The 81,380-nt window shown below is 53.9% G+C and carries 67 protein-coding genes, 5 tRNA genes and 1 pseudogene; 44 read left to right on the forward strand and 29 right to left on the reverse strand.

What is annotated here, in order from left to right; translation table 11 throughout:
- Positions 1–1,459, reverse strand: a 1,459-nt coding sequence (locus tag FYJ85_RS17040) for an ATP-binding protein (protein WP_154419692.1), incomplete at its 3' end; no start/stop codon positions are given.
- A gap of 563 nt (positions 1,460–2,022) precedes the next feature.
- Between FYJ85_RS17040 and FYJ85_RS24470 the strand changes: the two genes are divergently transcribed.
- The 10 genes from FYJ85_RS24470 (at position 2,023) to FYJ85_RS17085 (ending at position 7,340) form a co-directional block, all read left to right on the forward strand.
- The gene (locus tag FYJ85_RS24470) at positions 2,023–2,415 is read left to right on the forward strand and encodes a YkgJ family cysteine cluster protein (RefSeq protein WP_420856498.1); all 393 of its coding nucleotides are present in this window, start codon (positions 2,023–2,025) and stop codon (positions 2,413–2,415) included.
- Positions 2,412–2,807 (forward strand): hypothetical protein, encoded by a 396-nt coding sequence (locus FYJ85_RS17045; protein ID WP_154419694.1) that lies wholly within the window; start codon positions 2,412–2,414, stop codon positions 2,805–2,807. The genes FYJ85_RS24470 and FYJ85_RS17045 overlap by 4 nt, the downstream gene beginning before the upstream one ends.
- Before the next feature lie 23 nt (positions 2,808–2,830).
- Positions 2,831–3,139, forward strand: coding sequence for a hypothetical protein (locus tag FYJ85_RS17050; RefSeq protein ID WP_154419696.1), 309 nt, complete (start codon positions 2,831–2,833; stop codon positions 3,137–3,139).
- Between the two features lie 20 nt (positions 3,140–3,159).
- A complete protein-coding gene (locus FYJ85_RS17055; protein ID WP_154419698.1) occupies positions 3,160–3,450 on the forward strand; it encodes a hypothetical protein in 291 nt (96 codons plus the stop codon).
- Positions 3,451–3,472: 22 nt separating this feature from the next.
- Positions 3,473–4,573 carry an ATP-binding protein gene (locus FYJ85_RS17060; protein WP_206213265.1) on the forward strand — a complete coding sequence of 367 codons (1,101 nt, stop codon included), beginning with the start codon at positions 3,473–3,475 and terminating at the stop codon, positions 4,571–4,573.
- A complete protein-coding gene (locus FYJ85_RS17065) occupies positions 4,563–5,024 on the forward strand; it encodes a hypothetical protein (RefSeq protein ID WP_154419702.1) in 462 nt (153 codons plus the stop codon). Before FYJ85_RS17060 ends, FYJ85_RS17065 begins: the two co-directional genes overlap by 11 nt.
- A gap of 50 nt (positions 5,025–5,074) precedes the next feature.
- Positions 5,075–6,148 carry a M48 family metalloprotease gene (locus tag FYJ85_RS17070; RefSeq protein ID WP_154419704.1) on the forward strand — a complete coding sequence of 358 codons (1,074 nt, stop codon included), beginning with the start codon at positions 5,075–5,077 and terminating at the stop codon, positions 6,146–6,148.
- A gap of 57 nt (positions 6,149–6,205) precedes the next feature.
- Complete coding sequence (locus tag FYJ85_RS17075) at positions 6,206–6,382, forward strand: hypothetical protein (protein WP_154419706.1); 177 nt, start codon at positions 6,206–6,208, stop codon at positions 6,380–6,382.
- A gap of 24 nt (positions 6,383–6,406) precedes the next feature.
- Positions 6,407–6,640 (forward strand): hypothetical protein, encoded by a 234-nt coding sequence (locus tag FYJ85_RS17080; protein WP_154419708.1) that lies wholly within the window; start codon positions 6,407–6,409, stop codon positions 6,638–6,640.
- 271 nt (positions 6,641–6,911) lie between these two features.
- Positions 6,912–7,340, forward strand: coding sequence for a hypothetical protein (locus FYJ85_RS17085; protein ID WP_154419710.1), 429 nt, complete (start codon positions 6,912–6,914; stop codon positions 7,338–7,340).
- 351 nt (positions 7,341–7,691) lie between these two features.
- On the opposite strand, the gene FYJ85_RS17090 is transcribed toward FYJ85_RS17085, so the two are convergent.
- Both FYJ85_RS17090 and FYJ85_RS17095 read right to left on the reverse strand, forming a co-directional pair.
- A complete protein-coding gene (locus FYJ85_RS17090; protein WP_154419712.1) occupies positions 7,692–8,003 on the reverse strand; it encodes a hypothetical protein in 312 nt (103 codons plus the stop codon).
- 116 nt (positions 8,004–8,119) lie between these two features.
- A complete protein-coding gene (locus FYJ85_RS17095) occupies positions 8,120–8,845 on the reverse strand; it encodes a DUF932 domain-containing protein (RefSeq protein WP_206213266.1) in 726 nt (241 codons plus the stop codon).
- A gap of 69 nt (positions 8,846–8,914) precedes the next feature.
- Here FYJ85_RS17095 and FYJ85_RS23245 point away from each other — a divergent pair, with 69 nt between their 5' ends.
- Positions 8,915–9,151 carry a hypothetical protein gene (locus tag FYJ85_RS23245; RefSeq protein WP_206213267.1) on the forward strand — a complete coding sequence of 79 codons (237 nt, stop codon included), beginning with the start codon at positions 8,915–8,917 and terminating at the stop codon, positions 9,149–9,151.
- 4 nt (positions 9,152–9,155) lie between these two features.
- Positions 9,156–9,878, forward strand: coding sequence for an ATPase (locus tag FYJ85_RS17100; protein ID WP_154419716.1), 723 nt, complete (start codon positions 9,156–9,158; stop codon positions 9,876–9,878).
- Here the strand turns inward: FYJ85_RS17100 and FYJ85_RS17105 are convergent.
- Positions 9,788–10,678 carry a RecB family exonuclease gene (locus FYJ85_RS17105; protein ID WP_154419718.1) on the reverse strand — a complete coding sequence of 297 codons (891 nt, stop codon included), beginning with the start codon at positions 10,676–10,678 and terminating at the stop codon, positions 9,788–9,790. The two genes, FYJ85_RS17100 and FYJ85_RS17105, sit on opposite strands and share 91 nt — an antisense overlap.
- The gene (locus FYJ85_RS17110; protein ID WP_154419720.1) at positions 10,675–11,106 is read right to left on the reverse strand and encodes a hypothetical protein; all 432 of its coding nucleotides are present in this window, start codon (positions 11,104–11,106) and stop codon (positions 10,675–10,677) included. The genes FYJ85_RS17105 and FYJ85_RS17110 overlap by 4 nt, the downstream gene beginning before the upstream one ends.
- A gap of 248 nt (positions 11,107–11,354) precedes the next feature.
- On the opposite strand from FYJ85_RS17110, the gene FYJ85_RS17115 reads away from it, so the two are divergent.
- Positions 11,355–11,807 (forward strand): DUF6036 family nucleotidyltransferase, encoded by a 453-nt coding sequence (locus FYJ85_RS17115; RefSeq protein WP_154419722.1) that lies wholly within the window; start codon positions 11,355–11,357, stop codon positions 11,805–11,807.
- Here FYJ85_RS17115 and FYJ85_RS17120 read toward each other — a convergent pair.
- Positions 11,804–13,081 carry a hypothetical protein gene (locus FYJ85_RS17120; RefSeq protein WP_154419724.1) on the reverse strand — a complete coding sequence of 426 codons (1,278 nt, stop codon included), beginning with the start codon at positions 13,079–13,081 and terminating at the stop codon, positions 11,804–11,806. The two genes, FYJ85_RS17115 and FYJ85_RS17120, sit on opposite strands and share 4 nt — an antisense overlap.
- 340 nt (positions 13,082–13,421) lie before the next feature.
- Between FYJ85_RS17120 and FYJ85_RS17125 the strand changes: the two genes are divergently transcribed.
- From FYJ85_RS17125 to FYJ85_RS17145, 5 genes are read left to right on the forward strand one after another with little or no spacing between them, the layout of a single operon-like run.
- Positions 13,422–15,509, forward strand: a complete 2,088-nt coding sequence (locus FYJ85_RS17125) for a type I restriction-modification system subunit M (RefSeq protein ID WP_154419726.1) — start codon at positions 13,422–13,424, stop codon at positions 15,507–15,509.
- 1 nt (position 15,510) lies between these two features.
- Positions 15,511–16,965 carry a KAP family P-loop NTPase fold protein gene (locus tag FYJ85_RS17130; protein ID WP_154419728.1) on the forward strand — a complete coding sequence of 485 codons (1,455 nt, stop codon included), beginning with the start codon at positions 15,511–15,513 and terminating at the stop codon, positions 16,963–16,965.
- A complete protein-coding gene (locus FYJ85_RS17135; protein WP_154419730.1) occupies positions 16,965–18,302 on the forward strand; it encodes a restriction endonuclease subunit S in 1,338 nt (445 codons plus the stop codon). Before FYJ85_RS17130 ends, FYJ85_RS17135 begins: the two co-directional genes overlap by 1 nt.
- Entirely contained in the window at positions 18,295–20,058 is a 1,764-nt protein-coding gene (locus FYJ85_RS17140) for a DNA replication/repair protein RecF (protein ID WP_154419732.1), read from the forward strand. The genes FYJ85_RS17135 and FYJ85_RS17140 overlap by 8 nt, the downstream gene beginning before the upstream one ends.
- A gap of 3 nt (positions 20,059–20,061) precedes the next feature.
- Entirely contained in the window at positions 20,062–23,142 is a 3,081-nt protein-coding gene (locus FYJ85_RS17145) for a type I restriction endonuclease subunit R (protein WP_154419734.1), read from the forward strand.
- A 140-nt stretch (positions 23,143–23,282) separates the two neighbouring features.
- Here the strand turns inward: FYJ85_RS17145 and FYJ85_RS17150 are convergent, their stop codons facing one another.
- From FYJ85_RS17150 to FYJ85_RS17170, 5 genes are all read right to left on the reverse strand, one after another.
- Positions 23,283–23,987: a hypothetical protein gene (locus tag FYJ85_RS17150; protein WP_154419736.1), complete on the reverse strand. Its 705-nt coding sequence runs from the start codon at positions 23,985–23,987 to the stop codon at positions 23,283–23,285.
- Between the two features lie 117 nt (positions 23,988–24,104).
- On the reverse strand, positions 24,105–25,520 hold the full coding sequence (locus FYJ85_RS17155) for a DNA primase family protein (protein WP_154419738.1): 1,416 nt from the start codon (positions 25,518–25,520) through the stop codon (positions 24,105–24,107).
- On the reverse strand, positions 25,517–27,403 hold the full coding sequence (locus FYJ85_RS17160; RefSeq protein ID WP_154419739.1) for a hypothetical protein: 1,887 nt from the start codon (positions 27,401–27,403) through the stop codon (positions 25,517–25,519). The genes FYJ85_RS17155 and FYJ85_RS17160 overlap by 4 nt, the downstream gene beginning before the upstream one ends.
- Entirely contained in the window at positions 27,390–27,737 is a 348-nt protein-coding gene (locus tag FYJ85_RS17165; protein WP_154419740.1) for a helix-turn-helix transcriptional regulator, read from the reverse strand. Before FYJ85_RS17165 ends, FYJ85_RS17160 begins: the two co-directional genes overlap by 14 nt.
- A 188-nt stretch (positions 27,738–27,925) precedes the next feature.
- On the reverse strand, positions 27,926–28,963 hold the full coding sequence (locus FYJ85_RS17170; RefSeq protein WP_154419742.1) for a hypothetical protein: 1,038 nt from the start codon (positions 28,961–28,963) through the stop codon (positions 27,926–27,928).
- A 326-nt stretch (positions 28,964–29,289) separates the two neighbouring features.
- Between FYJ85_RS17170 and FYJ85_RS17175 the strand changes: the two genes are divergently transcribed.
- Together FYJ85_RS17175 and fic are read left to right on the forward strand one after the other, a co-directional pair.
- Positions 29,290–30,270 (forward strand): Fic family protein, encoded by a 981-nt coding sequence (locus tag FYJ85_RS17175; protein ID WP_154419744.1) that lies wholly within the window; start codon positions 29,290–29,292, stop codon positions 30,268–30,270.
- Positions 30,271–30,322: 52 nt separating this feature from the next.
- The gene (gene fic / locus FYJ85_RS24475; protein ID WP_154419746.1) at positions 30,323–31,213 is read left to right on the forward strand and encodes a protein adenylyltransferase Fic; all 891 of its coding nucleotides are present in this window, start codon (positions 30,323–30,325) and stop codon (positions 31,211–31,213) included.
- A 53-nt stretch (positions 31,214–31,266) separates the two neighbouring features.
- On the opposite strand, the gene FYJ85_RS17185 is transcribed toward fic, so the two are convergent.
- Positions 31,267–32,619 carry a tyrosine-type recombinase/integrase gene (locus FYJ85_RS17185; RefSeq protein ID WP_154419748.1) on the reverse strand — a complete coding sequence of 451 codons (1,353 nt, stop codon included), beginning with the start codon at positions 32,617–32,619 and terminating at the stop codon, positions 31,267–31,269.
- 94 nt (positions 32,620–32,713) lie between these two features.
- Here FYJ85_RS17185 and FYJ85_RS17190 point away from each other — a divergent pair.
- A tRNA-Arg gene (locus FYJ85_RS17190) sits at positions 32,714–32,786 on the forward strand.
- Between the two features lie 248 nt (positions 32,787–33,034).
- Here FYJ85_RS17190 and FYJ85_RS17195 read toward each other — a convergent pair.
- Both FYJ85_RS17195 and FYJ85_RS17200 read right to left on the reverse strand, forming a co-directional pair.
- Positions 33,035–33,235, reverse strand: a complete 201-nt coding sequence (locus tag FYJ85_RS17195; protein ID WP_154419750.1) for a hypothetical protein — start codon at positions 33,233–33,235, stop codon at positions 33,035–33,037.
- A 41-nt stretch (positions 33,236–33,276) separates the two neighbouring features.
- Positions 33,277–34,380 carry a helix-turn-helix domain-containing protein gene (locus tag FYJ85_RS17200; protein WP_206213268.1) on the reverse strand — a complete coding sequence of 368 codons (1,104 nt, stop codon included), beginning with the start codon at positions 34,378–34,380 and terminating at the stop codon, positions 33,277–33,279.
- A 464-nt stretch (positions 34,381–34,844) separates the two neighbouring features.
- On the opposite strand from FYJ85_RS17200, the gene FYJ85_RS17205 reads away from it, so the two are divergent.
- From FYJ85_RS17205 to FYJ85_RS17220, 4 genes are all read left to right on the forward strand, one after another.
- Positions 34,845–35,600: a type II secretion system protein gene (locus FYJ85_RS17205; protein ID WP_206213269.1), complete on the forward strand. Its 756-nt coding sequence runs from the start codon at positions 34,845–34,847 to the stop codon at positions 35,598–35,600.
- A 23-nt stretch (positions 35,601–35,623) separates the two neighbouring features.
- The gene (locus tag FYJ85_RS17210; protein ID WP_154419754.1) at positions 35,624–38,875 is read left to right on the forward strand and encodes a hypothetical protein; all 3,252 of its coding nucleotides are present in this window, start codon (positions 35,624–35,626) and stop codon (positions 38,873–38,875) included.
- A gap of 112 nt (positions 38,876–38,987) precedes the next feature.
- Positions 38,988–42,152 carry a hypothetical protein gene (locus tag FYJ85_RS17215; protein ID WP_154419756.1) on the forward strand — a complete coding sequence of 1,055 codons (3,165 nt, stop codon included), beginning with the start codon at positions 38,988–38,990 and terminating at the stop codon, positions 42,150–42,152.
- A gap of 2 nt (positions 42,153–42,154) precedes the next feature.
- The gene (locus tag FYJ85_RS17220; protein WP_154419758.1) at positions 42,155–42,298 is read left to right on the forward strand and encodes a hypothetical protein; all 144 of its coding nucleotides are present in this window, start codon (positions 42,155–42,157) and stop codon (positions 42,296–42,298) included.
- Positions 42,299–42,526: 228 nt separating this feature from the next.
- Here the strand turns inward: FYJ85_RS17220 and FYJ85_RS17225 are convergent, their stop codons facing one another.
- The 8 genes and pseudogenes from FYJ85_RS17225 to FYJ85_RS17260 all read right to left on the reverse strand — a co-directional run bounded on the left by FYJ85_RS17225 (position 42,527) and on the right by FYJ85_RS17260 (position 51,304).
- Complete coding sequence (locus FYJ85_RS17225) at positions 42,527–44,569, reverse strand: DNA/RNA helicase domain-containing protein (RefSeq protein WP_106051715.1); 2,043 nt, start codon at positions 44,567–44,569, stop codon at positions 42,527–42,529.
- Between the two features lie 337 nt (positions 44,570–44,906).
- The gene (locus FYJ85_RS17230) at positions 44,907–46,697 is read right to left on the reverse strand and encodes a GmrSD restriction endonuclease domain-containing protein (protein WP_106051716.1); all 1,791 of its coding nucleotides are present in this window, start codon (positions 46,695–46,697) and stop codon (positions 44,907–44,909) included.
- A 171-nt stretch (positions 46,698–46,868) separates the two neighbouring features.
- On the reverse strand, positions 46,869–47,084 hold the full coding sequence (locus FYJ85_RS17235) for a hypothetical protein (protein WP_154419760.1): 216 nt from the start codon (positions 47,082–47,084) through the stop codon (positions 46,869–46,871).
- An 84-nt stretch (positions 47,085–47,168) separates the two neighbouring features.
- A pseudogene (locus FYJ85_RS24110) lies at positions 47,169–47,306 on the reverse strand (excisionase family DNA-binding protein); the annotation flags it as partial.
- 280 nt (positions 47,307–47,586) lie between these two features.
- Positions 47,587–47,661: transfer RNA gene (locus FYJ85_RS17245), tRNA-Met, on the reverse strand.
- Positions 47,662–47,669: 8 nt separating this feature from the next.
- Positions 47,670–47,746 (reverse strand) — tRNA-His (locus FYJ85_RS17250).
- Positions 47,747–47,869: 123 nt separating this feature from the next.
- Positions 47,870–49,042 (reverse strand): S1C family serine protease, encoded by a 1,173-nt coding sequence (locus FYJ85_RS17255; RefSeq protein ID WP_158703723.1) that lies wholly within the window; start codon positions 49,040–49,042, stop codon positions 47,870–47,872.
- A 159-nt stretch (positions 49,043–49,201) separates the two neighbouring features.
- On the reverse strand, positions 49,202–51,304 hold the full coding sequence (locus FYJ85_RS17260; protein WP_106052017.1) for a carboxy terminal-processing peptidase: 2,103 nt from the start codon (positions 51,302–51,304) through the stop codon (positions 49,202–49,204).
- 188 nt (positions 51,305–51,492) lie between these two features.
- Between FYJ85_RS17260 and FYJ85_RS17265 the strand changes: the two genes are divergently transcribed.
- Positions 51,493–55,707 carry an amylo-alpha-1,6-glucosidase gene (locus tag FYJ85_RS17265; RefSeq protein WP_154419762.1) on the forward strand — a complete coding sequence of 1,405 codons (4,215 nt, stop codon included), beginning with the start codon at positions 51,493–51,495 and terminating at the stop codon, positions 55,705–55,707.
- Positions 55,704–57,227, forward strand: coding sequence for an N-acyl-D-amino-acid deacylase family protein (locus FYJ85_RS17270; protein ID WP_154419764.1), 1,524 nt, complete (start codon positions 55,704–55,706; stop codon positions 57,225–57,227). The genes FYJ85_RS17265 and FYJ85_RS17270 overlap by 4 nt, the downstream gene beginning before the upstream one ends.
- 2 nt (positions 57,228–57,229) lie before the next feature.
- On the opposite strand, the gene FYJ85_RS17275 is transcribed toward FYJ85_RS17270, so the two are convergent.
- Positions 57,230–58,534, reverse strand: a complete 1,305-nt coding sequence (locus FYJ85_RS17275) for an MFS transporter (RefSeq protein ID WP_154419766.1) — start codon at positions 58,532–58,534, stop codon at positions 57,230–57,232.
- A gap of 21 nt (positions 58,535–58,555) precedes the next feature.
- Positions 58,556–60,028 (reverse strand): MATE family efflux transporter, encoded by a 1,473-nt coding sequence (locus FYJ85_RS17280; protein ID WP_106052022.1) that lies wholly within the window; start codon positions 60,026–60,028, stop codon positions 58,556–58,558.
- A 155-nt stretch (positions 60,029–60,183) separates the two neighbouring features.
- Here FYJ85_RS17280 and FYJ85_RS17285 point away from each other — a divergent pair, with 155 nt between their 5' ends.
- Both FYJ85_RS17285 and FYJ85_RS17290 read left to right on the forward strand, forming a co-directional pair.
- Positions 60,184–60,807 carry an FMN-dependent NADH-azoreductase gene (locus FYJ85_RS17285; protein WP_158703724.1) on the forward strand — a complete coding sequence of 208 codons (624 nt, stop codon included), beginning with the start codon at positions 60,184–60,186 and terminating at the stop codon, positions 60,805–60,807.
- A 2-nt stretch (positions 60,808–60,809) separates the two neighbouring features.
- The gene (locus FYJ85_RS17290; protein WP_106052026.1) at positions 60,810–61,766 is read left to right on the forward strand and encodes a calcium/sodium antiporter; all 957 of its coding nucleotides are present in this window, start codon (positions 60,810–60,812) and stop codon (positions 61,764–61,766) included.
- 355 nt (positions 61,767–62,121) lie between these two features.
- On the opposite strand, the gene FYJ85_RS17295 is transcribed toward FYJ85_RS17290, so the two are convergent.
- On the reverse strand, positions 62,122–62,367 hold the full coding sequence (locus FYJ85_RS17295) for a hypothetical protein (protein WP_154419768.1): 246 nt from the start codon (positions 62,365–62,367) through the stop codon (positions 62,122–62,124).
- A 268-nt stretch (positions 62,368–62,635) separates the two neighbouring features.
- Here FYJ85_RS17295 and FYJ85_RS17300 point away from each other — a divergent pair, with 268 nt between their 5' ends.
- Complete coding sequence (locus FYJ85_RS17300; protein WP_154419770.1) at positions 62,636–65,542, forward strand: calcium-translocating P-type ATPase, PMCA-type; 2,907 nt, start codon at positions 62,636–62,638, stop codon at positions 65,540–65,542.
- 81 nt (positions 65,543–65,623) lie between these two features.
- On the opposite strand, the gene FYJ85_RS17305 is transcribed toward FYJ85_RS17300, so the two are convergent.
- Positions 65,624–66,370 (reverse strand): IclR family transcriptional regulator, encoded by a 747-nt coding sequence (locus FYJ85_RS17305; RefSeq protein WP_106052030.1) that lies wholly within the window; start codon positions 66,368–66,370, stop codon positions 65,624–65,626.
- Between the two features lie 121 nt (positions 66,371–66,491).
- Here FYJ85_RS17305 and FYJ85_RS17310 point away from each other — a divergent pair, with 121 nt between their 5' ends.
- The 3 genes from FYJ85_RS17310 (at position 66,492) to FYJ85_RS17320 (ending at position 69,474) form a co-directional block, all read left to right on the forward strand.
- On the forward strand, positions 66,492–67,592 hold the full coding sequence (locus FYJ85_RS17310) for a sugar kinase (RefSeq protein WP_106052031.1): 1,101 nt from the start codon (positions 66,492–66,494) through the stop codon (positions 67,590–67,592).
- Positions 67,593–67,596: 4 nt separating this feature from the next.
- The gene (locus FYJ85_RS17315; protein ID WP_154419771.1) at positions 67,597–68,208 is read left to right on the forward strand and encodes a 2-dehydro-3-deoxy-6-phosphogalactonate aldolase; all 612 of its coding nucleotides are present in this window, start codon (positions 67,597–67,599) and stop codon (positions 68,206–68,208) included.
- Positions 68,209–68,574: 366 nt separating this feature from the next.
- Positions 68,575–69,474 (forward strand): BRCT domain-containing protein, encoded by a 900-nt coding sequence (locus FYJ85_RS17320; protein ID WP_154419772.1) that lies wholly within the window; start codon positions 68,575–68,577, stop codon positions 69,472–69,474.
- 315 nt (positions 69,475–69,789) lie between these two features.
- Here the strand turns inward: FYJ85_RS17320 and FYJ85_RS17325 are convergent, their stop codons facing one another.
- Positions 69,790–70,266, reverse strand: a complete 477-nt coding sequence (locus FYJ85_RS17325; protein WP_106052037.1) for a GNAT family N-acetyltransferase — start codon at positions 70,264–70,266, stop codon at positions 69,790–69,792.
- Between the two features lie 80 nt (positions 70,267–70,346).
- On the opposite strand from FYJ85_RS17325, the gene FYJ85_RS17330 reads away from it, so the two are divergent.
- Positions 70,347–70,583 carry a hypothetical protein gene (locus tag FYJ85_RS17330; RefSeq protein WP_154419773.1) on the forward strand — a complete coding sequence of 79 codons (237 nt, stop codon included), beginning with the start codon at positions 70,347–70,349 and terminating at the stop codon, positions 70,581–70,583.
- Here FYJ85_RS17330 and FYJ85_RS17335 read toward each other — a convergent pair.
- Positions 70,551–70,624 (reverse strand) — tRNA-Gln (locus FYJ85_RS17335). The genes FYJ85_RS17330 and FYJ85_RS17335 overlap by 33 nt on opposite strands.
- A gap of 141 nt (positions 70,625–70,765) precedes the next feature.
- Between FYJ85_RS17335 and FYJ85_RS17340 the strand changes: the two genes are divergently transcribed.
- The 8 genes from FYJ85_RS17340 (at position 70,766) to FYJ85_RS17375 (ending at position 78,320) form a co-directional block, all read left to right on the forward strand.
- The gene (locus FYJ85_RS17340; protein WP_206213270.1) at positions 70,766–71,725 is read left to right on the forward strand and encodes a DUF368 domain-containing protein; all 960 of its coding nucleotides are present in this window, start codon (positions 70,766–70,768) and stop codon (positions 71,723–71,725) included.
- Positions 71,726–72,508, forward strand: coding sequence for a prolipoprotein diacylglyceryl transferase (gene lgt, locus FYJ85_RS17345; protein WP_154419774.1), 783 nt, complete (start codon positions 71,726–71,728; stop codon positions 72,506–72,508).
- The gene (locus tag FYJ85_RS17350; RefSeq protein ID WP_106052042.1) at positions 72,477–73,412 is read left to right on the forward strand and encodes an RluA family pseudouridine synthase; all 936 of its coding nucleotides are present in this window, start codon (positions 72,477–72,479) and stop codon (positions 73,410–73,412) included. Before lgt ends, FYJ85_RS17350 begins: the two co-directional genes overlap by 32 nt.
- Positions 73,413–73,834: 422 nt before the next feature.
- Complete coding sequence (locus FYJ85_RS17355; protein WP_106052043.1) at positions 73,835–74,800, forward strand: helix-turn-helix domain-containing protein; 966 nt, start codon at positions 73,835–73,837, stop codon at positions 74,798–74,800.
- 270 nt (positions 74,801–75,070) lie between these two features.
- Positions 75,071–75,916, forward strand: a complete 846-nt coding sequence (locus tag FYJ85_RS17360; RefSeq protein ID WP_106052046.1) for an undecaprenyl-diphosphate phosphatase — start codon at positions 75,071–75,073, stop codon at positions 75,914–75,916.
- Positions 75,913–76,716, forward strand: coding sequence for a pyrroline-5-carboxylate reductase (proC, locus tag FYJ85_RS17365; protein WP_154419775.1), 804 nt, complete (start codon positions 75,913–75,915; stop codon positions 76,714–76,716). The genes FYJ85_RS17360 and proC overlap by 4 nt, the downstream gene beginning before the upstream one ends.
- 10 nt (positions 76,717–76,726) lie before the next feature.
- Positions 76,727–77,482, forward strand: coding sequence for a glycosyltransferase family 2 protein (locus tag FYJ85_RS17370; RefSeq protein WP_106052050.1), 756 nt, complete (start codon positions 76,727–76,729; stop codon positions 77,480–77,482).
- A 1-nt stretch (position 77,483) separates the two neighbouring features.
- Positions 77,484–78,320: an adenylate/guanylate cyclase domain-containing protein gene (locus FYJ85_RS17375; RefSeq protein WP_177994669.1), complete on the forward strand. Its 837-nt coding sequence runs from the start codon at positions 77,484–77,486 to the stop codon at positions 78,318–78,320.
- Here the strand turns inward: FYJ85_RS17375 and FYJ85_RS17380 are convergent.
- Positions 78,311–78,871, reverse strand: a complete 561-nt coding sequence (locus tag FYJ85_RS17380) for a helix-turn-helix domain-containing protein (protein WP_106052052.1) — start codon at positions 78,869–78,871, stop codon at positions 78,311–78,313. The two genes, FYJ85_RS17375 and FYJ85_RS17380, sit on opposite strands and share 10 nt — an antisense overlap.
- Before the next feature lie 566 nt (positions 78,872–79,437).
- On the opposite strand from FYJ85_RS17380, the gene FYJ85_RS17385 reads away from it, so the two are divergent.
- Positions 79,438–79,516: transfer RNA gene (locus tag FYJ85_RS17385), tRNA-Pro, on the forward strand.
- 509 nt (positions 79,517–80,025) lie between these two features.
- Positions 80,026–81,264, forward strand: a complete 1,239-nt coding sequence (locus FYJ85_RS17390; protein ID WP_338116709.1) for an ApeA N-terminal domain 1-containing protein — start codon at positions 80,026–80,028, stop codon at positions 81,262–81,264.
- Positions 81,265–81,380: the final 116 nt, after the last annotated feature.

Below are 81,380 nucleotides of genomic sequence, written 5' to 3' on the forward strand. Positions count from 1 at the left end.
TCTTGAAGTAGGCTTTGTCCTTGATCTGCGACAACGCAGTATCGTCATCGTCCAGCTTGAACTCAAACAGATAGATATGATCGTCCGTCTGGACAACCGCATCGATCCGACCGTCATTCGTGCAGGATTCCGCTTCGATGTTGAATCCGAGCAGACGGAAAATCGCATAGAAAATGGACTGGAACGTCGCTTCGCTTTTTTTGTGGATTGTGTAAGGCACCCCGGCGAAGAACGATTCGAGAACTTTCCTTGCCTGATTCAGATTGCCCTCCAGGAACGCGGTTGCAAGATCAGCGGAGAAGCTGCTGACTTCCCGTTGCGTTCTGCCTACATAACTGTTCAGCAGATACGTGCTGAAAGATTCTGCCACTTCCTCATTGGGGAAGTCGAGCCAGAACCAGCGTTTGTTGAAACGAATCTCGCTGGATTTGATCGTCAGATACCCTGTCTGCAACAGCAGCGTTACAGGATCGATGTTGTGAATCTCGAACGCATCGAATGTCACGCCGGGAACCGCTCTCGATACCGCATCCTCAAAGTTGAAATCGGTCTTCTTGGCAAGCTCCATCAGGAACGAGGGCGTTCCCGTGGCGAACCAGTAGTTGTCGAACTTGCCGTCATTCTCAAAGAACTTCGCTATGGACACCGGGTTGTAAACCGTCTCCGAAGTCTCCTCGAAACAGTAGCCGTCATACCACGCCTTGAGCTTCCGTTTCAGCTCCTCCACCGAAACCTTCTGCGCCTGTGCGGTCGCTTCGATCCGGTCGCTGAAATAGTGTTCCAGTTCCGATTGCGTATAGCCGAACATCGTCGCATAGTCGGAACGCATGGTGATGTCCGTAAGATTATTCAGATCGGAGAACAGCGATACATGGCAGAACTTCGTCACTCCCGTGATGAATACGAAACGCAACGTGTCTTCAAAGGCTTTGATGACAGAGTAAAACGCTTTGAGTTCGTTCAGGATGTCTTGAACATGAGGCGCACTGACATTATTCAGAATCGGCTTGTCATACTCGTCGATGAGAACAACCACCTTCTGCTCTCCCGCAGATAGTGTGCGAATGAGTTCCCGGAACATTTCACAAGGCTCTGTCGCATTCAAAGCGATATGGTGATCCTCGGCACATTCCTGAACGAGTCCGCTCAAGCTGTTCCGTGTTTCTTTCAGCCCATGAAAGCTCCAACCGTTGAGATCAAGATGAATGACCGGATACGGCTTCCAGTCATACTCTTTCTTTGAGATCGCCAAGCCGTCGAACAGCTCTTTGCGTCCCTCGAAGATCGCTTTGAGAGTGGAAACCGTCAAGGACTTGCCGAAACGACGGGGACGTGACAGGAAGTAGAGACCTTTATAAGAACGAACGAGCTTCCAGACATATTCAGTCTTATCAACATACAGGTATTTCCCTTGCCGGAGATCGGCGAATGCGTAAACACTGTCTGTGAGTTCCTTCATCGGTCATATCCTCCAATACCTTACTATACAGCGATTCCGGTGATTTTCAAGCATGGATGCGACAAGATTGCTATGAGTTCAGTTCCTCCTTGAAGACAACCGGTCTTCAAGGAGGAACCGTCATCTGTCATGATGAAGCCGAAAACATCAACTTTTGTTCCTGTCCCAGCAGGGACTTTCGATCTCCAGACCGTCTGTTTTGCGCTTCTCTGCTCTACTGTCTTCAGGAGGCTAATTGAAGGCATATTAACCTTGCCAAAGCGAACATTCTTTCAGTAAATTGCAACGATGTGATTTGACAAAGCTGCGAATGTCACATATATTACAGAAGTTCTTGTAACGCACTAACCTAACGGGAGGAATGAACGAAACAGAGTATCAATAATCAATTGACAATCAGATAACGTAAGCTTTAAGCAGACTTCACCTCAGGAAACGCCAAAACCACGTGAACAAGTCAAGCTTAAGAGTTTGCGCCCATATTTGGGCGCTCTCTGTGCGTATAGACTTGTTCAGGCATTGGCGTGCCTCTGAGGTGAATACAACAGAGGGCGTCTTTTTTTATGCCGTGCACAACCGATCTTCTAAATATTAATTCCCCTTTATCCGAGGTTAGCAAGCCTGTGTCAAAACACTTGTCGGCTAACTTCAATAATCACCAGTCGACAGAAAAAAGAGCACTCGAAACATTTCCATGCAACCGATGTGGCTCATGTTGTCGAGCCTTGGAGAATAACATTGTTTTTGAAGAATTAAATAGAGGAGATGGTACATGTAAGTATTTTGACGAAACTCATTCTCTTTGCAAAATTTACGACAGGCGTCCTGAATGTTGCAATGTGAGGATAATGTGGGAGAAACATTTTTCTCAAAAATTCTCCTGGCAGCATTTTATTGCAATTAATAAGGCGATATGTACAAATCTGAAAACCAAAATGGAAAGAGGTAAAAAATGAATCATTTTTTTCAAAATGGTAATCAAATGTCGGAAAAGAACGGGGACGATTTGTTGGCCCTCATCAAAGGAATTATGGCCAGCCTGAAATCATGCTGGCAGTTTCTCCAGAATCTCCGAGCCAGCACCACTCAAAGAATCACTTACGCAGGATTGATCTCTGACATTGTAAGAAATAAACCGAATGATCCATACATCAAACGCTGCTCCGTCATTCGCAATCAAAACGCGGATGGGACAACCGAACTGATGATTGTTTATCTTGATGATTTAAATCAACCGGTATGGGGGCCAGATCCGCGGAATCCGTTTGGTTGGAAAATGAAGACCAGGGAACTGGACTTCGAGTTGGAGGATGCGTTCGGGAATAACAATATGCTGATATTAGATTGACTTGAAATAAGGAGATTTTCATTATGCCACTGCCTCTGCTTGCAATCTTTGGAGCCTCGCTGGTCATTGGGACTTTGGTGGTTGTTGCTCTCTTGAAGTGGAAAGAAATCGTCAACTGGTTTCGCAACAAGGGAACGTTGAAACAAAGTGACAAGGATAACATTGCTGTCATGGTTAAAACTCAGTTAGCCTCAGGGCATGTTCGCGAAATTCACGGCATTTTCAACACCAGAACCGAAGAGGTTCTGGATGGGCAGCAGTTCGAAGCGAAAGAACTTGATCAAGAACTGCAGGAAGTGTTCGGTAAAGAGGATGTCGTTGTTTTATCATAAGCAATTAATTGGAATGCAAAATGTTGCCTTTAATCGTAGCCCTTGCTGCCGTTACGGTTGCCTGTGTCGTTTTTATGTTGAAATTCGGAATGGTGAAAAAATGGTTCAATCAGAATCAGAAAATCACCAATCCGAATGCCGTAAATGTTCTATTAAAACAAAAACTCAAATCTGGGGAGTATAAAACAATAGGTGGGATTTTTGACACACAAACAGAAAATATCCTTTCGGCAACAGCATGGCAATCTCAAAAATTGGATGATGAACTTAATAAACTGGAACGAGTTTCTGTCTTACGAAATTTAAATTAAGATTCATGAAAGATTGCAGAAGATGGACAAAGTACAGATTTGGGGAATTCCATCAAATTTGCCTACAGATAAAGCCGCGGTGTTTCGTTCCAGATTACTTTTGGCCTATAACGATATCCGGCCCTTGTTATCGGAGCCTCTTCCAATTATTTCCATCGGCGATATCAGGCAGAAACAACAGCCAGAGGCCTCTCCTTCCGGAGAAAAAAAAAGTATATCCGATCCTTCTGATATCCGTTATCTTCCACAAGAACCTTTGTATTCATTCAAACAATTGATTCTTCCCGAAGAAACCTTGAACGCAATCAGAAACGCAATCGAACTTTTAAAGGTTGAAAAAACAGTTTTTGATGATTGGGGGCTGCGGACGATTGAACCTAATCCTCGGGTGGCACTGAATTTTTATGGCCCCCCGGGAACGGGAAAAACTTTGGCTGCCCACGCCATTGCTGATTATTTGCATAAAACCATTCTCATTGCCAGTTATGCTGAAATTGAGAGCAAGTATCATGGAGATGGGCCCAAAAATGTCAAAGCGATTTTCGCTGCCGCAGAAAAGCAAGATGCCATTCTCTTTATCGATGAAGCTGATTCGTTGTTGTCTAAACGCCTGTTGAATGTTACTCAAGGTTCAGAACAGGCAATTAATTCAATGCGAAGCCAGTTGCTGATCTGTCTGGAACAGTTTCACGGAACCGTTATTTTTGCAACAAATTTAATTGAAAACTACGATAAGGCATTTGAAACTCGTATCCAGCATATCGCTTTCAAAATGCCGGATATATTCTGTCGCGAAAAGATCTGGCAAGCGCATTTGCTTCCCCAATTGCCTCTGGCTCCAGAACTTTCTTGTACTGACTTGGCCCAGGCAGTCGAAGACGTTTGTGGTCGTGACATAAAAAATGCTGTCATCAGAACTGCCGTTCAGGCAGCAATACGTCATACCCTTATTACTCAACAAGATTTGATAAATACGATAAAAAATATCAAAGCGGCAAGGATTTCTGTTATCGGCAATAATGGCAATTTAAGTCAGGAAGACAAAAACCTGCTTCTTGAAAAGGCCAAACAGGCATTGATGCATAGTTCAGCAACTACGAAGGAGGATACTCATGGGAGATAATGTAACGAAAACAGAAAAAGCTGCGGGGTGTGGCTGTTTCATCGGTCTGGCCATTGGTGTTGTACTTTCTTTACTTGCCATAATTGGGGGAAATATGAGAGATCCCCGACCATTACTATTTTTCATCCCTTTGTTAGGACTATTTTGTGCCAGTATTCCCCTGGCAATCTTCAGTCCGGAAAAAGGAGTTCGTGGTTGTGCCGGTTGCATCTGTTATCCGATATTTATTATTGTTGCTCTGGCGGCTTTTTTCAATAACGCGATGTCTGTATTCTGGGGTGTGATTATTGCTATTGTGATTTTGCTGTTATTAAATCTGGGCCGAATTTGCTATGAAAAGGAACAAAAAGCAAAAGACAGACAAATTGCCAATAAATTTGAAGCGGCATTATCAAAACAGTGCAGCGATCTCTTTCCGGATGAATACCCTGCTGATAACTCGAAAAAGTAAAAAACATTGAATTTAATTTCACACGAAATAAAACAGAAAGGGAAAATGCAATGAAATCCACTAGTACAGAGAATCCCATTTCATCAGAGGTGGTTTCCGATAAGTTTGACATGAGTACAATTCGTTCGGCGCCTCCACAACCAAAACTTTGGAAGCAAATAGTTTTTCTATATTTTCTTACCGGCTTCGGCATTATATTCCCTATTTTACTGGTTGTTCGTATTCTTTCTGAGAATCATGATTTTACGATAAGCATTGGAAGAGCAATAATTGTATTTGGAGTTCCCATATGCCTTGTAATTGCATTAATTAAGCTATGGTTCTCGGTCGATATCATAAAAAAACAATTAGGTGTGAAATTACTTGATAAAGATACGACCAATCCTAAGGAACTGTGGTTGATCGATCTAATTACAGCTCTTTCTAAAAAAGCGAATCTTCCCAATGTACCATTGATCGGTATTTATGAATCAGGGGAACTGAATGCCTTTGCCGCCGGACCGACTCGTTCCCGGGCAATGGTGGCATTTTCTTCTGGTATTTTAGAACAAATGGAACAACCGCAACTAGCTGCCGTTGCCGCTCATGAAGTTGGCCATATAGCCAGCGGAGATATGCTGTCCATGCAAATAGTTCAAGGTGTTATTTGGGGAAGCGCCTTGATTGGAAATCTCGTTGGAAACTCAATTAAAATGTTCTTTGAACAAACAAGGACCAAGAAAAGCGAATACAAGGGCTTTGAAAAACTTGATCAACAAATGAAAGATCTCAAGTACGATTTCTTTGGTGAAAACATTCTAGGGACCTGCATCACATCGTTTGGCAATATTGTATCATTAGCTTTTTCGCGTCATCGGGAATTCAAAGCGGATAACTTTTCGGCAACAATGACTTCACCCCTGTTAATGAGTTCCGCTCTTCAATACTTACTGAACGATCAAAAAGCGGGAACAACAACACAAGCGAATTCCCCTTATGCGGCCTTAATGATTTCTGCTCCTGAAGGATGGGCTGATTGGCTTTCGACACATCCATCTCTGGAACGTCGGATCGAACACTTGAAATCATTTCAGGCAGACGTTTTGCATGTACCAGAAGCAATAGTACCTGAGCAAAAAAAATAATACCTTTCAACAAGCTCTTTTAAGTTGAGGGCAAACTAGACAAAAGGAGAATGTAGCATGGCACAGTATCAGGCATTAGTGGAGTACAAGAGAATCGCCAAAGGGGAGACTTCTGTCCACAATATGAAGGAATTCGTTTATGTCGGCATGAAGAACGTCCAGCTTGCAAAAGGAAAGATCAAGTCCAAGTATCCGAATGACAAGATCATGTTCGTGAACGTCACTTGGAAATAACAGCCAGACGGGAGCGGAAGAGTTATGGCGGTACAGAAGACGCCTTGGACAAGAGTCAACGCCAAGGTCTGCTGCACCTGTGAATACTGGGACGGGGAACGGGAACTGCAATTCCTTCCGGGAGTGAGGTTGAACGCGATCCTCGCCCAGTTCAATCCACAGGGGCGCTGTCTGGCAAAGATGAACTGTCTGATGGCTTACGACAACCCCGGAGCGGCATATTGCGCGACTTACAAACGATGGCACAAGTTGCCGTAAGGATGTAAGATGAATGACTTCATACGGCTCCCCGGATTCTTTCGGAAAAAGATTGAACCGGTGTATTACCGTGTATGCTGTCCGGAGTGCGGTTACACGGAGATGCTGGAACAGGAGAAGGAATGCGGTGATTCGGAAGAGCATCGGAGAGAGACGGCATTGCCGAAGGTCTGTCCTGTATGCGGAGCCGGGGTGACACGGAAGCGTATTCCGGTCTTGCTTCGATATTGACAGATTGGATGGTGAAGTTGAAATTGAAACATGGTGATATATGAGAAAGATATTTACCATAGCAATCACGACGATTACAATCTTCTTGGGCTGCATCTCGCCTGCGATGGCGAACCGGGAGATCGTTCCTGCGGATGTCACGGTCAAGGTGCAGTATCAACTGAAGATGGACGGTTACAATTCATGGACGACAACGAACGCCTCTTTGAGAGGAGCGGTCACCGAATCTATGATGATCGGCCAGCTTGCAGCCAGACATCCCAACGGACAGATTCGCATTCTGTCGGCATCCTATGGCAAGACTGTTGCCCATACTGTCCGCTACCAGATGAAGAGGGGAAAGTCTGCCTGGACGAATGGCACCGTAACGTTGAACAATGCCTTGACCGAATCCATGGCAAGGAATCAGCTCAAAGCAAAGTTCCCCGGAACGTCAATCCGAATCCTGAGCTTCGTAAAAAAGAAATGACAGAGGAGAGTTCCCATGCGATTGCCCGTAGCGGAAGACAGGAATTGTTTTACGACAAGGCTCAAGTACAGACTTGAACCGAAGAAGCTGGCTCAACAGCGGTTTGACTCCTGGTGGAAAAGTGAGGAACCATATCGAATGCAGAGAAGTGTAATTACCAGTATCAATGGGTTTTATCTGATCCACCGCATGGTAATGATTCCTTACCCGCCTCCGATATGGTTTGCCAAGTCGAAACTGCGTCCCGATCAGATCGCATACCTTGAGAAACGCAGAACGGAAGCTGCTGAATGAATCAAAAAAAGATCACTCTGTCAACCGGGACACTCACAACGAGTGCCCCGGTCTGGTTTATGCTTTGAACCGCAGATGACACTTGGGGCAGTGGTACAATCCGATCACGTTTTCATCAATCAGCTTGCCAGCCTGAGCACCGAGCAGACCTCCGGAGGTGACACCCCAGAGGAGATTCAGGATTCCTCCGGCAACAGCACCGATGGTCGTGCCGACAACTCCCAACGCACTTCCGGCACGGGCACCGCGAACCATGCCGACAATCACAACGGCCCCTCCTGCGGTAATCCCAGTTGCGGTTCCAACCGTACTGGCACGATGAAGCGGGTTCGCAATCGATGCACAATTCGGACAAAAGACTTTCGCCATAGTAACGACTCCTTCTTTCAGTTGATAAAACCGGCGACCGAAGCCGCCGGGGTGCGAGGTACTCTGTCGTTTGCACCACTTCCGACAGAGGGCCTGCCAGGGTGAATACCCGTGGACTACTTCCACAGTTCCGCCGGTTTGCCGTCCAGTCCGAACAGTCGGGTCAGACTGCGGTAGCACTGGTCGGCACGGGCGGGACTGTACTTCTTGGCGGTTTCGGTGAAGGCGTTCAACAGACTCCACCGGGTCGGTTCCGCAAACTCCTCGTGCCGGGGATGTTTGAATTCATTCCAGACGGTCAGAATATCGCATGACGGAATCGCCTGACGTTCCGCCGCCACCACCAGCGAAGCACGAACTTCATCATCATTGAGTTCATCGATCTTCAACTCCTCTGCTACATTTTCCAAGGTTAAAAACTCCAGTTCAAGAGAGTTTACCGCCTCCAGAACCAGGCCGTTCAGTTCGATCCGGGAGGTGTGGCGACGCTTCAATATCGTACTACCTCCAAACATGAGATTTGAACAGACTCTGACACTCAACCCGGCACTCAATCCGAGCGCCAGCGTGCGGTCATGACTGTTGCGGATGCCGATGCAGCGGCTCCACTCCGTGCTCGACGTGCGGTTGATCCGCATCACGCCGAACATCCGCTGACCGTCCCGGGCGAGACCGTACTGCTCCTCCAAAATCTGCCAGTTGTGTGCCTTGACCACCTCCGTCACCGCGTCGATCACGTCGCTGTGCGGAACCGGTTTCCAGCTCGCGGTAGCGGTCGGTGTCGGAACCAGCGCGATCTCATCGCGTCCGACGAACTTCCCCTCACTCATCATCAATCCCATAATCTTTTGCTCCTGTTGTTGTTTTTTGTTAAAATGATTGTATATTAGAGGAAACAGGAGGGATACGCCATGAGTCCGACAAAAATCACCGAAGTAACTTTGCCGAATGGAGTAACCGTTCCTGTCGTTTCTGCCGTGGAAACAGATGATGCCACCACAGAAACCTTGCGAAATGTTGCCGCGAAAGCCGGTTCTCATGCGGTTGAAAACGCCTTGTCGCGCGGCGTGTCCGTTACTGTCGCCAAAGCAGACAAGATTGTAACAATCCATCCGGACGGCAGCGAAAGCGTCATCGGAGCGCTGTAGACCGATGACTCCGCGCCTGAGAATGCTTGCCGGTCCCAATGGCTCAGGCAAATCGACTCTTGCTGCCCAGCTGAGTTCAGATTATGCCGTCAATCTCTATCGCTTTGTGAATGCGGATCTGCTCTTTGCCGAAGTGGTGCAAAGCCATCGGACGGCCTGTCCGTTTTCAATCGACAATGCCGAACTCGTGGAGTTCGTTGCCCAGTCAACCTATCCCCGAGAATATAAACGACCCTTTGAATCGGGGGAGATTTACATTGACGAAGAAGATTACCTGCACTTTTCTGCGAACGGCATCAATTCCTATTCCGTAGCAATCGTCGCAGACTTCTTCAAAGAGCAATACTTGAAACACCGGATCAGTTTTTCTTTTGAAACGGTGTTTTCACATCCTGCCAAGATCGATATCCTCAGACGGGCACAGGCAGCCGGATTTAAGACCTACATGTACTTCGTTGCGACCGAGAATCCCGTGATCAACGTAAACCGGATCAAGGAACGGGTCGCTCTGGGAGGACATGATGTTCCGGAAGAGAAAACCCGGTCGCGATATTTGCGCTGCATGGAACAAGTCCGTTATGCTTTGCCATATTTAAACCGGGCCTACTTTTTCGACAACTCAACGCAACAGTCGCTTTATCTGGCGGAGTACGAATCGGAGGTCGGCTTCTCTCTGCATTCAGAGCTCCTGCCATCCTGGTTCAGACGCTTCGTGCTGGGTGAATAGACCAAAGTCGAATGCCAGGATTTGCAACGCTCCCGATACGGACACTCCGCACAGGCGAAGCTCGTTTCGTTCGGCAGAAACACGCCCTTGTCCACCGCGTCCTGCACCCGCGCCGCCAGCGACTCGAACCGCCGGAACGCGGCTTCATCGCGGCAGGTGTAGTGCGTTTCGCAGACCGGATTCTTCGCCTTGATGATCACGTCGAACCGGAAGAGCGGCGTCGTGCCGTTCAGTTTCTCGTAGGCATAGCTGAACACGGTCGCCTGTAAGTCACGATCGGCTTTCCTGGCGGGCCAGCGGCTCGCGGAAGTTTTCCAGTCCACGATGCAGACATCCCGCCCGTCCTGCACGAGAAAATCCCATTCGCCAATCAGCGGCTTTTTGAGTCCAGGGACATTGATTTTGAACGCCTGCGCGACGCCTTTGATCGTGTAGAAGTCCGACCAGTTCGCGAGCGCGGCATCGAGCATCCGGGTTGCCAGCGCGATCATCGAATCGAAATTCTCCCCCTCCTTGTAGATCAGGTTCGGTGCGATTTCGGTTTCGATCTGGAACGACTCCGCAAAGAGGTTGACGATCTCCTCCCTGGTCAGCGAACTCCCCATCAGGCACTCCCATGCCTGCGCGGTCAAGGCCGCGTGAAACGCCTTGCCGAACGGGAGGCAGATCGAAGTCCGCTCGATCTCCGGCTGCTCCACATAACGGTAGAAGTATTGCAGCTGACAGACGTTGAGGTAGGTGTTCAACGCCGAATAGGACCAGTGCGGTTCCTGCCGCAGTTCATCGATGGTCGCCATCATGCCGCCCTCCAGCTGTTGATGAGTTCCGAACACTGTCGCTTGCTCAGCTGCCGCACATCCGGCACACCATGTTGCGCGGCGATCTGCTGCGGAGTCACTCCGCGCTGCCGGGCGAGATCGAGCAGATACGAGAGCTGTTTCGAACTCGCCGGAACGTCGTTCTGACGACCCGCTGCCCGGTTGCCCTGCGGCGCGGTTTTGCGCTCTTCTGCGGCGGGATACCCCTCATGATTGCGGGGCACATTTTCGTGAAGTTCTGCTTCGACCGAGTTCCGTACGAGGTCGAAGGTTTCATGAATCCGGGTTTGCAGCTGATCCTGAGTGAGCCCGTCCGGAAGTTCGACCTCGACCGAAGCGTGATAGCTCTGACTCGAATACTCTTCTCCGGCGGGAACCTTCTTGGAATACGACGCATTGAGTTTCAACATAATACAGATCCTCCTTCTTGTTTTTCCAGAAAAATCAGCTATATTTAGAATGCAAAGAGAAAGCGGCAGATCATCATGGATATTCGAGAACAGAAAATACGGCTTTGGCTGGAACATCCACCGGTTATGAAGTTTCCGGAGCCGTGCAATCTGCCCCCGTTTTCCAAGCAGTCCTTCCGAAACTACGAGGAAATGAACGCCTGGAAACGGGAATATCTGAAGCGGATCGCCGCTCAAGGGGGAATCAAATGGAAGAACTCCTGAAAAAGCTGAATGACGCCGGTGTCCGTTATGTGGTGATCGGCGGTCAGGCGATGCTTCAGGAAGGGATGCCCCGATTCACGCTGGACTGGGATCTTTTCATTCCCCCATTCGATCAGGCCAATTTCGACAAGCTCAACGCCGCTCTGGCCAACGAGCTGGATATGAGCGTGGAACCGCTGGATGTTCAGACCGGAGACGGGTTTGTACAAACCTTTCAAACCTCCGGCGGGATCCTCCAGTTCCATCTGTCGCCGCCGGGCCTGCCCAAGTTCTCCACAGTGGAAGCGCGGGCGGTTGTCCACGAGTTTCACGGCGTGCCGGTAAAATACCTCTGTCTGGACGACCTCCTGAGTTCAAAACTGGCGGTGGAACGCGACAAGGATTCCGACGACATTCTGTTTCTGACCATTAAGAAACAGAGTCAGCAGAACGGTTAAATCGCCATCTTGATCCGTTCGATGGCGCGCTTGGCGAGGATGAAGTCCCGCTCTTTCTGCTTCTGCTTCAAAACGGCTTCCTTGACCTTGCGGGTCAGAACGCCGGTTTCGTCGAGCAACAGCTTGAGCTTGCCGCGCAGTTCGTCGATGCCGTGATTCAGCTCCTCCATCGGGTCGGGAGTTTCGTTCGCGGACTCCCGGCGGGAGTCGGTTTCTTTGATTTCGTTCGTTTCCATTTTGTTTGCCTCCTGGTTGGGTTGTGGATTGGATTTGGGACTAAGGTGAATCGGCATCGCAACGTAACAGCCGGCGCCGCCCTCGGCCACGACCGGCATCCGCCCGTCCGAATGGGCGCGGAACTTCGTGTAACACTGCTGAAGCATCCGCAGCAGGATGTACTTGTTGAGTACCAGCACCGCCCGCGGCTGAACGCCCAGAAATTCCGTTTCCGTTTCGAACGACATCTCGGGAGTATCGACCGGAATAAACGTCACGCCATGCGGCGTCACATTGAGTTCGATTCCGTGGAACGGCTCATGGTCGGGAACCGTTTTCAGGAACGCAATGATCCGTTCCGGCTCGAAGAATTCCAGCGAATAATCCAAAGCGTTGCCGGACGGAATCACCTGCTTCCAGGCGGGAAATTTCCCGGAGAGCGCTTTCCCCTGCCACAGAAAGCCGCCAATCTCGATCCGGAAGAGCCGTTTGTTGCACCGATTCCAGAGGTGGAGTACACCGGGAGCGGCGGGCTTCGCAGTCAACAACGCGAGCGGAAACGGCAGCGTAACCTCCTCCGGAACCGCCAGCGGACAAGGAAGATGCAGCAGCTCTCTGCCGTTCGTCACAGTGATGCCCTCCGGTGAAAGGTTGACGCCCCGCAGAATGAGCCGCACACCATCGCGATCCGTAACCGGAGCCGCCAGTGCAAGCAACTCCCCGAACGTGGCCGGAAGCTCGACTTTGACCGCCTCCTCGGGGACAACCTCCAGCTCCGGCCATTCAAGCGGCTTCCCCGTAATCTCGACCTCGCCACCCCGCGTGGAACGGATCAGCTCCCGCAACGCCCGATACTCGACCGCGAAATCGACCGCCTCAGCAACCTCACACTCCACACTTACTGCAACACACTCCACGCCGTCAGTCGCCATGAGCCGCAACCGTTCTCCATCCCCGACAAAGCGAACCGACCGCACCACCTCCACCGGCGAAGTCTGCGCCACAACCTTCCCGAGCACCTTCAACGCCTCCAGCAACACACTCTTTTTGATCTTCATCTTCACCACCTCCATGCGATTAAAACCAATCAGCCCCGCCGGTCCGCAAGGACCGACAGGGCTGATCACTCATTCAGGCCGTTATTTTAGCCTGCCATCACAATGGTTATATATAGACGAAATCAGTTTGAACTGCACAACACGGAAAGGCATAAAAGTGATTTTCTGTTCGGGAAATTACTAAATACAATAGCATACATCTTCCCCAAAGGTTGTATTCCAGAATAAGTTGTGTTATTTTACCAGTAAAACAATATCCGGCGGGGGGAGTACAAGATTTGCGTAGGACTCGTTGCTCTCCCTATCAATATGGAAATTAAGTAAGGGAATCATAAAGATCATGGCCAATTCACATAAAGAGATCGTCAATTTCATCTGGGGAATCTGCAATCTTCTGCGAGGTCCTTATAAGCGTAATGAATATCGCAAAGTAATTCTACCGCTGACTGTTCTGCGTCGCTTTGATTTGACGCTGGCGCCAACCAAAGCGAAAGTGCTCGAAGCTTTTCCGCAATTAAAAGGGAAATCGGAATCCATCATTATGGCCCAATTGAAAACGATCACCAATGTGCCGTTTTACAATCTGTCGCGCATGACGTTTCAATCCCTGCTGGATGATCCGAACAACCTTGCTCCGAACCTGAACAGCTACATCAATGCATTTTCGCCCAACATTCGGAATATTTTTGAGCGGTTTGAGTTTGGAACGCAAGTAAACAAAATGGCGGAAAAAAATCTGCTTTATCAAGTTTTGAAAAAATTTGCCTCCAATGAAATCGACTTGTCACCGCAAACAGTGAGCAATATGGAAATGGGGCGGGTGTTTGAGGAACTGATCCGGATTGGAGCGGAACAGGCCAATGAAGAGGCCGGAGAACACTTCACCCCGCGCGAAGTAATCCGCCTGATGGTAAATCTGCTTCTGGCACCGGAAGAAGATTTGCGGCGCAGTCATGTGGTAAAAACCATTTATGACCCGGCCTGCGGAACTGGAGGGATGCTTTCCACGGCGGAAGAGTATATCAAAAGCCTCAATAATGAGGCAATGCCGCAACTCTACGGGCAGGACTGGAATGATGACGCCTACGCAGTCTGTCTCTCGGACATGTTGATCAAGGGAGAAAACGGCGACAACATTAAACTGGGCTGTACCTTCGAGCATGACGGATTCCAAAATATGAAATTCGACTACATGCTTGCAAATCCGCCGTTTGGTGTAGAGTGGAAACAGCAGGAGCATTTCATCAAAAGCGAAGCCGAACATCTGGGCTTCGACGGACGTTTCGGAACGGGACTGCCGCGAATCAATGATGGAGCCTTGCTCTTTCTACAGCACATGATTTCCAAAATGGTTCCGGCGGAAAAGGGCGGAAGCCGACTGGGAATCGTCTTCAACGGTTCACCGCTCTTCACCGGAGATGCAGGGAGCGGGGAATCCAATATCCGACAGTGGATCATCGAGAACGACTGGCTGGAGGCGATTGTCGCCTTGCCTGATCAATTGTTTTACAACACTGGAATCTCAACTTACATCTGGATTTTGACCAATCGTAAAATCCCGCAGCGGCAAGGGAAAATCCAGTTGATTGATGCACGCAATTTCTGGAACAAAATGCCAAAAAGTCTGGGGAACAAACGTCATCTGCTCGGCGACGAGTTCAATGAGGAACGTAAAGAATACCCTCATATCCAGCAGATCACCCGGATTTACGGGGAGTTTCAGGACAATCAGACTTTCACCACCGAATGTGACGGCAAACCCTGGACGGGGATTGTATCGAAGATTTTCGACAATGAATATTTCGGTTATCGGAAGATTACGGTGGAACGCCCATTGCGATTGAATTTTGCGGCGCCCCCGGAGCGAATTGCCCGGCTTGAAGAAATTACAGCATTCCAGAAGCTGGCAAGCAGCACGAAAAAGAATCCGAAACAACATTCCGAGGAGATTGAGGCGGGGAAAAAACGGCAGGAGGAAATCCGAACTTTCCTGCGTGATCTGGGGAAAGCAACCGGGGAGACCATCTATCGTGACCGCAAAGAGTTTCTGACTCAGATGAAATCTCTGGACAAGGCTTCCGGAATCCGGTTGAGTGCTCCGGAACTGAAAGCGATTTTGAGTGCGCTTGGCGAACGAGATGAAACGGCGGAAATCTGCCGGGATGCAAAAGGGAATCCGGAGCCGGACGCAGAGCTGCGCGATACAGAAAATGTGCCGTTAACTCAGGACTATCACGATTATTTCGCGGCTGAGGTTCTGCCGCATGTACCGGATGCCTGGATCGATGAAAGCAAGACGAAGATCGGCTACGAAATCCCGTTGAATCGCCTGTTTTACCAATATACTCCCCCCCGTGACCTGACTGTCATTGAGGAAGAAATCAAAGAGCTGGAAGAAGAAATTTTGACGCTTCTGGAGGAGAAATAAAATGGAAAATCCTCAAATCAAATTAGCAGAAGAGGCGATCAATGAAGAGAATCCATGGAGTGATGACAAACTGAAACGCCAAGAGGCAGCAAAAGACCTGACTAATCTGTTGGAGAATCAGGAAGACGCATTAACCATCAGTTTAAATGGAGAATGGGGAAGTGGAAAAACTTTCATGCTGAAACGCTGGCAACAGCAACTCAAAAATGATGGTTATTTTGCTATTTATTTTAATGCCTGGGAAGATGATTTTCTCACAGATCCCTTTGTCGCAATTATTGGGCAGCTATGGAAAGAATTGCGTGCAAGTTCCTTGAAAGAGCTGTGTCAGACGGTAAAGGATGCAGCTATCCCATTTCTAAAACACGCCGGGGTCAACCTGCTCAACAATGCCTTTGAAAAACTGACGGGAACTAATTTGACAACAATAACGGAAAAAGAACTGAAAACGGCTTCAGAATCTGCTTTTGACGAATATGTTTCCTTAATCAGTTACCGAGAGGATCTCAAAAGGCGTTTGCAGGATTTGGCTGACTCTATTTTTACAGAAAGTGGAAGACCTTTAATTTTCATTATTGATGAATTGGATCGTTGCCGGCCGACATTTGCAATCGAAGTTTTAGAGCGAATAAAACATCTTTTTCATATCAAACATATTATTTTTGTACTGGGCATTGATCGTAAGCAACTTGGTAAATCAATCCAGGCCGTATATGGCGAAATTGATGTAGAGAATTATCTGCACCGATTTATCGATCTGGATTTCTCTATTCCTCTGAATGATCCTGAGATTTTTTTCAATGCCTTATGGGAACGATATAGTATTCCTCAACATTTAGCAGACAAAGCCAATTTTGAAAATCGGAACACTTTTGATATAGATGAAGGGGAATCATTTCGGTGGGCTTGTTACGCAATATTATCGTGGCATCATTTCTCTCTACGTGAAATTGAACAAATTTTAAAAATATATACTTTATTGTTACGATCTACAAAACCGCACCACTTTACTTGGCCACATTTTGCCCCGATTTTAATTTTCTTAAAATTGAAATATCCAGAATTATATCACCAATATATTGCAGGCAAATGCACCGTTTCTGAAATTGCCGATACCATAATTCCTGCAAATTGTCCACAAAAGGAGGATGATAGAATTTATGAGGTTTTAGTAGCTGTTGTTTACGCATCTTTTGTTTCTGATTATCCTCGCACGGAACAAGAAACAAGCATTCTAGAATTACTTGAACAAATAAAACAAAAAAAAACATTATCAACATCAGCTTATTGTGCTCAATGCCTTTTGAATAAAACAGAAAGCTTTTATATAAACTTTGTCGACATCTTTTCAAGACTACGGAATACTTTTCAACATAGTAGTGAATATAATTCAGAAACACTCCGACGGTTAGCAAATAAAATTGATCTTATTAAAAGTGGGAGCAGTGATTTCTGATGAGAAAATATTCCAGATACGAAAAATATAAACTCTCCAATATCGACTGGCTCGGAGAGATTCCAGAGCATTGGAATGATTGCGGTCTTACTCATCGAATGGAATCTATTGTTGACTATAGAGGGAAAACTCCTGAAAAGGTAGATAGCGGCATATTTCTAATCACAGCAAAAAACATCAAAGATGGATATATTGACTACGATGCGTCGCAAGAATTTGTAAGAGAGGAAGATTATTTTGAAATTATGCAACGAGGGCTTCCCTGTATCGGGGATATTCTTATGACAACAGAAGCCCCCTTGGGCAATATTGCTCAGGTTGACAATACCAATGTTGCGTTAGCACAGCGCATTATCAAATTTTCTGCCCGTAAAGATAGTTTTCAAAATCATTTTCTTTATTATCAACTACGTTCGTCATTCTTTAAATCGCAACTCGAAAAATTTGCGACAGGATCAACTGCGTTAGGAATAAAAGCTGAACGCTTCTGCTATCTCAAATTATTATATCCGCCTCTTCTTGAGCAACAAAAGATTGCTGACTTTCTGGATCGGGAAACCGCTAAGATTGATTCTTTGATTCAGAAGCGGAATGATTTGATCAAGTTGTTGCAGGAAAAACGTTCCGCCGTGATTTCCCATGCCGTCACCAGGGGGATTGATCCTACGGTCAGACTCAAGCCCTCCAATATCGACTGGCTCGGAGAGATTCCAGAACACTGGGAGGCCATACCATTAAAATATTTATTATACGAAAAGTTAAAATACGGGGCAAATGAATTAGCCATTGATGAGGATGAAACTCAACCTCGATTTGTAAGAATAACCGATATTTCCGATGATGGGACATTGCGTCCAGATACTTTCAAATCAATAGACATCCAAATAGCAAAAGAATATTTATTGGCAGAAAATGATTTGCTTTTTGCCCGGAGTGGAGCCACTGTGGGAAAAACATTCCTTTACCAGAAATCCTGGGGAGTTACTGCTTTTGCCGGGTATTTAATAAGAGCGCGTTTTTCTCTTCATAAGGCAAATTCAAAATTTATTTTCTTTTGTACAAGAAGTAGCTTTTATTGGCAATGGATCAAGGCTGCAACAATTCAAGCAACAATTCAAAATGTCAGTGCTGAAAAATATGCGAGTTTTTGTTTTCCATTACCACCTCTTCTGGAGCAGCAGAAGATTGTCGACTTTCTGGCTCGGGAAACCGCTAAGATTGATTCTTTGATTGAAAAAGAGAAGCAAATCATTGAGAAAATGAAAGAATATCGCACCGCCCTGATCAGCGCCGCTGTCACCGGAAAAGTTGATGTGAGAGGAGAAGAAAATGCCTAACTGTATATCACGAATCAGGATTAAAAACGTTAAGGGGTTTTCAGATCAAACTTTTAATACTGAAATTATTGCTAACAAATTGCATATTTTTGTTGCGCCAAACGGGTTTGGGAAAACTTCGTTTGCAACCGCGTTCAATTCGTTGAACCGAAACAGAATCGACCTAGATGAAAAAAAAACTCATAGATGCAACATCAGCAAGAAACCAGAAATAGAATTGGATTATAATGCTGATTCAGAAGTAACTACCTATAAGGCGACAGAAAAATCAAATACTATTTCTGGAATTTTTGACATTTTTGTAATCAAAAGTCGTTTGGAATCTCATGCACAAAGACAGAATCATGGTCGCTATTCCACTGCGATTGCTTCAATGCGAATAAAACCAATTACACTGATTAACACAATTCCCCCTCTGCGTAGTTTTACTTACTCCATAAGAACAATTCGCAATGTTTTTGGCGCTAATGCCAATAAGCTTATCTTAAACATATCTCCTATTTTAAACAACAAAGAAGTGATATGTTATTTAGATTCTGTAATCAACTGGCATGAGTTATCTTTGAAAAGAACATTAATAATATTTGATGATATTCTTAATCAATCACGAGAGATAAATGGCAGTAAAGATTACATTGTTGAAAAACTACAAACAACTTGTTTACCTAATATAGAAAGCAATCTAACCATAAAAAATGCTATTGATCATATCGTGACCTCTTGTAATATTACTTCTCGAATGGAAGCTTTTTTTGTCCTATGGCAGTTGAACTATTTAAAGCTACATGACTCTAATTTTTCTTCTGTATTGAAATATTATGAATTTTGTATTTTAAAAGAACAATACACCAAAACAATACAAGATTTCAATTCGTCATGGAACAACATTGAACCTAAGAAACTCGGACAATCATTAGTCGTTAGTTTTCCAGAAGCAGATTACATGTCAAATGGTCAAAGAGATCTCTTATCTTTTGTACTATTGCTAAAAAAAGCAGAGCAGCATTTCAAAAAAGAAAAATGTATCTTGATAATCGATGAAATTTTTGATTATTTAGATGATGCAAATCTTGTTGCTTTTCAATACTATATTTCAAAATTTATTCAAGATTTCAAGTCGCAAAAGCGTGAGTTATATCCAATTCTCATGACACATCTTGATCCAATGCTATTTGCTCATTTCCGGCTTAATGGTTATAAAACTCATTACCTAGATGATAGAAAATTTTCTGATAGCCTTCATCTTTTAAAGCTTATAAAAGAACGAAGCAACGACAAAATTAAAGATTTTGTAGACCATTACTTATTTCATTACGATCCTGAACCTGCAGAAAGATCTACAGAATTTTTGTCACTAGGAATCAAAAAAAATTTCTCTGATACAGCAACGTTTCATCCATTGATCATTAAAGAAGTAAAACAATATCTGAATGGTCAACCTGCAGACCCATTTGCTGTTTGTATTGCGACAAGAGTTCGAATTGAAAAAAATGCATGTGATCAATTATCTACCCCTGAACTAAAAAGAGAATTTATCACCACTCATGAGACTATCAAGAAATTAGAGTTTTGCCTCAAAAAAGGAGTAGAAATTCCGGAAATATATTTCCTACTTAGCATTATTTATAACTCAACACTGCATGCTACTGATAAGAATGCGGAAACAATAGCAAAGCAACTTTTACGAAATTTAACTAATATAACTATAAAAAATATGATTGCCTCGCTTTTTCCTGAATTTAAGGAGGAAAGATAAATTATGCTGCATACCTCTGAAAAGGCTTTTGAGAATTATATTCAGGAAGCTATGGCTGCCGGGGGATGGAGCGTTGGCGACAAGACGCTTTGGGATAAAGAAGCCGCGATCTTTCCGGAATATGTCCTCCGTTTCATAAAGGGGACTCAGCCTCAGCTCTGGACACAGATGGAACAGCTCCACGGGGTGGAGCTGCCCGGTCTCCTCATCAAAACTCTGCTCAAAGAGCGGATCAACAAGGGGACCATGCACATCATCCGGCACGGATTCAAATTTTACGGGAAAACATTCAAACTTGCTTATTTCAAACCCGCACACGGAATGAATCCGGAAGCTCTGGCACTTTACGATCAGAATCAATTTCATGTCACCCGGCAAATTCCCTGCCACCCCAATGACAACAGCACCATCGATATGCTGCTCTCTCTGAACGGTATCCCCCTGATGACGCTGGAACTCAAAAATCCCGCGACCGGCCAAACCTGGCGCGATGCCGTCAACCAATATCAGACCGACCGAAACCCGCATGCTCCTCTGTTCCTCTTCCAGAAAGGCGCTGTCGTACATTTTGCCGTCGACCCCGAAGAGGTCTACATGACCACCAAGCTCAATGGAGCAAAAACATTTTTCCTGCCGTTCAATCGCGGCAGCAATCCCGGCGATATCGACTGCGGCGCCGGCAATCCAGCCAATCCCGACGGATACCGGACCGCCTATTTGTGGGAGGAGGTTCTGAACCGTGACAGCTTCATGGATCTCATCAACCACTTCATCTTCCTTGAGACCAAGAAAGAGATTCAATACGACGATGCCGGAATCCGGCGGGAAGTCACCAAGGAGACGATGATCTTTCCCCGTTATCATCAGCTGCTTTGCATCCGGGATTTAACCCGTCTGGCCGCACAGGAGGGCGCAGGGCATAACTATCTCATTCAACACTCCGCCGGGTCCGGGAAAACCAATTCCATTTCATGGCTTTCGCATCGGCTGGCTTCTCTTCACAACCAGGAGGATCAGAAAATCTTCGACTGTGTGGTCGTTATCACTGATCGCCGGGTTCTGGATAAACAGCTCCAAGATGCGATTTACCAGATCGAACATGCCGCAGGAGTCGTCGTTCCCGTCGATGAGAATACGACTCAGCTCGCCAATGCCCTGATCGACGGAACCAAAATTGTCATTACTACTCTGCAGAAATTCCCCTTTGTCCTGCAGTCTCTTCTGCGGATCGCGGGTGCGGAAAACGTGGATGCCCCCTCTGCCGAGGCCCTCACCCAAGCACGGAAATTTGCCAGCACCATCAGCACTCGGCGATATGCGGTGATCGTTGATGAGGCGCATTCCAGTCAGTCCGGAGAATCCGCCCGAGAACTCAAGCAGATCCTCGGAGCCGCTCCGATTGAAGAAGAGGAAGACTGGCAGGACAACCTTTGCCGAATCATGGAGTCACGCAAACAACAGCAGAATGTCAGCTTCTTCGCATTTACCGCTACGCCCAAAGGAAAAACCCTCGAAATCTTCGGACGTAAAAATGCCTCGGGGAAACCGGAGCCCACCTGCTTCTATTCCATGAAACAGGCCATCGAAGAACATTTCATTCTTGATGTTCTCCAGAACTATGTCACTTATAAAACCTATTTCGGGTTGGTGAAGAAAATCGAAGACGATCCCACAATGCCCAAGAAAAAGGCAACGAAAAAACTGGGCAAGTTTCTAAATATCATGCCTTACAATATCGAGCAGAAAATCGAGATCATCATCGAACATTTCCGCGCCCATATCAAACCCCTTCTGGGGGGGCGCGCCAAAGCAATGGTGGTAACTTCATCTCGTTTGCAGGCAGTTCGTTACATGAAGGCTTTTCAGCGTTATATTGCAGAAAACCACTATACAGATGTTCGCCCGCTTGTTGCCTTCAGCGGCAAAGTCAAAGACGATGACATTGAATATACTGAACCGGGAATGAATATCGATCTGGTCACCGGAAAATCCATTTCCGAAGCTCAACTTCCGGACAAATTCAGCACGCCGGATTATCAGGTTTTGCTGGTTGCAAATAAATATCAAACCGGATTTGACCAGCCTTTGCTCTGTGCAATGTATGTGGATAAACATCTGGATGGAGTTCAGGCTGTCCAAACCCTTTCCCGGTTAAATCGGATTGCCCCCGGCAAAGAGAGTGTTTTTGTCATGGATTTTGCCAATGAAGCGGAAAATATCCTGAAGGCCTTCAGTCCGTTTTATCGCGTAACTCAACTTGACGAAGTATCCGACCCGACGCATCTGGAATTGCTCAAGCATGAGCTGAATGCGACCCAGATCTATCTATGGTCGGAAGTGGAGAATTTCTGCCGTATTTTCTATAAGCCACTGGCAAAACAGAGTTCCACAGACCATGCCCAGATGGAACATTTTGTACAGCCGGCAACGGATCGCTTCAAGAATGCCGACAAGGAGTTGCAGGAAGAATTTTACAGCAAACTCGGGGCCTATATTTCTCTCTACTCTTTTCTCAGTCAGATTATGCCATACTCCGATGAAGAGCTGGAGATGCTTTACGCTTATGCGCGCTATCTCAAAACTCATATCCACCCCGACACCGGAATAGTTGAGCCTCACCCGGAAAAAGGAGTCGAATTGGAATATTATCGCCTGAGCAAAACCATGGAAGGCAGCATTAATCTTGCCAGTAGCGAAACGGTGCCGGTAAAGAGCCCGACGGCGGTGGGAACAGGCAGTCAGGAAGATGAAGAGAAACCTCTTTCCGAAATCATCAAGGTTCTGAACGATAAACTGGGAACCGACTTTACCGATGAGGATCGGTTGTTTTTTGAACAGATTCAGGAAAAAGCCATCCATGACGAACGAATCATTCAAATCCAGAAGGCTAACCCGCTGGATAAATTTGCACTGGGGATCAAAGAAATCATCGAATCCCTGATGATACAGCGAATGTCGGAAAACGATGCGATTGTTTCCCGCTACATGGATGACAAGGATTTTCAGAAAACAATATTCCCAATTCTCGCAAAAAATATTTTCAACAATATTCAGACTATGAATAGCGAAAGGAGTAACCTGTAATAGGCTAAACCCCTTATTCCTCTCTTATGAGTATCAGATAAATTCTCCCATGAACAGTATAAGAACACCCTCTACCGGATCGTGGCCGGTGGAGGGCTTGTTGTTTCTTTGCGGGAAAGTGTCGCCCGTGGGCGACGTTTTTACCAGAGTTTTTCCAATTCCTGTTCCTGGCGGCGGAGAATTTCGATTCTCAGCTGCTCTTTTTCCTCTGGAACAAAGGCGATTCCGAGAGGTTTCAGCTCCTTTACCGCAGTAATCAGGGCCTGTCTTGATTTCGTGCTTTCTATCAGCTCGGACACCGTTGTGCGTGTGTCGAGCTTTCGTTTCAGCACATAGCTGAAAAAACTTTCTTCATCGCATGGGCCGAATTTTTCGATCAGCTCATCATCGAGAATCCGTTTACGATATTCATCAACTTGCTTTTCAAGCTGTCTGCGGTTCGGGATCCCGCCGTTTGCGGCCTCCCGAGCATTGTTCCAAATTTTTACGACTGCTTCCGGAGGCAGCGAGGCAAGTGGGCGAATCAATCGCTCCGGAATCAGCGTTCGGGAATCCTCCGGCAAAAGACTCCGCACCCGGTAACAGGTAATCAAACGATAACCATAGGAGCGATCGATGTGAAACATCTCCTCGCAGTAACACTGGAACGATTTATACCCGCGCAGCAGATAGAGCTTCTCCTTTCTGATCCGTTCAAGCAGCATGCCGATTTCAAAACAGTGCCCGACTCCGGTTCTGATCCGATCTTCGAGGTTGACCAGCTCGTCCAACTCCTGCTCCTCAGGAGTCTCGATTACAGCCACCGCTGAGTTTTGACTTTCATTTTGTTCCTCTTTCACCATCATCCTCTTCTCACTCTTCCTTTTTGCTTCTAGCATAACAGCCCGGACCAGACTACGAAAAACGCATTCGTGAATCCGGGCTCCATGAAACCAGGCGGAAAAGACGCTTCTTCTTCACCCTTACGCATGATTTTTTTTCACGAACCGGCACCCGATATATCCTCGAACCGCGCGCCCCTCATAACTGATATTTTTACTCTGCATAATGCCGTAAAGTTCAAACATCATCTCCTTGATCCGGCTCTGGATTTTTCGTTCGCTGGCAAGCGGCCATTTGCAACTTTGGGAAAAATCCCGGAATTTCCGGACCATCAGCTCGACCGTCAAATTGCTGTCCGGGTCAAGTTCGACATAATTGCTGATGAAATAACTGACCGGATCGGAACTCATGAGCAGAGACTCCGCTTTTTTCATCTGCTCTTCGCTCCGTTGAATCTGTCTATTCTGACTCAGCAGTTCTGCGGCCCCGGCCAACGCGAAATTGAGAATGCCGCTCCCCTCCGTTGCCATGAGAACTTTATCGAACTGGTCAATTCTTTTCTCTGTCGGCAACGGCGGGCGTTCATAATTGATCACCAGCAATCGGCGTCTCCAGGCCCCCTCGTCCGACTCAAAGCGCAGCAGCAACCGGGAATTGCTGACGATGATGACGTTGAATTCCCCAATAACGACCTCTATCGAATTCTCTCCCTTGAATTCCGCAGTCAACGTGTCGTTTCCGGTGAGCGATTTCAACTTCTGCGCCCCGGCTCTCTGCAGGAAGTCCGACGGGACATCCCTACCGATCAGGAGTTTTTTGCCGAGGTAGCGACCGACTTCAAATCGCCCGGTCAGACAGTTGGTCCGCAACTCCACGCTGTTATCGCGACCGATCAACTGTTCAATCACGTTGACCAGAGTCCCCTTCCCTCCCCCCGGAGTTCCCGAGAGAATTAGAAACGTCTGGGAGATATTCCGCCCCAGCAGACACTGCCCCATGTATTGCTTCAGGGTTTGAACGTCATCCTCCGTCATCGCCGTCAGCAGCAATTCGTTGAGGAATCGATCATACCGGGCCCCGGGATCGAACGATACCGGCAGCTGATTCCGGCTGAAGTAATCCGGGGAAAATGGCAGCAACTGCCACTCCCCGTTCTGAAACTCCAATACGCCATTCTGAACATGGATGAATGGGCAAGAAGGAGGAACCATTTCACGGTTTACCGGTTGTCCTTTCCACTGCGTGAGCACATCCCGCAGAAATGATGTTGTCACCTTTTCCGCAAACTGTTCATGACGACGGATGATGGCTCGCAACATCTGGTTCATCAATGCCGGTTCTCCGATCTTTCGCCACAAACCACTTCGACCGTCATATTGCCAGAAACAACCTTCCTGGAAAATGACATTTGTAGTCCGGGCAAACCTGGCGGCCCAGTAATGTTCATTCAGTCTTTTGAGTTGCCCCGTTTTCTCATTGTAGAAGGCTGGCGCTCCATATGTTTTCCGCAACAAACGCAACGATCTGACGTCAACATGTTTTTTCTCGGTGTTCATAATTCCGCCTGCATAAATCGATTTCGTTTGAACGACAAATCATCCCCCTGATCAACGGTTCGTGAATGTCCATGAAACAGCGCCCGCTCTTCCGGAGTGGCCGGTTTGCTCCCTCCGAGAAAGCCTTTCACCAATGTCACCATAGAGCATCGGACTTCCCCGGTTTCGTCTTGTTCTTCCAGCATAACTTTCAACCGATTATTTTTTCTGGCGGAAAGCAACCTGCAACAGCGATCAGCCGACGACTCGAACTCCGTCCCCGCCTTTTTCTCCTCAGATCCGAGACGTGATTCGACCAGCAGCGACAGGTTTTCCCGACGACAATACCACATCAACGGAGCCAGAATATTTTTCCCAATTTTAGAGGAAGGCACCGCGAGCAGGATGAGTGAAGCCCTTACCCGCTCGACCGCCCGTCGAACGTGTGCTTGCAACTCATCCCCGTTCCAATTGCACGGCAAAGAGCAGACGGTCGTTGTATCGTCAGCATCAAGCAACTGTGCAAAGTTCATCGCATCTTCCTGCGTGCAGAATACCACAAGCTTCGGCAAGCGGGCCGGAATGGCGTGCCCGAGGAACCGTTTACATTTTTGCCGCCTGATCTTCAGGAGCGTTTTACTCACAATCCAGGCAGGGACGGCCGGAGACTCTTCTATGACGGTCACCTCGCCGCGCTGAATCAGATCGCAAATGATGGCGGCATGTTCGCGGCGCGTGGACATCGCAGCAGGATCGACAAATCCGCAATTTCGAAGACTCAGGCTGTCAGGGATGGGAATACTGCCGATTTGAGCCTGCTTTATCAGGTCGTCCAATGGAATTATTTGATTATTAATATCATCTGAAGATGATGCAAGACTTATATTTCCAGAACAGTTAAGAATTTGCGCCCTTTTTCCTATTTTATTAATCACGTCAAGAAAGTTTATCACATTCTGATAATCAGCATAAGAGAACATCGACATTGCCCAGTAAAGTTTCCGTCCTTTCAGGATGGCCAGCGATTCTTCGGAATTTTCCCGTACATCGCCAAAGCACCCCAAAACAATGGAATCTTGGCGGAAATAATGATTGAGATATAAATCTGGATCTTCTGTGATGACTACAGGCAAGTCTGGACATTGCGCCAAACACTCCTGATTGAAAAACATCCCTCCAGACGGCCGTTTGAACAAAAGGATGGGTTGACCTCCTTTGGTAAAGGTCTCAATCAGCATCACAATCCGATTCCATCCATCCGGCCTCCATGCCAAGGCACAATGGGAAATAGAACCATCAGTTTTCCGTAACAAAATTTTTTCTCCGGGAAGTAGAAGTTGAGGGTAGATTTCCAAAGGCCAGGTTTCTTTCACGCAAGTATTGCCCTCTCCGCAACGTTCAAACCCAATTTCCTCCAATCGATTGTAAAAATAAAGTCCCATTTGGATTTCAATATCTGACACCCGACATTCAGGTTCAACACTGAATCCGGCCAAAGAACAGCAAATTCTAAGCCGGGGAAACAGTGAGGCAGGAAATGCACCGCAAGTTTTTTTCTCGGAATTAAATTCAATTGCACCTGTGTTAAGTCGGATTACAGAAGGATTCCACGCTGAAAATCCATTGATGTAGGTTACAGGATCAGCATTTACAGGATGCAAAGCAGCCGACGGGAAGACGGGAAGACATTTCTGTGGCCAAACATCATAAATTTCATTCTGCCTGTCGACGGATATAGCTCCTCTGCTCGCCCCTGGTCTAATATTGCTTATAACGTAAGCAATTGTTTCCCGGCCCCAATTCTGCGCACAAAAAAGCTCTACGTCAGAAAGTTTGGTTAGGATATCTGCCAATTTGATACATTTTTCTGTATCACGCAACCAAGGTGCTTCAATGGCTCTCATATCCAGTCCTCCCATCGTTTCCGCGGCAGCAGTCCATCCACGCTTCAAATGACGCGACGGCAATTCTGACGGCCCCCGGCTTGGACGGGGAGAGCTTCACGGCAATGAGGCTCTTGTCTTTGATGCGACGTACGATTGTTGCCCGGCTGCATTTGGCCAGTCGCGCGGCTTCCCGGATCGAAAGGAATTTTTCCTCGGGTGCGCAGATGTGATTCGACGGGGCTCCGGCTGTTGCCAGAACCTGCTCAATGTCGATGCCGTTGTCGGCAAGTTCCTGACGGATGTATTCCCGCGTATGTCGCGGAATCCCCTGCCAGATGTGCATGCTATTCATTATATCCTCCTTTATTCGCGGACTGCCGGAGCCGACCACCGTGGTCGGATCCGACTTGGCCGCGTTTCTATAAGAGAATATAATGCGAAAAATTCAGCGCGTTGAAAAATCGGAAACAGGGGGATACCCCCTTAATTTTTTTTTCCATTTTTGCATTCATGAATGCGTAATTATGTAAGTTTCGTATCCTAATTTTCCTTGTTTTTTCGATCCTGTTCTGTTTTTTTTCGTTTCCCGGCATAGCCTTGCTCAGCAGATAACCATTCCGAATACATTAGTAATCCGTGATGTATTCCAGCTAAAACATCCACGACATTAAGTTCTTTGTTTTTCAATAACTCAGCAGTTTCCTTGTCAAAATTTTTTTCAAAATGGGGACTATCCAAAAAATTTCCAATATAGGCAGCTTTCAGCAAATTAAAAGCAGCCCCCTTCTCAAGATAATCCTCACCATCCCCGTCAGAAGAAAGAATATGGTAGATATCTGAATTTTTCCAACTTTCTTTAAATGCCCGTTTGGTATCCGGGTCATGCATCCATTCTTTATGCAAGCACTCATACTCGTAAAACAGGTTATCTTTAATCGGATTCAATAAATTATTAACAATATTCAAAACCTTAGGGAAATTAGTATATACCTGCTTAACATTGTTTTGCTGAGCAGATGGGACGATCTGTTCAAGGCACTCAAAACAAGCAAAAAGAGGGTATGTATATGGAATCTTCGCGAACTTGTCCAACAAATACTTGAACCAATACACCGCCATTACATTGTAGCGTGCAGTTTCCAGGGAAAAAGGTTTATCGCTATCACACGGCAACGTCTCACAGAGGAAACGGCAACACTTGGCCAAGGTGTATTTAAAATCTTTTTTTTCAGCGTCCTCTTCCAAAAGCTTCGGTAAACCCCGCCATTTTTCCCTATATTCACAAGGAATATCAGCGATCTTAAACCTTTTATTTTTTACGTCCAGCATAATTTCGAATACTTCGCAGAGAGCTTTCGGTGTCGTAGGCGTTGGTATGAAAGACTCGTCCTGTCCGAATTTCTTCAGACATGTTTTAATTCTTTTCTCAGAAATCTCCTGCTCGTAAAAAAACTCACAAATCGTTTTTATTTCTCTGAAATGAAAGCTCGCATTTCCGCCCAACGCCAATATGACTATTTCCTGCTCTTTTTCTAAAATCTTACAGAGTTTTTGAAATTCACGATCAAGATTCAGCATTTTTGACACCTCCATCATTTTGCCCGAAAGTTTTTAAGTCCCATCTTGCAAGATACAATAACAATCCTATATTTCAATATGTCAGCAAAAAAATAATTCTGGATTTCAAGAGACCATTGCTGCCCTCGATGAGTTTCAGGCAATAGAAGCTGCATCCGCTGAGCTTGACAATAGGGAATAAGATGTTATTTTACCGTTGGATGTGGTTCGTCACGGATTCGCGAGAAAACAATTTGGAGTGTCTGCCGGTTTCATCCGGCTCACAACAACGCAACGGCAATCCGCGATGAGATTAGAACAGATTTCAAAGGAAGAAAAATTTCATTATGGGTGAAAAACCACCATTTACCGTGTCGCCCAAAGCGATCTCGATGATTGCGGAGATCTCCGCGCTCACCGAGCGTTACGCCATCCATCTGGAGCGGCACGATTCCTTGAAACTGCGCAAGGCGAATCAGATCAAAACCATCCAGTCGTCGCTGGCGATCGAGGGGAATACACTTACCGAGAACCAGGTCACCGATATTCTGGACGGAAAAAGAGTCGTAGCTCCTCTCCGTGAAATTCAGGAGGTCAGAAACGCCATCGCCACTTACGATCTCTTCCCGAAGCTCGACCCGTTTTCCATCAACGACCTGCTCAAGGCACACGGCGTCATGATGTCCGCCCTGATTGACGATGCCGGACAGTTCCGTCATGGCGGGGTCGGCGTTTTCGCAGGAAAACAACCGATTCATATTGCCCCGCCCGCCGAACGGGTTCCGGAATTGATCGCCAACCTTTTCGACTGGCTGAAACATGCCGAAGATCACCTGCTGATCCGCAGCTGCGTGTTCCACTACGAGTTCGAATTCATTCATCCGTTTGCCGACGGCAACGGACGCATGGGCAGACTCTGGCAATCGCTGATTCTCGCCCGGCTGAATCCCGTTTTCCAGCATCTCCCGGTCGAAAGCATGGTTCATGACAATCAGCAGCGCTATTACGAGGCGATCAATGCCAGTACCGAAGCGAGTGACTCCGGAATCTTCATCGACTTCATGCTTCAGGAATTGCTTCAGGCACTCAAGCAACATCAACTTCTCCCTGGCGGAGTAGATGGCGGAGTAAATGGCGGAGTAACGCCGGAAGAGGTCTCGGAATTCATCCGGAGGAATCCGGGATTGCGGGCCAATGCCATTGCGGCGGCTCTCGCCATTCCGGTTCGTTCGCTGGAACGTCACTTGAAGCGTCTCCGGGAAGAGAATGTGATCGAATTCCGGGGAGCGCCCCGCAACGGCGGATATTTCCGGAAAGAAGAGCATTGATCGAAACGAAAGGGTCCGAACGATTCCATCACCCCCGGGGATTGAACAAGTCATGAGTAAAATTTCCATTCGCTTTTTTAATGACCGTGAAGTACGGGCCATCTGGGATGACGAACATTCCAAATGGTTCTTCTCCGTGCTGGATATCGTAGGTGTGCTCAACGATCAATCCGACTACGAGAAAAACCGCAACTACTGGAAATACCTGAAAGCCAAGCTCAAGAAAGAAGGAAATGAACTGGGTAGTGTCACTACCCTGTTGAAATTGACTGCTCCTGATGGTAAGAAACGCTACTCCTCTGTCCTCGATTATGAGGGGATTATTGCGCTTGCCAAAGTATTTCCGTCCAGCAGGGCGAACCGCTTTATCGAGTGGTTCACTTACAGCGACGAGACCATCGACGGCAAAAGCAAGCAGAAAGCGTATGCTCTGTTTGAAAGTTCTTTCATCGACAGCATCGAAGTCGGCACGGTAAAAGGATTGCAGCAAATCCACGCCTATCTCTTCGGCGGGCTCTACGATTTTGCTGGTCAAATCCGAACCGTGAACATCTCCAAAGGCGGTTTCACTTTCGCCCCGGCGATGTTTCTGGCGGAGTCATTGAAAAAGATCGAGTCCATGCCGAATGACACCTTCGAGGAGATCCTCGAAAAATACGTTGAAATGAACGTGGCCCATCCGTTCCGGGAGGGCAATGGCCGAGCCACCCGAATCTGGCTGGATCTGATGTTGAAAAAATATCGGAAACAATGTGTGGACTGGAGCAGGATCAACAAGCGAGATTACCTCCAGGCCATGACCCGCAGCGTCACCGACAGCACACCAATCAAAAAACTGGTTCGGAACGCATTGACCAATCAGATCAATGACCGGGAAATGTTCATGAAAGGCATCGATTACTCCTACTATTATGAAGAGCCTGACGGCACGGAACAAGCCTGAAGCCGCTGTGTGCTCTCCTCTCCTCTCCTCCCCTGCCTCGTCCCAATCGATTTCTACTCCACCGGCTTATCCGGCAGGGTGGAACGCACCTGCGCCAGAATCCTGCGGATTTCATCGAGCGGAAGCCGGGCAAGCAGTTCATTGAGTTCCTGCCGTTCCGGTTCCTCCGGCGGCGGGAGCTGTTGCGGAGCGGCATTCAGAAAGTCGGGAAGACGGGTGAGATATTTCTCCTTGGCTTCCCGGTCGGCGTGGGCCTGATAATGTTTGGTCATCTCCGGACTCATGTGTCCCAGCACCGACTGCACGATCGGCAGCGGAATACGATACTCTCCGGCCAGATAGGCGAAAGTGTGGCGGAGACTGTGAACGTCTTTCGAACTGACCGAACGGCTGCGCCCCTCCGCTTTCCTTGAAGTCTTAATTCCGAGACGCTCCAGAAACTGCTTGACCCGATATGTGACGCCGGTCGGATTCGAAGCATACATGACGGCGTGTTCCGGCAGAACGAATTCCGAGTTCTCAATCGGACGATGTTCCGCCAGGAAAGCTGCCAGCGGCGGCAGAATCGGAATGTCCAGAGCGGCCCCGGTCTTGCGCCGCTTCCGCACGATCCAGCCGTTGCGGATCTCCTCCCAGCGCAGATTGCAGATATCTCCCTCGCTGAGTCCGGTACAGATTCCGATGAGAAAGATCGGTTTGACGAAAGGGTCGTCATCGAGATGTGCTCCGATCAGCCGGAGCTCTTCGGGCGTGAACGCCTCCCGGCTCTCATACTGATTGTCGAGGAACTGGATGTCGAACGGATTTTCAATGATTCCCGCGTCGGCGGCAAGCCAGGCGAAGACCGCTTTCACGGTCTTGTGTCGCACATTGATCGTTGCGGGAGAGAGTCCCTGCGGAACGAATTCGACCGCTTTTCCGCTCGAACATTTCGTCTCTTCCATTCGCCGCCGCTGCGATTCCACATACTGAAAGGAGCCGGAAGTCCGTAGCAGTGCAATGTACTCCTCGGCATGAGAGCGGCGGACATCCCGGAGATTCACGACTTCCGGATGCGACTGGGCCATCCACGCTGTAAAATCCCCCCAGTAGGAGATCTTCTGCGCGAGCTGTTTTGCTCCCGGCATCCGTTTTTTCGGTTTCTTCAAATAGAGTTCAAGTGCATCGGCCAGAGGGACGGCACTTCCTCCGGTCAGCTGATCCGCGAAGTTGTCGATCAATGCCTTGACGCTCTTCTGCTCGCTGGCGGTTTTTGCGGTCTCCTTGATCTTCTTCTCATAAGCCAGGGCGGAACGTTCCGTGGTACATCCTTCGCAGACGCCGTAGAACCATTTCCCCCCCTGCATGAATTTATAGTGATACTCCCGGGTCTCGCCGTATTTGCTCTTACGCTTGAAAACCGACATCGCGCACCTCCTGACCGATGGTGCTACAATATACCGCAAACAGCAACATTTCAAACAGCAATTAGAACATTTTTAGAACATTTCCCCAAAATATCGCTATTTTAAGCTCAAAATAAAGCTGCCTTCTAAGCAGTTGGCCGTGGGTTCGATTCCCGCCCGGGCTACCATGCTGTCCTCTTCAAGTTGAGCTAGAATCAACTCGTGATCCATCCTTGCTGCATCCACCAAGAACAATCTGATTTTTATTGATCCTGTTACAGCAAATTCCTCATTTTTTCAAATTGTCATAAAAAGTTACTTGCATCACTATATCATGTACCTGACTCGGAAGGATCAACCTGCCGGATTGTCTCGACCCTTTACATAAAGGTTCCGCAGAAGCAAACAGAAAAATTTCGATAGCCCGTCTCATTGATCAGCTGACAAAAGACAGCTGCAATTGCCCTGCCGGAAGCATCCGATACGGAAAAGCAACCGCTCTTGAACGGTGTGCAAGGAAGAACGCGGTGGAATTCCAGAGGGGACAACCGTTGCAGCGGTTGTCGTTTTCCGGTGGCATGCTGCTGTTTTGTCCGACGGAAAAAATGATTCCTGACGCTTTATTTTCAAGATTCATTCCAGCGCTTCTCCGGAAACGGGCTTGCGCGGGCGCCCCGGTCAGCCGCGGCGAAGCTCACGGTAGGCTCCCGGCTGCATCCCGGTGGCCCGGCGGAAAGCCAGCGACAGCGAAACCGGCGAGGAGTAGCCGGTCTGCGCGGCGATTTCCGACAGGGAAAGCTCGGTGCTGTCCAGCAGATTCTTCATCCGGTCAATCCGGAGCTGCTGCAGAAATTCAATCCCCGTCCGGCCGAGATGGCGGCGGAAGAGCCGGTTCAGCATCGATTGCGACAGCTCCGCATACCGGGCGGCTTCGCCGATACCAACCGGCGAATCGCAGTTCTGAATCAGAAAACGGATTGCGGTCGCCAGTTTCAGATGCGGCACCGCAATAATGTCGGTACTGGCCCGGCGAATCACCGCGCTCGGTGAAATCACTTCAGGTTCAAGCGGCACGTCGCCGCCGTCGAGCATTTTCTGCATGGTTTCGGCAAGTTTCAATCCTACCGTGCCGTGTTCGCCGTTGATGCCGGAGAGCGGCACCGGCGTGTAGGTCGTATACAGTGGCCGCTGCGAGTTGCATAAGATTGCCACTTCCTCCGGCACCCGGAGCCCCAGCTCCTCCACCGCCCGCCAGACCGGCGCCACGACCTGGGGATTGACTAAAATCAGGGCCGCCGGTTTCGGCAGACTTTCCAGAAAGTTCCGAATTCCGGCCAGCATTTCCGGATAGGACGGCTCCACGCCGTCCCGCGGCACACAGTAGTGGGAATGGCATTCCAGGCCACGCCTGCCGGTCAGTTCCCGCAACGCCTGGCTGGGACAGATGGGAATTCCGCAGACTTCACCCGGGAACTCCTGAGTGGAAATCGCCGCAAAAATCTGAAATCCCTGCCCGACAAAGAAATCGACGGCCATTTCGGCCACCGCCCGGGTATCGCTCAATACGGATCGCACATTGCCGCCCGGCGGCAGGATTCGCGATACAATCGGAATTTTCCCGATATCGCGGATGGCCGAGAGATCCTCCAGCGTCAGGTAGTCGGAAATCACGCCATCCCCCTGCCAGTCCCGCGGTATCACGTCCCGGCACAATTCGATCAGCCAGCCGTGCCGCTGGCCGAAGGCGTAGATCGGCTGAAGAAGTTGATCGTTCGGATGCATGAATGCACACAGAATATGGGGCATTTTACGGAACATGTTCGTGAAGTATATATGACTGTCTCAATTGCATGTATTGATTTAATCCTTTTTTATGGTATAATTATTATAAAGCAAAAGGAGGTGTATTTCAAGTACATTATTTGAATCAGAAAGGACATCTTATGAAAAAATCCGTACCGGAGGCAATTTCCCGACATCACGTATCCGTGAATGCTTTACGGGGAAGCGATAAGGTTGCATAATACTGGATATGTGAAGTTTTCGTGTACGGTCTGTCATGATATAACTCCTTTTAGTTGAATGAATTTATTCGGCCTCTGGCGGAAAATTGTTATGTTTGCTCTTCCTGGTTTCGTTCGTCTGCGTTGTCGTGGAATTCGCAGGGGAAATACATTTCCCCCGCCCCCCATTTCTTACTCTGTGCCGGGCTTTCATTTCCTGCGGGTTGCGTTCATATCCGCTGCATGGCGCATACCACGCTTTTTGGGTCGGGCAGCAATGCTGTTTTGTTTCACATATCCAGTATTATGTATCGCAACTTCACATTGATTGAATTGCTGGTCGTGATAGCGATCATCGCCATTCTGGCGGGGATGCTGCTGCCGGCGCTGAACCGGGCGCGCCAGAAGGCGCGCGGAACCACCTGCCTCAGCAATCTTAAACAGATGATGCTCTATACGCAGCAGTATCTCGACAGTTACAACGGCACGATCACTTGCGAGGGGGACTGGGAACAGTGGGCAGGAGCCCTGTTCAAAGCCGGTTTTGTCGGACTCGGCGACTGGAAGGCGCTCAATTGCCCTGATGTCAACTTCTCGGCGGGAAATCTTGCTGGTGGAGTGGAAGACTGGAAGATCAATATGTTCGCCTATCCCGCCAATTATCTGGGCGCGGCCAAGATCAATGGAAACTATTACGGCGAGTCGTCGGCCAGTCCCTACCGGATTATCCGCGATGCAAGCCACTCTGCAATCAATTTCAAACCGGTAAAGCAGCCGTCGAACTTTCTGTTTCTTGCCGACGGACGAAATGATCAGGGGGAGCCTTGGGCGAGACTTTATCTGAAGACTGCCTGCGGCTGGGCGAGTGCTCCGTGGCGAGGACATAGCGGCACGAGTTTCTCCGCAGCCTGGGGAGACGGTCATGCATCAATGGCGAACGAGGGAAAATTGGAAGAAACCACCTGCCCGAAAGAGGATATCGCCTGGGCAGCCGAATAAGATTGAACGAAGGAAAAATTTGGATGATGATGAAGAAATTGACCGCCTGGCTGCTGGTGCTGCTGGCCGTGGCAACTGCGGCTGCCGACCGGCTGCCGGCCAGCCCCTCCATCGACGATCTCGGAAACCTGACCGTCGGGAAACTCGCACTGCATTGGACTCGGTATGCCCCCGACTGGCGCAGTGAAACTCTTCAGGCGGACGATTTCAAGGCGGATGCCGGATTTCCTCGGCGCAGTCCCGGCCGGGTCGAGATTTCCGGCAAATGGAACAGCTTCCGTATCGCGATTTCGGCGGTTGCGGCCGGAAACAACGGAATCGCCTATACCGCCCGTTTCACGGCGGCTCCGCCGGTGGATACCGCGGCTCTCGCGCTGATCATGATCATGCCGGACCTCGAAGCGGGTGATGTCTGGGCTGATGGCCAGAAGATTGTATTGCCGAAGGAGTTCGAGAGAGTCTCCATTTTCAGCCGAAAGGTTCGTTCGCTCCGGTTCGGCAGCGGCGACAGGACCGTTGCCGTCGAAGGCGACTTCCTGCTGCAGATTCAGGACAACCGGAAATGGGGCAGCCGGTATTATGAGTTCAGGCTCGGAACGACTCCGGTTTCCGGAAAAATCGGCGAGGCCTCCATCGACTTGCGCATCCGGGTCGAATCGCCGCGCACCGCTCCGATCGACCTCAAAGAGGCGTTCAATATGGGGTTCAGGGATGAGACGCCCAACGATGGGAAAGGCGGCTGGACCGATCAGGGACCGGCCACCGACCTGCGTATGATGAAACCCGGAAAACTCTCGGCTTTCGGTGTCGATTTCGACATTGTCGATCCGGAACGAAACGGCGGACGTTCCTGTCTTGTGCTCTCATCCGGGCAGAAAAAGTTCCCGGCGGAGAAACGTGTTGTGCTCGACGGAGCCGGCGGGGAATTCCGGTATCTGTATTTGCTGCACGCCTCGGCCTGGACGCCGGCACAGATGCCGATCGGCACGATCATTGCGGAGTATGCTGACGGCAGAACGAAGGAAATTACGGTGCATGCCGGCCGCGATGTCGGCAACTGGTGGCCGCCCTGCAGTTTTGAAAACGGCGCCGTCGCCTGGACCGGGGAGAAGGAGGAGTCTGTCGTCGGGCTTTACCTGTCGCAGTTTTCGGTCGGCACTGCTCCGTCCAGGCTGACTTTCAAAGCGGCGGACGGTTCCAACGCCGTCTGGATGATCGTCGGCGCCGCACTCGGCGACCGCAGGCTGAATCTCCGGCAGATCGAGACTCCGTCGTATCTTGTCGCGGGAAAGGATTGGCTGCCGGTCGAATACAACGGCAATACCGCAGCGGGTTCTCCGCTCGATTTTTCGGTCTACCTCGACGCACCGGCCGGCAAGTACGGTCCGGTCATTGTCACCGAAGACGGTCATTTCGCCTTCCGTGACGCGCCGGAAAAACGAATTCGGTTCTTCGGCACTAATCTGGTCGGCTCATCGAATTGTCTCGACAAGGCACTGGCCGATGATTTCGTGGCGAAGCTGACCCGGCTCGGCTACAACTCGCTCCGTTTCCACCACTTCGAAAACGAGTTGCTCGATTTCCGCCCGGAGCTGACTTTCAACCCGAAGGCGCTCGATGAGTTCGACTATCTGTTCGCGGAACTCAAAAAACATGGTGTTTATCTTTGCCTTGACCTTTACGCGAGCCGTATCGTTGATATAAACAAAGATGTGAAGGAGTTCAAAGGATACTCTTTGCATGGTTTTGCGATGAAGACCCTGATTCCGATCAGCGAATCGGCGATGGATAACTGGAAGGAATTCGCCCGGCGGCTGCTGACTCACCGTAACCCGTATACCGGTCTGACCTACGCGGAGGACCCGGCGCTCTATTCGCTGAATCTCGTGAATGAAAATCCGCTCATCCTCGGCTGGAACAGTAATTCTGCGCTTGTTCCGCTTTTCGAGAAAAAATATGTCGGGTATTTGAAGACGAAAGGGCTCGACACGCCGGAGAACCGCGCCTCCCGCGGCGGCCTCTTCATCGAGTTCCTGAACGACCTTCAGATCAGAAGCATCGAAGAGCAGAAACGATTCCTGAAGGAAGAACTGAAGCTGACCGCGCTGATCACCGACCTCAATATGCTCAGCAACTTCACGATGAATGAAGTACGGGAGCATCTGGACTTTGTGGACAATCACCAGTATTGGGACGGGCCGTCGTTTCCGGTGCGGGACTGGCAGTTGCCGTATAGTTTCAACAATCATTCATGCATTGCAAATCGCGCGGAACTACCGCGGTACATGATGCCGGCACGGATTTTCGGCAAACCGTACACGGTTACCGAATTCAATTTCAGCAACCCGAATCCGTACCGGGTCGAGGCGGCTCCGCTGATCGGCGGCTATGCCGGGCTGCAGGATTGGGACGGCCTCTACCGGTTCGCCTGGTCGCACAGTCGGGATTATATGAAAGCGGTCGATGTGCCGCGCGGCTTCGATCACGTCAACGATCCGCAGGCGCAACTGGCGGAACGCATCAGCAGTCTGCTTTTCATGCACGGCTACATCCGTCCGGCCGGGCCGGCCTTCGCCTTCAGCTGCACGCCGGAACAGCTCCGTTCGCTGGCGGGGCCTCCGGGAAATGACGGCGATTATCCGGCGGCGTTCACCGAACTCGGACTCTACGGCCGGATCGGAACGCTCTCTCCCGCCGCCTCGTTCCCCAGTGTGCAGAAGGTCGACGCGCTCAATGCCAACTGGGAGAAGCGGCTTCCCGCCGCTGCCCGCGCCGCCCTCGACAAACTCGAAAAAACCGGAGTCATCACGAGCGCCGGCGGACAGATCACGCTCGATTCGAAGGCGAAGACGCTGAAGATCGTCGCTCCGCAGTGCGAAGTGATGACCTTCTCCGGCAATCTGTCCGGCAAAGTGATGAGACTTTCCGGCGCCGACCGTTACCAGACGGCCGCGTTGCTGTCGCTCGACGGCAAACCGCTGACCGAAAGCGGCAGGCTTCTGTTCGTTCAGATGCCGAACCTCGGCGCGACCAGGCTGAAGTTTTCGAATGAGCGCCGCAGCCTGCTCGAAAGCTGGGGGCAGCTGCCGATCCTGCTCGAAAAGTGCCGGGCCGACGTCGAACTCTCTCTGCCGAAGATGAAGGTCGAGGCGCTGAAGCTCGACGGCTCCCCGAACGGCAGCGTTCCGGCGGCTTATGAAGACGGCAGGCTCCGTTTCACGGCGGACACCGCTTCGCGTCCGGGTGGCGTGATGGTCTATCTGCTGACCCGCTGACCGCAGCGCAAAATTCCCGGTGCGGAACAGGATTTGTCCTTCTCCGGGAATTTTTTCGCTCAAACGGTTACCGGCAGCAATCTGCGCAATAAACAACCGAACATTGAGAGGAATGATGAAACATTTATACTCTGACGATCAGGATGTCTCCTTTTCCCGGCTCTTCGCCAACCCCGGAGCCCTCTACCGCGACACCCCTTTCTGGGCCTGGAACTGCCGTCTCGACGGCGAGGAGCTTCATCGTCAGATCGGAATCTTCCACCAGATGGGCATGGGCGGATTTCACATGCACGCCCGCACCGGCCTGGGGACTCCGTACCTCGGCCCCGAATTCATGAAGCTGGTCCGGCAGTGCGTCGACGATGCCAGGGCCGGATCGATGCTCGCCTGGCTTTACGATGAGGACCGCTTTCCCTCCGGCGCAGCCGGCGGACTCGTCACCCGCGATCCAGCATTCCGCGCCCGCCACCTGCTCCTGACCTCCACCCGCCGGACCGAAGCGCCCGACCCCGCCAACGATGGTTCCGGGAAGCTTCTCGCCGTCTATGCGATCCGTTTCGATCAGGAACACCGGCTGGCGGATTACCGGCTGCTTGCCGACGGGGATCCCGCCGCGCCCGGCTTCGAACGGTTCTACGCTTATTTGATCGTCGAATCACGCAATTCCTGGTTCAATGACCAGGCTTACGTCGATACCCTCAATCCGCGTGCGATCCGCCGGTTCGTCGAACTGACCTACGAGGCTTATTTCAAGGCGGTCGGTGACGAGTTCGGCAAATCGATCCCCGCGATCTTTACCGACGAACCGCACTTCACCCATAAAACCGTGCTGCGGTTTGCCGCCGAACGGCGCGATGTCCAGCTCCCCTATACCGATGACCTGCCCGAAACCTACCGCCGTGAATACGGCGCCGAATTCTTCGACACCCTGCCGGAACTGGTCTGGGAACGGGCCGACGGCGCCTGGTCGGCCGCCCGCTACCGGTATCACGATCATATTGCGGAGCGGTTCGCTTCGGCGTTCGCCGATACCGTCGGCAACTGGTGTGAACGCCACGGCATCCGTTTCTCCGGACACCTGCTGGAGGAACCGAGGCTGGAATCGCAGACCGCCGTCCTCGGCGATGTGATGCGCAGTTACCGCTCATTCCAGCTGCCCGGGGTTGACATGCTCTGCGACTGGGTCGAACTTTCCACCGTCAAGCAGGCGGCCAGCGCTTCCCGTCAATACGGCTGCGGCGGGGTTCTCTGCGAACTGGACGGCGTGACCGACTGGGACTTCAACTTTTCCGGTCACAAGGGCCACGGCGACTGGCAGGCCGCGCTCGGTGTCACCGTCCGGGTTCCCCACCTGGCATGGCTGTCGATGGCAGGTGAGGCAAAGCGCGACTATCCCGCCTCCATCAGCGAGCAGTCGCCGTGGTGGCGGAAGTATCCGGTGATCGCCGATCACTTCGCGCGCGTCAACACCGCAATGAGCCGCGGCCGCGCCCTCTGCCGCGTCGGAGTGATTCACCCGGTCGAATCTTATTGGCTGGTCTACGGCCCGCAGGATCAGACCGCCGGCGCCCGCCGTCAGGCCGAGCAGGATTTCAGTTCGCTGTGCCGCTGGGTGCTTCACGGGCTGATCGATTTCGACTTCATCGCGGAGTCGCTGCTGCCGACGCAGAACCTCATGGAATCCGGCGCCGCTTTCAAAGTCGGACAGATGAGCTATGAAACCGTCGTCGTCCCGCCGGCGATCACGCTGCGCGGCACGACCCTCGACCGGCTCGAGGCGTTTGCCGACGCCGGAGGCGACCTGATCTTCGCCGGCCGGATTCCCGTCTGCTGCGACGCAGTGCTTTGCGACCGCGCCGCCCGGCTGGCCGCCCGCTGCCGCCGGATCGATTTCTCGGAAGCGGCGCTGCTCGAAGCGCTCCGGGAGCGCCGCGATGTCGAAGTCGTGCGCAGCGATGACGGTTTTCCCGCGTCCTCACTGCTTTATCAGTTGCGCGATGCCGGAAACGAACGTTTCCTTCTTCTGGTCAACACCGAACGTTTCGGCGAGACGTTCACCGGGCGGGTGCGCATTCGCGGCAGCTGGCAGCTGGAGTTTCTCGATACCGCCACCGGCGAACAGAAGCCGCTGGCCGCCGCTCATGAACACGGCTGGACGGTATTGGAATACGATTTCTATGCGCACGGCCATTTGCTGCTGCGTCTGACTCCGGCCGCGGCGAGCGTCGGAGGAGAGTTGCTGCGGCCTCCTTATGCCGATGCGGAGGTGGAGGCGCGGATTCTCGGTCGTCTGAACGGTTTCGCGCTGCCGGTCACGCTGGACGAACCGAACGTACTGGTGCTCGATCAGGCGCAATGGCGCACCGATGACGGCAACTGGGAGCCGGCGGAAGAGATTCTGCGGCTCGACAATCTTGTCCGGGCCAGATTCGGTCTGCGGCCGAAGAGCGGCCAGATCGTCCAGCCGTGGGTCAACCCGCCGGACGGCAAGACGTACGGCCGTCTGGAACTGCGTTACCCGATCGAATGTGCAGTCCCGGTAACCGGTACAATGCTCGCGCTGGAACAGCCTGAAAACACCGAACTGGAGCTTGACGGTCAGCCGCTGACCTTTGCGGACGCCGGATTCTGGACTGACCGCTCGGTCCGGAAAACCACGCTGCCTGAATTGACGGCGGGAATCCACACCTTGATTCTGCGCCGCGATTACCGTCTTGATACCGATATCGAACGAATCTATCTGCTCGGTGATTTCGGAGTGGAACTCGGCGGCGACCGGATGCGGCTCACAGCGCCGGCGCGTACCCTGCACTGGGGAGACGTCGCCCCGCAGGGGTTGCCGTTCTACTCCGGAAACCTGACCTATCACTGCAAGTTCACGCTGGCGGAAGCCGGCGCGACGGCTCTGCGCTTTCCTTCGCGCGGCACCCGGCTGGCGGAGGGACTCCGCAACAACGATGCGGCGCGCGAATGTGACTTCGCCGGTTTCCGGGCGACGGTGATCGGCGTATCGGTCGACGGCGGCGAGGAACAATCGGTGGCGTTCGCCCCGTTCCAGTGCGAACTCGGAACGCTTGCCGCCGGGGAGCATACGCTGGCAATCACCGTCTACGGCAGCCGCGTCAACAGCTTCGGCGCCCTCCACCTTTCCTGGCCGGTTCCGTGGATCGGACCGGAGGCGTGGCGTACCGAAGGCGACCGTTTCACGCGCGACTACCGGGTGCGGAAATTCGGCGTGACGATCGCTCCGCTGCTGGTCAAAGGCGCCGGAGCCTGAAAATGAAACTCTGCGGCGGCGCATCCGCCGAAGAAGCGGAACCCGCCGGAAGCAGCCGGGCCATCTCGATTGTCGAATTCAAATGGCCCGTCAGAAATGGAACATCCGTTCAGTCGCGGCAAAGTATCAATCACTCAGGCAAGTGATCAAGGAAATCGAAAAATGCCGTCTTGCCCGCAAAAAAGAGGTTTGATTCAGGTCTCAAGCCGGAGAAGAAAGATCGGGAAAACTCAAGCCGGAAAGGGGGCACAAGTCATGCCTCGGCGAAACGACACTCGAAGCGGGCGACGGCATCGGCGGGAATTGGCACGTTTCCTTTTTCGGCAGGGGTAAATTTCAAACCGGCTCCTCATTGTACCCGTACTGTTTCGGCATCATATCTCTTCAATGCCTATTTGTTTCAGGTATTGATACGTCCCGTCGTAAAACTCCGGCAGACGGGTGGCGTCATCGGGATTGCCTTCGGGAATGCAGAGCACCATGCCTTGACGCGCTCGCGTCAAAAGCACGCGATACGCGTTGATCTGATAGGCTTTGCGTTCCGGCGCGCGGATATTCTGCCACTTGTTTCCAGTAAAAGAATAATTACCCCATCTCGTTCCCTGCCAACGCAAATCGCCATCCCAAACCAAACACGTCCAGTCGAGTTCCAATCCCTGCACATCAAATTCCGAAGCGGCATCCTCCAGGAAAAGCGACGAACGAATATCCGTAATATCATCCAGGAACCAATGCACGGTATCGGGTTTACATCGCACGTCGATCGCCAGCGGCCGCAAGCGTTGGGCCTGTGACGAAACCACCATGCCGTAGCGCTCCGTGCCGCGTTTCTGCCGCCGCAGCCATGCTTTGGCCTGATCCAGCGAACGGGTCAGCACAATCGGATATTTTCCTTCCAGCATCCGAAACCGTTCTTGTGCTTCGGGAATATCGCCTTCCAACAGAAAATGAACAAAATTCGAAAGTTGTTCCGCCCGGAAGGAACGCATTGAGACCGCCAAATGTAAATCGCTGCTGCGTTCCAATCTGGAATTGGCTTGCAACAAATCTTCCAATTCGCCCTCGGCATACTCTTTGCCGGTCAACTCATCGGAGATAAACACATTCCAGTTGGGAAAGTTCGCATTGATCGCCCGCAACCACTCGCCGATTCCTGCCTCCCCTGTATTGATTTCCTGTCCGCCGCCGACCAGACAAACGATAACGCCCCAGTCTTCACGCAAATTCAGCGACCAGATCAAAAACTCCGGTTCTGACATCGGGAAATCATGAATGCCTTGTTTGCGGCTCAGCCAATTTGCCAACTGTTGTTTGGTCCATGCCCGCTGTGCTTCGTCAAAAATCGCCACATGCTCGACTTCGGAATATCCATCATCCTGATGCTTGGTGACTTTCGCCGGATCAATTTCCAATACCCCGTCGCGAATCGGCTTCTTGAGCTTGTTCAATGTCTCGTTACGGTAATGATGCACGATTTGAATAAAGGATTTGACATCGCGCCGAGCCGTGGTGAGATTGTAACGAACGCCCGGATTACGTTCCTCTTCCTGCCGCTTCTTGTCGCGCGCCAGGGCTTCGCTCAACACCGAAACCAGCGGCTGATTGCCGGAGAGATATACTGCAAGGCTCTTTTTCTCAAACTGCCGAACCGCGATATTCAACCCGACCAGTGTTTTTCCCGCGCCGGGAACGCCGGTAACAAAACAGATGGATTTCTCGTGATTGGCCTGCGAGTGTTCAATCACGCGCATGACAAATTCGCTGGTACGCTGTAAATTCTCGCCGGAAGCTTCGCTGCGAGTAATATCCTCGACGGAATGATTCAAATACAAGGAGCTTGCCGCCTGAATGATGGTCGGCGTCGGCATGTAGCGACTATACCCCCAACGACTCAAATCGGCGTGCTTGCCATGTTCCTGTGTGATTTTGGCAATCACCTCACGAAGACCGCCGGCATTGCAGAGAATCGGCTCAAACACATGATCATCATAAAGACAAAATTCCTGCGTTGCAGAGGAATCCGGCGCTTCAGTGGCGATCAATACGGGAACAATGGTCAAGTCCCGACTGGCCTCATGGAAGTTTTTCAAATCGAGCGCATAATCCCAAACCTGCTCGGAATCCTGCCGGTAATAGACCTCCGCTCCGACCTTGAATTCCAGCGCAAAAACAATACCCTGAAACAAAAGAACCACATCAATACGCTTCCCCAGTCGTGGAATGGAATATTCAAAAAGAATCTGTCCATCGGCCTTGTTTCGCAGAATCTCTTTGAGCATCTGAATCTCAAATTGCCACGCATTGCGTTGCAAATCCACGAGATCAAACGAATTTTCCGCCGCCAAAGCCCCGAGAATCTCATTCTCGGAACTCCCGACAAAATTCGTTATGCTATCTGCGTAGAAATATCGATTCACTGGTATTCGTCCTTATTCGTTCACGATTCCGCGGTCCTTCGGGTAGTTGGATCTTCCCCTGAAGTATTTGCCGGCATTCGCGCCACTTTTCGCCGGCCGGCAGCTCCTGCCTGCACCACACTCCGGACAAATTCGGTTCGACAGGCAGTTCTTTTTTCGATAATTTCCTTCACATGAGCAGCGTGAGCTTTTTTATTTTGAAATATATTGCTGATACAGCCGGAAATAATCGTATTTTACCTTTGACCGCCGGTTGCTTGAATATCCATGCGATCAAAAACGCGATACCGAAGATTACAAAGCTTTTATCATATCTTCCTCTCAATCAAAAATACAATTAGCCTTGACATAGTCTTTTATATGCTTTCTGAATAAGCTTTGCCATCAGAACTCGACGTTCTTTTAAGAATTCATTATACTCCATTGTATCGAACCCCTGCGGCAAAGCATGGTTTTCGCACATCAACTTAAAGTTATCTTCGCCAAGTTTTTGAATGAACTCATTGATATAATCTGCCGGTGGACGGTCGGAAATAGCAATATTGGTCTGATAGTCTAAATAGGTATAGTTTGCAATTTGATTACGTTCGCGATCTGAATCAATACCAATAGATGTCAAATAATTCTTTGGAAAAATATGATGCTTGTCGACAGCATTTTTGTTGCCGTGGGCTCCTGGAAGTAAAAACATTGCAAGATGACTTGTGCTGAACAACATAGGAATATTTAAAATATTTTGAGAAGCCAAATATGCATACCAATGAGGTGAAATCGCTGCCGACGACTCCAAATCTTTCGGCAAAGTGATTGCAAAGTAATCTTCCGTCAGGCGGGAATCAATCACAGAACTCAGGTAAGCCGCCAGCTCGTCTGCGTTTTTTAAAGTTTTCATATCAGCAAATAATTTTTCAGCATCTGTCTCTACTGACGAACTGAAATATGAGGTAACGCTTACCATAAAAAACCATCTTCTGAACAAAGAGCTTAACTTCTGATTTTCAAGATGGAATTCATATTTGGCAATTAAATAGAGAATATAACTAAATACAATTGAGTTATCGGCTGCAATCAATTTACTGCTGACATATCCGCCTTGTGCAATAATATTCAAAAAAGCATGCCAATTATTCAAATCGATGACAGTTGACAATGCCGCGCCGAATACAGCAAGATTTTCGTTACGCCGCTCTTCGGTAACAATGCCTGAATCCAAATCTTTTCCTCGCAATAACATATATGCGTATCTCAAGCGGGCGCGCTTAAATCCGACTCCAACAATCATACGAACCAAATGTACCGGTTCAACGATTAAAAGGTTGTTATAAGATGTTCCAGCGGCTGGAATATGAGACTTTTCACAGAAGGAATCAATTTTGTCCCGATCTTCTTTGGCATACACAGAGAGCAGAGTAAGAATGAAGTCGTTTTCATTCAGCTTCTGGCCCCCGGAATTCACCCGAACAAAAATTTCCGCAACCTCTTCTTCACTTGCGGAACGATAAATATCCAATACAGGAACCGGATATTTTTCCAATCCCAATAATTCATTCAATCGGTTTTCGATGAGATCCTCTTGTTCATCGGTTAAGATTGGAAGATTATTTTTTTCATAACTTTCATTCAGTCGCTTAATATAAGCCCTGCGGAGTCTGGACAGCGTATTTTGCTCTTTGGCCAGAAATACAACGCTGAGATCGGAAATCCACTCCGGATTGCGTTCATAAGCTACGCTCCAGTTTTCAAAACGATCAACTTCACGAAGCGGATTGTAACATATCTTGATATTGCGTTCTTTGAAATTCTTATCTTTAACTTTTATTCCATACATGGTTGCGACTAGCGCCGTTAACCGTTGCTGGCCATCAATAATAAGACTTTTGGGCGATTTTAATTCTTTATCATTGAGTCCGATATCTTCCATTTTGCTGGAATAGTTTTCGGGGGACTCCCACAGCATAATATACCCGATAGGGAACCCTTTGAGCATGGAATCATATAAATTTCTTACTTTTTCATTTGCCCATACAAATGGCCTCTGCAAATCCGGCAAGCCAATCCGGCCGAGCTTGATCTCTTTCAAGAGAAAATCCAGATCAATATTATGGGATTCAAAAATTTTATTTGCCATTAGTCATTTCTCATAAGTTAATAATCGCATCCTGAATGCACTGGCGGTCGTGCCAAATAGCGTCGAACCATTCTTTCAATTCCGCAATGTTTTCCGGTTCGTCAAAACCGGTACTCATAGCGTGCCGGATAGGGTTCACTAAACCAAGTCCGGAAGCAGTATACTGCTACGTTAAACGATTGCGCAATTTGCGTTCATCCGAATCGCCGACAAACGCCAGACGATCCAGGATATCCGCAGTTTATCAATGGACGGCAATACATTTTCGAGCATCTCAAGAGGAACGGAAAACAATGCGGTAATGACAGAAAAACAGGAATTCTGCGGCAACCCTGTTGAAAGCAGTTCCCCCGCCTTGAGTCGTTTATGATTGATCAACTGCATCATTGCCCTTGTATTTTCTCTCAATAACAGCCCTGGCCTCTGAACAGTTCTTGTCCACTCGGCTCATCCATTTCCGGGAAGTCTGCATTATTCCCCGGCCTTACCGGATTTGCCCCAGACATCGGCCTCATCTTTCTTGAACTTCCAGTAACGGCCGATACGGCGGCCTGGCATGCCTTTGCCTTCGGTCCATTTGTAAATGGTCTCGCGGCAAGCACCAAGGTATTCCGCGCTTTCTACCGATCTTCCATATTATGACCTCAGCTCATCCATATAAAAACATATTTCAGCGCACTACTATACTGCTAAAATATTGCACTTTATGGAAAATGCAAGCGTCTATATGGATTTGATAGTGATTTTTAGTAATTTTTAATTGATTCAAGAATTGTATGGGATGATTTAAAAATAAAGAAGGCCCATTCTCGGAAAAGGAAAGTCGCAGAAACAGCACAAAGAGATAACATACAAAAAAGCCGGTCACATGACCGGCATAATCTTTCAATGGTAGCGGGGAATGGAATCGAACCATTGACCTTCAGGTTATGAGCCTGACGAGCTGCCACTGCTCTACCCCGCGCTGTAAAATGGGGTGGTAGACCGGACTTGAACCGGCGACCTCCTGGGCCACAACCAGGCGCTCTAACCAACTGAGCTACAACCACCATATCGGTTACGTTTTATGAATATACCCCCGATTACGGAAAAATCAAGCTCAAATTGCCGGAAAGATCGGATATTTTACGATTTTTCCGGCAAAATCACCCGAAATCCTCCGGCAACCGGCTTCAGAGAGCGTCCCGGACCGCGTAAATGTCCTGCCGCCCTCCGGCTCCGCGACGAAACCAGTTGGCCGGCGCCTGCTCAAGTTTCACCTTGACCTCACGCGTTTCTCCGGAGCGGCGGAGCTGCAGCGTCACCTCATCCCCGGGCGCAGCGGAGAAAATCCGGCTCTGCAGATCCCCCGGACCATTGACCGGTTCGCCGCCGACGGCGAGAATCACGTCGCCGCGCTGCAGCACCTGAGCCGCCGGAGAGTCACGGTAGATCTGCGCGACCGCCACACCGGATTCAAGCTTCAGCCGCGTCCTGACCTCACGCGGAATCGGCTCGAAAAGAACACCGAGCCACGGCCGCCTGACCTGTCCGTGCCGGATCATCTCCTCCGCCACGTGCTTCGCCAGATCCGCGCTGATCGCGAAACTGATGCCGATGCTGCCGCCCGAAGGCGACAGGATGAAGTCGTTGACCCCGATCACCTCACCCGCCAGATTCAGCAGCGGACCGCCGGAATTGCCGGGGTTGATCGACGCATCGGTCTGGATATAGCTCTCATGCAAATTTACCCCGACTCCGCGCCGTTTCATGCCGGAAACCACCCCCACCGTAACCGTACGCGACAGGCTGAACGGCGCACCGATCGCAATCGCCCAATGGCCGATTTTCACCCGGTCGATATCGGCGAACTTCAGCACGTCGAATTTCCGGTCGCCGTCGATCTTGAGCAATGCGAGGTCGGAGGGGGGATCGACCCCGACCACCTTCGCGTCGAACTCCGACCCGTCGTTCGTGGTCACGAAAAACGAATCCTGGTCGCGCACGACATGGAAATTGGTCAGAATATAGCCGTCCTCGCGGACAAAAAAGCCGGACCCCTGCCCGCTCGGGACATCCTTGTACTCGACCCGGCTCCGATAGTAATCGATCGGCGAAAGCACTCCCACGCGCTTCTGCGACGTGATCAGCACGACACCCGGCATCACTTTCTCGACGGCGCCGGCGAATTCCTCCTGCAGCTCCGCCGCCGCTCCGCTCAACGATACTGCGGCGGGCTCCGGCTCCGGCGGAACCGGGGAAGCCGCCGCGGCCGTCTCCGGAAATCCCTTCACAATACCCAGCGTCAGAAGCGTTCCGGCGCAGGCGGCGCAGAACGCGGTCACATATAAAGTCCGGTCTCTCATTGTCAAGCTCGATCCTCCCATTTCAATATCGATTATTTATGACAATCTATAATGATCCGGACGAAAATCAACGTCGAAAAACCGCAAAACAGACAAAAAAATCCCGAAAGCCGCTCCGTTCCCCGGAGACGGTTTTCGGGATTGCAGTCAACCGCAGCGTTACTTGAGCGCGGCGAAGTCGGAGGCGATATTCACGGCCTCGTCGAGAACCGGATCGCTGTTCTTCTTCTTTCCGTCGGCGGTACGGTCCAGATAGATCTTCTCCGCCTCGTCCTGAAGCTGCTTTTCCTCCTTGTACTCTTTCCAGCGCACCTCTTCATTCAGGGAGACGCTCTTTTTGTCCTTGTACTTGTTGTACATCTCAAGCTTCTTGCGGAACGCGCTGTATTCGGGGTCCGCCGCGACCCGCGCCTGCGACGCCGCCCTGAGCTTTTCGACCTTCGCCGCGAAGTCCGGCGTATAGGAGCCGGCCTTGACCGGTTTGACCGAATCCCACGGCAGGTGGTTGTTCATGAACATCTCGCCGATCTCCATCTGATCGGTCAGCGACGGCAGACGGATATCCGAAGCAATGCCGAGCTGCTGCACGGAACCGCCCGACGTCCGGAAGAACATCGCCGTCTCATAGGTGGCGGAACCGGCCTGGAACTCCTCGCCGATGAACTTCAGATAACGGTCGAGCGGAACCACGTCGAGCACGGTCCCCTTCCCGAACGTGCGGCTGTCGCCGACGACGACTCCGCGCTCGCTGTCGCGGATCGCGGCAGTGAAAATTTCGGCCGCCGAAGCGGAAAGCTTGCTGGTCAGAACAACCAGCGGCCCGGCATAGGCCTGATCGCCGTCGTCATCCTCCTTGACCTGAATCGGCTTGTTCGGGCTGCGGATCTGCACGACCGGACCGGACGGAATGAAGAGTCCGGTCAGCGTGATCGCCTCCGGCAGGCTGCCGCCGCCGTTGCGCCGCAGGTCCATCACGACCGCATCGACCTTCTGTTTCCTGAAATCCTCGAGAATGCGACGGACGTCGCGGGTGCAGCTCTTGAAATTCGGGTCGCCTTTCATGGCCGCATCGAAATCCATGTAGAAGCCGGGCAGATTGATGATGCCGACCCTGCGCTCAACGCCGTCGGCCCCCTTGACCGTCCTGACCTCCCCCTTCGCCTCACTGTCGACGAGCACGATCTTGTCGCGGGTGATGGTGACGGTTTCGGGAACCGCGCTGCGCCCCTTCTCACCCGGCAGGATCGTCAGAGTGACCTTCGTCTTCTCGGGGCCGCGGATCAGGCGGACCGCCTTGGTCAGCGGCATGTCGATCACATCCACCGGCTCGCCGTTCTCCTGGGCGACGGCGATGATGCGGTCTTCGACCTTCAGCCTCCCGTCCCGCGCGGCGGGACCGCCCGGCGTCAGGGCGACGATCTTGATGTAGCCGCCGTCGCTCGACAGCGTCGCGCCGATGCCGGAGAGCGAGAGGTTCATCGACATCTCGAAATCCTCCTCCTGCTTCGGCGGGTAGAAGTTCGAATGCGGACCGTACACCTGCGCGAGCGAGTTCAGATAGATGCCGAGAATATCGACGCGGTCCTTCTGCTGGATATCGTTGTTGATGTCGCGGAGGCGCGACAGAACCTTCTCCGCCGGATTCCGGATCTCCCACTTCGCCGCGGCGGCGTTTTCCCGCTCCTCGCCGGAGGCTTTTTCCGGCTGCTTCGCGCGCTCCTCCTCCTGCACGCGGTTCATGAGCCGGTAGGCGAGGACGTCGTTCTTCAGCCGCAGATACCAGAGCTTTTCGAGCTCGGCGCGGTCTTTCGCGCGCGGCGCCTTGGTGCGGTCGAGCATGAAGCTCTCGTCGAGCGTGAAATCAAACGGCTCCTTCAGCCGTTTTTCGGCGAAGGCGCGGAACTCGCCGTTCCGGGTGCGGAAACAGTCGTAAACCTTGAAGGCAAACGAGCTGTCGCCGGATTGAAGCTGCCTGCAGAGCAAATCCCGGTCGGCGGAGAACTTCGCAACATCCTCCTCCGTGAAATAGATCTTCGCCGGGTCGAGCTCATCGAGATACTCGTCGAACAGCTGCTTCGACAGCCCGGCGTCGAGCGCCTGCTGCCGGTAGTGGTTCCGCGACAGAAGCTGCGCCATGATGCGGGTGATCAGCGCGAGCTCCTTGTCTCCGTATTCATTTCCCTTCGCCGGAGCCGCCGAAACCGTCAGCCCGGCGGCGAACAAAACAAAAGCAAGCAACAGCTGCAGAAATTTTCTGCTCATTACAAAACACCCCCTGTTTTATGCATCAGCACTCCTTGTTGTCAAGACAAATAACTTACAGGATAAAATAACACGTTTCACCGGAAAATAAAGGTTCAAAAAACGCAACTTGCTTTTTTTTTTCATTTCCGGGGTTATATTACTCCAGAAGAAATCAATGCAAAGCACTTGGGGAAGATACGGATATCATGCACCAGAGCATATGCCCGGACCGGGCGATATTTTACGCGGGAGACACGGTCACCTTCACCCTTTCGGGACTCGAAGGACGGGCCGGGCGCGCCGTCCTGCGAAGCACCATCGGGCGCGCCGCAGTCCGCAGGCAGGAGCTCATCGACCACAACGAAACCGGAGCCCCGCTGCTCGGGCTCGACTGGCACGACCTTGAGATGGAAGCCGTTTCGGACGGCACGTTTTCACTCACGCTGCCGCTGGTCGAGGTCGGCGTCTTCGAAGCGAAGTGCTGTTTCATGCCGGCCGGCCGCCCCGGCATCGAGTGGCCCGACTCCAGCAACTTCCGGCTGAAGGTCGAAGCCGCCGCCGGCGTCTGCGGCAACACGATGTATTCGGCCTTCGTGCGGCAGTTCGGCGTGAACTGCGCAAGGCCGGTTTCGGAGCCGCCGCCGGAGACGGTCGAAAAACTCGACGCCGAAAACTACACCGTCATTCCGCCCTCGGGAACGTTCCGGCAGCTCGCCGCGAAGCTCGACCATATTTTCGACCGGCTCGGCTGCCGGATTCTGCAGCTGCTGCCGATTCACCCGATGCCGACGCAGTACGGGCGCATGGGCCGGTACGGCAGCCCGTTCGCCGCGCTCGACTACTTCAGCATCGACCCGGCGCTGGCCGATTTCGACACGAAAGCGACGCCGATGGAGCAGTTCGGCGAACTCGTCGATCAGGTGCATGCCCGCGGCGGACGCATCTTCATGGATATCCCGGTCAATCACACCGGCTGGGCGTCGAAGCTGCAGATGGAGCATCCGGATTACTTTGTGCGCCAGCCGGACGGAACCTTCGTGAGTCCCGGCGCGTGGGGCGTCACCTGGTCCGACCTCTGCAAGCTGAACTACAGGGAGCCGAAGGTGCACCGGCTCATGGCCAAGGTTTTCCTGTTCTGGTGCCGGCGGCGGGTTGACGGCTTCCGCTGCGACGCGGGCTACATGCTGCCGGCCGAGGCGTGGGAGTACATCGTCCCGAAGGTCCGCAGCGAATATCCGGACACGGTCTTTCTGCTGGAGGGACTCGGCGGTCCGCTGAAGGTGCAGGAGGACCTGCTCGGCCGGGCCGGTCTCAACTGGGGATACTCCGAACTCTTCCAGAACTATACCCGCGACGAGATCACGCGCTATTTTCCGTATGTCGACCGCTGCAGCCAGACCTGCGGGACGCTCGTCAACTTCGCCGAAACCCATGACAACGCCCGGCTCGCCGCTTCGGGAAAAACCTATGCGAAGCTCCGGTTCATGGTTGCCGCAATGCTCTCCGAAGACGGCGCGCTCGGCTTTGCGAACGGAGCGGAATTCTACGCCACCGAGAAGATCGACGTGCACGGCAACGCCGCGCTGAACTGGGGAGCGGAACCGAACCTCGTCGAACTGATCCGCAAGCTCAATACGCTGCTCGCCGACCATGCCGCCTTTCAGGCCTACGCGCAGGTCGAGCTGATCCAGGAGGGGCCCGGCAACGTGCTGGCCGTCCGCCGCACTGCGCCCGACGGGAACGTGATCCTCGCGCTGCTGAACCTCGACTGCGATCATCCGTCGAGCGTGAGCTGGAAAAGCGACCTGACGCCGGACGGCGGCACCGAGCTGCTGACCGAACAGCCGGTCCGCTTCCTGCGCAGCGGCCCGCTGTTTTCGCACGAACTTGAGCCGGGCGGCGCACTCTGCATCGGATTCGACAACTACCGGATCGCCGCAGCTCCCCCCGGATACGAACCGGAGCGGACGCGCCGCCAGCGCGCCGAGGCGATGGCGATGTCCGTCCAGATCAAGCTCGCCGGGCTGACCGCCGGAAAAGCCGGCGCCGGCGCCGCCATGCTGGCCGACCCCGAAGGTTTCTGCGCGTCGCTTGCCGAAACCGTTCTGCCGCCGGTGACCCACTACCGGACCGAATGCGACGCGACGCGGCATGTCATGATTCCGCCCGGCGACATCCTGCTGGCCGAGTGCGAAAACCGCTTCCGCCTGACCGTTTTCGCTGACGGCAGGGCCGTGTTCACCGGCAGCAGCCTGACGGCGGAAGACGGCCGCGACATCGTTCTCGCCGTGCTGCCCGAAAACACGGCTTCGCACGGCCGCGACCTCGGAATTCAGATCTGCAGCTTCGGCCCGGACGGGAAGGTCCGGAGGACGGACGGCCACCTGCTGCAGCTGCCGCCCGGTGCGCGCTGCCGCATCCGCCTGTCGAATTCCGGCACGGAAATCCGGAACGGCGAGCTGCTCGCCTTCGCGGCGAACAACCTCGGAGGCATGAGCTTCTTCCGCGCCGCCTGGGGCGAAATCGCAAGCAAGTACGAAGCGATTCTCTCCGCAAACGTGAATCCGGACTATCCGGTCGACCGCCGCACGATGTTCACGCGGCTGCGCGGCTGGCTTCAGGTCAACGGTTATTCGCAGCCGCTCGACCTGCGTTCGATCGCTTCTTTCTCCGCCATGCCGGACAACCGGGCGCGCTGGGTCTTCTCGGTCCCGGCCGGCCAGGGCTGCCGTGTGCGGCTCGTCGTCGACTTCGCCGGAGCCGAAAAAGGCGATGCGGTCCGCTTCCGCTTCCACCGGCCGGCCGCCGATCCGGAGGGTGAACCGGGCGAACTCGGCGACGCGACCCCGGTGCGGCTGATCCTGCGGCCCGACCTCGAGGACCGCATCAACCACGAGCTGACCAAAGCCTACACGGGTCCCGAAAAGCGCTTCCCGGAATCTGTCCGGGAAACCGGGAGCGGCTTTGAATTCACCCCGTCCGACCGCACGCTTGAGGTGAAAATCGAAAACGGCGCCTTCCACCGCGAACCGGAGTGGTATTATCTGGTGGACCTGCCCGCCGAACGTTATTACGGGCTCGAGGATAAGACCGATCTCTTCAGCCCCGGCTATATCGAGATCGACCTCGCCGGCGGCGGCAGCGCCGGGCTCACCGCCGAAATCCGCCCGTCCGGGACCGCGCCCGGGAGCGCGAAGTTTCCGCCCGGCTGCGACGACTGCATCCCGGCGGAGGTGAATCCGGCCGCGCTCTTCGCACCGGCCATGCGGCGGTTCATCGTGAAGCGCGACCGCGAAAACACGATCATCGCCGGCTACCCCTGGTTCCTCGACTGGGGGCGCGACACGCTGATCGCGCTGCGCGGGCTCGTCAAAGGGGAATTCGAGACGGAGGCCGCGGCGATCATCCGCCAGTTCGCCTGCTTCGAAAAAGACGGCACGATCCCGAATGTGATCCGCGGCCTCGACGACCGGAACCGCGACACGAGCGACGCGCCGCTCTACCTCATCGTGGCGGCACGCGACTATACGGAACACCATTCGAACCGGATTCTCGACGCCTCCTGCGGCGGGCGCAAGCTGCGCGACGTGCTCCGGTCGATCGTCGAACATTACCGGGCCGGAACGCCGAACGGCATCGTCATGGACGAAGAATCCGGCCTGATCTTCAGCCCGCCGCACTTCACCTGGATGGATACGAATTTTCCGGCCGGAACTCCGCGCGAAGGCTATCCGATCGAGATTCAGGCGCTCTGGTATGCGTCGCTTGAATTCCTCGGGCGGGAGGAACCCGAATATCAGGCGCTCGCCGCCCGGGTCGCAGCAAGCATCGAAGAGCTCTATTTCCGTTCCGCCGCCGGCCCGCTCTTCTGCAGCGACTGTCTGCACGCCGGACGCGGCGTCCCGGCGCGCGACGCCGTTCCTGACGACCACAACCGGCCGAACCAGCTGCTCGCCGTGACGCTCGGAGCCGTGAAGGACCCGGTCCGCCGGCGCGGCATACTCGCCTCCGCCGAAGAACTGCTCGTGCCGGGCGGCATCCGCAGCCTCGCCGACCGGCCGGTGCAGTACCGGCTGCCGGTCGAGCGCGACGGCAGGCTGCTGAATGATCCGGAGCGTCCGTACCGCGGCTCCTACCGCGGCCCCGAGGACACCTCCCGCAAGGTCGCTTACCACAACGGCACCGTCTGGTGCTGGCCGTTCCCGGCCTATTGCGAGGCGCTCTACCTGGTCGGCGGCGAACCGGTGCGGCAGCGCGCGTTCTCCCTGCTGCTGTCTTCGGCGCATTACTTCGAAACCGGAGTGCCGGGGCAGCTGCCGGAGGTGGCGGACGGCGACTATCCGCACCGGGCCGGCGGCTGCGCGGCGCAGGCGTGGAGCGTTTCGGAGTTCTTCCGCGTCTACGGGATTCTGAAACCATGAGGACGCTGTTCCGCGATCTCTGGCTGGCCGACGGAAGCGGCGCGCCGCTCCGCCGTTCCGCGGTACTGGCCGGCGACGGGAAAATCCTCGCCGTCGAGCCGGATCTGCCGCGCTCCGCGGCGGAACGGACCGTCGAACTCGGCGGCAGAATCCTCGCGCCCGGATTCATCGACGTCCACGGCCACTCGGACCTCGCGCTCCCGGCCCGGCCGGAGGGATTCGGCAAGATTTCGCAGGGGATCACGACCGAGATCATGGGGAACTGCGGACTTTCCGCCTTTCCTCTGACCGGCCGCAACCGCGAACACCTGCAGGAGCTCTGGGCGCAGTACGGCGTGACACTCGACTGGTCCGACTTCCGGGGGTGGCGCGCCGCGCTGTCGGCCCGTGCCCCGAAGCTCCGCGCCGAAGCGCTCGCCGGACACAACACGCTCCGCGCCGCCGTGGCCGGCTACGAAACCGAAACCCTCACTTCCGCACAGCTCGAAGAGATGAAAACGCTGCTCGACGCCGAGCTCGCCGCCGGCGCAGCCGGACTGTCGAGCGGGCTGCTCTATGTGCCGGGCAAATTCGCTCCGCCCGGAGAAATCGTCGAACTCATGCGCGTCGCCGCCCGGCGCGACCGGCCTTATGCGACCCACCTCCGGAGCGAGGGGAACGAACTGCTGGAGGCTCTCGGAGAAACGATCGACTGCGCCCGGGAGGCGGGCCTCAGGCGGCTTCACATCAGCCACTTCAAAACCGCCGGAGCCGCGAACTGGGAGAAACTCGACGCCGCGCTCGAACTGCTGGAAGAAGCGCAAAAAGGCGGAATCGCCGTCACCGTCGACCGCTACCCGTACACCGAATCGATGACGCAGCTCAGCGTAATCCTGCCGGGCAAGGCCGGCGACCTCGACGACTCCGCGCTTTCGCGGCTGCTGCGCAGCACGGAGGAGCGCGAAAAGCTCGCTCTGGAGCTCGCCGCCTCCCGCCCCGCCGCCTACTGGAAAACCGTCACGCTCGTCTCGACCCGGAGTTCCGCCGGACGAAACCACGCCGGGCAGACCATCGCGGCGCTCGCGGAACGCGCCGGCAGGACGCCCGCCGAATTCGCGGTCGAACTGCTGGCGGAGGACGCCGCCGGGACGACCGCCGCCTTCCGCGGCATGTCGCCGGAGAATATGCGGCGGATTCTCGGTCTGCCGTTCTGCATGATGGGCAGCGACGAAAATGCGCGTCCGGCCGACGATTCGATCGGGCGCTGTCACCCGCGCGGCTTCGGCAGCGCGGCGCGGTTCCTGCGGCTCCGGCTCGACACAGGCTCTCCGATCGAAGCGGCGGTGCGGCAGATGACCGGGCTCGCGGCCGAAACCTTTCAACTCGCGGACCGGGGGCTGGTCCGGCCCGGGCTCTGCGCCGATCTCGCGGCATTCGACCCGGACGAAGTGGACGGAACCGCCGATTTTTCGAATCCGCACACGCCGGCGGCCGGAATCATCTTCACCGTGACCGGCGGCGAATTCGTCTACCGTTCCTGAAACTACACCGTCTCGTTCCAGCTCTTCCTGATCTTCCGGCGTTCAGGCGGCAGCGGCGTCAGGCGCGAGATGACCCAGATCCCGGCCGACAGCAGCAGGACCGACAGCGCGAAATAGAGCCGGTAACCGGTCAGCGGCGAATCCGCCTCTATGCCGGTGCAGCGGTCGAGCAGCACACCGGCGAGCAGCATGCCGACGATGCCGGCTCCGGCGCCGTTGACGACCGCGATGAACATCGAGGCGGCCACGCGCTTCTCCTCCGGCACCGTCTGCAGGAAATAGTGCGTGACCGAGTTCGCGGTCCCGACATTGGTCGCTCCCGCGATCAGGAACGGCAGCGTCAGGTAGACGGGGCTGAAGCCCGACGGAGCAATCACCCAGAGCACACCGGCGCCGAGCAGCAGAAGATACGAATAGAGCAGCGTCCTGCGCGGCCCGATCGTGTTTGAAATCCGCCCCGAGAGGAACGACGCCCCGGCACTCGCGCCGAACTGGGCCAGCGCGAAGAGCAGCGCTTCCGTGTCGCTGACGCCGCAGCCGCGCTTCAAAGCCAGCATCGAAATCGGAATCAGCATGATGACCGCGAGATTGACTGCAAATCCCGAAGCCAGCAGCCGCAGCAGCGACTTGTCGTGAAAAAGCAGCCTGAACTCCCCGGCGATCGGCTTCCGGGCCGAATCGCGGATGGCTTCGGTCTCGCAGATCCGGTTGATGAAGCGCGACGCGGTGAAACCGAGCAGCGCGCCGGCGACCACAATGCCGGTCAGCATCGCCAGGCTGTCGCAGAGTTTCAGGAGAATGCTGATCGTGACCAGCGCGGCGAGGCACGACAGATAGAAGAATCCGGCGTTGACGCCGATCACCTTCGCCCGGTCTTTCTCGTTCGTGATGTTCCCGACCAGCGGCTGCGACATGACCACGCCCGCAGCCCGGAAACCGTAGAAGAAGAACGCCCCGGCCAGCAGCAGCGCCGTGGCCGTGCGCGGCATGCCCGAGATGCTGACCACAGCCGCCAGCGCGACCAGCAGCGCGGCCGCATTCCGGGCGACCCAGAAGATCGACTGGCTCTTCGCGGCCCCGGCCCGGGCGGTGACGACCTTGCCGAGCGGCAGCAGCAGAAACCCGAAGTAGATCATCGCCCCGAGCGTCGAAACGATGTAATCCGGGCAGCCGAGCCGGACGGCGAGCAGAATCAGCACCGTTTCGCCGAGACACATGTACGAGAGCCCGTTGATCAGGCTGAAAATATGGTAGTTATGCTGAGACGACGCCAGCTGCGCCGGCGTCAGCGGTCCCTTGCAGATCATCCGTCCCCTCCCCTGTTCCCGTCAGGCCGATGCGTCTTCGGGGTGCTCGCGCAGCTCCGCGGCCGGAGAAGCGGGCGGCAGCCCGATCAGGTTGATCTTTTTCCAGGCGCCCGACCGCCGCCGCCAGACCATCAGCGCGGCATCGACCGCGATATAGAAGGTGATGAGCGCCCAGACCGCGCCGATGCTGGCGCGATACACGTAGACGAGCAGCACGGTTCCCGGAATCTGGATCAGCCACGAAGTCGCCATGCCGATCCAGAGCGGAACGGTCGTGTCTCCGGCGCCGCGCAGGCTGCCCATGGCGATGAAGCGGGTCGCGTCGAGAATGTTGAAAACGGCCGCGAAACGGAGAATCGTGACCGCATAGTCGGTCACCTGCGACATATCCATGCTGGCGGACGCGGTATTCCGCGACCCGAAGAGACGGATCAGGAACTCCGGCGCGAGCCAGTAAAGCAGCCCCATCGAAAGCGTCCAGCACATCAGCATCCGCCACGAACGGCCGGAGATCCGCTCGACGACGAGCAGCCGCCGCTGGCCGATGAACTGGCCGGTGACCACGCTGGTCGCATCCATGAGCCCGATCATCGGCATGTTGCCGATCATGTTGATCGAAAGAGCGATGCTCGTGGCGGTCAGCTCTTCGTTCCCGAGGTGCCCGATCATCATGACCACGACCGCGAAGGCCGCGTTGCGCAGAAAGGTCTGGAATCCGGCCGGCATGCCGAACCGCAGCAGCCGCCGGATGAACACCCGGTCGAATGCCTTGTAACTCCTGGTGGGAAACTCACTCTGGCGGACCAGCAGGAAAAACGAAAGCGCGATCGCGAACGTGCAGAGATTCGCGAACGAGTTCGCCAGCCCCGCCCCGAGAATCCCGAGCGCCGGCAGCCCGAAACCGCCGAAGATCAGCAGGTAGTTCATCGGGATGCAGACAATGCAGCCGATGATCTTGATTCCGGCCACGAGCGCGGTTTTGCCGCGGCCCGTGAAGAACGAGAGAAACGCGGTCTCCATGCAGGTCAGCCCGGCGCAGGGGGCCATGGCGACGAAATAGTCCGCCTCCTGCAGCGCGATGACCGGGTCGTGCCCGTTGTGCATGATGATCCAGTACCCGGCCGCGGGGAGAGCAAAGGCGAGCAGCGCCGCGACCGCCGCGCCGAAATAAAAGCCGTTCCAGGCCGCCTTCACGCAGCCGATGCCGTCGCGGTGGCCGTGAAACTGGGCGACGATGGTGGCGGTGAAGCCTGTGGTGATCAGGAAAAACGCCATCAGCGTGAAAAACATCTGGCCGGCCGGCATGGCCGCCGCGATCTCCTCGGGGGAACTCCTGGCGATGAAAACGCGGTTCGTGATCATCATGACCGTATTGCTTGCATTCAACACGACGAGCGGCCACGCGATCCGCCAGATCTCGCGGTATCCGCCCGGCTCCAGGAATTGACGACGGCTGAAGCAGCCGGTGAATCTGGTAAATAACTGTCTCAACATCTCCAACGCTCTCTCTCCGGCGGAAGGCCGTGCATTTCCTGTAATATAATTCGATATTCCGAAATTACCATGCCGGAACGATTGAATTTCGCGGTAATTTGTGGTATAGTTCCCGCATGCTGCAAAAACGGAGTCAACCCGATTGGAGAGGAAAGATGAAAAAACTGCTGCACATCGCCGCGTCCCCGCGGCTTGAGCGTTCGCATTCGAGGCGGCTTGCGAATGCGTTCATCGCCGAATTCCTGAAACGCAACCCGGATTACCGGCTGGCGGAGATCGATATCGGTGCAGTCGCCCAGCCCCGGTTCGGCGAAGCCGGCGCCGCCGCGAAATTCAAGGCGCCCCGCGAGCTTGAGCTCACCCCCGCCGAAGCGCGGGAGTGGCGGAACGCGCAAAGCAGCTTCGAACAGCTCCGGGAGGCCGACCGGCTCGTCGTCAGCACGCCGATGTGGAATTTCTCGATGCCCTATCACCTGAAACAGTGGATCGACCGCGTCATGCAGTCCGGCTGGAGCTTCGGCATGGAACCCGGCAAGGGATACGTGCCGCTGCTCGGCGGAAAAAAGGCGTTGTTCGTCTGCGCCTGCGGCGGCGTCTACGATACGCCGGAGATGCTGAAACTCGACCACCTGCGCCCGTACCTGCGCTTCTGGGCGGAATTCAACGGGCTTGACGCCGCCGTGGTCTCCCTCGAAGGAACGAACCTCGACCAGGAGCGCCTCGCCGGAAACGAAGCGGCCGCGCGATCGGCGCTCTCGAAGCTGGCGGAGAAGTTCTGACCATGCTGACCATCCTCCTCCAGCTGGCGGGCGGAACCGCATTTCTCTATTACGGCGCCGACTTCCTGGTGAAAGGCGGCGTGTCGATCGCAACCCGCTTCGGAGTTTCCGCACTCGTGATCGGCCTGACGCTCGTCGCATTCGCCACAAGCGCGCCGGAGCTCGTGGTCAGCGTTCAGGCCGCGCTGGCGGGTTCAAGCGACATCAGCATCGGCAACGTGATCGGCTCGAACATCTGCAACATCGCGCTGATCCTCGGACTTTCGGCCGTCATCGCGCCGCTTTCGGTGCACAGCAAGGTGCTGCGGTTCGACCTGCCGGTCATGACGGCGGTCACGCTGGCCATGGCAGCGATCGGCCTTCTGCTCGGCGGCTTCAACCGGCTCACCGGCGCCGTGTTCTTCGCCGGGCTGCTGGCCTACATCGCCTGGAACATCCGCCTTGAGAAGCGCGACGGGAGCGGCGATGCGGAAACCGAAATCAGGGAGGAGGTGGAGAACAGCCGGAAATATCCGCTGTGGCTCGCCGCCGCCTTCGTCATCGGCGGCGCCGCCGCCCTCGTTCTCGGCGGCAAATTCATCGTTGACGGCGCAGTCGGGCTCGGGCGCATGGCGCATCTTTCCGAAGCCGTGATCGGACTCACTATCGTCGCGGTCGGAACCAGTCTGCCCGAACTGGCGACCAGCCTGGTCGCCGCCGCACGCGGCGAGCAGGACATCGCGGTCGGCAACGTAGTCGGCTCCAACCTGTTCAACATGCTCGGAATCATGGGAATCGCGCCGATGATCCGGCCGGTTTCGGCCGCCGGCATCACTCCGGTCGACTGGGGGATGCTGCTGGTATCGACGCTGCTGCTCGTGCCGTTCATGCACACCGGGCGGAAGGTCGTGCGCCGGGAAGGCGCCGTGCTGCTGGCGCTTTACTGCGCATACATCGCATTTCTGGCGGTCAACGCTTGACTTTGTCCTGGCCGGTGCTATCTTAAGTTCAACTTCAAAAAAGGAGGGTTACCATTATGAGCAAAAGTCAGGACGCAAAGAAGGAAACCAAGAAGGCCCCCACCAAGACCCTGAAGGAGAAGCGCGCCGAAAAACGCGCCAAGCGCGGATGATTGCGCTCCCGGCCATTCCGTAATTTCACGCATGCCGACACTCAGTCCGGCATGCGTTTTTTCCAGCCGGATCACGATACCGTTTTCTCTCCGATCCGCATCATTGCAATTAAAATCAATACCGGCAGCAGGAAAGTCAGGTCGATTTTTTCTCCCCGTGTTTCAATCACCGCAAGCAGGAAATCCCAAGAGGAACAGACCGCTCACCACACGTTCAACCCAAGAAACAGATATCTCCCGATACGCGGGCGACAAAAGCAAAGAATCCCGTTTAAAATAAGAAACAGGAAAAGAGAAACAGCGGAAACGATGGATAATAGTGACGGCGCCCCGGCAATGTCCAATCCGAACAGCTTCACATCCAACGTATCCGTAATGCTTGCCGCAGCAAGCACAAAAAGGATGGCGACGGCGTTGACCCAGAGGATGGTCGGCAACGTTTCTTTCATCTTCGGAACTCCCTGACTTGCCCCCTTCAATCGCAGCGATTTGCCTGATGAGACGCCGCAGCCTCGGGAGTTCTTAGCGAAATGCTGTTGATATTTCGCTAAAAGCTCAAACAGTCGCGACGTGTTGCACTCCGTCTTCATAGTGTCGATATGCCGCCCGGCGCGAATTATTAGAATCTCGTTAATTTTCCATTCCGATCTGGAAAAGAACCGGCGCGGATGTATGTTGTATTAAATTTAAATTCGATCGTATACATCAGGGAAATTCATGAGTGAAAAAAACAGTCGTTCCGCCATCCGTTACCGCGGCCTGACCGCCGCCGAAGTGGAAAACAGCCGCCGCCTGCACGGCGAAAACCTGCTGGCTCCCCCCGAACGGGAACCGTGGTACAAACAGTTCCTCGCCAAATTCGACGACCCGGTGATCCGGATTCTGATCATCGCCGCCCTGATCTCGACGGCGACCGGCGGCCTGGTCGAAGGAGCCGGCATCGTCATCGCGGTGCTGCTGGCGACCGGCTTGTCCTTCCTGAACGAATTCCGCGCCGAAAAGGAGTTCGACATTCTGAACAAGGTCAGCGACGATACGCCGGTCAAGGTGATCCGCGACGGTGAATTCCGCCAGATTCCGAAACGCGAGCTCGTCGTCGGGGACATCCTGTTCCTCGAAAACGGCGAAGAGGCTCCCGCCGACGGCAAGGTGCTCGAGGCGGTCAATCTGCAGATCGACCAGTCGAAGCTGACCGGGGAATCCGATCCGGCCGTCAAAATCAGCGAGGCGGACGCCGCCGCGCAAGCTCCCGGAGAGGAGACTTATCCGCCGTTTCTCGTCCTGCGCGGCACCGCCGCCGTCGAAGGATACGGCTATCTCGAAATCACCGCCGTCGGCGCCGGCACCGAAATCGGCAGAACCGCCGTCGCCGCGAGCGAAAAAAGCGATACGGAAACCCCTCTGAACCGTCAGCTCGGCCAGCTCGGCAAACTCATCGGGCTGGTCGGTTTCATGATCGCGGCGATCACGTTCTCGGCGCTCGTTTTCGGCGGCATCGTCTCCGGCTCGCTGGTGCAGAGCGCCGCACAGTGGACCGTTTCCGGGCTGCTCCTCGTCGCGATCCTCGTCGCGCTGATTCAGGTCTGGCTGCCGATCGTCTGCGACGGCATCGGGCTCATCAGGGGGCGCTCCCCCCTTCCCGCCGGCCTGCAGAACAAAGGATTCAGAAGCTGGCTCGTCTTCCTGCTCGCCGGAATCGCGATCGCCGGGGCGGGACTCGGAATCATGGCGCTCGCCGGAACGCTCCCGGAGGCGGTGCGCGAGTGGATCGCGCCGGAGGCGCTGCCGAAGTTCGTGACCTTTTTCATGATCGCCGTCACGCTGATCGTCGTCGCGGTCCCGGAAGGGCTCGCCATGAGCGTGACGCTGAGCCTCGCCTACTCGATGCGCAAGATGACCGCCGCCAACAACCTCGTCCGCAAGATGCACGCGTGCGAAACCATCGGCGCGGCGACCGTGATCTGCACCGACAAGACCGGCACGCTGACCATGAACCGGATGCACGTGCAGGAGGCGGCTTTCCCGCGGCTCGCGCGGCCGGAAGCGCTCGCCTTCCTCGCCGTCAATATCGCAGGGAACTCGACCGCGAACCTTTCGCGGGTCGATCCGGCCGATCCGCAGCCCATCGGGAATCCGACCGAAGGTGCGCTGCTTCTCTGGCTCGATTCGCAGGGAATCGACTACGAATCCGCCCGCGCCTCGTTCGCCATCGACTATCAGTGGACCTTCACGACCGAACGCAAATTCATGGCGACACGCGGAAGCACGCCGGACGGCGTCCGGCTGCTGCTGGCCAAGGGGGCGCCCGAAATCCTGCTCAATCTCTGCGCAAACTATGAAACCGCCGAAGGAACCGCTCCGCTCACGGACGCCGTGAAACGCGAACAGCTGGCCGCGCTGAAGGAGTGGCAGTCGCGCGGAATGCGCACGCTCGGCTTTGCATTCCGCGAAAATCCCGGCGGCAGCGACGAACTCGCCGAGGAAGCGAAAGAACTGACCTGGCTCGGATTCACCGCGATCGCCGACCCGGTCCGTCCGGACGTGCCGGAGGCGATCGGCAGCTGCTATCGCGCCGGAATTCAGGTCAAGATGGTCACCGGCGACAATCCCGAAACCGCCAAGGAGATCGGCCGTCAGATCCGCCTCTGGAGTGACGGTGAACCTGAGCCCGGCGCCATCATGACCGGCGCCGAATTCGACAGCCTCACCGACGAACAGGCGGTCGAAGCCGCGCCGAAGCTGAAAATCATGGCGAGGGCGAGGCCGAACGACAAGCTCAAGCTCGTCCGCGCCCTGAAGGCCTCCGGGCAGGTGGTTGCGGTCACCGGCGACGGCACGAACGACGCCCCTGCCCTGAACTATGCCGACGTCGGCATCGCGATGGGCAAGACCGGCACGTCGGTCGCCAAGGAGGCCGCCGACATCATCCTGCTCGACGACTCGTTCGGCAGCATCGTGAACGCGGTCATGTGGGGGAGATCGCTCTACCGCAACATCCAGCGGTTCATATTGTTCCAGCTGACGGTCAACGTGGTGGCGCTGACCATTGCGATGGTCGGGCCGTTTATCGGCGTCGATCTTCCGCTCACGGTGATCCAGATGCTGTGGGTGAATCTGATCATGGATACATTCGCGGCACTCGCGCTTGCGACGGAGCCGCCCGATCCGAAAGTCATGAACCGGCCGCCGCGCAAAAACAGCGCTTTCATCGTGACGCCGGCCATGTGGCGCGGCATCTTCGGCGGGGCGGCCGTTTTCCTCGCGGCGCTGATCGGGCTGCTGCTCCATATCAAACACCTCGGGCTGGAGGAAAATTCGACGGCAGGCAATCACTGGCTCACGGTCTTCTTCTGCGTCTTTGTCATGCTGCAGTTCTGGAATCTCTTCAACGCGAAATGCTTCGGAACGGGGGAATCGGTCTTCCGGCACCTGGCGGACAATCGCTCGTTCACGCTGATCACGGCAGGAATCCTTATCGGGCAGATCGTCATGGTGCAGTTCGGCGGCCGTGTATTCCGGACCACGCCGCTCGGCATCGTCGAATGGGTGACGATCATCGCGGCCACCAGCCTGATCGTCTGGGGAGGCGAACTCTTCCGCCTGCTCCGCCGCAGGCAGAGGTGAACGCAGGACAGGCGGCGCGCCCCTCCGGGGACGCCGCCCGCAGGCCCGGCACGCGGACGCTCATGCAGATGTGACCTGCCGCTATCGGAGCAGTTCGGAGATCGACCGCGCGGCGGCCGTCACCTGCGCGGCAATGCACTCCTGCCCGTCCCGCAGATACAGCTCGGAGCCGGAGACGCTGACCGCACCCGCCACCCCGCCGAGTGAATCGAAAACGGGCGCCGCCACGCAGAAAACCCCCGGTTCGTGTTCGCAGTCATCCACCGCATAGCCGCGGCAGCGGATTCCGGCAAGCTCCGTCTCAAGCTCTTCCCGGCCGGTAATCGTCTTCGGCGTGCAGGCGGTGAACACAATCTCAGCCAGCAGCCTCCCGCGTTCCGCCTCGGGCAGAAACGCGAGGATCGCCTTGCCGACCCCGGTGCAGTAAAGCGGACCGGTATTGCCGATCATCGACCCCATGCGGACCGGCCGGCTCCCTTCCACCTTGTCGATATAAACCACGCTCCCGCCGCGCCGCTCGGCCAGGTGAACCGTCTCACAGGTCGCTTCCGACAGCGCGGCCAGCAGCGGATGCGCAAGGCGCGACAGCGGGTTCTGCCGCATGGCCGCATTGCCGAGCCGGATCAGAGCGCCGCCGAGCGTGTATACCCCGTCGGCGTTGCGCAGAAAACCGCGTTCAGCCAGAAACTTCAACTGCCGGAACACCGTGCTGACCGGCAGCCCGAGCGTTTCGGCGATCTCTTTTCCCCGCAGCCCGTTCCGGCTCCGGCCCACCAGCTCGAGCAGCTCGAGCCCCTTGCCTATCGTTTTTTCACCGTCTTTTGCCATATCTTTACTTTACTGCTTTTTTTCCGTTTTTCAATTTGCATCCGGTGAGATTGCCGCTTATATTAAAATATAATGAGAATATATTCTCATATAATAAGAATAACTAACAGAGGATGTCACCATGCGGGAAACATGTATCGCGGGATTCGGGGAAGTCATGCTGCGGCTCTGTCCGCCGGGGAGGAAACGGTTCATGCAGAGCCTGCCGGGAACGCTGGACGCGACCTACGGCGGCGGAGAAGCGAACGTCTGCGCGTCTCTGGCCATGCTCGGGACGCCGTCGCGCTACCTGACCGCGCTGCCGCCGAATCCGGTCGCACAGGCATTTGCGGCCGAACTGCGCGGCCTCGGAGTCGACGTCGGCCGCATCACCTGGAATCCGAAGGGGCGCATGGGAGTCTACTATGCCGAGCACGGCGCGGCACAGCGCGGTTCGAACGTGGTCTACGACCGCGAAGGCTCCACGATTTCTCTGCTCGGGCCGGAGGACTACGACTTCGCCGCGATGCTTGACGGCGTCGGGCATCTCCACATCACCGGCATTACTCCGTCGCTCAGCGAAAACGCCTTCGCATCGACGCTCGCGCTGGTCGAAGCCGCGTCGGAACGCGGCATCGTGATCTCCTGCGATCTGAACTTCCGCAAAAAGCTCTGGAAATGGCGTCCCGGGACCGCCCCCCGCGAGCTGGCCGCCGAGTGCATGGGCAGGATCGTTCCCTTCGTCGACTGGATCATCTGCAACGAGGAGGATGCCTCCGACGTCTTCGGCATCCGGGCCGACGCCACCGAGATCGAGGCCGGCAAGCTCAACATCGGCGGCTACCGCGATGTGGCGAAACTGCTGCTCGAACGTTTCCCGAAAGCGTCCAGGGTCGCCGTCACGCTGCGCGAAAGCATCTCGGCCGACCATAACAACTGGGGAGCAATGCTGTACGACCGCGCTGCGGACCGTGCCTTTTTCGCACCGCTCGACCCGGACGGCAATTATGCGCCGTATGAAATCCGCAACATCGTCGACCGTTTCGGCGGCGGCGACTCCTTCGGGGCCGGACTCATTCACGCGCTTTACAGCGAAGAGTACGCCGAGCCGCAGCAGGCGATCCGGTTCGCGGCGGCGGCCAGCTGCCTCAAACACACGATTTCCGGCGATTACAACTATACGACCCATGCCGAGGCGGCCGCGCTCATGAACGGCTCCGGTTCGGGCCGGGTGGCGAGGTGAGAAAATGACCTTTCAACAGCAATGCGAACGCTGTCCCGTCGTCGCGATCCTGCGCGGCATCACGCCGGACGAAATTACGGATGTCTGCGAAACGCTCCGGGAAGCCGGAATCCGGCTCCTCGAAGTGCCGCTGAACTCGCCGGACGCCCTCGAGAGCATCCGGCGCGCCGCGCGGGAATACCACGCCGGAACGGAACTGCTGATCGGCGCCGGAACCGTCCTCACCCCGGCAGCGGTCCGCGAAGTGGCAGAGGCGGGAGGGCGCTTCATCATCTCGCCGGATACGAATCCCGAAGTCATCCGCGAAACGAAACGCCTCGGGCTTGTCTCCATGCCGGGCTTCTTCACCGCGACCGAGGCGTTCGCCGCCCTGCGGGCCGGAGCCGACTGCCTGAAACTCTTTCCGGCCGGCGCTCTCGGTCCCGGCTATGTGAAGGACCTGAAGGCGGTGATCAAGGCGCCGATCATGGCGGTCGGCGGCGTCGATACGGCCAATGCGGCGGACTTCCTGAAAGTCTGCGCCGGAATCGGCGTCGGCTCGGCACTCTACAAGCCCGGCAAACCGCTCTCCGCCATCGCGGAAGACGCCCGGCGCTTTACCGCTTCCGCCCGGTAATGCAGGAGCCGGAACCCCAAGGGGCTTTTGCCGTTCCGGCTCTTTTTCGCTCCGGCCGATTTGACAGAAGCCGGAGCATGCACTATACTAACACGAAAGCGGGGAAAACGCGGGAGGAGACGGGTCGAATCAAAATCAAAGGACAATCCCGTGAAAAAGAAAAGCAGGAAACCGGAGGATGCCGCCCGCTCTGCAATGCCCTTTCCGATCCGGGCAGTTTTTCGCCGCCCCAGAATCATATTCCGTCTCTCCCTCACTCTCAGTATTTCCGCAGCGGCAGCGGCAGGCATTTATTTCTGCACGCCCGGGCCGGACCGGCCCCATAACGTTCCGCAACAGGCTGTTGCAATCGGAAACAACCACCGGGTGAATCAGAACGGGACCTACTTCGAATTCCGCCGGGAACCGCAATCTCCCGCCCCCTCCCCCGTTTCGGAACCTCCTCCCGCCGGCTTTCCGAATTTGCGAAACCTTCTGCCGAAGAACGACCGGCTCGCACTGGCGGCCGGACACGGCAACCGGGTGAATCAAGGCGGAATATATATCGAATATCATGCGGAGACTCCGCTATTCCGGCCCGTTTCCGCCTCCCTGATCGAAATTCAGCAAAACGGAGTTGTCAGGGAAACATTCGAGGCATGGAAACTGCTCCGCGACCGGAGCGCCGCCCAACCGGAAGAGGAGGTCTGCAGCTATGAACAGGCCGTTGCCGATCTGCAGCAACTGGCCGGCTTCTTATGCGACAGGCCGGAAATCGGAGATTACGAATTCAACCGACTGTTCACCTGGTTTGTCCAGCATCGCGCAAGCCGGAGTCACTGGCCGGTCAGCCGGCTCGCAAGCCTGCTGGAGGAGCGGGTGAAGAACGAACGGGCCGCCCCGGACTGGGAAGAGCGCCTGACCGGCTTTCTCTGCTCGATCCGCTCCGACCGCAGGGTGGCCGGACTCGTTTTCGACACGCTGACCCGGGAACAGCTCTCCGGCAGACGAACCATGCTGACCGGCAGACTAACCCGGCAGATCGTCCGCCGGGAGCTCTATCGTCTGATGGAACAAGCCGGGGTAATTCCTCACAAAAGCAACAAAATGTCCGGCGTCGTGGAGATTTTGGTCGTAGGCGACCACGGCTCCCCGGCCTGGCGTTTCGGCAATTACGGCCGAAAGATCGAAACGGCAGTCGAGTTGCGCGAAAAAAGCGGCACCCCCCGCATTGTCAGGGAGGCCGATTTCTTCCGTGTTCTGGATGAACTCATCAGGGAGCGGTGACACTCCTCCCTTCCACTTTTCATGCTGCGAAAAGACGCAGAAGCCGGACTATGATGAAAGAAGATGCGCACAACTCTCCGCAAACCGATGCCGAAACGAAAAATATCCATATTTCCGGCAGAAAAACGGCGGCGCGTCCGATGCCGGAGTTGCATCCGGAGCCGGACGATGCTATACTGATTCGGACGCCAGACAACCGGAGGCTATCGACAATATTTTTGATTTCAGGAACAACACCTTTCTGCTCGCCTCCGGAGAAATTCCGGCGGCAAAGGGAGAATACCGCGCTTTCCGCCTTTTCTGACCTGAAAAGATTTACCGGCAGTACTCGTAATCGATATATTCACCGGCGAACCCGTCGGCCGGCCGGCGCCGGACCTGCCGGAATCCCACCCGTTCATACATTCTCCGGGCCGGAACCATCAGTTCGTTCGTGGTCACGACGATTCTGTCGACGCCATACCGGGAAATCCGGTCGACGGTCTCTTGAAGCTGCCTGACGCCGTATCCCTGCCCCTTATAAGCCGAGGCAATGCAGTTATGCCCGATTATCGCATATTCCGGCTGTTGCCTCGGGTCCCACGAAGCAAACCCGACGGCCCTGCCGTCGAGAGTCGTGACAAATCCGTACCGGTCGGCAATCTCCGGGCGGTCGCAGAAGAAGCTGTCGAACTCCCTCCAGTCGCCTCCCCAGTGCCGTGCGCACCGGCAATCGAATGAATACGCGTCGGACAGCAGGGCAAACAGCGTTCCCCTCGGAAAATCGCTGATTTTTCTGAATTCAGGAACCATAAAACCTCATCTTTCCCGGCAGCCGCAGAACCACCGTCCTCAACCGCCCACGTATCTAAATCATACTTGAATATCGGGATTTGAAAAACTCGAAAAAGATCATTTTCGACGAAATGCACCGGCTTATCGATGAAATCGCCAACCTTTCCCGGCTCCTTGCCGAGAATCCAAATAATTTTGAAATCCAGCGGCAACTCCTGATTGCCAACATCGACCGGATCCGGTGTGAAGAAAAAAACGTATTCAAAATTGAGTATCGATGGAGTTCGGGACTTCGTCAAGTCTGGCAACCCCGCCAGGATTCGAACCTGGGCTAACTGGACCAAAACCAGTTGTGCTACCGTTACACCACGGGGTTGTTTATTCGGCATTTTTACAAAATAGTCCATTTTTCTGAAAAATCCAGATAAAAAGATGACTTTTTATTACGTTTTTTTGGAAATACGGTGTATATTTCCCCAATGCATCCATATTCAGAATCCATGACGCAAGGACAGACATGAGCGAAAAGAAAACAGCCAAACGTTCGATCAGAGAGCATCTGCGAATCTACATCACCGGCCTCATCATGGGCGGAGCCGACATCGTTCCCGGCGTCTCCGGCGGAACCATGGCCTTCATTCTCGGCATCTACGAGGAACTGATCGAATCGATCAAACGCTTCACTTCCGCCGAGGCCATCGGCATGGCAGCCACTTTTCAGATCCGGAAAATGTTCAAAACCCTGCCGTGGCCGTTCCTGCTGGTTCTCGGGCTCGGTATCCTCACCGCCATCGCGGTCCTTTCCACGCCGATTCACTGGATGCTCAAGAACCAGCCCGTGCTGATCTGGGCCTTCTTTTTCGGGCTGGTCGTCGCGTCCATCTTCGCCGTATTCAACCGGGTGCGCAAATGGACTCCGTTCTGCGTCGCCGCACTGATCGCCGGGGGAGCTGCCGGCTGGATCGTCGTCGGGCTGCCGCTGCTCCGGAATCCGCCCGACAGCTATATCTACCTCGTGCTCTGCGGAGCGATCGCCATCTGCGCGATGATCCTGCCCGGCATTTCCGGTTCGTTCATCCTGCTGCTGATGGGCAAGTACGATTATGTGCTGAACGCGGTCAACGAACTCAAGGCCGGCACCAATTTCGGGCAGAACCTGCTGATTCTCGCCCTCTTCGTCGTCGGCATCGTCCTCGGGATCAGTTCGTTCGTCCGGCTTCTGAGCTGGCTGTTCCGGAAGTTCCACGATCTCACGGTCGCCGTCCTCATCGGCTTCATGGCCGGGTCGCTGCGCAAGGTCTGGCCGTGGAAAGCCGGCGGCAGCGACGATGCGGCCAATGTGCTGCCGACTTCGTTCGGCTCGGAATTCTGGTCCGCGGTCGGTCTCGCCGCGGCCGGATTCATCATTGTATTTGCCCTCGAAACCGTCGCCCGGCAGATGGAAAAGAAGTCGGCGGCCAAAAACAGGGAAGCATAAATGCATCCGATTCTTCTGTCATTCGGCAGCTTTTCGATCCGCAGCTACGGGGCGATGGCCGCACTCGGTTTCGTCCTCGGCTGCTGGCTGGTCAATGTGAACAGAAAATACGCCCGGATGAGTTCGGATCAGGCATCCACCTCGCTCTTTGTCGCCATGATCGCCGGAATCATCGGCGCGCGCATTTTCTATGTCGTGCAGTATTTCAAGCAGTACCGCGACAACTTCTGGGGCATCTTCCGGGTGGATCAGGGCGGACTCGTTTTCTACGGCGGCTTCCTGCTGGCGCTGGCCGCGCTCTGGCTCTACTGCCGCCGCAGCAAGCTCGACATCGTCCGTGTGCTGGACGTGTACGCGCCGGCCATGGCCATCGCCCACGCCTGCGGGCGGATCGGCTGCTTCCTGAACGGCTGCTGCTGGGGAAAGCCGACCGATCTCTTCTGGGGAGTCTCCTATCCGGAAGGCAGCAATCCCGCGCTCTGCTATCCCGGTGAAAGTCTGCACCCGGTCCAGCTTTATGAGGCGGGGGAGCAATTTCTGCTCTTTTTCCTCTATTTTTACCTGGTGCGTCATACGAAGCGCGGCATCACGATGGCCAGTTATCTGACGCTCTACGGCATCTTCCGTTTCCTGAATGAACTGCTGCGCGGCGACAATCCGAAGGTGCTGGCCGATTTTTTCACGCCCGCCCAGGTGATCGGGCTGCTGATCATTCCGGCCGGCCTCGGTCTCTTCATCTATTTTCAACGCCATGAATCAAAAGATACTGAGCTTTCGCATTGACGCCGGGGATGCCGGGACCCGCCTGGACCGCTGCCTGTCGCGGCTGATTCCGGGTTCATCGCGCACCTACCTGCAGAAGCTGATCGCCGGCGGACTGGTCACGTCCGGCGACGCGGCGCTGACGATTCCGCGCTACCCGGTGCGGGCCGGCATGGAAATCCGTGTAGCGCTGCCGGAGCCGGAAAACTCGGAACCGGCTCCGGAACCATTTGATTTCCCGATCCTCTACGAGGATGAGGCGATGCTGGTCATCTCAAAACCGGCCGGCGTCGTTGTGCATCCGGCTGTCGGCAACCCGACCGGCACGGTGGTCAACGCGCTGCTCGGCCGTTATCCGAATCTGGCCGAGACGCTGGCCTGCGGTTCGAGCCGCCCCGGGATTGTCCACCGGCTCGACAAAGACACTTCCGGCTGTCTGGTCATCGCCAAAACGCCCGATGCCCAGTACAAGCTCTGCACGGCTTTCGCGGGCCGGGAAACGTCGAAAACCTACCTTGCCATCGTCCGCGGCATTCCGCACCGGCCCGAGGCGGAAATCAGCGGACTCATCGGCCGGCATCCGGTCAACCGCCAGAAAATGGCGGTCGTCGAACGCAACGGCAAGTTCGCCCTCACCCGTTACCGGCTGGAAAAAAGCGGCTGCATCAACGGCTGCCCGGTCAGTCTCATGAAAGTCCGCATCCTGACCGGCCGCACCCATCAGATCCGGGTCCACCTGGCCTCGGTCGGAATACCGGTGCTCGGGGATGCGACCTACGGCGGGGTGCTCTCCGCACTTCCCGAAATCGAGCGCCAGATGCTGCACGCCTGGAAACTGCAGCTGCCGCATCCCGTAACCGGGGAGAAGATCGAATTCTGCGCTCCGCTTCCGGATGACTTTCAGACAACACTTAACCGATTTTAATTTTTTTCCCGTTCCCGTCTTGAAAAGCTTTGCCGTCATGCTATTTTATCTGTATGTTTCCGGTCAACAGATTACAGTTTTATAAAAATGCGGGAAGGGAATGCAGTGCCAAAAAACGGTAAAATCATATTTTTTCCGGCATTGCGGCCTTACTTGAATTTCTTTTTTTCCATGTGTATTCCGATAATCAATGAAAAAATTAACAAATCGGGTATTTTTTCGTTTGGAATCAAGGAAAAGCATTGTATATTATGGTTGTTGGGGAATTTAAAATCAGGCTCGTCTTCTTTATTTCCGCCTTATTGTTTTCTTTTTGTTTCCATCAATTCCGTATTGTTGAACGATATGCACCTGCCGGCGGAAATCGGGCAGTCTTCCTGAAAGCCTGTTTATAAAATACGAAACGCTCAGTGAGGATACTTATGGCAATAACACCTTTGAAAACGAAATTCGGAAAACTGATTCGCGACTATCTGCGCAATGCGGAGATTCGCCAGAATGATCTCGCCGCCAGACTGAAGGTTTCCGGTTCGGCGGTGTCCCAGATGCTGCACGGGAAAATCGTGCCGAACCAGCAGCAGCTGGCCACGATCTGCGAACTGCTGATGCTGGACCGGGCGCAGGCGTTCGAACTGCAGTCCATGCTTTCCGGCATCCGTACCGGGGCGGAAAACATGCGTTCCCCCTTCAACCAGACCATGTTCGCCCTGCGCTGCCAGCGCGGGCTGACCCATCAGCAGCTGGCCAACCTTTCCGGCATCCCGGCTTCCCATCTGATGGTGTTCGAGAACTGCTTTGAAGCGGTTCCGACCCTCGATGAAGCCAGCAAGCTCGCCCCGATCCTCGGCTGCACCCCGGCTTCTCTGCTTCAGAGCGCCGGCGTCGGCGGCCTCTCGCGAAGCGTCATCGACCAGCTCAAAAAAGAGGGCGGCTACCTGGAGGAGGATGTGGTCAGCGAGCCGGACGGGCCGTACAAATTCAGCACGGAGCGGCAGGCGCCGCTGCTTGACCTGATCGATCTGGAGGATTTCGACGGAAAGTCGATCGATGATTTCGCCCGGCGCCGCGCCACGAAGGTGCTGGATCTCAGCAGCGGCGACCTGCCGGAAAACGTGATCGCAATCAGCGCTTCGGGGCGCGATCTCGCCATCGGCATTCCCGGCACGGTGCTGCTGCTGGTTTCGTCCGAGCGGCCCTCCAATTACCGGGATCTGGACCTGTGCCGGACCAATGAAGAGCGGTTCCTGCTGCAGGAGAGCCGGCGGAACGGCGTGAAGGAGTTCCGGCTGGCCGGAACCCGCAAGCCGAACACCAGCGGTGTCCGCTGGAAGCTGCCGGTTCTGGAAATCATCATCCGGCCGACGAAGCCGGAACCGAAAGAGAAATAATGTCTCCGTTCCGACTGCCTGCGGCAGTCATGACGGATGATTCCGCGGCCGCTTTCCTCCGCCGGTTATGGTGCGTTATGGGGTTTCGCACGATAACCGGCAAAATGGAAGCGGAAAAGGAGCAGACAAATGCCGGTATCGGCGCCCGGCCGGATTTGCCGGGGCAACATAACGGGGACGGCCGCCGTGCGGCCGATGCCTCCTCTCCACACAGGGGCGGAGGTATCGGTGCGTTTTGCATATGATTCGAAAGTAAGGTAGTCTGTAAGAGTGAACGTCTGGTTTTACATCATTGTCATGGCCGTGATTCAGGGAATCGCGGAGTTCCTGCCGATCAGTTCGTCTGGTCATCTTGCGCTGCTCGGCGCCCTATTCGGATTCGACGGGGAGAAAAGCCAGGCGCTGGGCATTGTCCTCCACGCCGGCTCCCTGCTCGCAATCGTGATTTTTTACTGGAAGACCCTGCTCGGGTTTCTGAAGCCGGAGCAATGGCGGCTCGCCGCCATGCTGATCCTCGGAACGATTCCGGCGGGTGTTCTCGGCATGGCTCTCGAGCTCTCCGGCTTCGCCAAGGATCTCTTCGACAACCTGATGGTGATCGGTTTCGCATTTCTCATCACCGCCACGCTGCTCCGGCTGTCGGAAAAACCGAAGCTCATCATCCGTCCGTCCGGCCAGGAAGACGCGGAGCCGACGCCGCTCGACAAAATCTCCGTCCGCCAGGCGCTCGCGATCGGTATCGGACAGATGTTCGCGATTCTGCCCGGATTGTCCCGCTCCGGCACCACCATCACGGTCGGCATTCTGACCGGAGTGAACCGGGAGGCGGCCGGGACCTTCTCCTTTCTGCTGGCGATCCCGGTCATCGCGGGCGCGGCGCTCGTCCACGCATATAAAATGTTCAAGCACCCGCCGGAAGCCGGAGACATCACTTATCTGCAGATGGCGGTCGGCCTCGTCGTTTCGGCGGCGGTCAGTTTCTGGGCCCTGTCGTTCCTTACCAGGCTCATCAAACGCGGCAAACTCGCCTGCTTCGCCTGGTATTTGTATATCCTCGGCGCCGGAGTGATTCTCTGGCAGCTGACCGTCATGATCAGAAAGGCTAACGGATTATGAGTAAACTTTTATTGATCGGCGCCGGTAAAATGGCGACCGCCATCGCCGGAGGGCTGGTCAAGTCCGGCCTGTTCGCTCCCGCCGAGCTTCTGGCCTACGATGTAAATCCGGTCGCGGCGGCGGACTTCACCAAAGCGACCGGCGTGGAGTGCGCAATCACCGGCTGTTTCGAACTGGCGGCGGCGGCGGACCGGGTACTGCTGGCGATCAAACCGCAGACTCTGGCGAAAGCCCTCACCGGACTCACGGAGGCGCTGGCCGGAAAAACCGTCCTCTCCATCGTCGCCGGCGTGCCGCTGCAGCGTCTTTCGGAACTGACCGGCAGCCGCAAGGTGATCCGCGTCATGCCGAATACCCCGGCGCAGATCGAGCGCGGCGCATCCGCCATTGCGGCGGCGCCGGATGTCGATGAAGCGGAGCTGAAACTGGCGGAGAAGATCTTCGGCGCCGTCGGCATCGTCATGCTGGTCGACGAACACAATCTCGACGCGGTCACCGCGCTCTCGGGCAGCGGCCCCGCCTACGTTTTCGAATTCATTCAGGCGCTGGCCGACGGCGGCGTCGCCTCGGGACTCCCGCGGGCGGCGGCGACGGAGCTCGCAGTCCAGACCGTGATCGGAGCGGCCGAGATGGTCCGGGCGACCGGTTTGCACCCGACCGCCCTCAAGGACCAGGTGACCAGCCCGGGCGGCACGACAATCCGGGCGCTCGAAGTGCTGGAAGACCGCGCCTTCGCCGGTACGGTCATCCAGGCAGTGCGCGCCGCCTGCGCGCGCTCGGAAGAACTTGGACGCAGTTGAGGAGAAAACCATGGACGCTTCAACCGGATGCCTTTCCGTCGTGATGCCCGCCTACAACGAAGAGCAGACCATCGATGAAATCATCCACCGGGTGCTGGCGCGTACCGAAGTCGGCGAACTCCTGATCATCAACGATGCTTCGACCGACAAAACCTGGGAAAATCTGCAGAAATTCGCAGATAACCCGCGAATCCGCCTGTTCAACCAGGAGGTCAATCAAGGCAAAGGCGCGGCGCTGATCCGCGGCTTCCGGGAGGCGGCCCGACCGTTCGTCATCGTTCAGGACGCGGATTTCGAGTACACGCCGGAGGATTATCCGGCGGTGCTGGCCCCGCTGCTGGCCGGCAAGGCGGATGCAGTCTACGGATCGCGTTTCATGGGAACCCCCGGGCAGGTCCGCTTTTTCCGGCACGAAATGGGCAATAAATTCCTGACCTTTCTGTCGAACTGGTTCTCGGATATCCATCTCTCGGACATGGAGACCTGCTACAAAGCGTTCCGGCGCGAGGTCATCCAGAATCTGAAGCTCGAATCCTGCCGGTTCGGCATCGAAGTGGAACTGACCGCGAAGCTCGCCCGGTCGCGGCGGCTGCGTATCTGGGAGGTGCCGATCTCCTACAATCCGCGCCGTTTCGACGAAGGCAAGAAAATCGGCTGGAAGGATGGCGTGGCGGCGCTCTGCCACATCGTGCGGTTCAACCTGTTCAGCAGCGACGAGGCCAGTTTCGTCCGCCCGTGGGACGAAGTGCTCGGAAACAACCGATAAGGTGAGACACGTGAAGCGGGAAGAGGAGCTGCTGCAGAAAATCGCCCGCCTCGAGCAGCAGCTGTCAGAAGAAAGGGAGCGAAACACCGCTCTAGAACGAACGCTGGCCGCCGAGCGCGAGGCGGCGCTCGACCAGCGCTTCGCCATAGTCGAAAACAATTTGAAGCTGCTTGAACTCAAGGAGTCGCTGGAGAGCGAGCAGGAAAAATCCGCGAAGCTGCTGCGCAATATCCTGCCGGAACGGGTCATCGGTGAACTGCAAACCGTCGGGAGCAGCAAACCCGAGTTGTTCGAGCACGTCACGGTGCTCTTTTCCGACATCGTTGACTTCACGGGCGGAAGTGCGAGACTCGCCCCGGAAGAGGTGCTGTTCGAATTGTCCGATATTTTCACAGGTTTCGACCACATTTTTGCGAATCACGGCTGCGAGCGGATCAAAACCATCGGAGACGCCTATCTCTGCGTCTCCGGCCTGCCGGAAGCCGCTCCCGGGCATTGCGGCAACATTCTCGGGGGAGCCTGCGAAGCGATCGGATTCCTCCGGGAGCGCAACCGGAATCATCCCCATGAGTGGCGCATGCGGTTCGGCGTGCATACCGGCCGCGTCGTCGGCGGCATTGTCGGCATTGAAAAATATATCTACGACATCTTCGGCGACACGGTCAACACCGCGGCGCGAATGGAACAGTTATCGGAGCCGATGTGCATCAATGTCTCCGAAGAGGTCCGCAAAGCGGCACCGCCGAACTGCTGTTTTCTCGAGCGGCCCCCCTGTGAAGTCAAGGGAAAAGGCGTCATGCGGATGTATTTTCTCGACCAGACCCGTACTCAGTGGTAAATCACGATAGCCGCGGCGTAATCGCAGCCGGGCGCGATATTCGCACCGTGCGGCAGCCGTGCATCGAGATAGATCGTATCGCCCTTTTTCATGCGGCGCGCGTTCTCGGGGCTGCCGACCGCATAATCGAGCTCCCCTTCCAGCACGATGAAAAACTCCTGGCTGTCGTGCTGCAGCAGTTCCCGTTTTTTGTCGCACGGGCGGTATTCGATGAAAAACGGATTCATGGTCCGGTCGGTTTTTTCGAATGCCAGGGCGAAATAATGGATACCGTATTCGAGTCCCTGATTCCGGTCGATCTGCTCCCCTTCGTTCAGATGGCCGAACACATATTCGGGGCTTGCGTTTTCGCGTCGGAACAGCTCGATCATATCCACGCCGAGCGCGGCCGCCACCAGATTCAGCGCCCGCAGCGAAGCGCCGGTCCGGAAATTTTCAAGCCGTGAAATATACCCTTTGGAAAGTCCGCTCCGGGCGGCAAGCTGGTCGATGGTCAGCTGCTGCTGTTGTCTCAGCTGGCGGATTTTATGCGCGACATTGACGAGATCCATACTGTATCCTTGCGGTTTTGATCATACATCCGGTTTACAATAGTGTTTCATTCGCTGCAAGTCAAGATTCCGTGACGTAAATTCTCCAAGAAATCATCGATAAATCCACCGGCCGCACCTCGTGAATCCTCTCAGCCGCCCTTCCCTGCCACGGTCCGCATCGGAATGAACCGATACTCCAACGCGATATCGGCCGGCAGCAGAAATCCGCCCCCCGGCCCTGCTTCCGAGACACGGATCAGGCGGTTGTCACGATCACATCGCCGTTCGATGGTTCCGACAGAATGTGGCGGTGCTCGCCTCGATTTTCATTGATGATGCCCAACAATAAAAGCAGTTTGCACTCCATAAAGAGATCTTGATCCTAGAGTTTCACGGCGTCGAAATAACCAAATCCCAACGTGCGGCGCCCGGGCTTCCGTTTATGGTGTCGCGAAAATCAGCACGGAGTCGCGCAGGTTCGATCCAAATGTCCATAGGACTAAAAAAGTAAAAAATGAGTCCGATTACGGGCAAATTACGGCTTGCATTCTCTGCAATACGGGATATATTAAGAAATAACAAATCGGGATATAGCGCAGTCTGGTCTAGCGCGTTTGACTGGGGGTCAAAAGGTCGAGAGTTCAAATCTCTCTATCCCGACCATTTTTATTTCCCAGAAATCCAGAAATCATAATAGTTTTCTCATTGATTTTTTATAAATTAATATAGATATTTTCCGGTCATTTCTCGTCCTTATTATATTCCATTTTTCAAGTTTCATACAAGTGGATTTCTGAACTCAATTGGGAACCCGACTAAAGATGAGCAAGAAAATTTATTCCATGTCATTATCAGCAGAAACTCCTGGCTTTCCTGTCCGCTTCCAAGCATAAGTATACCATCTGATACCACCAATTATCCTCTACCTGCAGATATACGGACCAAGTATTGGTTGCACAGCTTAGTGTACACATTGACATTATGATCTTCAAGCATTATGTTATTTTGCTTTTTCTTTGATTTATAGACTATAGTCCCTTTCAAACGTGAATTCAGGGCAGGAGAAATATCTTTGATTTTAAGTCTAACAGTACATATCTATTCTCGCAAAATAGGGAGTATCGCAAAATAATGGCTAAAACCTTTGAGCAAGGCAATTAATTACACAAAAAATTACAGGCCTTTGGATTGTCCCTGAATTTGATCCACAAAAGGAATTTTGGGGAACACTTGAATATGATCCTGAGCACGGAGTTGGAAACCTTACATTATTTGGTTATCCTGTTCTAACCAATATGTCCATTACAAAGTACAACAGTGCTTTAGGGAAAGCTACTAATGGAAAAATCATTACGGTTTTTGACCTTAAGCTCTGCGATTGGTCATCTACAGGGTTTGACGCCAAGACAACCAGTACCCGTTTTTCTTTTTTGTGTTTTATAATGGGAAAATCTATATTTTTCAAAAAAGAGAACTTGCGATTAAAAAAACTCACTTTCCGAATTACAAATCTTGAAGAATGGGTAGGGGATCATCCATTAACAACAAATTTTTCACGTCGCTATAAGAAATCCATCGGTTCTTTTTCATTTCCACCAATTTTGCGTCTGTTTGAGGATGAATTTGTTATTATTCAGCTTTCAACCACTTTCAATCAAAAAAGCGACAGTTGCAACCTAACCGCCTCATATTATCATAACGTGGAAATCAAAGCAAAAGGCAATCGAAAGTTGCCATATTGGGGAGATTCCAATAGCTTTACCTACTACAAGAAAAGAATTCTCGATTTTTTTTGTCTCGTAACTGGCAAAAATACGGTAGTATTTCAGATTGTTGGCTTGGTGTCAAAAAAACGGATTCTGCTGGATGAGCAACAAAAGCAAGTTCGTGATCTGAAATTGGCGAAGACCCGACATCATGTTTATAATACCGTTGAAATCTTTCACCGCCGATCGATTGATCGGGCTTGGTTGACAGAACTCCATTCACGGGAAATGCTGCTTTCAAGAAATAGAATTATCATCGATATACAGAGTCTTTTTACAAAATTTTTTGAAAAATACGACTCTTTTGGGTTTGTTCTAAACGATTGGATTGGTATGCGCAATAAATCATCATTTACCAATCATGCCTTGCCGGAATTGCTTTATAATCTGGAAGGGCTACACCGAAATCTTTATCCTGAATATGATAATGAGCCCGAAGGATATACGGAACAGATCACAGCAATCAAATCGCTGCTTTCTGTTGAGCAAAATAATCTTTTGAAAAATCGCCTAAGGTATCATTTTTCGTTTCGCCAAAGATTGCACGATATCATCATTTTACGTGCTTTCGACGTTTATCCATATCTTAGTCGCAAGAATAAAGATAAAATCATTAATGATCTTCAGACGTGTCCTAACAATTAGCCAAAAAGGCGGAGCCAAACTTTGTCCGTAACAGTATATTACGGTTGCCTAACCCCAAAGGAGGGCTCCGTAATGAAAAATACCTCGATAAGTCTGTTTCGTCAAATCCTGGATCT

Origin of the sequence: Victivallis lenta, from assembly GCF_009695545.1 — a bacterium.
Lineage (GTDB): Bacteria > Verrucomicrobiota > Lentisphaeria > Victivallales > Victivallaceae > Victivallis > Victivallis lenta.

Coding starts and splice junctions, on each gene's coding strand:
- FYJ85_RS17165 (WP_154419740.1), bottom strand. CDS start 27,737: ATGAATAGCATGCACATCTGGCAGGGGATTCCGCGACATACGCGGGAA.
- FYJ85_RS17140 (WP_154419732.1), top strand. CDS start 18,295: ATGCCTAACTGTATATCACGAATCAGGATTAAAAACGTTAAGGGGTTT.
- FYJ85_RS24470 (WP_420856498.1), top strand. CDS start 2,023: ATGCCGTGCACAACCGATCTTCTAAATATTAATTCCCCTTTATCCGAG.
- FYJ85_RS17305 (WP_106052030.1), bottom strand. CDS start 66,370: ATGGCAAAAGACGGTGAAAAAACGATAGGCAAGGGGCTCGAGCTGCTC.
- FYJ85_RS17125 (WP_154419726.1), top strand. CDS start 13,422: ATGGCCAATTCACATAAAGAGATCGTCAATTTCATCTGGGGAATCTGC.
- FYJ85_RS17145 (WP_154419734.1), top strand. CDS start 20,062: ATGCTGCATACCTCTGAAAAGGCTTTTGAGAATTATATTCAGGAAGCT.
- FYJ85_RS17220 (WP_154419758.1), top strand. CDS start 42,155: ATGAAACTCTGCGGCGGCGCATCCGCCGAAGAAGCGGAACCCGCCGGA.
- FYJ85_RS17215 (WP_154419756.1), top strand. CDS start 38,988: ATGATGAAACATTTATACTCTGACGATCAGGATGTCTCCTTTTCCCGG.
- FYJ85_RS17285 (WP_158703724.1), top strand. CDS start 60,184: ATGAAAAAACTGCTGCACATCGCCGCGTCCCCGCGGCTTGAGCGTTCG.
- FYJ85_RS17065 (WP_154419702.1), top strand. CDS start 4,563: ATGGGAGATAATGTAACGAAAACAGAAAAAGCTGCGGGGTGTGGCTGT.
- FYJ85_RS17310 (WP_106052031.1), top strand. CDS start 66,492: ATGCGGGAAACATGTATCGCGGGATTCGGGGAAGTCATGCTGCGGCTC.
- FYJ85_RS17130 (WP_154419728.1), top strand. CDS start 15,511: ATGGAAAATCCTCAAATCAAATTAGCAGAAGAGGCGATCAATGAAGAG.
- FYJ85_RS17110 (WP_154419720.1), bottom strand. CDS start 11,106: ATGTTGAAACTCAATGCGTCGTATTCCAAGAAGGTTCCCGCCGGAGAA.
- FYJ85_RS17185 (WP_154419748.1), bottom strand. CDS start 32,619: ATGTCGGTTTTCAAGCGTAAGAGCAAATACGGCGAGACCCGGGAGTAT.
- FYJ85_RS17150 (WP_154419736.1), bottom strand. CDS start 23,987: ATGATGGTGAAAGAGGAACAAAATGAAAGTCAAAACTCAGCGGTGGCT.
- FYJ85_RS17280 (WP_106052022.1), bottom strand. CDS start 60,028: ATGTTGAGACAGTTATTTACCAGATTCACCGGCTGCTTCAGCCGTCGT.
- FYJ85_RS17300 (WP_154419770.1), top strand. CDS start 62,636: ATGAGTGAAAAAAACAGTCGTTCCGCCATCCGTTACCGCGGCCTGACC.
- FYJ85_RS17290 (WP_106052026.1), top strand. CDS start 60,810: ATGCTGACCATCCTCCTCCAGCTGGCGGGCGGAACCGCATTTCTCTAT.
- FYJ85_RS17210 (WP_154419754.1), top strand. CDS start 35,624: ATGATGATGAAGAAATTGACCGCCTGGCTGCTGGTGCTGCTGGCCGTG.
- FYJ85_RS23245 (WP_206213267.1), top strand. CDS start 8,915: ATGAGTCCGACAAAAATCACCGAAGTAACTTTGCCGAATGGAGTAACC.
- FYJ85_RS17045 (WP_154419694.1), top strand. CDS start 2,412: ATGAATCATTTTTTTCAAAATGGTAATCAAATGTCGGAAAAGAACGGG.
- FYJ85_RS17255 (WP_158703723.1), bottom strand. CDS start 49,042: ATGAGAGACCGGACTTTATATGTGACCGCGTTCTGCGCCGCCTGCGCC.
- FYJ85_RS17230 (WP_106051716.1), bottom strand. CDS start 46,697: ATGGCAAATAAAATTTTTGAATCCCATAATATTGATCTGGATTTTCTC.
- FYJ85_RS17380 (WP_106052052.1), bottom strand. CDS start 78,871: ATGGATCTCGTCAATGTCGCGCATAAAATCCGCCAGCTGAGACAACAG.
- FYJ85_RS17120 (WP_154419724.1), bottom strand. CDS start 13,081: ATGAAGATCAAAAAGAGTGTGTTGCTGGAGGCGTTGAAGGTGCTCGGG.
- FYJ85_RS17090 (WP_154419712.1), bottom strand. CDS start 8,003: ATGGCGAAAGTCTTTTGTCCGAATTGTGCATCGATTGCGAACCCGCTT.
- FYJ85_RS17080 (WP_154419708.1), top strand. CDS start 6,407: ATGGCGGTACAGAAGACGCCTTGGACAAGAGTCAACGCCAAGGTCTGC.
- FYJ85_RS17325 (WP_106052037.1), bottom strand. CDS start 70,266: ATGGTTCCTGAATTCAGAAAAATCAGCGATTTTCCGAGGGGAACGCTG.
- FYJ85_RS17340 (WP_206213270.1), top strand. CDS start 70,766: ATGAGCGAAAAGAAAACAGCCAAACGTTCGATCAGAGAGCATCTGCGA.
- FYJ85_RS17275 (WP_154419766.1), bottom strand. CDS start 58,534: ATGATCTGCAAGGGACCGCTGACGCCGGCGCAGCTGGCGTCGTCTCAG.
- FYJ85_RS17115 (WP_154419722.1), top strand. CDS start 11,355: ATGGAAGAACTCCTGAAAAAGCTGAATGACGCCGGTGTCCGTTATGTG.
- FYJ85_RS17205 (WP_206213269.1), top strand. CDS start 34,845: ATGGCGCATACCACGCTTTTTGGGTCGGGCAGCAATGCTGTTTTGTTT.
- FYJ85_RS17170 (WP_154419742.1), bottom strand. CDS start 28,963: ATGCTGAATCTTGATCGTGAATTTCAAAAACTCTGTAAGATTTTAGAA.
- FYJ85_RS17270 (WP_154419764.1), top strand. CDS start 55,704: ATGAGGACGCTGTTCCGCGATCTCTGGCTGGCCGACGGAAGCGGCGCG.
- FYJ85_RS17195 (WP_154419750.1), bottom strand. CDS start 33,235: ATGAATCTTGAAAATAAAGCGTCAGGAATCATTTTTTCCGTCGGACAA.
- FYJ85_RS17160 (WP_154419739.1), bottom strand. CDS start 27,403: ATGAGAGCCATTGAAGCACCTTGGTTGCGTGATACAGAAAAATGTATC.
- FYJ85_RS17100 (WP_154419716.1), top strand. CDS start 9,156: ATGACTCCGCGCCTGAGAATGCTTGCCGGTCCCAATGGCTCAGGCAAA.
- FYJ85_RS17085 (WP_154419710.1), top strand. CDS start 6,912: ATGAGAAAGATATTTACCATAGCAATCACGACGATTACAATCTTCTTG.
- FYJ85_RS17235 (WP_154419760.1), bottom strand. CDS start 47,084: ATGATGCAGTTGATCAATCATAAACGACTCAAGGCGGGGGAACTGCTT.
- FYJ85_RS17315 (WP_154419771.1), top strand. CDS start 67,597: ATGACCTTTCAACAGCAATGCGAACGCTGTCCCGTCGTCGCGATCCTG.
- lgt (WP_154419774.1), top strand. CDS start 71,726: ATGCATCCGATTCTTCTGTCATTCGGCAGCTTTTCGATCCGCAGCTAC.
- FYJ85_RS17055 (WP_154419698.1), top strand. CDS start 3,160: ATGTTGCCTTTAATCGTAGCCCTTGCTGCCGTTACGGTTGCCTGTGTC.
- FYJ85_RS17095 (WP_206213266.1), bottom strand. CDS start 8,845: ATGGGATTGATGATGAGTGAGGGGAAGTTCGTCGGACGCGATGAGATC.
- FYJ85_RS17355 (WP_106052043.1), top strand. CDS start 73,835: ATGGCAATAACACCTTTGAAAACGAAATTCGGAAAACTGATTCGCGAC.
- FYJ85_RS17050 (WP_154419696.1), top strand. CDS start 2,831: ATGCCACTGCCTCTGCTTGCAATCTTTGGAGCCTCGCTGGTCATTGGG.
- FYJ85_RS17295 (WP_154419768.1), bottom strand. CDS start 62,367: ATGAAAGAAACGTTGCCGACCATCCTCTGGGTCAACGCCGTCGCCATC.
- FYJ85_RS17265 (WP_154419762.1), top strand. CDS start 51,493: ATGCACCAGAGCATATGCCCGGACCGGGCGATATTTTACGCGGGAGAC.
- FYJ85_RS17370 (WP_106052050.1), top strand. CDS start 76,727: ATGGACGCTTCAACCGGATGCCTTTCCGTCGTGATGCCCGCCTACAAC.
- FYJ85_RS17260 (WP_106052017.1), bottom strand. CDS start 51,304: ATGAGCAGAAAATTTCTGCAGCTGTTGCTTGCTTTTGTTTTGTTCGCC.
- FYJ85_RS17135 (WP_154419730.1), top strand. CDS start 16,965: ATGAGAAAATATTCCAGATACGAAAAATATAAACTCTCCAATATCGAC.
- FYJ85_RS17075 (WP_154419706.1), top strand. CDS start 6,206: ATGGCACAGTATCAGGCATTAGTGGAGTACAAGAGAATCGCCAAAGGG.
- FYJ85_RS17155 (WP_154419738.1), bottom strand. CDS start 25,520: ATGAACACCGAGAAAAAACATGTTGACGTCAGATCGTTGCGTTTGTTG.
- fic (WP_154419746.1), top strand. CDS start 30,323: ATGAGTAAAATTTCCATTCGCTTTTTTAATGACCGTGAAGTACGGGCC.
- FYJ85_RS17105 (WP_154419718.1), bottom strand. CDS start 10,678: ATGATGGCGACCATCGATGAACTGCGGCAGGAACCGCACTGGTCCTAT.
- FYJ85_RS17070 (WP_154419704.1), top strand. CDS start 5,075: ATGAAATCCACTAGTACAGAGAATCCCATTTCATCAGAGGTGGTTTCC.
- FYJ85_RS17175 (WP_154419744.1), top strand. CDS start 29,290: ATGGGTGAAAAACCACCATTTACCGTGTCGCCCAAAGCGATCTCGATG.
- FYJ85_RS17200 (WP_206213268.1), bottom strand. CDS start 34,380: ATGCATCCGAACGATCAACTTCTTCAGCCGATCTACGCCTTCGGCCAG.
- FYJ85_RS17350 (WP_106052042.1), top strand. CDS start 72,477: ATGAATCAAAAGATACTGAGCTTTCGCATTGACGCCGGGGATGCCGGG.
- FYJ85_RS17060 (WP_206213265.1), top strand. CDS start 3,473: ATGGACAAAGTACAGATTTGGGGAATTCCATCAAATTTGCCTACAGAT.
- proC (WP_154419775.1), top strand. CDS start 75,913: ATGAGTAAACTTTTATTGATCGGCGCCGGTAAAATGGCGACCGCCATC.